76 protein-coding genes, 1 tRNA gene and 1 pseudogene (1 of these 78 cut by a window edge) are annotated in these 92,688 nt (G+C 69.8%); 24 read left to right on the plus strand and 54 right to left on the minus strand.

The genetic code is table 11. The annotated features are described in order from the left end of the window. The 3 genes from sucB to FNH21_RS10330 all read left to right on the plus strand — a co-directional run. Positions 1-582, plus strand: the 3' portion of a protein-coding gene (gene sucB / locus FNH21_RS10320) for a 2-oxoglutarate dehydrogenase, E2 component, dihydrolipoamide succinyltransferase (RefSeq protein WP_152814872.1). The gene continues 1,290 nt to the left of window position 1, outside the view; the window shows 582 of its 1,872 coding nt (coding positions 1,291-1,872); its start codon lies beyond the left edge, outside the window; its stop codon occupies positions 580-582. A gap of 206 nt (positions 583-788) precedes the next feature. Then, entirely contained in the window at positions 789-1,220 is a 432-nt protein-coding gene (locus FNH21_RS10325; protein ID WP_152814874.1) for an OsmC family protein, read from the plus strand. 385 nt (positions 1,221-1,605) lie between these two features. Further along, complete coding sequence (locus tag FNH21_RS10330; protein WP_152814877.1) at positions 1,606-2,508, plus strand: TIGR01777 family oxidoreductase; 903 nt, start codon at positions 1,606-1,608, stop codon at positions 2,506-2,508. 9 nt (positions 2,509-2,517) lie between these two features. On the opposite strand, the gene FNH21_RS10335 is transcribed toward FNH21_RS10330, so the two are convergent. Further along, positions 2,518-4,923: a protein kinase domain-containing protein gene (locus FNH21_RS10335; protein ID WP_152814880.1), complete on the minus strand. Its 2,406-nt coding sequence runs from the start codon at positions 4,921-4,923 to the stop codon at positions 2,518-2,520. Positions 4,924-5,059: 136 nt separating this feature from the next. On the opposite strand from FNH21_RS10335, the gene FNH21_RS10340 reads away from it, so the two are divergent. The 4 genes from FNH21_RS10340 to FNH21_RS10355 all read left to right on the plus strand — a co-directional run bounded on the left by FNH21_RS10340 (position 5,060) and on the right by FNH21_RS10355 (position 8,050). Beyond that, entirely contained in the window at positions 5,060-5,407 is a 348-nt protein-coding gene (locus tag FNH21_RS10340) for a DUF6504 family protein (RefSeq protein ID WP_152814883.1), read from the plus strand. 57 nt (positions 5,408-5,464) lie between these two features. After that, the gene (lipB, locus tag FNH21_RS10345; RefSeq protein ID WP_152814887.1) at positions 5,465-6,229 is read left to right on the plus strand and encodes a lipoyl(octanoyl) transferase LipB; all 765 of its coding nucleotides are present in this window, start codon (positions 5,465-5,467) and stop codon (positions 6,227-6,229) included. Further along, a complete protein-coding gene (gene lipA, locus FNH21_RS10350; RefSeq protein WP_055772215.1) occupies positions 6,226-7,227 on the plus strand; it encodes a lipoyl synthase in 1,002 nt (333 codons plus the stop codon). The genes lipB and lipA overlap by 4 nt, the downstream gene beginning before the upstream one ends. A gap of 70 nt (positions 7,228-7,297) precedes the next feature. Then, the gene (locus tag FNH21_RS10355; protein ID WP_152814889.1) at positions 7,298-8,050 is read left to right on the plus strand and encodes a DUF4191 domain-containing protein; all 753 of its coding nucleotides are present in this window, start codon (positions 7,298-7,300) and stop codon (positions 8,048-8,050) included. A gap of 146 nt (positions 8,051-8,196) precedes the next feature. Here FNH21_RS10355 and FNH21_RS10360 read toward each other — a convergent pair whose 3' ends face one another. Beyond that, positions 8,197-8,634 carry an RDD family protein gene (locus FNH21_RS10360; protein ID WP_191931845.1) on the minus strand — a complete coding sequence of 146 codons (438 nt, stop codon included), beginning with the start codon at positions 8,632-8,634 and terminating at the stop codon, positions 8,197-8,199. Positions 8,635-8,888: 254 nt separating this feature from the next. On the opposite strand from FNH21_RS10360, the gene glnA (FNH21_RS10365) reads away from it, so the two are divergent. After that, complete coding sequence (gene glnA / locus FNH21_RS10365) at positions 8,889-10,313, plus strand: type I glutamate--ammonia ligase (RefSeq protein WP_055772222.1); 1,425 nt, start codon at positions 8,889-8,891, stop codon at positions 10,311-10,313. A gap of 78 nt (positions 10,314-10,391) precedes the next feature. Here glnA (FNH21_RS10365) and FNH21_RS10370 read toward each other — a convergent pair whose 3' ends face one another. Next, positions 10,392-13,403, minus strand: coding sequence for a bifunctional [glutamine synthetase] adenylyltransferase/[glutamine synthetase]-adenylyl-L-tyrosine phosphorylase (locus FNH21_RS10370; RefSeq protein WP_152814893.1), 3,012 nt, complete (start codon positions 13,401-13,403; stop codon positions 10,392-10,394). A 38-nt stretch (positions 13,404-13,441) separates the two neighbouring features. Beyond that, entirely contained in the window at positions 13,442-14,782 is a 1,341-nt protein-coding gene (gene glnA / locus FNH21_RS10375; protein WP_152814895.1) for a type I glutamate--ammonia ligase, read from the minus strand. A 260-nt stretch (positions 14,783-15,042) separates the two neighbouring features. Here glnA (FNH21_RS10375) and panB point away from each other — a divergent pair, with 260 nt between their 5' ends. Then, positions 15,043-15,927: a 3-methyl-2-oxobutanoate hydroxymethyltransferase gene (gene panB / locus FNH21_RS10380; protein ID WP_152814897.1), complete on the plus strand. Its 885-nt coding sequence runs from the start codon at positions 15,043-15,045 to the stop codon at positions 15,925-15,927. An 18-nt stretch (positions 15,928-15,945) separates the two neighbouring features. On the opposite strand, the gene FNH21_RS10385 is transcribed toward panB, so the two are convergent. Continuing rightward, positions 15,946-16,104, minus strand: coding sequence for an SPOR domain-containing protein (locus FNH21_RS10385; protein ID WP_152814899.1), 159 nt, complete (start codon positions 16,102-16,104; stop codon positions 15,946-15,948). 140 nt (positions 16,105-16,244) lie between these two features. On the opposite strand from FNH21_RS10385, the gene map reads away from it, so the two are divergent. Then, a complete protein-coding gene (gene map, locus FNH21_RS10390; RefSeq protein WP_152814902.1) occupies positions 16,245-17,123 on the plus strand; it encodes a type I methionyl aminopeptidase in 879 nt (292 codons plus the stop codon). Between the two features lie 78 nt (positions 17,124-17,201). Then, the gene (gene ppgK, locus FNH21_RS10395) at positions 17,202-18,014 is read left to right on the plus strand and encodes a polyphosphate--glucose phosphotransferase (RefSeq protein WP_152814905.1); all 813 of its coding nucleotides are present in this window, start codon (positions 17,202-17,204) and stop codon (positions 18,012-18,014) included. Between the two features lie 185 nt (positions 18,015-18,199). Here the strand turns inward: ppgK and nrdR are convergent, their stop codons facing one another. The 3 genes from nrdR to FNH21_RS10410 all read right to left on the minus strand — a co-directional run bounded on the left by nrdR (position 18,200) and on the right by FNH21_RS10410 (position 20,817). After that, positions 18,200-18,697 carry a transcriptional regulator NrdR gene (nrdR, locus tag FNH21_RS10400; protein WP_055772236.1) on the minus strand — a complete coding sequence of 166 codons (498 nt, stop codon included), beginning with the start codon at positions 18,695-18,697 and terminating at the stop codon, positions 18,200-18,202. 111 nt (positions 18,698-18,808) lie between these two features. Further along, the gene (gene hisD / locus FNH21_RS10405) at positions 18,809-20,206 is read right to left on the minus strand and encodes a histidinol dehydrogenase (protein ID WP_338403236.1); all 1,398 of its coding nucleotides are present in this window, start codon (positions 20,204-20,206) and stop codon (positions 18,809-18,811) included. An 83-nt stretch (positions 20,207-20,289) separates the two neighbouring features. Continuing rightward, entirely contained in the window at positions 20,290-20,817 is a 528-nt protein-coding gene (locus tag FNH21_RS10410; RefSeq protein WP_152814907.1) for a hypothetical protein, read from the minus strand. A 53-nt stretch (positions 20,818-20,870) separates the two neighbouring features. Between FNH21_RS10410 and FNH21_RS10415 the strand changes: the two genes are divergently transcribed. Beyond that, positions 20,871-21,479, plus strand: a complete 609-nt coding sequence (locus FNH21_RS10415) for a flavin reductase (protein ID WP_152814911.1) — start codon at positions 20,871-20,873, stop codon at positions 21,477-21,479. Between the two features lie 12 nt (positions 21,480-21,491). Here FNH21_RS10415 and dnaE read toward each other — a convergent pair whose 3' ends face one another. From dnaE to dinB, 23 genes and pseudogenes are all read right to left on the minus strand, one after another. Continuing rightward, complete coding sequence (dnaE, locus tag FNH21_RS10420) at positions 21,492-25,037, minus strand: DNA polymerase III subunit alpha (RefSeq protein ID WP_338403237.1); 3,546 nt, start codon at positions 25,035-25,037, stop codon at positions 21,492-21,494. A gap of 160 nt (positions 25,038-25,197) precedes the next feature. Further along, positions 25,198-26,133 carry an RluA family pseudouridine synthase gene (locus FNH21_RS10425; RefSeq protein WP_338403238.1) on the minus strand — a complete coding sequence of 312 codons (936 nt, stop codon included), beginning with the start codon at positions 26,131-26,133 and terminating at the stop codon, positions 25,198-25,200. 211 nt (positions 26,134-26,344) lie between these two features. Further along, positions 26,345-26,788 (minus strand): annotated as a pseudogene (gene lspA / locus FNH21_RS10430) (signal peptidase II); the annotation flags it as partial. Positions 26,789-27,080: 292 nt separating this feature from the next. After that, on the minus strand, positions 27,081-27,752 hold the full coding sequence (locus FNH21_RS10435; protein ID WP_152814916.1) for a DivIVA domain-containing protein: 672 nt from the start codon (positions 27,750-27,752) through the stop codon (positions 27,081-27,083). Between the two features lie 146 nt (positions 27,753-27,898). Further along, positions 27,899-28,189: a YggT family protein gene (locus tag FNH21_RS10440; protein WP_191931846.1), complete on the minus strand. Its 291-nt coding sequence runs from the start codon at positions 28,187-28,189 to the stop codon at positions 27,899-27,901. 60 nt (positions 28,190-28,249) lie between these two features. Continuing rightward, positions 28,250-28,771: a cell division protein SepF gene (locus FNH21_RS10445; protein WP_152814920.1), complete on the minus strand. Its 522-nt coding sequence runs from the start codon at positions 28,769-28,771 to the stop codon at positions 28,250-28,252. A 95-nt stretch (positions 28,772-28,866) separates the two neighbouring features. Continuing rightward, positions 28,867-29,628, minus strand: coding sequence for a YggS family pyridoxal phosphate-dependent enzyme (locus FNH21_RS10450; RefSeq protein ID WP_152814923.1), 762 nt, complete (start codon positions 29,626-29,628; stop codon positions 28,867-28,869). Next, complete coding sequence (locus FNH21_RS10455; RefSeq protein ID WP_191931847.1) at positions 29,625-30,383, minus strand: laccase domain-containing protein; 759 nt, start codon at positions 30,381-30,383, stop codon at positions 29,625-29,627. The genes FNH21_RS10450 and FNH21_RS10455 overlap by 4 nt, the downstream gene beginning before the upstream one ends. A gap of 3 nt (positions 30,384-30,386) precedes the next feature. Next, positions 30,387-31,586: a cell division protein FtsZ gene (ftsZ, locus tag FNH21_RS10460; RefSeq protein ID WP_191931848.1), complete on the minus strand. Its 1,200-nt coding sequence runs from the start codon at positions 31,584-31,586 to the stop codon at positions 30,387-30,389. Positions 31,587-31,824: 238 nt separating this feature from the next. After that, positions 31,825-32,655, minus strand: coding sequence for a cell division protein FtsQ/DivIB (locus FNH21_RS10465; RefSeq protein ID WP_152814926.1), 831 nt, complete (start codon positions 32,653-32,655; stop codon positions 31,825-31,827). Further along, positions 32,652-34,016 carry a UDP-N-acetylmuramate--L-alanine ligase gene (murC, locus tag FNH21_RS10470; RefSeq protein ID WP_241743195.1) on the minus strand — a complete coding sequence of 455 codons (1,365 nt, stop codon included), beginning with the start codon at positions 34,014-34,016 and terminating at the stop codon, positions 32,652-32,654. The genes FNH21_RS10465 and murC overlap by 4 nt, the downstream gene beginning before the upstream one ends. Positions 34,017-34,291: 275 nt before the next feature. Next, complete coding sequence (gene murG, locus FNH21_RS10475; protein ID WP_152814932.1) at positions 34,292-35,413, minus strand: undecaprenyldiphospho-muramoylpentapeptide beta-N-acetylglucosaminyltransferase; 1,122 nt, start codon at positions 35,411-35,413, stop codon at positions 34,292-34,294. After that, positions 35,410-36,912 carry a putative lipid II flippase FtsW gene (ftsW, locus tag FNH21_RS10480; RefSeq protein ID WP_152814935.1) on the minus strand — a complete coding sequence of 501 codons (1,503 nt, stop codon included), beginning with the start codon at positions 36,910-36,912 and terminating at the stop codon, positions 35,410-35,412. Before ftsW ends, murG begins: the two co-directional genes overlap by 4 nt. After that, positions 36,913-38,490, minus strand: a complete 1,578-nt coding sequence (gene murD, locus FNH21_RS10485) for a UDP-N-acetylmuramoyl-L-alanine--D-glutamate ligase (protein ID WP_241743153.1) — start codon at positions 38,488-38,490, stop codon at positions 36,913-36,915. It abuts the gene before it with no gap. After that, entirely contained in the window at positions 38,487-39,587 is a 1,101-nt protein-coding gene (gene mraY / locus FNH21_RS10490) for a phospho-N-acetylmuramoyl-pentapeptide-transferase (RefSeq protein ID WP_055772278.1), read from the minus strand. Before mraY ends, murD begins: the two co-directional genes overlap by 4 nt. Further along, positions 39,584-41,119, minus strand: a complete 1,536-nt coding sequence (locus tag FNH21_RS10495) for a UDP-N-acetylmuramoyl-tripeptide--D-alanyl-D-alanine ligase (RefSeq protein ID WP_152814941.1) — start codon at positions 41,117-41,119, stop codon at positions 39,584-39,586. Before FNH21_RS10495 ends, mraY begins: the two co-directional genes overlap by 4 nt. Positions 41,120-41,125: 6 nt before the next feature. Next, complete coding sequence (locus FNH21_RS10500; RefSeq protein WP_152814944.1) at positions 41,126-42,724, minus strand: UDP-N-acetylmuramoyl-L-alanyl-D-glutamate--2,6-diaminopimelate ligase; 1,599 nt, start codon at positions 42,722-42,724, stop codon at positions 41,126-41,128. Between the two features lie 57 nt (positions 42,725-42,781). After that, positions 42,782-44,584, minus strand: coding sequence for a peptidoglycan D,D-transpeptidase FtsI family protein (locus FNH21_RS10505; RefSeq protein ID WP_338403239.1), 1,803 nt, complete (start codon positions 44,582-44,584; stop codon positions 42,782-42,784). Between the two features lie 66 nt (positions 44,585-44,650). Further along, entirely contained in the window at positions 44,651-45,337 is a 687-nt protein-coding gene (ftsL, locus tag FNH21_RS10510; RefSeq protein WP_152814948.1) for a cell division protein FtsL, read from the minus strand. Further along, positions 45,334-46,335, minus strand: coding sequence for a 16S rRNA (cytosine(1402)-N(4))-methyltransferase RsmH (rsmH, locus tag FNH21_RS10515; RefSeq protein ID WP_152814952.1), 1,002 nt, complete (start codon positions 46,333-46,335; stop codon positions 45,334-45,336). The genes ftsL and rsmH overlap by 4 nt, the downstream gene beginning before the upstream one ends. Positions 46,336-46,561: 226 nt before the next feature. Continuing rightward, positions 46,562-46,993: a division/cell wall cluster transcriptional repressor MraZ gene (mraZ, locus tag FNH21_RS10520; protein ID WP_152814957.1), complete on the minus strand. Its 432-nt coding sequence runs from the start codon at positions 46,991-46,993 to the stop codon at positions 46,562-46,564. Positions 46,994-47,527: 534 nt separating this feature from the next. Continuing rightward, complete coding sequence (locus FNH21_RS10525; protein WP_152814960.1) at positions 47,528-47,905, minus strand: DUF3040 domain-containing protein; 378 nt, start codon at positions 47,903-47,905, stop codon at positions 47,528-47,530. Between the two features lie 230 nt (positions 47,906-48,135). After that, entirely contained in the window at positions 48,136-49,587 is a 1,452-nt protein-coding gene (dinB, locus tag FNH21_RS10530; protein WP_338403240.1) for a DNA polymerase IV, read from the minus strand. A 131-nt stretch (positions 49,588-49,718) separates the two neighbouring features. On the opposite strand from dinB, the gene FNH21_RS10535 reads away from it, so the two are divergent. After that, a complete protein-coding gene (locus FNH21_RS10535) occupies positions 49,719-50,843 on the plus strand; it encodes a polyprenyl synthetase family protein (RefSeq protein WP_152814964.1) in 1,125 nt (374 codons plus the stop codon). Positions 50,844-50,884: 41 nt separating this feature from the next. On the opposite strand, the gene FNH21_RS17095 is transcribed toward FNH21_RS10535, so the two are convergent. Further along, positions 50,885-51,238, minus strand: coding sequence for an Rv2175c family DNA-binding protein (locus FNH21_RS17095; RefSeq protein ID WP_338403241.1), 354 nt, complete (start codon positions 51,236-51,238; stop codon positions 50,885-50,887). 305 nt (positions 51,239-51,543) lie between these two features. Here FNH21_RS17095 and FNH21_RS10545 point away from each other — a divergent pair, with 305 nt between their 5' ends. Further along, positions 51,544-53,142 carry a lytic transglycosylase domain-containing protein gene (locus tag FNH21_RS10545; protein WP_152814967.1) on the plus strand — a complete coding sequence of 533 codons (1,599 nt, stop codon included), beginning with the start codon at positions 51,544-51,546 and terminating at the stop codon, positions 53,140-53,142. A gap of 101 nt (positions 53,143-53,243) precedes the next feature. Further along, positions 53,244-55,565 carry a Stk1 family PASTA domain-containing Ser/Thr kinase gene (locus FNH21_RS10550; RefSeq protein ID WP_152814970.1) on the plus strand — a complete coding sequence of 774 codons (2,322 nt, stop codon included), beginning with the start codon at positions 53,244-53,246 and terminating at the stop codon, positions 55,563-55,565. A 135-nt stretch (positions 55,566-55,700) separates the two neighbouring features. Here the strand turns inward: FNH21_RS10550 and FNH21_RS10555 are convergent, their stop codons facing one another. Both FNH21_RS10555 and FNH21_RS10560 read right to left on the minus strand, forming a co-directional pair. Beyond that, positions 55,701-57,083: a class II 3-deoxy-7-phosphoheptulonate synthase gene (locus tag FNH21_RS10555; RefSeq protein WP_191931850.1), complete on the minus strand. Its 1,383-nt coding sequence runs from the start codon at positions 57,081-57,083 to the stop codon at positions 55,701-55,703. A 96-nt stretch (positions 57,084-57,179) separates the two neighbouring features. Beyond that, positions 57,180-58,043 carry a 1-acyl-sn-glycerol-3-phosphate acyltransferase gene (locus FNH21_RS10560; RefSeq protein ID WP_191931851.1) on the minus strand — a complete coding sequence of 288 codons (864 nt, stop codon included), beginning with the start codon at positions 58,041-58,043 and terminating at the stop codon, positions 57,180-57,182. Positions 58,044-58,327: 284 nt separating this feature from the next. Here FNH21_RS10560 and FNH21_RS10565 point away from each other — a divergent pair, with 284 nt between their 5' ends. Continuing rightward, a complete protein-coding gene (locus FNH21_RS10565) occupies positions 58,328-58,894 on the plus strand; it encodes a hypothetical protein (protein ID WP_152814973.1) in 567 nt (188 codons plus the stop codon). A 58-nt stretch (positions 58,895-58,952) separates the two neighbouring features. Here FNH21_RS10565 and FNH21_RS10570 read toward each other — a convergent pair whose 3' ends face one another. Beyond that, positions 58,953-60,050, minus strand: a complete 1,098-nt coding sequence (locus tag FNH21_RS10570; RefSeq protein ID WP_152814976.1) for an ROK family glucokinase — start codon at positions 60,048-60,050, stop codon at positions 58,953-58,955. A gap of 131 nt (positions 60,051-60,181) precedes the next feature. Here FNH21_RS10570 and FNH21_RS10575 point away from each other — a divergent pair, with 131 nt between their 5' ends. Beyond that, a complete protein-coding gene (locus FNH21_RS10575; protein WP_191931852.1) occupies positions 60,182-61,990 on the plus strand; it encodes an AMP-binding protein in 1,809 nt (602 codons plus the stop codon). 51 nt (positions 61,991-62,041) lie between these two features. Here the strand turns inward: FNH21_RS10575 and FNH21_RS10580 are convergent, their stop codons facing one another. From FNH21_RS10580 to FNH21_RS10590, 3 genes are all read right to left on the minus strand, one after another. Beyond that, complete coding sequence (locus FNH21_RS10580) at positions 62,042-63,442, minus strand: mycothione reductase (RefSeq protein WP_191931853.1); 1,401 nt, start codon at positions 63,440-63,442, stop codon at positions 62,042-62,044. Between the two features lie 19 nt (positions 63,443-63,461). Then, positions 63,462-65,192 carry a MinD/ParA family ATP-binding protein gene (locus tag FNH21_RS10585; RefSeq protein ID WP_152814979.1) on the minus strand — a complete coding sequence of 577 codons (1,731 nt, stop codon included), beginning with the start codon at positions 65,190-65,192 and terminating at the stop codon, positions 63,462-63,464. 140 nt (positions 65,193-65,332) lie between these two features. Further along, positions 65,333-68,827: a pyruvate carboxylase gene (locus tag FNH21_RS10590; protein WP_152814981.1), complete on the minus strand. Its 3,495-nt coding sequence runs from the start codon at positions 68,825-68,827 to the stop codon at positions 65,333-65,335. 222 nt (positions 68,828-69,049) lie between these two features. Here FNH21_RS10590 and FNH21_RS10595 point away from each other — a divergent pair, with 222 nt between their 5' ends. Then, entirely contained in the window at positions 69,050-69,874 is an 825-nt protein-coding gene (locus FNH21_RS10595; protein WP_191931854.1) for an AAA family ATPase, read from the plus strand. 93 nt (positions 69,875-69,967) lie between these two features. On the opposite strand, the gene FNH21_RS10600 is transcribed toward FNH21_RS10595, so the two are convergent. From FNH21_RS10600 to FNH21_RS10665, 14 genes are all read right to left on the minus strand, one after another. Further along, positions 69,968-70,555: a MerR family transcriptional regulator gene (locus FNH21_RS10600; protein WP_191931855.1), complete on the minus strand. Its 588-nt coding sequence runs from the start codon at positions 70,553-70,555 to the stop codon at positions 69,968-69,970. A 179-nt stretch (positions 70,556-70,734) separates the two neighbouring features. Continuing rightward, the gene (locus tag FNH21_RS10605; protein WP_191931856.1) at positions 70,735-71,238 is read right to left on the minus strand and encodes a bifunctional nuclease domain-containing protein; all 504 of its coding nucleotides are present in this window, start codon (positions 71,236-71,238) and stop codon (positions 70,735-70,737) included. Positions 71,239-71,249: 11 nt separating this feature from the next. Beyond that, on the minus strand, positions 71,250-71,990 hold the full coding sequence (gene ftsR, locus FNH21_RS10610) for a transcriptional regulator FtsR (RefSeq protein ID WP_152814987.1): 741 nt from the start codon (positions 71,988-71,990) through the stop codon (positions 71,250-71,252). An 8-nt stretch (positions 71,991-71,998) separates the two neighbouring features. After that, entirely contained in the window at positions 71,999-72,445 is a 447-nt protein-coding gene (locus tag FNH21_RS10615) for an FHA domain-containing protein (protein ID WP_241743154.1), read from the minus strand. Positions 72,446-72,567: 122 nt separating this feature from the next. Continuing rightward, on the minus strand, positions 72,568-72,954 hold the full coding sequence (gcvH, locus tag FNH21_RS10620; RefSeq protein ID WP_152814993.1) for a glycine cleavage system protein GcvH: 387 nt from the start codon (positions 72,952-72,954) through the stop codon (positions 72,568-72,570). A gap of 200 nt (positions 72,955-73,154) precedes the next feature. Then, positions 73,155-73,228, minus strand: a tRNA-Pro gene (locus FNH21_RS10625). A gap of 87 nt (positions 73,229-73,315) precedes the next feature. Further along, the gene (gene der / locus FNH21_RS10630; RefSeq protein WP_055773560.1) at positions 73,316-74,872 is read right to left on the minus strand and encodes a ribosome biogenesis GTPase Der; all 1,557 of its coding nucleotides are present in this window, start codon (positions 74,870-74,872) and stop codon (positions 73,316-73,318) included. A 79-nt stretch (positions 74,873-74,951) separates the two neighbouring features. Next, positions 74,952-75,602, minus strand: a complete 651-nt coding sequence (gene cmk, locus FNH21_RS10635) for a (d)CMP kinase (protein WP_338403245.1) — start codon at positions 75,600-75,602, stop codon at positions 74,952-74,954. Positions 75,603-75,718: 116 nt separating this feature from the next. Further along, on the minus strand, positions 75,719-76,840 hold the full coding sequence (locus FNH21_RS10640; RefSeq protein ID WP_152814995.1) for a prephenate dehydrogenase: 1,122 nt from the start codon (positions 76,838-76,840) through the stop codon (positions 75,719-75,721). A 3-nt stretch (positions 76,841-76,843) separates the two neighbouring features. After that, the gene (locus FNH21_RS10645; RefSeq protein WP_152814998.1) at positions 76,844-78,244 is read right to left on the minus strand and encodes a pseudouridine synthase; all 1,401 of its coding nucleotides are present in this window, start codon (positions 78,242-78,244) and stop codon (positions 76,844-76,846) included. A 97-nt stretch (positions 78,245-78,341) separates the two neighbouring features. Continuing rightward, the gene (scpB, locus tag FNH21_RS10650) at positions 78,342-78,983 is read right to left on the minus strand and encodes an SMC-Scp complex subunit ScpB (RefSeq protein WP_152815001.1); all 642 of its coding nucleotides are present in this window, start codon (positions 78,981-78,983) and stop codon (positions 78,342-78,344) included. Continuing rightward, positions 78,976-79,908 carry a segregation and condensation protein A gene (locus FNH21_RS10655; RefSeq protein ID WP_152815004.1) on the minus strand — a complete coding sequence of 311 codons (933 nt, stop codon included), beginning with the start codon at positions 79,906-79,908 and terminating at the stop codon, positions 78,976-78,978. Before FNH21_RS10655 ends, scpB begins: the two co-directional genes overlap by 8 nt. A gap of 44 nt (positions 79,909-79,952) precedes the next feature. Beyond that, a complete protein-coding gene (locus tag FNH21_RS10660) occupies positions 79,953-80,837 on the minus strand; it encodes a ParA family protein (RefSeq protein WP_055773566.1) in 885 nt (294 codons plus the stop codon). Between the two features lie 359 nt (positions 80,838-81,196). Next, complete coding sequence (locus FNH21_RS10665; RefSeq protein ID WP_152815278.1) at positions 81,197-82,603, minus strand: cation:dicarboxylate symporter family transporter; 1,407 nt, start codon at positions 82,601-82,603, stop codon at positions 81,197-81,199. 225 nt (positions 82,604-82,828) lie between these two features. Between FNH21_RS10665 and FNH21_RS10670 the strand changes: the two genes are divergently transcribed. Further along, positions 82,829-84,721, plus strand: a complete 1,893-nt coding sequence (locus FNH21_RS10670; RefSeq protein WP_338403242.1) for a sensor histidine kinase — start codon at positions 82,829-82,831, stop codon at positions 84,719-84,721. Continuing rightward, on the plus strand, positions 84,718-85,440 hold the full coding sequence (locus FNH21_RS10675) for a response regulator (RefSeq protein WP_152815009.1): 723 nt from the start codon (positions 84,718-84,720) through the stop codon (positions 85,438-85,440). The genes FNH21_RS10670 and FNH21_RS10675 overlap by 4 nt, the downstream gene beginning before the upstream one ends. A gap of 42 nt (positions 85,441-85,482) precedes the next feature. Here FNH21_RS10675 and FNH21_RS10680 read toward each other — a convergent pair whose 3' ends face one another. Beyond that, positions 85,483-87,477: an AMP-binding protein gene (locus tag FNH21_RS10680; RefSeq protein WP_422108765.1), complete on the minus strand. Its 1,995-nt coding sequence runs from the start codon at positions 87,475-87,477 to the stop codon at positions 85,483-85,485. Between the two features lie 188 nt (positions 87,478-87,665). On the opposite strand from FNH21_RS10680, the gene FNH21_RS10685 reads away from it, so the two are divergent. The 4 genes from FNH21_RS10685 to FNH21_RS10700 are packed head-to-tail and all read left to right on the plus strand — an operon-like array spanning position 87,666 to position 91,968. After that, positions 87,666-88,352 carry an FCD domain-containing protein gene (locus tag FNH21_RS10685; protein WP_191931857.1) on the plus strand — a complete coding sequence of 229 codons (687 nt, stop codon included), beginning with the start codon at positions 87,666-87,668 and terminating at the stop codon, positions 88,350-88,352. Further along, complete coding sequence (locus FNH21_RS10690; protein WP_152815013.1) at positions 88,345-89,865, plus strand: MmgE/PrpD family protein; 1,521 nt, start codon at positions 88,345-88,347, stop codon at positions 89,863-89,865. The genes FNH21_RS10685 and FNH21_RS10690 overlap by 8 nt, the downstream gene beginning before the upstream one ends. A gap of 10 nt (positions 89,866-89,875) precedes the next feature. Continuing rightward, positions 89,876-90,832 carry a methylisocitrate lyase gene (prpB, locus tag FNH21_RS10695; RefSeq protein ID WP_152815015.1) on the plus strand — a complete coding sequence of 319 codons (957 nt, stop codon included), beginning with the start codon at positions 89,876-89,878 and terminating at the stop codon, positions 90,830-90,832. Further along, the gene (locus FNH21_RS10700) at positions 90,829-91,968 is read left to right on the plus strand and encodes a bifunctional 2-methylcitrate synthase/citrate synthase (protein WP_191931858.1); all 1,140 of its coding nucleotides are present in this window, start codon (positions 90,829-90,831) and stop codon (positions 91,966-91,968) included. The genes prpB and FNH21_RS10700 overlap by 4 nt, the downstream gene beginning before the upstream one ends. Before the next feature lie 130 nt (positions 91,969-92,098). Here FNH21_RS10700 and FNH21_RS10705 read toward each other — a convergent pair. Next, the coding region (locus FNH21_RS10705) for a transposase (protein WP_191931859.1) at positions 92,099-92,688 on the minus strand (590 nt) is incomplete at its 5' end.

The raw sequence follows: 92,688 nt of genomic DNA on the forward strand, positions 1-92,688 counted from the left end.
AAGGACACCTTCCTCGCGCAGAACGGCGCGAAGCTCACGTTCCTGCCCTTCATCTCGAAGGCCGTCACCGAGGCACTGAAGCAGCACCCCAAGCTGAACGCCTCCTTCGACGAGGAGAAGAAGGAAGTGACCTACCACGACGCCGAGCACCTGGCGATCGCGGTGGACACCGAGAAGGGCTTGCTCGTCCCCGTCATCAAGGACGCCGGTAACCTCAACCTCGGTGGGCTCGCCAAGAAGATCGCCGATGTCGGAGCACGGACCCGCAACGGCCAGATCGGTCCCGACGAGCTCTCCGGCGGCACGTTCACGATCACGAACATCGGCTCCGCCGGCGCCCTGTTCGACACGCCGATCATCAACCAGCCGCAGGTCGGGATACTCGGGACGGGCATCATCGTCAAGCGCCCCGTGGTCATCACGGGTGTGGACGGCGACGACACCATCGCCATCCGGTCGATGATGTACCTGAGCCTGACCTACGACCACCGCCTGGTCGACGGCGCGGATGCAGGACGCTTCCTGCAGACGCTCAAGGCACGCCTGGAAGGCGGCGCCTTCGAGGCCGATCTCGGCTTCTAGCAGCATCCGGGCCGTCGCGCCCGCACGGAAGCCGCTTCCCCCTGGGGAGGCGGCTTCCGTCGTCCCCGGGCTACCGTCCGCCGGCGTCCCGGTCCAGCCCGTCCGCGCCGGCGTCGGTGGGGCGCGGCAGGACGCGGATGTGCTCCTAGGATGGGAGGGAAGTACCGGGCGCGACCTCCGCGTCCGGCCGGACAGCAAGGAGAACCATGGCTACCGTTCGCACAGCCCACACCATCTGGAGCGGAGATCTGCCCTCGGGCTCGGGGCAGGTCACGCTCGATTCCTCCGGCCTCGGAACCTACGACGTGACCTGGAAGGCCCGCGCAGAGCAGTCGGAGGGCAAGACCAGCCCCGAGGAGCTCATTGCCGCCGCACACTCCGCCTGCTTCTCCATGGCCTTCAGCCACGCGCTCGGCGAGGAGGGCAAGACGCCCGACCGCGTCGAGACCAAGGCCGAGGTCGACTTCCAGCCCGGCACCGGGATCACCGCGATCCACCTCACGCTCGACGCCACCGTGCCGGACCTCTCCGAGGAGGACTTCCAGCGTGTGGCGCAGGCCGCGAAGGAAGGCTGCCCCGTGTCCCAGGCGCTGGCCGGCGTGAAGGACATCTCCCTGACGGCGACACTACACAGCTGATCCCTGAGGCGGTCCTCACCGGCATCCGGTCCCGGACCCGCTCGCAGGACCGCTCACGGCTCGCAGGAGGAGACCCCCGGATCCGTTCCGGGGGTCTTCCTGCATCCTCGGCCGTCGGTTCGTCCTGCGTGGTCCGACCTGCGCGACGTCGGCTGTCGGCGAGGCCGATGACGCCCCACTACTCGGGGACGCCACTACGTTCGCGGGCCCCGACACCGTTCGTCGCGTTCGGGCGTCACCGCGTCTGCGGAGGCCCGACACCGTTCGTCTCGTTCGGGCGTCACCGTGTCCGCGAAGGCCCGATACCGTTCGTCGCGTTCGGGCGTCACCGCGTCCGCGCGGGGGCCCGATACCGTTCGTCGCGCACAAGTGGTTCGATGGAGACATGCGTATCCTTCTCGCCGGCGCGTCCGGGACCATCGGAACAGCCCTCGTTCGTCAGCTCGAGAAGAACCACGAGGTGACACGCCTCGTGCGGCGCGCACCCAAGGGGGCCGGGGAGATCCGCTGGGATCCGGCACGGGGTGAACTGGATGTCGCAGCGGTGGAGCAGGCAGACGCCGTGATCAACCTGTCGGGTGCGGGAATTGCCGGCGGTCTGTGGACGCGGAGCTACAAGGAGACCCTGTACGCATCCCGCATCATGCCCACGAGGACCCTGGTGCAGGCGATGCGCCGGGCGGCCCACCCGCCGGAGGTCTTCATCAGCCAGTCGGCGTCCGGTTACTACGGCGACCGCGGTGACGACGTGCTGACGGAGGATTCCTCGTCGGGCGAGACGCTGCTCGCGGACATCTGCCGTCGGTGGGAGGCGGAGGCACTCGGCGCCCCGTCCTCCGTGCGGGTGGTCCTCCCCCGCACCGGCATCGTCATGGCCAAGGAGGGAGGCGCGCTGCCCAACCTCCTCGTCCCGATCCGGGCGTTCATCGGGACCTCACTCGGGTCCGGTCGCCAGTGGTGGCCCTGGATCAGTCTGAACGACGAGATCCGTGCCATCGAGTTCCTCCTCACGGCTGACCTCTCGGGGCCCGTCAACCTGAGCGCCCCGACGCCCGCGACCCTCGACACGATCGCCCTGCAGCTGGGGAAGGCCTTCCACCGGCCGGTGTGGTTGCGGGCCCCCTCCTTCATCCTCAAGGCGGCCATCGGGCAGCTCGGCTACGAGCTCCTCCTCGTGAGTACCCGAATGCAGCCGCGCGCCCTCATTGCGTCTGGCTTCTCGTTCGACGAACCGACCCCGGAGGCGCTCGCCGCCTGGGTACGTCGGAACGTCGGGTCGACGCAGTAGCAGCATTTCTCAGGCAGGGGGCTCGATCGTGGAGTGGATCCGCCAGCCGTCCCCCGAATTCCAGAGGACGAAGATGATGTCCTGCCGGCCGGCCGCCATGAGCGACGGTGGCCCGCCTTCGTCGGCCGGGACGGTTCGTTCCTCGGTGTAGGAGGACAGGGCCGCGATCGCCCGCACCAGCGACACGGTCGTTCCGGACGGAGCACCGCTGACCGCAGGTGAGTCCGCGAGCGCCGGCAGCGCTGCACGCTCGTCCCCGGTGAGGGCCCTGGGCTCCCTGATGCTGATCGTCAGGTCCGGCAGCGTGACTCCGGACGTCGCCAGTGACTCCACCGCCTCGCGGTCTACCGTCATCGCCGGAGATCCCGCCACATCGATCCGCGACAACAGGGACGCATCCGCGGTCGCGAAGGCCTTCGCCCGTCGGCTCGCGAGATCACCGAGCGCGATCACCGGGTCCTCACTCCCGGAATTCTCCACAGCGGGTGCCGATGGAGCGGCCCCCTCCCGGGCACCGCCACCCGGATCGCGCTCCACCGCCTGATCCTCGATCTCGTTCTCATCCTCCTCCCGCGCCTGACCGGAGCCGGTCTCCGAGGCGCCCCCGTCCTCCGGTGTCGCCGCTCTTCCCGAACTCCGACCCCACCGGTCGACCTCCGCACCGTCCTCCGTCCGTGCCTCGCCGACACCCTCTCCCGGCTCATCCGCCGTCGTCGTTACAGGCGCGGACAGAACGCCTGGACCCGAAGGACTGCTCACCGTCAGTGCCAGCCCGGCGACCAGCAGCGCCAGGGCGAGGGCTCCCGCCACCATGGCCGCCCGGCTGCGGAGGGTCGCGTCCCGCTCATCGCGCGGATGCGACCGGAGGGAGCGGAGGCTGCCGCTAGCGGGTGTGCTGCCCGGCGCCGCGCCACCGCGGGGGCCGCCGGACGAGCCCCCCTCGATCAGGGAACCGGGGCGGACCGCCACGGCGGCGCGCCCCGATCGGACACGCATGGCCCTGGTCTGCGCCCTGCCTGCTCCGGGACGCGGAGTGCCGCGCCGCGCGGTTCGCTGCTCCCCGGGAGCGCGCCGTGAACCCCCCGGTGTCACCCCGCGCCGCCATGCCGAGCGCAGGACCGTCACAAGGCGCCGCCGACCCGTGGGTCTTCCGCCTGACGGGGCAGGTGCACGGCGGGTCATGAGCTCTGGGAGGACACTGGGATGCACGGCGGGCACCAGGTCGACAGGTTGGGCCGCCGCACTCGAGAGGAGTGTCCGGGCGAACTGCTCGGCGGTCGGACGGCGTCCGCGATCAGCGCTCAACCCGTCCTCGATGAGGTGCATGAGTGGCGCCGGGACCTCGGGCACCATCAGCGACAGCGGCGGGCGCTGCTCCGTGGGGCCGGGGACGCGCCCGGTCATGGCGAACCAGGTCACCGCCGCCAGCGCGAAGACGTCGGCTCCCGGGTCGAACCCGCCACCACCCGAGGGATCGATGAAACCGGGAGTCCCGTGGGACGTCGCCGCATCCGAGCCGAGCAGCCGGCCCGTCCCGAGATCGGCGAGGACGGGTTTACCCTCGTGGGTGAAGAGAATGTTCCCCGGCGTCACGTCGCCATGCACTGCACCGGCGTCGTGCAGGTACTGGAGGACCTGCGCGATGGGAACCAGCGACGTCACGACCTCCGGGATGGGCAGCGGACCCCGGCCGGCCACCAGGGCGAGGATCGATCCGCCCGCCGCGAGATCGGAGAGCAGGGCGGGGCCCTGGTCCGTCGGGAGGATACGGTGCACGCGGAGGAGGTGGCCGTGACTGAAGCGTTGCAGCAGGGCGAGCTCGCGCGCGAGACCGTCCGCCTCCGGAGGCGTCCCCGCCATCCCCCCGGCTGATGGCGCCTCCGTCGCGCGTCCGAAGGGCCCGGTCGGCTCTTCGGCCGCTGCGGTGAGGTGCTGTGCCGATGCCGGCGCCCTCCGCGCAGCGGAGATCGCGAGTGACGTCTCGGCAGCCCGACGCCCGCGCCGTGTGGGGGCTGACGACGCGCTGGGCGCGGCAGCATCGCCGCCGGACGAACGGCGTGCGATGCCGGCCGATCCGCCCTCTCCGGCTCCCGCCGGTCGCTTCCCCCGTGCGCCGCGCGGCGCTTCTGCAGCCTGCACGGCCGCGCCGGCGTCCTTCTGATTCCGGCTCGTGCGCGACGACTCACCCACGTCCGACGACGTCGTCGGCACCTTGAGCGCGAACCTCCGGCCGTCGGCGTCCGTGACCTGCCACACCAGGGAGGCGCCGCCCCGCCCGAGCAGGCGTCCTACGGACAGGCCCGCCACCACGGGACGAACGGGCCCGTCGTGCGACCACGGGTCGTCCGAGCGCAGCAGGGCGGCACCACTGGCATCCGGGTCCGGAGACGGCGGGAGGGAGGAGGGGTAGTGCATACATCTGTTCTAGGCGATGACGGCGTCGCCCCGAGGGTTATCCACAGCCTCCCGACATCACCCACCGACGGAGCTTGCTCCGATAGAACGTGTGTTCTATTTTTAACGTTCATCCGGCGATCGGAACAGGAACGTCATGAGGGACAGCACCATCGAGGGCGGAACGGCGTGGAGACCGCTCGACGAACCCATCGTCCTGCACGTCTCCCAGGTCGACGGCGAGACGCGACCGGAACGGATCCAGTGGCGTGGCTCGGAGTGGCGGGTCATCGGAGTCACCCGTCACTGGACGACCTGGCGCGCACTGCCGGTCCTAGGCTCGGATGCCGCCGGATCGGCGCCCGTGCGGGCCTTGAGGGCCCACTTCTGGCGCTTCCGCGCACAGACGAATGCCGCTGGACCCCTCCTGCACTTCGAGGTGCGGAGCGCGGGTCACGAATGGCGGCTGGTACGCCTGAAGCTGACCTTCTCGGTCCCGGAATGAGCTCGGCCGTCCTGATCCGACGATCCTCGTGTCACCGCGCGGGACTAGGCTTGCGCCATGACTCTCGTACTGTCGCGCGTCGGCCTCGCTCCCGACTACATCGAGTACACGCAGGGCTGGGAGATGCAGAAGGCGCTGCACGCGGACGTCGTCGCCGGCGCCGCACCCAGCACCGTGCTGCTGCTCGAACACACGGCGGTCTACACCGCCGGTAAACGGACCGAGGATCACGAGCGACCTTTCGACGGAACTCCTGTCATCGCCGTGGATCGCGGTGGCAAGCTCACGTGGCACGGGCCGGGTCAGCTCGTGGGCTATCCCATCCTCGCGTTGCGCGATCCAGCGAGGATCGCCGACTATGTCGACGTCCTCGAGCAGGTCATCATCGCCGCCCTCGCCCACTTCGGCGTCGAGGGAGTCCGGATCGCCGGCCGATCCGGCGTCTGGCTGCCGGCGTCCGGCACGGCGCCCGCCCGTAAGATCGCGGCGATCGGCATCCGGGTCAAGGATCGCGTGACGATGCACGGCTTCGCCGTCAACTGCAGCAACGATCTCGCTCCCTTCCAGCAGATCGTCCCGTGTGGCATCAGCGATGCGGGAGTGACCTCGATCTCGGCGGAATGCGGACGGACCGTCGAGCCCGCGGACGTCGTTTCACTCATCGAGGCCGAACTGCGCAAGAATGAGGCGGTGCTCGTACGCGCTGATGCCATCGAGCTATCCGGATCGACCCCCGACGTGATCGCCGGGACGGCAGACACAGCGGGCCCCGACACGATCGGCCGTGCCCGTCAAACCCAGCCAGAAGGAGCTTCACTGTGAGCCTTGCACCCGAGGGCCGCCGCATGCTGCGCATCGAGGCGCGTAACGCCGAGACGCCCGTCGAACGCAAGCCGGACTGGATCAAGGCCAAGGTGAACATCGGCCCCGAGTTCGTCGCCATGAAGAACCTGGTGAAGAAGGAAGGGCTGCACACCGTCTGCGAGGAGGCCGGGTGCCCGAACATCTTCGAGTGCTGGGAGGATCGCGAGGCGACCTTCCTCATCGGAGGTTCCGAGTGCACGCGGCGTTGCGACTTCTGCCAGATCGACACGGGCAAGCCCCAGCCGCTGGATCGCAGCGAGCCCTTCAAGGTGGCGCAGTCCGTGCGCTCGATGAACCTGCGCTACGCGACGGTGACCGGGGTTGCCCGTGACGATCTCGCGGACGAAGGTGTGTGGCTCTACGCGGAGACCATCCGCCAGATCCACAGCATGAACCCCGGGACGGGTGTGGAGATCCTCATTCCCGACTTCTCCGGGAAGCCCGAGCACATCGCGGCCATCTGCGATGCGGCGCCGGAGGTCTTCGCCCACAACGTCGAGACCGTACCCCGCATCTTCAAGCGCATCCGGCCTGCCTTCCGGTACGAGCGTTCACTGGATGTCATCACGCAGGGCCGGGACCGCGGCATGGTCACGAAGTCCAACCTCATCCTCGGCATGGGCGAGACGCGCGAGGAGATCTCGGAAGCCCTGCGTGACCTGCACGACGCCGGCTGCGATCTCATCACCATCACGCAGTATCTCCGCCCGAGCGAACGCCACCTACCCGTCGACCGCTGGGTGAAGCCCGGTGAGTTCGTCGAGCTGAGCGAGGAGGCCGAGGAGATCGGTTTCCTCGGGGTCATGAGCGGGCCCCTCGTCCGTTCGTCCTACCGGGCGGGCCGCCTCTGGGCACGGGCCATGCGCAGGAAGGGACTCGAGCTCCCCGCCGAGCTCGCGCACCTCGACGATTCGGGCTCGGCGATGCAGGAAGCATCGTCTCTCCTCGCCGGGTGACACCCGACCCGTTCCCGTGTCCGTGGGCGCCGGGGTGAGCGCTCCGACCATCCCGTAGAATCGAGGGACTATGTCACACGCGATCGATCCCTCAGGCTCACCCACGCCCAAGCGCCGTCTGTTCTCCCGCAAGCCGAAGGCGGACAAGGGGCCGAAGAAGCCCGGGCGGATGAAGCAGATCCGGGAAGTCTTCGCGATGACCCGCCGCAACGACCCGAGCGTCGTCTGGTTCATGCTGCTGGCCTTCATCGGCATCATCGCCGTCGGCCTCCTCGTGGGCCTGCTCATCAACAACGTCATCACGCTGATGATCATCGCGGTGCCGCTGGCGTTCCTCGCCGCCATCTTCATCCTCTCCAGGCGGGCCGAGAGGGCGGCCTTCTCGCAGATCGAAGGACGCCCAGGGGCGGCAGGCGCGGCTCTCAGCGTGCTCCGGAGAGGCTGGATCCTGCAGGAGCAGCCGGTAGCGGTGAATCCCCGCACGCAGGATGCCGTGTTCCGCGTCATCGGCCGGCCCGGAGTGATCCTCGTGTCCGAAGGTCCGTCGACGCGTGTGAAGCAGCTCGTCGACGGGGAGAAGCGGAAGATGGCCCGCATCATCCCCAACGTCCCGGTCCACGTCATCGAGACCGGGCGGGATGATCGCCAGGTGCCGCTCTCGAAGGTCCCCAAGGCCGTCCAGAAACTGAAGAAGACGCTGACCAAGCAGGAGGTCTACGCCGTGGACAAGCGCCTGACGGCTCTCGGCACGAAGCTTCCCATCCCCAAGGGTGTGGATCCCTTCAAGGCTCGCCCGGACCGCAAGGCCATGCGCGGCCGCTGAGCACCCGACATGAGACCACAAAAGCCCCTCCCGGAAACGGGAGGGGCTTTTCGTATGACGCACGGAAGGTATCGGAAGGCCCGGCCCTGCACCGACGTCCGGCTATGCACTCGCGCTGCGCCGGACGCCCGAGGCCATGGGAGGGATCAGATCCGGAAGAGACCCGTGGCACGGGCGCGATCGTGCAGGCCGCGCTGGTCGACATCGATGATCAGCGCCGGGATGACGAGGCACAGCAGGACGCTGCGGATCAGTGCCGTCAGGTACCCGGCCGGCTGCCCGTCCAGTGTCTGCACCTGCATCCGCAGGATCCGGTGCCCGATGCTGTAGCCGCAGAACCCTACCAGGAGGACCTGCTCGACAAGGAAGATGTACAGCGTGGCGAACCCGTCGTAGCCGAAGAACGCAGCCGACAGGAGGGAACAGAGCACCCAGTCGATCAGGAGCGCCGCAGCCCGCGGCGCAAAACGCGCTATGGAGCCGGGGCCGGATTCGGGCCGCCCGAGGCGCTGCCCCGGCCACTGCTGATTGCCGGAGGGCGCGGGGCCCTCCATCCACGCACCGAGGTCTCGTCTGTTCACCACGTCCCCAGCGTACCGGTCCCGCGCGGGGCCCATTATGCTCCTGCCGCACCGGAGACGCTAGGGTGGGGAGCGCAGTTCCTGTCACGTAACGTCCCGGAAACACGAGCGATACCAGCGAGAAACTGCCCGCTCCTACAGTTGTGACGAGTCGGCGGCAGCGTTCCATCCTGCCAGAGCCCGTGACTTCCCGTGCGGTGCAGGGGCACGCGCTGGCGCCGGATTCCACCCCAGCCATGCGTTAGGAGCATGAATCGATGTTTAAGAATGCGGACGAGGTCCTCAAGTTCATCGCCGATGAAGACATCAAGTTCGTCGATGTCCGTTTCACCGATCTTCCGGGGGTGCAGCAGCACTTCAACGTCCCCGCCAAGTCGGTCGATGCTGACTTCTTCATCCACGGTCAGCTCTTCGACGGCTCCTCCATCCGTGGTTTCCAGGGCATCGCGGAATCGGACATGCAGCTCATCCCGGACGTGACGACGGCGTTCGTCGATCCGTTCCGGACCGAGAAGACCCTCGCCCTGAACTTCTCGATCGTGAACCCCCGCACGGGTGACCCCTACCACCGTGACCCCCGCAGCGTGGCCGAGCGCGCCGAGGCGTACCTGTCCTCCACCGGTATCGCGGACACGGCGTTCTTCGCCCCCGAGGCCGAGTTCTTCATCTTCGACAACGTGCAGTACGAGTCCTCCCCGCAGGGCAGCTTCTACAAGGTCGACTCCATCGAGGCACCGTGGAACTCCGGCCGCGAAGAGGTCGGCGGGAACCTGGGCAACAAGACCCCCTTCAAGGGCGGCTACTTCCCCGTCTCCCCCGTTGACAAGCAGGCCGACCTCCGCGACGCCATCTGCGTGGAATTGGACAAGGCAGGCCTCGAGGTCGAGCGCTCGCACCACGAGGTGGGCGGTGCCGGACAGGCCGAGATCAACTACAAGTTCACGACCATGACACATGCAGCCGACGACCTGCAGAAGTTCAAGTACATCGTCAAGAACGTCTCCAACGCGTGGGGCAAGTCGGCAACCTTCATGCCGAAGCCCATCTTCGGCGACAACGGCTCCGGCATGCACTGCCACCAGTCGCTGTGGGCCGACGGCCAGCCCCTGTTCTACGACGAGCGCGGCTACGCCGGGCTCTCGGACACGGCCCGCTGGTACATCGGCGGCCTGCTCAAGCATGCCTCCGCCGTCCTCGCCTTCACCAACCCGACGGTCAACTCCTACCGCCGCCTCGTGAAGGGCTTCGAGGCCCCGGTCAACATGGTGTACTCGCAGGGCAACCGCTCCGCCGGCATCCGCATCCCCATCACGGGCTCGAACCCGAAGGCCAAGCGCATCGAGTTCCGCGCGCCGGACCCCTCGTCGAACCCGTACCTCGCCTTCGCCGCGCAGCTCATGGCCGGCCTCGACGGCATCAAGAACCGGATCGAGCCGGCCGAGCCGATCGACAAGGACCTCTACGAGCTCCCTGCCGAGGAGGCCAAGGACATCCAGAAGGCGCCGGGTTCCCTCGAGGAGGCACTGCTGGCCCTCGAGGCGGACAACGAGTTCCTCCAGGCCGGTGACGTCTTCACGCAGGACCTGATCGACACCTGGATCGACTACAAGCGCGAGATGGAGATCAAGCCGCTCTCGCTGCGCCCGAACCCCTACGAGTTCGAGCTGTACTACGGCGTCTGATCCGCGCCGCACCACCTGATCGACCGCCACGGCGGCTCCCGGACGGGAGCCGCCGTCGTCGTGTCCGGGCAGCGCTGCTCAGTACCCGTAGAAGTGCCGCTCGAAGATGGCCCGGCTCCGCCGTGTCATCCGCAGGTAGTCCTCCTCGAGGTCCGAGCCGCTGCCCGGACCGTACCCGCACCAGCGCGCCACCGCCTCGAGGTCGCGGCGCGGGGACGGGAGGAGATCGGAACCGCGGCCGCTCCAGATGACGTTCGCCGCACGGATGCGTGTGGCGAGGTTCCAGCCGGCCCGGAGGGTGTCGACGTCGTCGGCGGGCAGGAGTCCTTCCGCGGCGATGACGTCCAGGGCTGCGAGGGTGGACTGCACGCGCAGGCCCGGCACCGCGTGCGCGTGCTGCAGCTGCAGCAGCTGCACGAGCCACTCGACGTCGCTGAGGGCTCCCCTGCCCAGCTTGAGATGCCGCGACGGGTCGGCCCCGCGCGGGAGCCGCTCCGCCTCCACCCGGGCCTTCACGCGCCGGATCTCCCGCACCTCCATCTCGCCGAGGTCCTGCGGGTAGCGCACGGGGTCGATGAGGGCCACGAACTCGGCGGCGAGTCCGTCGTCGCCGGCGAGCGGCCTCGCCCGCAGCAGGGCCTGCGCCTCCCACACGAGCGACCAGCGGCGGTAGTACTCGCGGTAGCTGTCGATGGACCGCACCATCGCGCCCTGCTTGCCCTCGGGGCGGAGCGCCGCGTCGATCTCCAGCACGCGCTCGGCCAGCACCGGAGGTCTGCACGGCTGCGTGAGGAGGGCGGCCAGCCGGGCCACGATCCCCTCGGCCTGCCGCTGCGCGGCCGCTGCGTCCGCGCCCTCGAGGGGCCGGTGGACGTAGATGACGTCGGCATCGGATCCGTAGGTGATCTCCCTGCCGCCCTGCCGCCCCATCGCCATGACGACGACGTCGGTCAGCCGCGGTTCACCGCGGGCGGTGAGCTCCTTCTCGGCGACATGCAGTGCGCCGAGCACGGCGGCGCGATCGGCGTCGGCCAGGGCCTCCCCGACCTGCGCCTGGGTGAGGAGGCTGGAGCTGTCGGCGATGGCGATCCGCAGCAGCTCGCGGCGTCTGATCAAGCGGATCAGCCGGATCGCCTCGCCCGGCTCCGGATGCCGGGACATCTTGGACTGGATCTCCTGCCACTGCGCCTCGAAGGTGTCGGGTACCAGCGCGCTGTCCGAGCCGAGCCACTGGGTGGACTCCGGTGACACCTCGAGGAGGTCCGTGATGAACCTGCTGCTCGACAGGACGGCGCAGAGCCGCTCGGCGGCGGCGTTCGAGTCGCGCAGCATCCCGAGATACCAGTGGCTCTCGCCGAGCGATTCGCTGAGCCGCCGGAAACCGAGGAGCCCGGCGTCGGGATCGACGCCGTCAGCGAACCACGCCAGGAGGATGGGCAGCAACTGCTTCTGCAGCATCGCCCGCCGGCGCAGGCCGCCCGTGAGCGCTTCGATGTGCCGCATGGCGCCACGCGGGTCCTGATACCCGAGCGCGGCCAGGCGTGCCTGCGCCGCCTCGGCCGTCAGCTGGACGTCCTCCGGCCGGAGCGTGGCCGCATTGTTGAGCAGCGGCCGGTAGAAGATGGCCTCGTGCAGCCGCTTCACGAGCCGCCGCGTCCGCTGCCACTTCTCGTGCAGGCTCTGGGCACTGGGCCGGACGGTCACCATGCAGCCCTCCGACGACCGGGCGAGGGAGCGCAGCGCGGTCTCGTCCTCCGGCATCAGGTGGGTGCGGCGCATCTGGACCAGCTGGATCCGGTGCTCGAGCACGCGCAGGTACCGGTAGGCGTCGTCGAGGTCCAGTGCATCGGACCGCCCGATGTACCCGGCAGCGCTGAGCGCGGCGATCGCCGAGACCGTGTCCCGGACGCGGAGCGAATCGTCGAGCCGGCCGTGCACCAGCTGCAGGAGCTGCACCGTGAACTCGACGTCGCGCAGTCCGCCCGGGCCGAGCTTGAGCTGGCGGGCCTCCTCCTCCCGCGGGATGTTGTCGGTCACCCTGCGCCGCATGGCACGCACGGCCTCGACGAAACCCTCACGCTGCGAGGACGCCCACACGAAGGGCGCGATCGCCTCCTCGTAACGGCGGCCGAGCTCGAGATCGCCCGCCACCGCGCGCGCCTTCAGCAGCGCCTGGAACTCCCAGGTCTTCGCCCACCGACGGTAGTAGGACACGTGGGACTCGAGGGTACGGACGAGCTGGCCGTCCTTGCCCTCCGGACGGAGGTTCGCGTCGACCTCCCAGAGCGCCGGCTCCGGGCCGGGCGAGTAGACCCCGCGGGACATACCGGAGGCCAGACCGGTGCCGATCCGGGTCAGTGTCGCGTCGTCGAGGTCGTCACCCTCCACCACGTAGACGACGTCGACGTCGGAGATGTAGTTCAGTTCACGGGCGCCGCACTTGCCCATGGCGATGACGGCGAGGCGCACGCGCCGGACGACATCGGACCCGTACACCTCCCCGAGTTCGGCCCGGGCGACGGCCAGCGACGCCTCGAGCGCCGCAGCGGCGAGGTCGGCCAGTTCACGCGCGACGACGGGCAGGTAGTCGACCGGCGCGCAGTGGCCGAGATCGCGTACCGCGAGATCCGTCAGCTGCCGGCGGTAGGCGATCCTGAGCGCACGGTGGGCGTCCACCCCCGTGACCCCGGCGACCGGGTTGTCCTCCCCCGGGTCCGCCTGCACCGCCTGGAGGAGGACCGTCCGGAGATCCGCGGCCTCCACGACGCGGGGCGCGGCCGGACCGGGCACGACGACGTCGAGGTGCTCGGGATGGCGCATGAGGAACTCGCCGAGCGCCTCGGAGGCTCCGAGCAGCCGGAACAGGGCCGACCGCCTGCCCTCGTCGGAGAAGGTCGCCTCGACCGGGGCACGGCGCGCGGCCAGGAGCCGGACGAAGGACTGGAGGGCGAGATCCGGGTTCGCGGCGACCGCGAGGCCCGCGAACAGTGCGTCGTCGTTGAGCCCCTGCAGCTCCGGCGCGTCGAGGAACCGCCGGCTCTTCTCGAGGTCCGCGAACCCGTAACTGATCAGCTTGCGGTTGAGGCTCATGAGGCAACACTAGCCACGCAGCGATGGCCCGGCCGCACCTAGAGGATGTTGAGGTTCCGTCGCAGCTCGTAGGGCGTGACCTGGATGCGGTAGTCGTGCCACTCCGCGCGCTTGTTGCGCAGGAAGTTCTCGAAGACCTGCTCGCCCAGGATGTCGGCGACCAGCTCCGAGTCCTCCATGACGCGGATGGCGTCGTGCAGGCTGGCCGGCAGGGGGTCGTGGCCCATCGCCCGGCGCTCGGCCGCGGTGAGGCTCCAGACGTCGTCCTCGGCCGCGGGCGGCAGCTCGTACCCTTCCTCGATGCCCTTGAGCCCGGCACCGAGCAGCACGGAGTAGGCCAGGTAGGGGTTGCTGGCGGAGTCGATGCCCCGGTACTCGATGCGGGCCGACTGCCCCTTGTTCGGCTTGTACAGGGGCACGCGCACCAGCGCCGAGCGGTTGTTGTGGCCCCAGGCGAGGTGGCTCGGAGCCTCCCCGCCACCCCACAGGCGCTTGTACGAGTTCACGAACTGGTTGGTGACGGCCGTGAACTCGGGGGCGTGCCGGAGGATGCCCGCGATGAAGTGGCGTGCGGTCTGTGACAGCTGGAACTCCGCGCCCGCCTCGTAGAACGCGTTGGTGTCGCCCTCGAACAGCGAGAAGTGCGTGTGCATACCCGAGCCCGGGTGCTCCGAGAAGGGCTTCGGCATGAAGGTCGCGTAGCTGCCGGACGTGAGCGCGACCTCCTTGATGATCGTACGGAACGTCATGATGTTGTCGGCGGTCTGCAGCGCGTCGGCGTAGCGCAGGTCGATCTCGTTCTGGCCCGGTCCCGCCTCGTGGTGGCTGAACTCCACCGAGATCCCCACGGACTCGAGCATCGCGACGGCGGTGCGGCGGAAGTCCTGGGCGACGCCGCCCGGTACGTGGTCGAAGTAGCCGGCCTGATCGACGGGGACGGGCTGGCCGTCCGCACCGACGTCAGCGGACTTCAGCAGGTAGAACTCGATCTCCGGGTGCGTGTAGCAGGTGAAACCCATGTCGGCCGCCTTGGCCAGGGTCTTCTTCAGCACTCCGCGGGGATCGGCGGTGGAGGGCTGCCCGTCGGGTGTCAGGATGTCGCAGAACATCCGCGACGTCTGCTCCTTGTCGCCGCGCCAGGGCAGGATCTGGAAGGTCGAGGGATCCGGCTGCGCCAGCATGTCGGACTCGTAGACCCGGGCGAGGCCCTCGATCGACGAGCCGTCGAAGCCGAGGCCCTCCTCGAAGGCGCCCTCCACCTCGGCCGGGGCGAGGGCGACGGACTTCAGCGAACCGACGACGTCGGTGAACCAGAGGCGCACGTAGCGCACGTCGCGCTCCTCGATGGTGCGCAGTACGAATTCCTGCTGCCGGTCCATGACCACCCTCATTCCTTGCCTCGTTGCCCGGGCCGCCCCGATGGGCGGCGGGCTGTCCCTGTCCGGCGTCGTGCGCGTGCGGCCGATGCGGAGACCGGGACACCGGTGCGCGGACCACCGTGAATACTCTACTGACACGGTCGCACACATCAGGTGCGGCCCCGCCCAGTGTGGCGTGCCGGTATTAACGCAGGGTTTCCTCCGGCGGATGGGCGGATGGGCGGAGGAAAGCGGCGGCAGGGGTCCGCTAGTCTCGTGGCATGACATCCGCCGAACTGCCAGCACCCTACGGAGAAGGCGTTGCTGCCGCACCTGCCGCGCCTGCTGGTCCCGTCGGCGAGGCGAAGGCGCCCGGCAGGATCCGGATCCACCACCTGCAGCAGGCCAAGGAGCAGGGCACGCGTTTCGCGATGCTCACGGCGTACGACCAGTACGCCGCCCAGGTGTTCGACGAGGCCGGCATCGAGGTCCTCCTCGTCGGTGACTCGGCGGCCAACAATGTGCTCGGACACGCCACGACCCTGCCCATCACCCTGGACGAGATGATCCTCTTCAGCCGCGCCGTGAGCCGGGCCGCCCAGCGCGCACTCGTCGTCGCCGACCTGCCGTTCGGCAGCTACGAGGTCTCCCCGCAGCAGGCCGTCGAATCCTCGGTACGGCTCCTCAAGGAGGGGCTCGTGCACGCCGTGAAGATGGAGGGCGGCGCCGACTACGCCGAGACCGTCCGGGCACTGGTGCGCGCCGGCATCCCCGTCATGGCGCACATCGGTTTCACCCCGCAGAGCGAGCACGCACTCGGCGGGTACCGGGTGCAGGGCCGGGGTGACGCCTCTCAGCGGATCGTGGACGACGCCGTCGCCCTCGCCGAGGCGGGTGCGTTCTGCGTCCTGATGGAGATGGTGCCCGCCGCCACCGCCGACGCCGTGGACGCCGCGGTGCGGGTCCCCACGATCGGCATCGGGGCCGGACCCGGGACCACCGGCCAGGTGCTGGTGTGGCAGGACATGGCCGGGCTCCGCGGCGGGCGGCAGGCGAGGTTCGTCAAGCAGTACGCGGACGTCCGCAGCGTCCTCGCCGATGCGGCCCGCTCCTATGCGGACGACGTGCGCTCGGGGACGTTCCCGGGGCCCGAGCACACCTTCTAGGCTCGACCGCCCGGGCTACTAGTCGTCCCGATCCCAGGCGTCGTTGCGCTGCTGCACCTTCTCGAGCGCCTTCTCGGCCTCGGCTCGCGTCGCGTAGGGCCCGATGAGCTGCGACCAGTCCGACTGCCGGTCCTCCTCCACCTCACGGGTGCGGACATTGAACCAGTACTCCGTCATGTCGACCTCCTGCTCTCTCCGGCCATCGCTGGCCCGGATCGGTGTGCGGCTTCGCGGCCCCACCGCCGGGATGCCCAGGGACCGTGCCGCACCACCTGTCCGGGCGGCCGTCCCGGCGGGCCCGCTATAGGATCAAGGGTATGCCCCAGTCTTCCGTCACCGCTCCCCTCGGGACCCTGACGCCCGGTACGGTCTCGCCGCAGCGCCCCGTCCCGCCGGGCATCGCGCGGCCCGAATACGTGGGACGGGCAGCACCCGCCCCGTTCACCGGTTCCGAGGTGAAGACGGCCGAGGTCATCGAGAAGATCCGTACGGCCGGCCGGATCGGCGCGCAGGCGATCGTCGAGGTCGGCAGGCACGCGAAGCCCGGCGTCACCACCGACTTCCTCGACCGGATCGGTCACGAGTTCATCCTCGACCACGGTGCGTATCCGTCGACGCTCGGCTACCGCGGGTTCCCGAAGTCCCTGTGCTCCTCGCTGAACGAGGTCATCTGCCACGGCATCCCGGACTCCACGGAGCTCAGGGACGGCGACATCCTCAACATCGACATCACCGCCTACAAGGACGGTGTGCACGGGGACACCAACCACACGTTCTGCATCGGGGACGTCGACGAGGAGTCGCGCCTGCTGGTGGAGCGCACCCGGGAGTCGCTCGCGCGGGCCATCCGGGCCGTCGCTCCCGGACGCGAGATCAACGTCATCGGCCGTACCATCCAGTCCTACGCGAAGCGCTTCGGTTATGGTGTTGTCCGTGACTTCACCGGGCACGGCGTCGGAGAAGCGTTCCACACGGGCCTGATCATCCCGCACTACGACGCCGCTCCCGCCTACAACCGCGTCATCGAGCCCGGCATGGTCTTCACCATCGAGCCGATGCTCACCCTCGGGACCATCGACTGGACCATGTGGGCGGACGACTGGACCGTGGTCACGAAGGACCGGAAGAGGACAGCGCAGTTTGAGCACACGCTCGTTGTCACCGACCGCGGTGCGGAGATCCTCACCCTGCCCTAGCGCAGCCGCCCCGCTGGTCCTGCTTGCACGCTGTACCCCACCCCTCCGGCTCGCGCCGAACCACCTCAACGGAGAATCATGGCCAAGGACATCGAGAAGAAGAAGTCGAAGAAGCTCCCCGCGACCGTCATCGGCGTCGACATCGGCGGGACCGGGATCAAGGGCGGCATCGTCGACCTCGAGAAGGGCGTGATCGTCGGCGAGCGGTACCGCATCCCCACACCCAAGCCCTCCACTCCCGAAGCCGTCGCCGAGGTCGTCGCGCAGATCGTCACGGAGCTGTCCTCCCGCCCCGAGGGACCCGCGGCGGAGGTCCCGGTCGGCGTGACCTTCCCGGCGATCATCCAGCACGGCGTGGCCCGCTCCGCCGCGAACGTCGACAAGAGCTGGGTCGACACCGACGTCGACGCCCTCTTCACGAGGGTGCTCGGACGCGACGTGCACGTCATCAACGACGCCGACGCGGCCGGACTCGCCGAGGTCCGCTACGGTGCGGGCAAGGGCAAGATGGGCACGGTCCTGGTGATCACGCTCGGCACCGGCATCGGCTCGGCCTTCATCTTCGACGGCAAGCTCGTGCCGAACGCGGAACTCGGGCACCTCGAGATCGACGGCCACGACGCCGAGACGAAGGCGTCCGCCGTAGCCCGCGAGCGGGACGGCATCGACTGGGACGAGTACGCCGTGCGGCTCCAGCGCTATTTCTCGCACGTCGAGTTCCTCTTCTCTCCCGAGCTGTTCATCGTCGGCGGCGGGATCTCCAAGCGCAGCAGCGAGTACCTGCCCTCGCTCGAGCTACGGACCCCGATCATCCCTGCACAGCTCAAGAACCACGCAGGGATCGTGGGCGGCGCCCTCCAGGCGGCGCTGCTCTTCACGCCGAAGGCCTGACCCCTCGTTCCTGCCAGCGCGGGCAGGAACGGCATGGACGACCTGCCCGACAGCACAGGAGCCCGGTACGGAATCGATCCGTACCGGGCTCCTGTGCGTCCGCCGCCCGTGGGGGCGGAACCGGACGTGGAACCGGTGGTGGCGTCGGCTTCCCCTCCGCAGCCACCACCGGGGTCTGATGGGCGCTACTGCGCCGTCAACGGTCGCTGCGCCCCCGAGGGGACACGTGCGTTGTCCTTCGCCTGCTGGCGGAGGGTTCCGATGGCCTCCTCGAAGTCCTCGAGGGACTCGAAGCCCTGGTAGACGCTGGCGAACCGCAGGTAGGCGATCTGATCCAGTTTGCGCAGCGGCTCGAGGATGGCGAGGCCCACCTCGTGGGCGTCGATCTCCGCCACCCCGCTGGCGCGGACGCTCTCCTCGACCTCCTGGGCGAGAAGGGCGAGATCGTCCTCCGTCACGGGCCTGCCCTGGCACGCCTTCCGGACGCCGTTGATGATCTTCGAGCGGCTGAAGGGCTCGCCGGCGCCGGAACGCTTGATCACGCTGAGGCTCGTGGTCTCGACCGTGCTGAAGCGGCGGCCGCACTGCGGGCACTGGCGCCGCCTGCGGATCGCCGACCCGTCGTCGGCCAATCGGCTGTCGACGACGCGGGAGTCCGGGTTGCGGCAGTACGGACAGTACACGGCTCCCCTTTCCTCTCGTCGACGCTCGACCGGATCAGTCTAGGACTAGATATGGGGAAACTACAACCGTGTCATTACCACATGTAGTGGCAGCGGCACCGGGGGCGGGTTCTAGACCACTCCATCCGCCGGGAAGCGTGCCGAGACGGCCTCGCCGTGCGCCGGCAGGTTCTCCGCCTCGGCGAGGGACAGGATGGACCCCGACACCTCACGGAGCGCGTCCCTGTCGTAGTGCACGAGCTGCACGATCTTCAGGAACGTGGTGACGTTGAGTCCGGAGGCGAAGGACGCCGTGCCACTGGTCGGCAGGACGTGATTGGAACCGGCGCAGTAGTCACCGAGGCTCACGGGGCTGTAGGCGCCCACGAAGATGGCACCGGCGTTCCGGATCCGGTCGGCGACCCGCGCGGCGTCCGCTGTCTGGATCTCGAGGTGCTCCGCGGCGTAGGCGTCGCAGACCGCGATGCCGTGCTCGACGTCGTCGACCATGATCACGCCCGACTGCGGCCCCGAGAGGGCGGTCCTCACCCGGTCGGCGTGCCGGGTGGCGGCGGCCCGCACCTGCAAAGCCTCGACCACTGCCGTCGCCAGGTCCCCGGAGTCCGTCACCAGAACCGATGCCGCCTGGGGATCGTGCTCCGCCTGGCTCACCAGGTCCGCGGCCACGAGATCGGCATCCGCTCCCGCATCCGCCAGGATGGCGATCTCGGTGGTACCGGCCTCGGAATCGATGCCCACCGCGCCGAGGACGAGGCGCTTGGCCGTCGCGACGAAGACGTTGCCTGGGCCGGTGATGACGTTCACGGGGTCGATCGCTCCAGAGCCGGAGCCGGTCGCGTCCGACCCGGCCGGGAGGGCGGATGCCCCGGGGACTCCGTAGGCCAGCGCCGCGACGGCTTGCGCCCCTCCCATGGCGTACACCTCGGTGACGCCGAGCATGGACGCCGCTGCGAGGATGACGGGGTGCGGCCAGCCGCCGAAATCCCTCTGCGGCGGCGAGGCGAGGGCGATCGAACCGACGCCGGCGGCCTGGGCCGGCACCACGTTCATCACCACGGAGGACGGATACGCCGCGAGGCCACCGGGGACATACAGCCCGACGCGGTCGACGGGGACCCACCGGGACCGCAGGGTCGCACCGGGCGCGATCGCGACCTCCACGTCCGCAGGTACCTGGGCCTTCGCGAAGATGCGTGCGCGGCGGATGGCTTCCTCCAGGGCGAGCCTGACGTCGTCGTCGAGACCCGCCACGGCCGCTTCGATCACGTGGGCAGGCACGCGCGGGTGGTCCTGCTCGACGCCGTCGAAGCGGAGAGCGAAGTCGCGCAGCGCGTCGAGACCCCGAGCGCGCACATCGTCGATGATGGCCTGGACGGCACTCTCGGAGGATGAGGCGCTGGCCGCGGGCCGCGGCATGGCGTTCCTCAACTCCCCCGGGGTAAGCACCCGGCCGCGGAGATCGATGGTGCGGAAGGCGACGGTGGTCGGGGTGCTGGGCGCGGAAGTCACCCGTGAAGTCTATCGGGAGCGGTGGCGGCGCGACGCGGCAGAGCCGATGGTCAGCCGGTGGTCAGCCGGTGGTCAGCCGGTGGTCAGGCCTTCCGGCGCGCGAGCCCGATCAGCGCCGTCACGAAGATGATGACGGCGGCGACGGCCGGCCAGAGTGCCAGCGCTCCGTAGGAGTGGAGCATGAAGCCGGACCCGGGGAGGTCCTCCCGGCCGTGGGGTCCCAGCATCAGCGCCAGGCCCTCCCCCACGCCGAGAGCCAGCAGCGACCCGAGGACGGAGCCGCCGACGGCGGCGAGGATCCGCGCGACCACGCCCGGCAGCCGGAGCCGCACGGCGACGACGGTCCCGACCGCGATGCCGGCCAGGATCTGCAATCCCGCGAGGGTCAGGTCACGCAGCACCCACTGCTGGGCGTCCTCGGGATCGCCGAAGAGGCGCCCCGTCGGAGCGAGCAGCCACCAGGCCGCACCGAGGATCGCTCCGAGCAGGATCGTCGAACCGAGCCACCAGAAGACTCCGGCGGGCGGTACCGACCGCCGGTCCTCGGCGACCGCGTAGACGGGAGGAGGGTAACTGCTCGAACCCGTATCCGGTCCCTGGCTGGCGCGCATGACTTCTACATTAACAAACCCTCCCGTCACCGGGGACCGCGCCTAGGGTGGTGATGGCAGCGCGACGTACCCTCCTCCTCGGCGGGACCATCAGCGCACGCGCCGTCCCCGCCGTCGAACCCCGGAGGAACCACGTGACCAACCCGAGTGCAGCGCCGGACCTGCCCGCCTTCGCCGAACCCCATGCCGAGTCCTTCCGGGAGGTGTTCCGCCGGCACGCCGCCGGCGTGGCCATCATCACCGCGACCTACGACGGCGTCCCGTTCGGCTTCACGGCCACCTCCGTGGCGTCACTCTCGGCCGAGCCGCCACGGTTCTCGTTCAACATGGCACGGACGTCCTCCTCGTGGCCCGCGGTCGCCAACACGAACTTCGTGGGCGTGCACATGCTCAGCACCGAGAACGAGGGCCTGGCGAACCGGTTCGCGCGCACGAAGGACCGTTTCACCGGCGACCACTGGGAGCCCGGACCCGAGGGCGTCCCCATCCTCAGGGACGTGGCCGGGTGGCTCGTGGGCCGGATCAGCATGCGCCTCTCGTTCGAGAACAACGCCGTGGTCGTCGCCGAGGTTGTCGCCGGCAGCATCGGCGCCGACGGCGCCCCCCTGCTCTACCACGGCGGCAGCTACGGGACCCCGACGGCCACCGACTACGTCATCTGACGCCGGTTCCGCTCAGGCGTCCAGGCAGGCCGGTCCGAACAGGACCTTGAGGTCGCCGAACAGGCCCGGGGTCGGATTCACCCTGAGGTCGACCCCGAGCTTCATGACCTCCACCTTGCGTGAACCGTTCAGGCGGATCAGGACCTCACTGGTACCCGGGTGCGTCCGCAGGACGTCGCCGAGGGCCGTCACCGCCGTCTCGGTGGCCTTGTGCTGCAGCATCGAGATGACCACGGGCCCCGAGTGGCCCTCGCTGAGGTCCGGCACGGAGAGCTCCTGCGCGTTCAGCATCACGGCGCCGTCGTCCCTGCGCTGCAGGCGCCCGCGCACGACGACGATCAGGTCCTCCGCGAGGACGCCCGAGATCGGCCCGTAGACCTGGCCGAAGAACATGACCTCCATGGATCCGGCGAGGTCCTCCACCTCGGCGCGCGCGTAGGCGTTGCCGCTGTTCTTCGCGATCCTGCGCTGCAGGGACGTGATCATCCCGGCGATCGTCACGATCGCACCGTCGGCCGGGCCCTCCTCGCTGATGATCGAGGGGATCGACGAGTCCGCGTGGTTGCTCAGGATGCCCTCGAGCCCCTGGAGCGGATGGTCCGAGACGTAGAGCCCGAGCATGTCCCGTTCGAAGGACAGCTTGTCCTTCTTGTCCCACTCGGGCAGGTCCGGCACCTCCACGGACAGTCCGCCCGCGCCCAGGCCGCCGCCGTCGTCGTCGAACGCGCTGAAGAGGTCGAACTGGTTCGCCGCTTCGTTCCGCTTGAGGACGATCACGGAGTCGACCGCCTCCTCGTGGATCATCGCCAGCGCCCGGCGCGGATGCTTCAGCGAATCGAAGGCGCCCGCCTTGATGAGCGACTCGATGGTCCGCTTGTTGCAGACGACGGCGGGGACCTTCTGCAGGAAGTCGCTGAACGAGGAGAAGGCGCCCTTCTCCTCGCGCGCACCGACCATCGCCCCGACGACGTTCGCGCCGACGTTCCGGATGGCCCCCATACCGAAGCGGATGTCCTTGCCGACCGGGGTGAAGTTGACGCTCGACTCGTTGACGTCGGGGGGCAGCACCGTGATCCCCATGCGACGGCACTCGTTCAGGTAGATGGCGAGCTTGTCCTTGTCGTCGCCGACGCTCGTCAGGAGTGCGGCCATGTACTCGGCCGGGTAGTGCGCCTTCAGGTAGGCCGTCCAGTAGGACACGAGCCCGTAGGCCGCGGTGTGCGCCTTGTTGAACGCGTAGTCGGAGAAGGACTCGAGGACGGTCCACAGCTTGTCCATGGCCGCTTGGGAGTAGCCGTTGGCCTTCATCCCCGCGAAGAAGTCGGCCTGCTGCTTGTCCAGCTCGGACTTCTTCTTCTTGCCCATCGCGCGGCGGAGCATGTCCGCCTGGCCGAGCGTGAAGTTCGCCAGCTTCTGCGCGGCGCTCATCACCTGCTCCTGGTACACGATCAGGCCGTAGGTGCCGCCGAGGATCTCCTCGAGCGGGCCCTCGAGCTCGGGGTGGATGGGCTCGATCTCCTGCAGCCCGTTCTTCCGCAGCGCGTAGTTCGTGTGCGAGTTCACGCCCATGGGGCCCGGCCGGTACAGCGCCAGCACCGCCGAGATGTCCTCGAAGTTGTCGGGGCGCATGAGCTTCAGCAGTGACCGCATGGGACCGCCGTCGAGCTGGAAGACGCCCAGGGTGTCGCCACGCGCCAGGAGCTCGTAGGAGTCCTTGTCGTCGAGCTCCAGGTCCTCGAGGACCAGGTCGGTGTCCTTGTTGGCCTTGATGTTCTCCACGGCGTCCGTGATGATCGTCAGGTTCCTCAGGCCGAGGAAGTCCATCTTGATCAGTCCGAGGCCCTCGCACGTGGGGTAGTCGAACTGCGTGATGATCTGGCCGTCCTGCTCACGGCGCATGATCGGGATGATGTCGATCAGGGGGTCCGAGGACATGATGACGCCGGCGGCGTGCACGCCCCACTGGCGCTTGAGTCCCTCGAGCCCGAGGGCGGTCTCGAAGACCTTCTCGGAGTCGGCGTCGGTCTTCAGCAGCTCGCGGAGCTCCTCGGCTTCCGAGTAGCGCTTGGCGTCCTTGTTGTGGACGTCCGCGAGGGCGAGGCCCTTACCCATGACGTCCGGCGGCATGGCCTTGGTGAGGCGCTCTCCCGTCGAGAAGGGATACCCCATGACGCGGGAGGAGTCCTTCAGCGCCTGCTTGGCCTTGATGGTGCCGTAGGTGACGATCATGGCCACGCGCTCGTCGCCGTACTTCTCGGTGACGTACCGGATGACCTCGGAGCGGCGACGATCATCGAAGTCGACGTCGAAGTCGGGCATGGAGACGCGCTCCGGGTTGAGGAACCGCTCGAAGATGAGGCCGTGCTTGAGCGGGTCCAGGTCCGTGATGCGCATCGCGTACGCGACCATCGACCCGGCACCCGAGCCACGGCCCGGGCCCACCCTGATGCCGTTGTTCTTGGCCCAGTTGATGAAGTCGGCGACGACGAGGAAGTAGCCGGGGAAGCCCATCTGGGTGATGACGCCGACCTCGAACTCGGCCTGCTTCCGGACGTCGTCGGGCACGCCTGCCGGGTAGCGGAACTGCAGTCCTGTCTCGACCTCCTTGACGAACCAAGACTGTTCGTTCTCCCCGTCCGGGACGGGGAACCTCGGCATGTAGTTCGCCTTGGTGTTGAACTCGACCTCGCACCGCTCGGCGATCAGCAGGGTGTTGTCGCACGCCTCCGGGTAGTCCCGGAAGATGGCGCGCATCTCGGCGGGCGACTTCAGGTAGAACTCGTCCGCGTCGAACTTGAACCGCTTCGGATCGGCCAGGGTGGAGCCGGACTGGACGCACAGCAGCGCGGCGTGGGCCTTGGAGTCCTCGGCGTGCGTGTAGTGGAGGTCGTTGGTGGCGACGAGCGGCAGGCCGAGATCCTTGGCGAGCCGGATGAGGTCGGCCTTCACATTCCGCTCGATGTCGAGGCCGTGGTCCATCAGCTCGCAGAAGTAGTTCTCCGCACCGAAGATGTCCCGGAAGTCCGAGGCCGCCTGCCGCGCCTCGTCGTAGAGGCCGAGCCGCAGCTTCGTCTGCACCTCACCGGACGGGCAGCCGGTCGTCGCGATCAGGCCCTTGCCGTAGGTCTGCAGGAGGTCGCGGTCCATGCGCGGCTTGTAAAGATAGCCCTCGAGGGAGGCCAGCGAGGACATCCTGAAGAGGTTGTGCATGCCCTCGGTCGTCTCTGACCACAGGGTCATGTGGGTGTACGCACCGGCACCGGAGACGTCGTCGCGCCCGCCGCCACCCCACTGGACGCGCGTGCGGTCGTTGCGCGCGGTCCCCGGGGTCAGGTACGCCTCGACGCCGATGATCGGCTTGATGCCGGCACTGTTGGCCTTGCTCCAGAAGTCGAACGCCCCGAACACGAAGCCGTGGTCGGTGGTCGCGAGGGCCTTCATCCCGAGTTCCTCGGTATGGCTGAAGAGGTCCGTCAGGCGGGCCGCGCCGTCGAGCATCGAGTACTCGGTGTGGTTGTGGAGATGGACGAACGAATCGGTCGATGCAGGAGTAGCCACCGTCCGAGTCTAGTGGCGGACAGGGCCTCCGGCTGCCTCCAGCAGCGTCGTGCAAGGTCCTGCCGGCGTGTCTCGCGACGACGGCCCAGAGCGGTGCACCGCGCCGTCCCGGCGTGTCACGCCGCGCCGTTCCGGCCTGACACGCCGCCGTCCTGGCCTGTCACACCAGGCCGTCCTGCAGCGCCGTCAGGGCGTAGTCCAGGTCCACCGGATAGGGACTCGTGACGAGGACCGGCTCCCCGGTCCTCGGATGCGCGAACCCGAGCCGGTGCGCGTGCAGCCACTGCCGGGTGAGGCCCAGCTCCGCGGCCAGGCGAGGGTCCGCACCGTAGGTCAGGTCTCCCGCGCAGGGGTGCCGCAGGGCCGAGAAGTGCACGCGGATCTGATGCGTCCGCCCGGTCTCGAGATGCACCTCCACGAGGCTCGCCCTGCCGAACGCCTCGAGCACCTCGTAGTGCGTCACCGAGTCCCGACCGTCCTCCATCACCGCGAAGCGCCACTCGTGGTGCGGGTGGCGACCGATGGGCGCGTCGATCGTGCCCTTGAGCGGTTCCGGCAGGCCCTGGACCACGGCGTGATAGACCTTCTCCACCGTGCGCTCCTTGAAGGCGCGCTTCAGGGCGGTGTAGGCGGGTTCCGTCTTGGCGACGACCATGGCGCCCGAGGTCCCGACGTCGAGCCGGTGGACGATCCCGACGCGCTCGGGAGCACCCGAGGTCGAGATGCGGTACCCGGCAGCAGCCAGCGCCCCGACGACCGTCGGCCCCACCCAACCCGGCGATGGGTGCGCGGCCACGCCGACGGGCTTGTCGACGACCACGAAATCCTCGTCGTCGAGCAGGATCCCCATGCCGTCCACGGCCTCGGGGATGATCCGGTGGCGATCGTCCGGATCAGGGAGGTCGACCGCCACGACGTCGCCCTCGTGCACGCGGTCCGACTTCGCCAGCCGCACTCCTCCGCGCAGGATGCGACCGTCGGCGGACCACTGCGCGACGGCGGAACGGGAGACGTCGAGGAGCCTGGCCAGGGCGGCATCGGCGCGGGCGCCGGCCTCGGCGGCCGGCACGACGACGTCGCGGTGCTCAGCGGCCACGGCCGGCGCCGTCGTCGTCGGTGTCCTGCGGGGTGGTGCCGGCCGTCGTCGCGCCCGACGTCGCCTCCGGGGTCGGACCTGGAGTCGTGCCCGGGGTCGGACCCGGCGTCGTGCCCGGGGTCGTGACCGGGTCTGTCGAGTGCGCCGATCCGGCGGTGGCCGCGCCAGCGGGAGCGTTCTGGGCATTCGAGGCATCCGGGGAGTCCGGGGCGTCGTCGGAGGTGCGGCGACCGTCCATGCCGATGCCGCGCAGCGTCAGGAGGCAGATCAGCACCACGCCGCTGACCACGGCGGAGTCCGCGATGTTGAAGATGGCGAAGTTCGGCAGGGCGATGAAGTCGACGACGTGCCCCTGCCCGAAGGACGGTTCACGGAAGAGCCGGTCGGTCAGGTTGCCGAGCGCTCCGCCGAGGACCAGCCCCAGGGCCACCGACCAGCCCCACGAGGCGACCTTGCGGACCTGGAGGACGATGGCCGTCGCGACGACCACCATGATGATGGTGAACACCCAGGTGTAGTCGGTGCCGATCGAGAACGCCGCGCCGGGATTGCGGATGAAGCGCCAGGAGAGGACCGGCGGGATCACGGGGGTCACCTGGCCCTCGCTCATCGTCGAGACGACCCACCACTTGGTGAGCTGATCGAACGTGTAGGCCACCAGCGTGCACAGCAGCATCACGACGCCGTAGTGCCACGGGACGCGCCGTCCGTGGCGGGAGTCGGAGCCCTGCTCGGCTCCGTGCTGCCCCGCCGCGCCGCGCTCCCCGGGGGGTGTCGTCTCGGCAGCGGGGTCGATCGGCTGGTGCTCGTTCACGGTCCATCCAGGGGTTAGGTGCGACGACGGCCACCTGGGTCGGCGGCCCGAACGGCGAAGGGCCGGCTCCCGGGGTCCATGCCCCGGCAACCGGCCCTTCACCTGGCGGCCCGCCATCGGGCCGACGGTCCTGCTAGGAGGCCGGAGCGTCCGACGCCAGCGATCCGCGGGAGTCGAGATCGCGGAGCTGGCCCTCGATGTAGGCCTTGAGGCGTGCACGGTAGTCGCGCTCGAAGCCGCGCAGCTGCTCGACCTTGCGCTCGAGCACCGTCTTCTGCTGCTCGAGATCCCCGAGCGTCTTGCGGCTCTTCTCCTGCGCATCGTTGACGAGCCCGCTGGCTTCGATCTGGGCCTCGGCGATGATCTTGTCGCGCTGCTCCACGCCGGCGTTCACGTACTCGTCGTGGAGGCGCTGCGCCATGGCGAGGACGCCCGCGGCGGACTCGGCGCTGGCGGTCGATGCAGCGGGTGCTGCCGCGGCGGGCGCCGCCGGGGCAGGAGCGGGATTGGGCTCCTCAACGTCCGCGGCGATCTCGGCGGGGACGGTGTCCGGCGTCGTGTCCTCGGCTGCGGCGTCCTCGGTGTGCGAGCTCGCGGCGACGGGAGCCGGTACGGTCGTGGCCTGCGGGGTGTCCGACGAGCCGTCCGCGAGCTTGCGACGCAGGTCCTCGTTCTCCTGGTTCAGGCGGCGGAGTTCGACGACGATCTCGTCGAGGAAGTCGTCGACCTCGTCCTGGTCGTAGCCCTCGCGGAACTTGGTGGGCTGGAACCTCTTGTTGACAACGTCATCTGGCGTCAGAGCCATGGGGTCACCTCATACTGATAGATGCCGGCCCGCCGAAGAGGCGGACAGTGCTGCGGTACCGGATTGCGGACGCGACCGGCGGGGCTCGCGTCGAACTGTGGACCAGCGTATCCGGTCGGCAAGTCCATCACGAAACGGACTCGACGCTATCCGGCAAGGCTCCTGGACACGGACATCAGGATCAGGACGAGGATGAAGAGCACCAGGAATGCGAGGTCGAGCTGCACGCCACCCAGCCGGAGCGGGGGGATGAGTCGGCGCAGCGCCTTGATGGGCGGATCGGTCACCGAGTACACGCCGGAGGCGAGCACGAGCGCCAGTTTCTGGGGTCGCCAGTCCCGCGCGAAGCCCTGCACGGCGTCGTAGACGATCCGCAGGATCAGGGCGAGCTGGAACAGCATCAGTACCAGGTAGATCAGGGCGAATACCAAACTCACAGGGCTGTTCCAGTCCTTCGGGCCGTGATGGGTCTCGTGCGACCGTCACGGCCGCCGGGCTCAGCTCTGGTTGAAGAAGCTGGTCTGCGCTTCGCTTGCCTTCAGATCCTCGCCCAGGACTTCAATATACGACGGCGACAGCAGGAACACCTTATTGGTGACCCGCTCGATGCTGCCGTGGAGGCCGAAGACCAGCCCGGCGGAGAAGTCGACGAGGCGCTTGGCGTCGGCCTCCCCCATGTCCGTCACGTTCATGATGACCGGGATGCCGTCGCGGAAACTCTCGCCGATGAGCTTGGCATCGTTGTAGGACCGGGGGTGGATCGTGGTGATCTGCCGCAGGGCGGCGGAGTCCTCGCGTGAGGAGGGCGCGCGCTTGATCGGGGTCACGGGAGCACGGTACTCCTCCGCAGGAGCCACGCGGCTCACGGCCGGAGCCGGCTCGAGGCGTCGTTCGTCGCGGTCGTAGTCCACTGTGTAGTCCTCGTTCCTGCTCTGCGCATTCTTCGTTTCGGGCTCGTAGTGCTCGTCACCATCGGCGAGCCCAAGGTAGATCATCGTCTTGCGCAGTGCGCCGGCCATGGTGGCTCCTGTCATGAGAGTGGATGAGGTGCGGCTCCGGGGGTCCGTCGCACACGGGCCCGGACGCCTGTTATTCCGCCGTTCTAGCTGGAACGCTACCCCACGCCCGGACGCGGACCGAGGACATCAGAACCAATCCTCAGGTGTGTCGCTCCCGCAGCGACGGCGTCCTCGAGATCACCGCTCATGCCCGCGGAGACGGCGGTCGCCGCAGGGTCGACCGCACGGACCGACGCCGAGATCTCCAGCAGGCGGGCGAAGGCCTCGGGCGCCGATGCGCCCAGCGGGGCGACGGCCATGACACCCGCCAGGCGGAGACCGTCGGCTGCGGTGACGGCCTCCGCCAGCGCGTGCGCGTCGGCCGGGAGCGCCCCTCCCCTGCCCCCGGGTCCGGCGTCCGGCTCGAGGGTGAACTGCAGGAAGCACTCGAGGTCCGACCGCGGCGCGGCCCCCGCCTCCGCCCGGCGCTCCTGCTCCGTCCGGACGGCCTTGCCGAGGGCCGTGACGAGTGAGGTCCGGTCCACCGAGTGGACGCTGTGGGCGTAGCGGACGGCTGACCTGGCCTTGTTGGTCTGCAGCTGTCCGATGAAGTGCCAGGTGAGCGGGAGCTCCTCGAGCTCCTCCGCCTTGGCGGCCGCCTCCTGGTCCCGGTTCTCACCGACGTCGGTGACGCCGAACCCGGCGAGGATCCGTACGTCGGAGGCGGGGAAGTACTTGGTGACGACGATCAGTCGCGGCTCCTCGCGCCGGACTGCCGCGGAGGCAGCTCCGATCCTCGCACGAACGGCGGCGAGACGCTGCTCGAGGTCCTGGGCGCGGGCGGATCCGCGGCCCCCCTCCTGTCCGGCGCCGGTCATGGGCGCCAGACCAGCCCGGCGAGACGACCGGCCCCCGGCTCACGCCGGTGCGAGAACAGCGCCGTGTTCTCCTGCGTACAGGACGACGCGGCACCCCGCAGCTCCTCGACGGTGACGCCCCCCTGGGCGAGCTGGTGCCGGACCGCGGCGGGAAGATCCAGCGCGGCCGTCCCCGCGGGGGTGCGGGACGCAGCCACGGGAATCTCCCGCGCGAGCTCGATCATCATGGCGTCGGGCACCTCGTAGCAGGATCCGCAGACCGACGGGCCGATCCAGGCGGTGATCGTCCCGGCGCCGCGGCGCCGCAGCTCCCCGACCGCCTTCACGACGATGCCGTTCGCGACACCTGCACGGCCGGCGTGGACGACGGCGGTTGCACCGGTGCCGCCGTCGTCGGGGTCCGCGTCCGCCAGGACGATCGGGACGCAGTCGGCCACGAGGACCGCGAGGGGCTCGGAGCCCGTCGCGGAGACCATGGCGTCCGCGTCCGGCGGCACGCGCCCGGCCCTGTCCGACGCCCCGAGCAGCGCCACCCGGTCGGAGTGCGTCTGGCTCATGAAGCGCAGTGATTCCGCCCGGATCCCCAGCGCGGCCTCGAGGCGGCGCCGGCTCTGCCGGACGGCATCGGGGTCGTCACCGACGTGCAGCGCGAGATTCCCGGCCGCCACCGCGGTGAAGGCCACCCGCAACCCCGGCCGGACCTCCTCGTTCCAGTGGAACGGGGAGGTCCGGCCGGGATCGACGGTTCTGTCCACGGACTACTTGAGGAAGTCGGGGACGTCGAGGTCGTCGGAACGGCCTGCGGAGAGATCGGGCTCGACGATCGCCGGGAGATCGACGTCGAAACCGGAATCGGCCGGGACGGCCTGCACGTTCTGGGCGCGCTGCTGCGACCAGGCACCGAGGCCCGCGGTCGCTGCACCGGACGTGCGCTGCGCATCACCGCCGACGCTCGGCGCCGATGCCGGCCGCGAGGACGGCACGGAGGCGGGAGCGGGCTGGGACGTGGCGTCCACCTGGTCGAAGCCGGCGGCGATGACGGTCACGCGCGCCTCGTCGCCGAGGGCGTCGTCGATCACGGCACCGAAGATGATGTTCGCCTCGGGGTGCGCGACCTCCTGGACGAGGCGTGCGGCCTCGTTGATCTCGAACAGGCCGAGGTCCGATCCACCCTGGATGGAGAGCAGCACGCCGTGTGCGCCGTCGATCGATGCCTCGAGCAGCGGCGATGCGATGGCGAGCTCCGCTGCCTTGACGGCGCGGTCCTCGCCACGGGCGGAGCCGATGCCCATGAGCGCCGAGCCGGCACCCTGCATCACGGACTTCACGTCCGCGAAGTCGAGGTTGATCAGGCCCGGCGTCGTGATGAGGTCGGTGATGCCCTGGACACCCGAGAGGAGCACCTGGTCGGCGGAGCGGAACGCGTCGAGCATCGACACGTTGCGGTCGCTGATGGAGAGCAGGCGATCGTTCGGGATGACGATCAGGGTGTCGACCTCCTCGCGGAGGGTATCGATGCCGCTCTCGGCCTGGTTCGAACGACGCCGGCCCTCGAAGGTGAAGGGGCGCGTGACCACGCCGATGGTCAGGGCGCCGAGCGAGCGCGCGATGCGCGCGACGACCGGTGCTCCACCGGTTCCGGTCCCGCCACCCTCGCCCGCGGTGACGAACACCATGTCGGCCCCGCGGAGCACCTCCTCGATCTCCTCGGAGTGGTCCTCGGCGGCACGGCGGCCCACCTCGGGATCCGCTCCGGCGCCGAGCCCGCGCGTCAGTTCGCGTCCGACGTCGAGCTTGACGTCCGCGTCGCTCATGAGCAGCGCCTGGGCATCCGTGTTGATGGCGATGAACTCCACGCCGCGGAGCCCGACCTCGATCATCCGGTTGACGGCGTTGACGCCGCCGCCGCCGATACCGACGACCTTGATGACGGCCAAGTAATTCTGAGGTGCTGCCACGTCCTGTGTCCCTTGTTCGAATCTGTGTGCTGTACGGGGGCTGCCGTTGATCCGGCTTCGACCTTCACCCGAGACAACGTTAACGTTCAGGTTGAGAGTTAACGTTATGTCAAGTAACTTCTATGAACGACGCTAGTGCATGCGCAACGCGTTGCAACCATCGGCCTCCGCGTGTCGGGCGTGTCGCCGTGTCCGGAGCAGCCCGCGGCGCGGTCCGCTTCCGCACTCACCGGACCCGTCACCGCGTGACCGGCCGGTCCGGGGTGCTGACGTCGAACTCCTTCACGGGCGGATCGCTCGCGGGCATCGCCAGCATGGCCTCCAGCACCTCGGCCTTCTCGGCGCTGCGCTCCGAGCTGCCCCAGAAGATGCGCTGGTCCCCCGTCAGGGAGAGCCTGATCGAGTCGACGCTGGCCGCGGAGGCGCTGTTCAGTCGCGAGAGGACCGACACCGGGAGCTCCGCGAGGACTGCGGTGATCGAGGAGAACACCTCGGAGTTGACCGCGTTCGTCCCGCCGTCGATCAGCGGGAGCTTCACCTGGGCACGATCGGCCACGCTCGCGAGCTGGCGGCCCTCCGCGTCGATGAGCACGACGTCCGCACCGTTCTGCAGCACCGCGACGGGAACCCGCTCCCGCACCGTCACGACGAGGGTGGACGGCGGCTCGGCCGCGATCCTGACGTCATCGATCGGCGCCTTGTCCTCGAGCAGCGCCCGCACCTGGTCGGGCGAGATCTGCGTCAGGGACGTCCCCGAGAGCGGGGCGAGCGCTGCGTGGATCTCCTCCGTCGACACCAGCGTGTTGCCCTCCACCACAACGGTCCTGAGCGCCAGTGCCGGCGAGAACACGACGTAGGCGACGATCCCGCCGAGGACGAGGACGGCCGCCGTGACGGCCAGGATGACATTGCGCAGCCGGTGCGAGTGGCGCGGCGCCGGGAAGTCGAGCACCTTCCCCGCCGGGAGCGCGCCGTCAGGCTTCTCGAGCAGGGAGACCCGTGCCCGTCCGGACGGGCTGCCACCGGAGGGCGTGGTGACTCTCGCGACCGTGGGCTTACGGGGCTTCATCCGGACACCCCACCGGATCCCGCCGCAGCAGCACGGTCCCGCAGGAGGCCCACGAGCCGCACGCCGTACTGCGTGACGTCCCCGGCCCCGATGGTCAGGACGAGGTCGCCCTCCGCCGCCCGGCCGACGACGGTCCGGAGCGCCTCCTCCGGATCGGCGACATAGGCGGCCTCCGCTCCGATCATGCGCTCCGTGATGGTCCACCCGCCGACGTCGTCCACCGGGTCCTCGCGCGCGGCGTAGACGGGCAGGACCGTCGTCGTGTCGGCCAGCGAGAGGGCATCGGCGAAACCGGCGGCGAACTCGCGGGTCCGCGAGAAGAGGTGCGGCTGGAACAGGACGTGCACGCGCCGCTCCCCCGCGACGGTGCGGGCCGCCGTGAGGGCCGCGTGCACCTCCGTGGGGTGGTGCGCGTAGTCGTCGAACACCCGGACGCCGTCGCCCTCACCACGGGCCTCGAAACGGCGGGCCGCACCGGAGAAGAGGGACAGCCCGGCCGCCGCGACGGCCGGGTCGACACCCAGTTCCAGGGCCACCGTGAAGGCGGCCGCGGCGTTGAGGATGTTGTGCCGGCCCGGCACGCCGAGCTGGAGCTCCTGCTGCGCGTCGAGGCCGTCCACGGCGAAGGAGAGGACGCTGTTCGTCGTGCTGCCGAGCGCCCTCGTGTCGCTGATCCTGATGTCCGCCGTCCCGGCGTAGCCGTAGGTGCGGACGCGCCGCCTGGTCGGGACGGCTGCGGCCAGCGCTGCCGATCCCGGGTCGTCGGCGCAGGCGACGAGCAGTCCGTCCTCGGACACCCTCCCCGCGAACCGGCGGAATGCCTCCTGGACCGCCTCGGCCGTGCCGTAGTGGTCGAGATGGTCGGCCTCCGCGTTGGTCACGACCGCGATACTCGGGTCGTAGTTCAGGAACGAGCCGTCCGACTCGTCGGCTTCCGCCACGAACACGTCCCCGCCGGCCCATGCGGCATTCACGCCCAGGGCTGCGACATCGCCCCCGATGGCGAAGGAGGGTGCGAGCCCGGCCTGCCGGAGGAGCACCGTGATCATGGCCGTCGTCGTCGTCTTGCCGTGCGTGCCGGCCACCGCCACGACCCGTTGGCCGGCCATCGCCGCGGCGAGTGCCTCGGAGCGGTGGATGACGGGCAGTCCCCGCCGGCGCGCCTCCTGGAGTTCGGGGTTGGTCGCACGGATCGCCGAGGACACCACCACGGTCCCCCGGTCCGGTACAGCCGCAGCCTCGTGGCCCACGTGGACGACGGCGCCGAGCGCGGCGAGGGCGCGCAGGCCCTTCGACTCGGCGGCATCCGAACCGGAGACGCGAACCCCCTGGCCGAGGAGGACACGGGCGACGGCGGACATCCCGGCGCCCCCGATCCCGATGAAGTGCACGGGCTCCTGCAGCCCCCCGACGGGCCGGGGAGCGGCCACGACCGGCGCAGGGGCGCCGCCCTGTCCCGCGTCCTCGGGCGATGATGCCGTCGGTCCCGTCGGTGCTGTCGGTGCTGTCGGTTCCGTCGAAGCTGTGGTGTCGTCCGTGCTGATGCCGGATCCTTCCGGTGCGCCGCCCGCGGGCGGGATGCTGTCAGGGCTGCTGTGCTGTCCCGCCGTCGTTCCGGGCCGGTGCGGATCCCGCGTCATCGTTTGTCCTCCGCTGCCGCGAGGACGAGCCCGGCCATCCGCCGGTCACCGTCACGGACACCCTGGGCGCGGGAGGCGGCCGACATCGTGGCGAGCCGCGCGGGATCCGCCAGGAGCGGGAGCGCCTCCCGGCGGATCCAGTCCGGGCCGAGGTCGGCATCCTCGACGAGCAGGGCGCCGCCGGCCTCGACCAGCCCCGCCGCATTGAGCCGCTGCTCACCGTTGCCGTGCGGAAGGGGTACCAGGACGGCCGGGACGCCGACGGCACTGACCTCGCTGACCGTGGCGGCCCCGGCGCGTGCGACCAGGAGGTCGGCGGCCGCGTACACGCGCTCCATCCCGTCGACGAACTCGACCTGGTGATAGCCCTCGAGCGTCAGCCGGGAACCGTCGCCGTCGAGGACCGGCTTGCCGCGGCCCGTGATGTGGAGGACCTGCACGCCCGCTGCGACGAGGGCCGGCACGGCGCCGGCCACTGCACGGTTGACGCTCGCGGCGCCCGACGAACCGCCGGTGACGATGAGGGTGGGCCGGTCCGGATCGAGACCGAGCGAGGCGCGGGCGGACCCCCGTTCCGCTGCGCGGTCCAGATCGGCGATGCTGCGCCGCATCGGCATGCCGACCAGCACGGCGTCGGCCAGTCCCGTTCCCTCGAAGGCGACCGCGACCGTTGCCGCGATCCGGGCGCCCACCCGGTTGGCGATGCCGGGCCGCGCGTTCGCCTCGTGGATGACCACCGGGACGCGCCGTGACCAGGCCGCGAGGTAGACGGGGGTGGAGACGTAGCCACCCACCCCGACGACGACGTCGGCTCCGGCCTCCGCGACGATGGCGCGCGCCTGCCGCACCGCCCGCACGAGGCGGACCGGGAGCTTGACGAGGTCGATGGAGGGACGGCGCGGCATAGGGACGCGGTCGATGGTCCGGAGCGTGTAGCCGGCTGCCGGGACGAGCCGCGTCTCCATGCCGGCCTCGGTCCCGACAGCGGTGATGCGGGTCCCTGGCCGCTGGTCGACGATCGCGCCCGCGATGGCCAGCAGGGGGCTGATGTGACCGGCGGTGCCACCGCCGGCGAGGACCACGGACAGCGTGCGCCCGGGCGTGGAGGGGTGTGTCATGAAGGTGCGTGGCTTCTTCCGGCGGTGGAGGCGGCGGGACTGCTGCCCGCCGGGACGGGGTTCGGTGGGTGCGGGGTCTTACGGGCGAAGGACAGCAGCACGCCGACGGCGGCCAGGGTGAAGGTGAGCGCCGAACCGCCGTAGGAGATGAAGGGCAGCGGCACGCCGATGACGGGCAGCAGGCCGGTGACCATCCCGATGTTGACGAAGGCCTGCCCGATCAGCCACACGAGGATCGACGCCATGAGGATCCGCACGAACGGGTCCGTGTACCGCAGCGCCACACGGATGGTGGCCACCGCCAGGATCCCGAAGAGCAGGATGACGACGAGCGTCCCGAGCAGACCGAACTCCTCGCCGATGATGGCGAAGATGAAGTCGTTGTGGGCCTCAGGGATCCAGTTCCACTTCTGGCGGCTCTGTCCGATCCCGACGCCGAACCAGCCGCCCGACGCCATCGCGAAGAGCCCGTTGTCCGACTGGAGGCACAGGTCCGCGCCGTCGTCGCAGTTCAGCCGCAGCCACGCGCTGATGCGCCCGCCGCGGTTGGAACTCGTGGCGACCATCAGCAGGGAACCGGCGAGGGCGGCGAGCCCGGCGAGGGTGAAGAGCTTCAGTGGAGCGCCGGCGAAGAAGAGGGCGGCTCCGGCGATCATCATGAGGACGAGGCCGGTGCCGAGGTCGCCACCGATCAGGACGAGTCCGATCGGCAGTCCGCCGAACGGGATGGCCGGGATCATCGCGTGCTTCCAGTCCCGGATGAGGGCCTTCTTGCGCTCGAGGACGGCGGCGAACCAGAGGGCCAGGGCCAGTTTCGTCGGCTCGGACGGCTGGAAGGTCTGGCTGCCGATCTGGATCCAGTTCTTGTTGCCGTTGATCTCGACGCCGATGACGAGCACCAGCACGAGCAGCACGACGGCGATGGCGAGGCTCGGCCAGGCCAGTGCCTTGTAGGCGCGGGGACCGAGCCTGGAGAGCACGAGCATCAGGACGAGCCCTGCGCTCGCCCAGACCGCCTGCTTGAGGAAGAGGTCGAACGAGTCCTTGCCGTCGGAGATCGCTTCGACCGATGACGCCGAGAGCACCATGAGCAGACCGATGGCGGTCAGTGCGAGGGCCGAGCCGAGGATCAGGTAGTAGCTGGAGCCGGAGGGCGCCCGGTCGGAGCCCTCGAGGAACCGCCAGCCGCGGCGGAGCCGCGCGCGGACACCGCGGTCCTGGTGCGCCTCCGTGTCGTTCTCCGGAGTCGCCGTCGCGGCCTTCCCGAGGGAGGCCCCCGCCTTCGCCCGCGCAACCGTCACGGACCTGCGGCCGGACGACGCTCCGCCCCGCGTGCCGCGCTGACCAGCCGATGCGCTGCCGGTTGCGCCACCAGATGCGCCGCCCGTCGGAGCGTTCGACGTGCCCGGTCGTCCCGCGTCCGGTCGTCCCGAGTCCGTGGGCCTGGCCGCCCGGGCGGAGGGTTTGCGTCCGCCTCCACGGGTTGGCGTGGTCACCATCTACGACTCCTTCGCGGTTGTCCCCTGATCGCCACGTGCACGGACGGCTGCCATGAAGGCGGCCCCCCGGTGCGCATAGGAGGAGAACTGGTCCATCGATGCGGCGGCCGGCGCTAGGAGCACCGTGTCGCCGTCACGGGCCATCCCCGCTGCTTCGGAGACGACCCACTGCATGAGGGCGTCGCCGGTGACCGGATCGCTCGATCCGCCGCCGTCGTGCCCGTGTCCAGTGTGAAGGCTCGGATGGAGGGACACCGGAACATCGGGTGCGTGTCGGGCGAGGGCACCCTGCAGGGGCGCCGGATCCTGTCCCACGAGGACGACGGCGCGCAGCCGCCCCGCGTGGCGGATCACGAGATCGTCGTAGGAGACGCCCTTGGACAACCCGCCGGCGATCCACACGACCGACTGGAAGGACGCCAGCGAGGCGGAGGCGGCGTGCGGGTTGGTCGCCTTCGAGTCGTTGATCCAGAGCACGCCGTCCTCGTTGGCGACGACCTGGATGCGGTGCTCCCCGGGTCGGTACGCCCGGATGCCGTCCCGCACCGCGGATGCCGGCAGTCCGGCGGCGCGCACCAGGGCAGCCGCGGCCAGGGCGTTGGCGACGAGGTGGCGCGGGACCACCTCCCCGAGTTCCGACACGGACGCCAGCTCGGCTGCGGAGTCCTTGCGCTGTTCGATGAAGGCACGGTCGACGAGGAGGTCCTCGACGACCCCCATCATGCTGATCGAGGGCATGCCGGTGGTGAATCCCACGGCGCGGCATCCTTCGACGACATCGGCCTCCTCGACCATCGCCTCCGTCTCCCGCTGCTCCACGTTGTACACGCAGGCCACACGCGTGCGCTCGTAGACGGACGCCTTGGCGGCGAGGTAGGCCTCGTAGCTGCCGTGCCAGTCCACGTGGTCCTCCGCGATGTTGAGGCAGACACTCGCGAGCGGCGAGATCGAGTGGGCCCAGTGGAGCTGGAAGCTGGACAGCTCGACGGCGAGGACGTCGTAGCCCTGCGGGTCCCGGATGACGTCGAGGATCGGCGTGCCCACGTTGCCGGCCGCGACCGCCCGCTTCCCGCCGGCGAGGAGCATCGCCTCGGTCAGGCCGACCGTCGTCGTCTTGCCGTTGGTACCGGTGATCGTGAGCCATTCCGCCGTCGGCCGTCCCTCCCGGATCCGGACGCGCCAGGCGAGTTCGACGTCCCCCCAGACGGGGATGCCCGCCGCTGCGGCCTCGGCGAGGAGTGGCTGCGTGGGTCGCCATCCGGGCGAGGTGACCACGAGCTCGGCCTGCTCGCCGTCGACGAGGGGTAGCGCCTCCGCGTGCTCGGCGCCGAGGAGCACCTCACGCGCTCCGACGATGCGCAGGGTGTCGGCCTTCGCCTCGTTCCCGGCGGTCGCACCGGCATCCACGACGACGACGGCCGCGCCGAGCTCGATCAGGGTGTCCGCCGCCGAGAAGCCGGATGTCCCGATACCGGCGACGACGACGCGCAGGCCGGCCCAGTCGGAGTCCCAGCTGGTCAGGTCCCTGACGCGATCGGTCTCCAGCACGCGGCCGGTGGTTCCCTCGGCCCCGCTCATCCCACGACCCATTCCGCGTAGAAGATCCCGAGTGCCACGGCCACGAAGAGTCCGGCCAGGATCCAGAAGCGGACCACCACGGTGACCTCGGCCCAGCCCTTGAGTTCGAAGTGGTGCTGCAGGGGCGCCATCTTGAAGACCCGCTTGCCGCCGGAGAGCTTGAAGTAGCCCACCTGGATGATGACCGACAGGGTGATCATGACGAAGAGACCGGCCAGGATCACCAGGAGCAGCTCGGTCCGCGAGAGGATGGCGAACCCGGCGATCGCACCGCCGATGGCCAGTGACCCCGTGTCCCCCATGAAGATCTTCGCAGGCGAGGTGTTCCACCAGAGGAACCCGACGAGCGCGCCGCACATGGCTCCGGCGATCAGGGCGAGGTCCAGGGGGTCCCTGACCTCGTAGCAGACGCTTCCCGCCCCGGGCGAACCGCAGCTCTGGTTGCTCTGCCAGATCCCGATCAGCATGTACGCGCCGAAGACGAGGATCGACGCCCCGGCGGCCAGGCCGTCGAGGCCGTCCGCGAGGTTAACGCCGTTGCTGGCGCCCGTGATGATGAGGTTGGACCAGATGACGAAGAGGATCGCCCCCACGACCGTCCCCGCGAAGGCCAGGTCGATCGGAAGATCGCGGATGAAGGAGATCGCGGTGGACGCCGGCGTGCGGCCCTGCTCGTTGGGGAACCCGAGGGCCAGGACGCCGAAGACGATGCCGACCGCCGATTGGCCGATGATCTTCGCCGGGGCACTGAGGCCCAGGCTGCGCTGCTTCGAGATCTTGATGTAGTCGTCGGCGAATCCGACGAGCCCCATGCCTGCGGCGAGGAACAGCAGCAGGAGGCCGGAGGCGCTCGGTCCGCCGACGGGCGATCCGGTCGCCATCATGATCAGGTGCGTCAGGAAATAGGCCAGCAGGACGGACCCGACGATCACCGCGCCACCCATGGTCGGGGTGCCGCGCTTCGTGTGGTGCGCCGTCGGCCCGTCGTCGCGGATGAACTGGCCGTAGCCCTTCCGCACCAGGAGCCTGATGAAGAGCGGGGTGCCGACGAAGGCGAAGAACAGCGCGGAGGCCGAGCCGATGAGGAGTGCGATCACTGCTGGTCGGCCTTTCCGAAGGGGTTCGCGTCGGCGGTCGCCCCGGCGGCGTCGCGCTCGTCGGTGGCCGCCGGACCGGCCGAGACCGAGGCGTCGGCCACGGCACGTGCGATCCGGTCGCCGAGGAACCGGAGGCCCGCGCCGTTGGAGGACTTTAAGAGGACGATGTCCCGGGGCTCGAGTTCCGCGGCCAGCATGCGCTCGGCCGCGTCCGCGTCGTCGACATGGACGGCCTCGCTCCCCCAGGAGCCTTCGAGCACCGCCCCGTTGAAGAGGGCCCTGGTGTTCGGTCCCACGCAGATGAGCTTCGAGATGTTCAGCCGGACGACCACCCGCCCGAGCAGGTCGTGCTCCTCGATGGAGCGGTCCCCCAGTTCGAGCATCTCGCCGAGGACGGCCCAGGTGCGCCTGCGCCCGCCGCCGAGTTCGGCGAGGGTGCGGAGGGCGGCGCGCATGGACTCCGGGTTCGCGTTGTAGGCGTCGTTGATCACGGTGACGCCGTCCGCGCGCTCCGTGCGCTCCATGCGCCAGCGGCTCGCGGCCGCCTGTGTCCGGAGGCTCGAGGCGATCGTTTCGGGCGCACAGCCGACGGCGAACGCGACCGCTGCGGCGGCCAGGAGGTTGGTCGTGTGGTGCAGGCCGAGCAGCGGGGACACGATGTCGTGCTTGCTGCCGTCGGGGAACTGCAGCGTGAAGGAGGGGTTCCCCTCCGGCGTCGTCGTGCTGTTCCGCGCGCGGACCACCGTGCTGCCGTCCGACGCGAAGTCGTCGGAGGAGGTGAAGAAGGCGCGCCGGGCGGGCGTGCGGGACTGCATGGCGAGGACGCGCTCGTCATCCGCGTTGATGATGGCGGTGCCCTGGGCGGTGAGCGCCTCGAAGAGCTCGCCCTTGGCCTTCGCGATGTTCTCGACGCCGCCGAACTCTCCCGCGTGCGCCGACCCGACGCCGAGGACCACGCCGATGTCCGGCTGCACGAGGGACGCGAGGTAGGCGATGTGGCCCGGCTTCGTGGCACCCATCTCGATCACGAGGAAGCGCGTGTCCAGGTCCGCTTCGAAGACGGTGAGGGGAACACCCACCTCGCCGTTGTAGGAGCCGCGGGGCGCCACCGTGGGGCCCATGCTCGCGAGGATCCCCGCGAGCAGGTCCTTGGTGGTCGTCTTCCCGGCGGACCCGGTGATGCCGACGACGGTGATGTCCCCATGCGCGCGGAGGCGCCGCACCGACTCGGCGGTGAGGGCTCCCATCGCCAGGACGGCGTCGGGAACGACGACGGCGGGGAACGGCGCGCCGTCGGCTGCCGCGACCTCCCGCTCGGCGAGGGTCAGCACGGCACCGCGCTCGAAGGCTGCTCCCACGAACAGGTGCCCGTCGGACTCCTCTCCGGGCTTGGCCACGAAGAGCGAACCGGGCGTGCACTCGCGGGAATCGGTGGCGGCGGAGGTGACGGTGATGGCAGGACCGTCCTGGTCGATACCGACCAGGACCCCGCCCGTGAGTGCCGCGATCTCGGCTGCGCTGAATTCAATCATGACGGTTCAGGACTCTATCCCGGCGGCGGAAAGCCCAGAGAATCCGTGCCTTGTCAACGCGGAACGCAGTTCGACGCGGTCGTCGAGGGACAGGTTGATGCCCTTCACTTCCTGCCACACCTCGTGGCCGCGGCCGGCGATGATCACGGTGTCCCCCGCCGTGGCCAGGGCGACGGCGCGGTCGATGGCGTCGGCGCGGGGGAAGACCTCGAGGACCTCGCAGGCGAGACCCTCCTCCGTCACGGCGGCGTCCGCGCCGGCCCGGACAGCGCGGCGGATGACGGCCTCGTCCTCGTCGTGCGGATCGTCGTCCGTGATGATGAGGACGTCCGAGAGACGCGCACCCACGGCGCCCATGACGGGCCGCTTCGACTCGTCGCGCTGTCCCGTGGCGCCGAAGACCGCGATGACCCGGCCCCCGGGGCGGCGCACCGAGGCCAGTGTCCGCTCGAGCGCGTCGGGATTGTGCGCGAAGTCCACGATCGACGCCGGCTCCTCGGCGATGAGCTGCATGCGGCCGGGTACCTCGGTGGTGAAGGGGTCGTGGGCATCCAGTGCATGCTGCAGGTCGTGCTCCGGCACCCCGGCCGCCAGCACCATGACGGCCGCGAGGGCCGCGTTGGAGATGTTGAAGGACCCGGGGAGCCCGCTGCGGACGCGCAGACGGCGCCCGTCACGAGCCGCCAGGGCGAAGGAGTGGCCGAGGCCGCTCCGCTCGACATCGGTGACCGTCCAGTCGGCTTCCGCCGGCGGTACGGACCCGTCACCGCCGCTCCTGCTGCCGTCCGTACGTACCGTGAGGACAGGCACGTCCGCGGTCTCGGCGAGGCGTCGGCCCCACGCGTCGTCGATGAGGACGACCGCCGTCCGGCACCGCTCAGCCGTGAAAAGGGCCGCCTTCACGGCGAAGTACTCCTCCATCGTGCCGTGCAGGTCCAGGTGGTCCTGCGTCAGGTTGGTGAACCCGGCGACGTCGAACACGACGCCGTCCACACGCCCGAACTCCAAAGCGTGCGAGGAGACCTCCATCGACGCCGCATCGATGCCGCGCTCCCGCATGAGGGCGAGCAGCGAGTGCACCTGCGGGGACTCGGGCGTGGTGAGCGCGCTGGGGATGGCGTCGCCGCCGGCACGGATCTCGATGGTGCCGATCAGTCCGGTCGACCGGCCGAGTGCCTCCAGGAGGGCGTTGACGAAGTAGGTGGTGGTGGTCTTCCCGTTCGTCCCCGTGACGCCGAACAGCGCCGGCGCCCCGCCGTCGTCCTCGGAATCGCCACCGAAGATCACGCGCGCCAGCGGTCCGATCACGCGCCGGGGGTCGGGGACGACGACGACGGGCACGGCGACACCGTCGCCCAGTAATTCCCGGCCGACGCCGTCCGTGAGGACCGCGACGGCACCCGCCAGCACTGCCTGGCCTGCGAAACCCGCCCCATGGCGGGTGGCGCCGGGCAAGGCGGCGTAGACGTCGCCGGGGAGGACGGCGCGCGAATCGAGGGTGATGCCCGTGACGGTGGGCAGGAGCCCGGTCCCGGGCCCGACCGGCAGGCCGACTGCTGCGAGGGCCGCTGCCAGGTCGATCGGCCGCGGTTCATGCGGACGCATCAGGGAAGCGGCGCTTCCCTGCGGAGTGGTGGATTGCACGGTGCTGTGGCCTCCGGGTCAGTATTCGACCGGATAGATGTCCGGCTTCGTCGTCGAGGCCGGGACGTTGTCGGAATTGAGGGCCTGCTGCATGACCTTCTGGAAGGACTCCCCGGGGATCAGGTAGTACAGGTCACCCTGGGGCCGCTGGAGCGTGATGACGACGACGTACTTCGGGTCCTCGATCGGGGCGATCCCGGCGTAGGACAGAGTGTAGCCGTCGTACCCGCCGCCCGCCCCGGGCGCCTCCGCCGTGCCGGTCTTGGCGCCCACGCGGTACTGCTCGAGCTCGCCGGACTTCCCTGACCCCTCCTCGGTGACGGTCTCGAGCATCTTCCGCATCTCGGCGGCCGTCTTCTCCGAAACCACCTCGGTACCCTCGGCCTGCGGCACCACGTGCTCCGTGCCGTCCGGGTCGATGTAGGCGTCGATGAGGCGGGGCTTCAGCCGGACGCCGTCGTTGGCGATCGTCTGGTAGACCATCGCCGTGTGCAGCGCGGTCTGCGTGAGCCCCTGCCCGAAGAGGACGGTGTACTGCTGGCGGTCGTCCCAGTTCTCCGGAGTGCTGAGAAGTCCCTGGTTCTCCTCATTGAGGCCGGTACCGAGCGGTTCCCCGATCCCGAACTTCTTCAGCCAGTCGTACCGCTCCTGCTTGGTCAGCTTCTCGCCGATCTGCACGGTCCCCGTGTTCATCGACTTAGCGAGGACGCCGGCGGCCGTACGCTTCTCGGTGCCGTGCTCCCAGGCGTCCTTGAACGTCTGGTCCCCCACCGTGTAGCGGTTCTCGAGGGTGAACTTCGACGTGGGCTCGATCAGTCCTTCCTCGAGGGCACCGGCGAGCGTGATGACCTTCGTCGTGGACCCCGGCTCGAAGGAGGCGCTGACCGAGTTCGGCCTCCGCTGCTCCGGCGGCGTGGCCGTGGGATCGTTCGGATCGGGTGTGGTGGATTCCGCCATGGCGCGGATGGCGCCGGTGCCGGTCTCGACGACGACGATGTTGCCCCACTCGGCGTTGTAGTCCTTGACCTGTGACGCGATGGTCTGCTGGGCGAACCACTGGAGGTCCTGGTCGATCGTGAGGCGGACGCTCTGGCCGTCCACCGCGGGCACGTCCTCATTGGTCGCGTAGGGGATGCGGATACCGTCCCCACCGATCTCGAACGTGCGGCTGCCCGCGGTGCCCTGCAGTGCGTCGTTGAGCGAGTACTCCAGGCCCTCCTGGGGTGCACCGTTCTCGGACACGAACCCGATGACCGACCCGGCGACCGATCCGGCCGGATAGGTGCGGACGCTCGTCTTGTCGGCATAGACGCCGGGGATCCCGATCTCGAGAGCCCGGTTCTTCACCTCCGGTGTCACCGACTTCGCGATGTAGTTGAAGGTCTTGTCCCCGAGGACCGATCCCCGGAGCGTCTCGACGTCGATCCCGAGGACCGCCGACAGCTCCTGCAGCCCCTGCTCGATCGGCACGTCGATCCGGATCGTGCTGTCGGGGTCCTCCGGATCGGGGACGGTGCGGTCGAACCCGTCGACCGCACTGAGGCGCTGGTCCACCACGACGTCGTAGCGTTCGACGCTCCGGGCGAAGTACTTGCCGTTCATGTCGACGATGGAGCCGCGGACGGGGGCGACGGTCGTGTTCGTCAGGCGCTTGGACAGGCCCACCTGGGCCATCCCGCCGAGATCGAGTGCCTGCAGCTGGAAGAGCCGCACACCGAGCACCATGAGGAGGACGAGGACGAAGGCCAGCCCCACGCGGAGCCGGGTCGAGCCGAGGACCAGTCGGAGGCTGTCAGGGCTGCCGGTGCGTGCAGGGGTCACGGAGGAATCCTTGTCGATCAGTGCAGGCGGTACGTGCGGAGCGGGTGACGGCGGAGGAACCGCGTGTCAGCGGTCGGACCCTGCCTGCTCCGGACCGGGGATGGTGCCCGAGGCGGTACTGCCGGCCGCGGATTCCGCAGCCGTGTCCGCCGCCTCGTCCGCTGCGCCGGCGCCCGTGGGCGCCGGATCGACGGCTACCGGCGCCTCGACAGCCACGGGAGCGGGCTGCTCGGTGACGAGGTCCGGAGCGGCGATCAGGACCTCGGGCTTCGGGCCTTCCTTCGCAGGTTCCGGAGTCCCCGTCACCTTCTTCGAATCTAGCTCAATGGTCCCGAACGTCGGGGAGGACACCATGCCGAGTTTCGTCGCGGCGGCGGCGAGATTCTGCGGCGCCTCCTTGTTCTCGATCTCGAGGACGAGCGCCTCGTTCTGCTGGCTGAGTGCCACCTGCTGGCTGCGCAGCTGCACGAGCTCGTACTGCGTCCCCGACACGGAGATGTTGAGCATGAGGACCGCGGCCAGGGCTCCGGCGAGGACGAGGAGACTGAAGACGGCGAACGGTACGCGACGGCGGGAGGGCCTCGCCGGCACCACGGAGAGCGGCGTCCGCACCTTCTGCGTGGCGTCCGGACGCGCACTCGACGGCGCTCCGTCGGAGAGACCGGCCAGTCGGCGCGGCGCGACGGCGAGTGCTCCGTTGCCGGAGAAGGCCACGGCGCCGTGTCGCTTCTCAACAGTCAGGGTCTGGCTCATCCGTTGGTCCTGTCGACGGGTCCGGCTTTGATTCGTTCTACAGCGCGCAGTTTGGCCGAGGCCGCCCTGGGATTCTCCTCGATCTCCGCCGGCGTGGGCGCTTCCGTGCCACGCGTCAGGGACCGGAGGTAGGCCTTGTGTTCCTCGAGCTCCACCGGGAATCCGACAGGGGCGGAGGACTTCGTGCCGGCCGTGAAGGCGCTCTTCACGATCCTGTCCTCCAAAGAGTGGTAGGACATCGCGACGACGCGGCCCCTCAGATGGATCGAGGCGACGGCGGCCGGTACGGCGCGCTCGAGGACGGAGAGCTCCTCATTGACCTCGATGCGCAGGGCCTGGAACGTCCGCTTGGCAGGATGTCCCCCCGTGCGTGCAGCCGAGGCCGGGACGACCTCGCGAATGACCTCCACGAGCTCCGCCGTGGTGCCGAGGGGACGCGCAGCACGGGCCCGGACGATCGCTGTCGCGATGCGGCCCGCGAACTTCTCCTCGCCCCAGGTCCGGATGATGCGCAGCAGATCAGCCTCGGCGTAGGTGTTCACGACCTCCGCGGCGGTGATGCCCGTGGTCGTGTCCATGCGCATGTCGAGGGGGGCGTTGTAGGAGTAGGCGAATCCGCGGTCGCGCTCGTCCAGCTGCAGGGAGGAGACGCCGAGATCGAACAGGACGCCGTCCACGCCCTCGATGCCGAGGTCCTCGAGCACGTCGGGCAGATCGTCGTAGACGGCGTGGACCAGGTCGGTGCGGTCGGAGAAGCGCGTCAGGCGTTCCCCGGCGAGGCCGAGGGCCTCGGTGTCGCGGTCGATCCCGACGAGGTGCGCGGAGGGGAATCGCTCGAGCATGCTCTCGGAGTGCCCGCCCATGCCGAGGGTTGCGTCGACGACCACCGGCCGGCGTCCGGCAGTTGCCGCTGCCTCGACCGCGGGAGCAAGGAGGGAGACGCAGCGGTCCCGGAGGACGGGGACGTGTCGCTCGCCCGTCGGCCGGTTCTCGCCCATGCGCGCTCTCCCTCCTGCAGTTCGTCGTTCGTGGTGTCGGTGTCCCCGCAGGCGTGGGGCGATGGTCCATCTCTGGGATCAGACCCCCATCCGGCCGGACGGTCTCCGCCTGGCTTCGGGGAAGTGAAGCCAGGAGTCGTACCTGGTCCGGCGGCTGGAGATCTCATCCAAGAGGTGAAACCGTTCGCGTCGGGTGCTGCTGGTGCTGCATGTCCTGCACTGTGGATCAGATGATGCCCGGGAAAGCGTCCTCGTCCGTCTCGGAGAAGGCGGTCTCCTTCTCCGTCAGGTACGAGTCCCAGGCATCCGCCGCCCAGATCTCTGCTCGGCTTCCTGCTCCGATGACCGCGAGGTCACGATCGAGCCCGGCATATGTCCGCAGGGCCGGCGGGATAGTGATCCTGCCCTGCTTGTCAGGTACCTCGTCAGAGGCTCCTGACAGGAAGATACGGTTGTAGTCCCTCGCCTGGCGTGACGAGATGGGTGCCGCCCGCATCTGCTCGTGAACCCTCTCGAATTCACTCGAACTGAACACATAGATGCACCGTTCCTGGCCCCGGGTCAGGACCAGCCCCTCGCTCAGTTCGTCGCGGAACTTCGCCGGGAGGATGAGCCTGCCCTTCTCGTCGAGACGGGGGGTGTGAGTTCCGAGGAACATCCCTGACCGCCTGTTCTGAGTCCGCCAAGCCCAGCTCGATGCTGCCTTGCTCTTATGCTCCCCACTTTACTCCACAACTCTCCACCGTCAATGCATCCGGGACGCGGCGCGCCCGGGATTGCCCCGCCGAGGGGGTCCGTCCGGCCCGCGATGACGGGGGCGGCCGGCGTGCGTGGCACCGGGGAGTGAAGTGGAGGGACGCGACGGTGGAGGGAGGCAGACGATGAGGCGCTGAGCCGGCGGAGCAGTGCGCTCGGCAGCGGAGTGCCCTCGGCGGTGATCGCGCGACGACCCGCCGGAGACCGTTTCGGCCCGCGATGCGGTCATGCGGTCACGGGGTGACGGGGTGACGGGGTGACGGGGTGACGGGGTGATGCAGCAGTGCGGTGGAAGCGGCGATGCACACGCCTGCAGGTGATGCCGTTAACGACCGAGGACCCGCCGTAGCGGGTCCTCGTCCGTTCGTGGCTGCCTGGTTCTGCACCGGTGCAGTGAAGCCGTGTCGGGGTCACCATCGGTGGCCCGGCAGGGGCGTCAGCTCTGGTCGCGCTTGCGCTCGTCCCACTTGTCTTCGAGACTCGCCATGAATCCGCTCTTCCCGCCGGTCGGGGCCTTCGTCGGCCTTCCCGCGGGCTGGCCCTGGTCCAGCTGCTTCGACTTGGTCGTCGCGAAGTAGACGCCGCCCCCCATGATCAGGAAGCCGGCCACCCCGATGAGGATGTTCTGGTTCACGATGCCCGCGAGCAGCACGAGGATACCTGCGATCGTGATGAGCGAACCGATGACCAGGCGCCTGGTCGACATCGACTTGCGGGTGTCCGACGCCATCGAGTGCGCGAACTTGGGATCGTCGGCGTGCAACTGCTGTTCAAGCTGATCAAGCAACCTCTGCTCGTGTTCCGAGAGTGCCATGACCGCCTCCTTGATATGGGTACCAACGTTCCTCCACCCACCCAACGTCCCGAACGCTCACCAGGTTCCCGGTGGAGGGGTCGATGACCACGGGCTCCGGAGGGTGCAAATGCGTGCTGGACGGCAGCTGGACTACCTGCTTCAAGACTAGTTTGCTACGTGGTGCCCGCAAAGTCACAATGCGGAATGCAAGGGGGGTTCCGCGGAGGCGCCCCGACCCCTTATACCGCTCAGGCACGCGGATCACGGTCGGTCTGCCGGGCTCCCCGGAAGGACACTCCACCGCCCGATCGATCGTGATTTCCGGCCCGCCTGCCGGCCCCCGTCTCCGACGCTGCGCGAGCCTGGCCCAGCGCGCTTCCACCAGCACCCCCAGCGGCGCGTCCGCCCGCACCTCCGCCCACATCCGGGGCAGTGCCTCCACCAGCATCACCGGCAGCGGGCGGCTTCCCTCCTGATCGCCCGCGACGGGCCTCGTCCGCACGTCGGAAAGCGAGCAGCCCGGCGGGCACGACGCCGGCGTCGCCGAACCTCCTGTTCACGTCGTCGAGCACCCGCTCGGCAAGGCGCCAGTTGTCGTCGCGCCGGTCGATCGTCAGCTGCGTGGAGCCGTCTCCCCCGCTCTCGAGCGATTCGGCGCGCAGGCCGATGAGCCGCACGGCCATGGGCCGATCACCGAGGGCGGCGAGCAGGGCCGTCGCCGCCGTGTACAGGGCGTTGGCACTGTCGACGGGTTCATCGAACTTCTTCGACCGCGTCAGGGTGGAGAAGTCCGCGTACCTCAGTTTGAGCGCCACTCCGCCGGCCCGATTGCCCGAAGCGCGGAGCCGGGTCGCCGTACGGTGCGCCAGCCGCAGCAGTTCCCGCCGTAGTACGTCGGAATCGTCGATGTCCCTGGAGAACGTCTCCTCCGCTCCGATGCTCTTCTCGGGCCGCGCCACGACGACGCGCCGCGGGTCCCTCCCCCAGGCGAGGTGGTGCACGTGCTCGCCGGAGCTTCCGAGCAGGCGCCTCAGGGTGGTGACCGGCGTGTGCGCCACGTCCTCCACCGTGCGGATGCCGATGCGGGCCAGGACTTCCTGCGTCTTCGCGCCGACCCCCCAGAGCGCCGAGACGGGGAGGGTGTGCAGGTAGGCGACCGTCCGGTCACCCGGGATCAGCAGGAGTCCGTCGGGCTTCGCCCGCGTGGAGGCGATCTTGGCCACGAACTTCGTCGTCGCGGCGCCGACGCTCGCGGTGATACCGAGGGTGGAGCTGATCTCCTCGCGCACCTGCTCACCGATCTCGCGCGGACCGCCCAGTCGTCGCATGGACCCGGCCACGTCGAGGAATGCCTCGTCGACGCTGAGCTGCTCCACGTGCGGCGTCACCGAACGGAAGATCCGCATGACCTGCCCGGAGACCTCCGAGTACCGACGATGGTGAGGCGGGAGGATCACCGCGGTGGGGCACTGGCGCATGGCGACCGACATCGGCATCGCGGAGCGCACCCCGAAAGCGCGTGCCTCGTAGGACGCAGACAGGACGACGGAGCGGCCGGACGGTGATCCGACGACGACGGGAACGCCATGCAGATGAGGGTGGTCCAGCAGCTCCACGGAGACGAAGAAGGCATCCATGTCGATGTGGAGGATGTGGCACTCCGCATGCTCGACCGGCTTCCGACCCTCATCCCTGACCACGCCCACATCGTACGCAGTGCCACCGACAGCCGGGCCCCGGCGGGCGCGACGACCCTTCGGGACCGCCGGTCGGGGTGGAGCCGCCCGATAGAGTGGGAGGACCTGACCCAGTCGAACCGCCCGGGAGATCCATGCTGTCCGCACCTGCCACCCCTGATCAGGGCGGCCCCGCTCCTGACGCCATCACGGCGGAGCAGGACCTGTTCAGGTCCGCGCTCACCAGGACCATCGACGAGTTCCTGGCTGATCAGGTGGATGTCCTGACTGCCATCTCCGAGGAGTCACTGCCCCTCATCTCGAGCATCGCCACGCTCACCCGGGGCGGTAAGCGGATGCGCGCCCTGCTCTGCTACTGGGGATGGCGCGCAGCGGGAGGCGAGCCCGGGGCTGCGGCTCCGGTGACCGCCGGGACGGCACTGGAATTCTTCCAGGCCGCGGCCCTGATCCATGACGACATCATCGATCGGTCGGATACCCGCCGCGGAGGGCCGAGCGTGCACCGGCAGTTCTCCGCGCGCCACACGGAGGCGGGCTGGCATCTCGACCCCGAGCGCTTCGGCGTATCCGCAGCCATCCTGGCCGGGGACCTGTGCCTCGCGTTCAGCGAGGAGCTGTTCACGGCGTCCTGCTCCGCCGAAGCGGGTGAGGCCGCCCGCAGCATCTTCAACCGCATGCGCACCGAGGTGATGGCCGGCCAGTACCTGGACCTGCTCGAGGAGGCGGTGGGGCCTGACCAGACGCCCGAGCAGGCCGAGCTCCGTGCCCTCAACATCCTGCGCTTCAAGTCGGCGAAGTACTCGATGGAACGGCCCCTCATGCTCGGCGGAGCACTGGCCGGAGCCGATGAGGTACTGCTCACGGATTTCTCCGCCTTCGCGCTCCCCCTGGGCGAGGCCTTCCAGCTCCGGGACGACGTCCTCGGCGTGTTCGGCGATCCGGGGGTGACCGGCAAGCCGGCGGGCGACGACCTCCGGGAGGGGAAGCGCACCTTCCTGATCGCGCGCGCTCTCGGCGAGAGCGGCAGCGAGGTCCGGGCGAGGATCAATGCGATGCTCGGCGACACCGCGCTCGACGACGACGCGGTGCATACGCTCCGCGAGCTGATCGTCGCGAGCGGTGCGCTGGCCCAGACCGAGAAGCTGATCGAGGAGCGATCAGCCGAGGCCTTCCGGGCCCTCGCACGGCTCGAGGTCGATGCGACGTCGCTCGAGGCCCTGCGCCTCCTCGCCGAAGCCGCCGTCACCCGCACTGCCTGAAGCACGGCGGGTGCGTGACCCGCCCGGCAGTGGATATCGGCCTACCAGGCAGCGGCCTGCGCCCGACGGCGGATCTCCGTCTTCCGCCCCTCGCGCAGCGCATCGATCGGTCGACCCGGCAGCGACTCGTCCTCCGTGTAGAGCCATCGGATGATGTCCTCGTCCCCGTAGCCGGAATCCGCCAGGACGACGACGGTGCCCTTGAGGCTGTCGAGGATCGCCCCGTCCACGAGGAATTCCTCCGGGACACTGCGGATGTTGCGCTCACCGATGCGGACGCTGACCAGCGCCCGCTCGGTGATGAGCGAATGCACGCGGGTGATGGGGAGGTCGAGCGCCTGCGCCACCTCGGGGAGGTTCAGCCAGGCCGGGACGAGCTGTTGGAGTTCATTCACCGTCCAAGGGTGCCATGCCGACGCATTCCGGCTCCACTCGGAAGACCTGCGCCCCAGGCCGTCGGCGGGTCCGCGATACGCGACACGATGCGGATCAAGTGCGACACGCCGGGCAGCAGCTTCACAAGATCCAGCTACCTCTTGTGCTACAGCGCTCATCGTGTAAGTTCACATGAGTCACAGAAGTAACAATAACCACAGGTGACACATCAGCATCACCAGCACTGCGCGCGCCCGGTCAGGAAGCATCATCCCGGGGGCGTGCGTCCGCGCGGACTCAGCCGCCAACAGACGAGGAACGAAACATGACTGCCCAGCGATCGAACGCACCGCTGAACGGCGCCCGCAGGAAGGCCACCGGCGCCAGCGCGCGCGGCCTGAATGTCGCCGTGACCACCGCCGCCCTCCCCGCGGTGATTCTCTCTTCGGTCGCCCTCGCCCAACCGGCGACGGCGGCTCCTGCCCAGGTCGCGCCGGCCATGCGTCATCTCGGCACCGCTACGGTCTCCCTGCCCTCGCGCACGATCGTGCCCGCTGCCCTGGTGGCAGTGCAGGTACCCGCGCAGAAGATCGCGATCGCCGCCCAGCCCGTTCCCGCCGAGTACACGGTGAAGCCGGGCGACACCATCGGAGCGATCGCCAAGCGCCACGGGCTGTCAACGGACGGCCTCCTCAGCCTGAACCGGATGAACGCCCGGACCGTGATCTACCCGGGCCAGAAGATCACGCTCGGCGGTAAGGCCGGGGCGGAGAAGCCTGCGTCCTCCGCTCCCGCCACCCCGGCGGTGAAGACCTCCGGCTCGACATACGTGGTGAAGCCGGGCGATACCCTCGGCGCCATCGCCTCGCGTGCAGGGGTCAGCCTCCAGAGCCTCCTCTCGGACAACAAGCTCTCGATGACCTCGATCATCTACCCGGGCCAGAAGCTGACGATCGGGGGCACCGGCGCTGCACCGGCTCCCGCGCCCGGCAAGCCCGCTCCGGCTCCGGCGCCTACGCCGCAGGCCGGGTCCTACACGGTGAAGGGTGGGGACACGCTCGGCGCCATCGCCTCCCGCCACGGTGTCTCCCTTCAGGCGCTGCTGGGCGCCAACAAGATGACCATGACCACGATCATCTACCCGGGCCAGAAACTGACGATCCCCGGCAAGGGCGCAGCACCGGCTCCCGCGCCCGGCAAGCCCGCCCCGGCCCCAGCCCCGGCCCCAGCCCCGGCGCCTGCGCCGCAGGCCGGGACCTACACCGTGAAGAGCGGGGACACACTCGGCGCCATCGCCTCCCGCCACGGTGTCTCCCTGCAGGCGCTGCTGGGCGCCAACACGATGACCACGGCCACCGTGATCTACCCCGGCCAGAAACTCACGATTCCCGGCAAGGGTGCGTCGCCGGCCCCGGCGCCCGCACCCTCGCCCTCCGACCTCGTGCCGTCGAGCTTCCTCGGCTACACGTACCCGGACCGCGTCGTCGCGGACGCCAATGCGAACAAGGCGCTCCTGAACTCCCTGCCCGCACCGTCGCAGGCCGAGATGCAGAAGATCGTGGCCGACACCGCCCGTTCCATGGGGGTCGACCCCAGCCTGGCGCTCGCCTTCGCCTACCAGGAGTCCGGCTTCAACCAGCGGGCCGTCTCCCCTGCGAACGCGATCGGCACCATGCAGGTCATCCCCTCCTCGGGACAGTGGGCGAGTGACCTCGTGGGCCGCAAGCTGAACCTGTTGGACCCGTACGACAACGCGACGGCTGGGGTTGCGATCATCCGGTCGCTCGTGCGGACCAGTCCTTCCCTCGACATCGCGATCGCCTCCTACTACCAGGGTGCGTACTCCGTGCAGACCCGCGGGATGTTCCAGGACACCAAGCAGTACGTCGCCGCCATCAAGGCCCACCAGAAGAACTTCCGGTAGGCCGCGGAGGTCCGTCCTCCGGGACTGTGACCGCGGACAGGAGGGGGTGGGATCGCGTGGTGGTCCCGCCCCCTTCCGTCGTCCCCGCCTAGTATCGGAGGGTGCACCAGCAACGGAGGGACCCGCTCGAGGGCGCGACGGTCGACGGACGGTACGTCGTCGAATCCCGCCTGGCCCGAGGCGGGATGTCGACCGTCTACCTGGCCACGGACCGGAGGCTGGACCGGCGCGTGGCGCTGAAGGTGCTCTATCCGCACCTCGCCGACGAACCCGGTTTCATCGACCGGTTCGAGCAGGAGGCGAAGTCCGCCGCCAGACTCTCGCATCCCCACGTCGTCGGCGTGCTCGACCAGGGTGTGGACGAGGTGAAGGGGCAGGCCATCGCCTACCTCGTCATGGAGTTCGTGCAGGGGCGCACACTGCGCGAGGTCCTCCGCGAACACGGCCGTCTCACGCCCCGGCATGCACTGGTCCTGCTCGACTCCGTCGTCGAAGGTCTCGCCGCGGCGCACGACGCCGGGCTCATCCACCGCGACGTCAAGCCCGAGAACGTGCTGCTCTCGGACAGTGGGCAGGTGAAGATCGCCGACTTCGGTCTCGCCCGGGCGGTATCGGCGACCACCGGCACCGCGACCCTCGTCGGGACGGTCGCGTATCTCTCCCCCGAACTGGTGCTCGGCAGGCCGGCGGAGGCGCAGAGCGACATCTACTCCACGGGCGTCATGCTCTACGAACTGCTGACCGGCAGGCAGCCCTTCACGGGCGAGACGCCGATCCAGGTCGCGATCCAGCACGCGCAGTCGGACGTCCCTGCCCCCTCCGTCCTCCTCCCTGGTCTTCCGCAGGACATCGACGAACTCGTCCAGTGGTGCACCTCTCGGGATCCCGAGGACCGTCCGGTCGATGGCGCGGCGCTGCTCGGTGAACTCCGGCACATCCGGACCGTCCTCACCGACGAGGAGCTCGACTTCGTCCCGGTCGGGACGGCGGGCGCTGCTGCGGTGCAGGAGAGCCTCACTGCCGCCGTCGTTCCCCGCCTGCCGGACGCCCGGCGCGACGACGGCACCGCCGCGTGGCCGTCGTCCGATGCTGCAACCGGCACGGAGATCCTGCAGGACGGACTGACCGGCCCATGGCACGGGGAGCGGCGGGACGGCATCGGCACGGAGCCGGCCGGTGGGCGCGAGGACCACACCGAGGCACTGGCACGCCCCTCGACCGGTGCGCAGCACCCCTTCCCCGCTCCGGCCGGCGCGACGGAGGTCTTCCGCACCCTCGACGAGGCACATCGGACGAGCGTGATCGGCACGGACCGGAACGCCACACGCGTGATCGGTGCCATGCCAGCCGCTGCACCGGCGTCCTCCCGTCAGGAGCCCGCTCCGTCCGCGGCGCGACGCACATCGTCCGACGCCGCTCCAGGTCCGACCGCCGACCCCGTGCGTGCCGGGGGCAGCGCAGCCCGTCCATTGTCGAAACGGCAGCAGTCCCGCGAGGCGCAGCGCCCGCAGCAGTCGCTGCACGGTACAGCCGGCCGACGCTGGGTCCGCGCGCTCGTCGTCCTGCTCGTCCTTCTCGCCGGCCTCGTGGCGACCGCGGGCTGGTTCTTCGGCGCCGGGCCGGCCGGACTCGTGTCCCTGCCCGACGTCAGCAACACACCCCTCGAGGAGGCCCGGGCGGCACTCGCGGATCAGGGCCTGTCCGCCATCGCCACCGAGGAGGTGTTCGACGAGCGGGTCCTCGCCGGGCTGGTCGTCGCCACCGACCCGGCCGCCACCTCCGAGGTCAGGCGCTTCGAGCGTGTCGAGTTGATGGTGTCGAAAGGCCCGGAGCTCTTCGCCGTCCCCGACCTCCTCGGACGCGCCGAGGTCGATGCCGCGGCGCGTCTCGGTGCCGCCGGTCTGGCCGTGGGACGGCTGGAACAGGAGTACAGCGAGACCGTTCCCGCCGGGAACGTCCTCCGGCAGACCCCGGGAGCGGACGCGGAGCGGCGTCGTCATTCCACGGTGGACCTCGTGGTGTCGCGCGGTCCGGCGCCCGTCGCCGTCCCGGACGTCACCGGACTCACGGCGGAGGAAGCCTCGGCCGCCCTCGAGCAGGCGGGCCTCGTACCCGCCGTGGCCGGGGTCGAGGAGTTCAGCGGCACGGTGCCACGCGGAGCCGTCGTGAGCCAGAGCCCGACGGGCACCGAGGTGCAGCGCGGTGCGACCGTGACGCTGACCCTCTCCCAGGGGCCGCGCCTGGTGAGGGTGCCCACCGTCTTCTCGCTGTCCGAGGACCGGGCCGTCGCCGCACTCGAGGAGGCGGGCTTCGTGGTGGAGGTCGACTACACCTTCGGTGGCTCGGTCCTCGGACTCGTCGCAGGGCAGAGCCTGACGGGTGAGCAGCCCGAGGGGACGACCGTCCGTATCACCGTTACCTGACACCGTCACCGGAAACAGGCATCGAATACAGGCATCGAATACAGGCATCGGATACAGGCACCAGATACAGGCAGGCGGCCACCTCGGGTGGCCGCCTGCGGGCGGGGGTGCGCGATCCGGCCGAGTGCCGGAGCCTCAGCTCCTGGAGAGCGCTCCTGCCACGAGGAAGGCCATCTCCAGGGACTGCATATGGTTCAGGCGGGGGTCGCAGACCGACTCGTAGCGCTCTAGGAAGGCTTCCTGGTCGATCGGATCGGCGCCCCCGAGGCACTCGGCGACGTCGTCGCCCGTCATCTCCACGTGCAGCCCGCCCGGGAAGGTGCCCAGGGCGTTGTGCACCTCGAAGAACCCCCGGACCTCGTCGATGACGTCGTCGAAGTTACGGGTCTTGTAGCCGTTCGGCGAGGTGACGGTGTTGCCGTGCATCGGGTCGGTGACCCAGAGCACCTGCGCACCGGACGCCGTGACACGTTCGACGAGAGAGGGCAGCTTCTCGCGGATGTTCGACGCCCCCATGCGCGTGATGAAGGTCAGGCGGCCCGGTTCACGGTTCGGATCGAGCTTGTCGATGAGGGCGAGGGCGTCGTCCGCCGAGGTGGACGGGCCGAGCTTGACGCCGATGGGGTTCCGCACGCGCGAGAGGAAATCGACGTGTGCACCGTCGATGTCGCGGGTACGCTCCCCGATCCACAGGAAGTGCGCCGAGGTGTCGTAGGGCAGGGAGGTGCGCGAGTCGATGCGTGTGAGCGCCCGCTCGTAGTCCAGGAGCAGGGCCTCGTGGCTCGCGAAGAACTCGACGCGCTTCAGCGCCTCGAAGTCCGTGCCGCAGGCGTCCATGAACCGCACGGCCCTGTCGATCTCGCGGGCCAGCGACTCGTAGCGGGAGTGCGCGGGGTTGGCCATGAAGCCCTTGTTCCAGTGGTGCACCAGGCGGAGGTCCGCGAACCCGCCCTGGGTGAAGGCGCGGATGAGGTTCAGCGTCGAGGCGGACGTGTGGTACGCCTTCACCATGCGGGAGGCATCGTGGGCGCGGCTCTCCGGCGTGAAGTCGTAGCCGTTGACCATGTCGCCGCGGTAGGCGGGAAGGGTCACGCCGTCGCGCGTTTCGTCGTTCGACGAGCGGGGTTTGGCGAACTGGCCCGCCATGCGGCCCATCTTGATGACGGGCAGGGACGCTCCGTAGGTGAGGACGACGGCCATCTGCAGGATGGTGCGCACCCGGGCGCTGATCTTGTCGGCGGTCGCGCCGTCGAAGGTCTCGGCGCAGTCGCCGCCCTGGAGGAGGAAGGCCTTGCCCTGTGCCGCGGCGGCGAGTCGCTCGCGCAGCACGTCCACCTCGCCCGCGAACACCAGGGGCGGCAGGCTCGAGAGCTCCTTCACCGACGCCGAATAGACCCCCGCGTCCTGCCACGACGGCTGCTGCACGGCGGCCATCGAGCGCCAGGCATCGAGGCCATCGGTGGTGGACGGGGTGGGTTCCGCGGTACGCGGAAGGGCGGGAGCTAGTGAATCGGTCACACCGGGATTCTACGTGCTGGCCGTCGGGCCCCCGATTCGGCCCGTCATCGCCGCGTCGCGACAGGTCACAGAGCAGAGAGCCCGGGCGGACTGCGCCTAGCCTGCCTGCGGCCTGGAATCGGGACCGTCGGCAGCACCGGCCTCGTCCGCACCGGGCTGCTTCCTCCCGGCCCTGCCGATCTCCGTGACGGCGCCGGGAGCGGGAGCGTCGGGAGAGATGCGGACGGCGGCCTTCCGCGTGTCCGCACCGGGCTTCGGCGTCTTGCGGCCCGCTGCCTTCTCCGCGGCGAGGCGTTCCTTCACCGTGCTGGCATAGGCGTCCACGTACTCCTGGCCGGAGAGGCGCATGAGTTCGTACATGATCTCGTCCGTCACGGACCGCTGGACGAAGCGGTCGTCCTCGAGTCCCCCGTAGCGGCTGAAGTCCAGGGGCTCCCCGATAATGACCCCGACGCGCCTGATGTTCGGGATGCGCCGACCGATGGGCTGGACCTTGTCCGTCCCGATCATCGCCACCGGGATGACCGGTACGCCGGTGGCCAGCACGAGCTTCGCGACGCCGGTCTTGCCGCGGTAGAGGCGGCCATCGGGGCTGCGGGTCCCTTCGGGGTAGATGCCGAGGATGCCGCCCTCGTTCAGGATGTCCATGCCGGCGGTCAGCGAGGACGACGACGCCGCACCGCCCGAACGGTCCATGGGCAGCTGGTTGGAGAGGCGGAAGAACAGGGCGGTGAGCCTGCCCTTGATGCCCTTGCCGGTGAAGTACTCCGATTTGGCGAGGAACACGACGGGCCGGGGCGACACGATCGGCAGGAAGATCGAGTCGGAGAAGGACAGGTGGTTGCTGACGATCACGGCGGGCCCGGCGGACGGGATGTTGTCGAGTCCCTTGACCCAGGGCCGGAAGAGGAGGTTCAGGATCGGACCGACGATGATCCGTTTCATGACCCAATAGAACACGCTGCCAGCCTCCCTGCATGGACGGTGCGGCATGTGGCGTGCCACCCGCTTTTTCCTGTGGAAGCCTACTCTAAGGGGGCCGACCCGGCGGACGCCCGTCCTTTCCGGGGTGCGCCGCCCCTGCACCCGGTCCCGCCCGGCGTCGAGCACCGCCGACACGCTGGCGGCCGGTTGACGTAGCGCCGCGTGGTGTCCACGATGGGGCGAGCACGCCCTCCCATCACCAGGATGCCGGCCCGATGTCCTCGGGCCCAGGCGCAGCACGCGACAGCAGGTAGCAGAGTATGGGCCCCCGAGGTCAGGAACCGAACGAATCCACCGACGACGCCGTGTGGCAGGACCTCGTCGCGCGGCTGGAGGGCACCGCCTCCGATCCCCTGGCCACCGAGGCGTCACCCCGTGCCCAGGAACCGCCCGCCGGGGCGCCGGGAGCGCGTCCCGAGGGTCGCGGTGTCCACAGGACCGATGCGGCCGGCGCAGCTCCCGCGGCACGGGGCGGTGGAGAGCCGGACGGCCTGACCGATCGCGAGCGGGCCGATGCCATCTTCCGCAACCAGCCGTTCGCCTCGGCGGGGCCACGCGACTATGTCGCCCCCGAGGAGCCGGAGGAGGACGACGGCTTCACCCCGGACGAGCCGCCACCCCTGGGCTCGGGCGACCCACTCACCGTTCTGGCCTGGGTGGGTGCCGCCGGCGGGCCCGTCCTGCTGCTCCTGTTCGCCATGTTCTGGCAGGATGCTCCCCTGGCCGCGACACTGGCCGTGCTGGCCCTGTTCCTCGCTGGTGCGGGCTACCTCGTGACGAAGCTGCCGAAGCACCGGGACATCGGGGATGACGGCGCCGAGGTCTGACGGCGTCCGTCCTCCGAACCCGTTCCCCGCCCGGTCGGGCAGGCACCGGTGGCGGTGGTCAGGTTCCGCTGCGGGACAGCAGGCGTGACAGGTCCGCGGCACCGATCAGCCCCGCCTGGGGTCCCAGCGCGGCACGCTCGATCCTCGCCGCGGGCCGGAAGCCCCGACCGGTCAGGTTCCGACCGAAGGCGCGACGCGCGGGATCCAGGAGCAGCTCGCCCGCATCACTGAGCCCGCCGCCGATCACGAAGGTCCCGGGATCCAGGGCGGCCGCGAGGTTGGCGAGGCCGAGCCCCAGCCACTGCCCGACGTCGTCGACGAGTTCCCGCGACGCCGGGTCACCCTCCATCGCCAGGCGGGTGACGAGGGCGCCGGTGATGCCCGAGCCGTTCCCCGCATCCGCGCCGGCGGCGTCGATGATCGCCCGTGCGACGGGTGAGTTCGCTGCAGCGAGCTCCCTCGCCTCGCGGCCGAGAGCGTTGCCCGAGGCGTACTGCTCCCAGCACCCGCGATTGCCGCACTCGCAGCGGTGACCCTGCGGCACGATGATCTGGTGCCCGAACTCCCCGGCGACGCCATGGCGCCCGCGCTCCACGCGGCCATTCATGATCATCGCGCCACCGATGCCCGTCCCGAGCGTGACGCAGACCAGGCGGGTCTCGCCACGACCGGCCCCGAAACGCCACTCCGCCCACGCGGCGGCGTCGGCATCGTTGACCACCGTCACCCGTCGGCGCAGCAGCTTCTCGAGGTTGCGCCGCAGGGGCTCGTTGCGCCATGCGAGGTGGGGGCTGAACAGGACGGTGCTGTTGGTCAGGTCCATCCACCCCGCGGCGCCGATGCCGACCGAGCGGATGCGGTACTCGTCGGAGAGTTCGCGCACCAGATCGGAGATGACGGCTTCGACCGCGCGGGGATCCTGTCCCGGCGTCGCCCTGCGGGCCTCGGCGAGGATGCGGCCGTGCACGTCCACCACCCCTGCGGCGACCTTCGTGCCGCCGATGTCCACGCCCACGGAGAGTCCTCGCCGTGCCGGGTTGGGGAAGGAGGACCGCGCTGCTCGCTGCGACAGGGGGCCGTTCGTCCGCCATCCGGCCGGGGCCTCGCTGCGAGGCCGGCGGACCCTCGGTGCAGTCGGCTCGGGCGTGATCGCCATGCGGTCCTTCCTTGTCACAGACCGCGCGACGCGCCGCCGTTACCGATCCGTACACTACTGGACGGTCTGTGCAGCAGGGGAACCGATAGGCTGGGACGACCCACGATCAGGGTGATACCAAAGGAGCTATCGTGCGCGACATCAGCGTTCCCGTCCTCGTGGACGTTCCCCGCCGGTCCAACATCGCGGATCTCGTCATCCGCCAGGCGGCCAAGCCGTCCGATCCGGCACTGTTCGCGGTCAAGCGACCCTCGGGTGAGTGGGAGGACATCCCCGCGACGGAGTTCCGCCGGCAGGTCGAGGACATCGCCAAGGGACTGATCGCCTCCGGTATCCAGCCCGGCGACCGGGTCGCCATCATGGCCCGCACGCGGTACGAGTGGTCCCTGGCCGACTTCGCGATCTGGTTCGCCGGAGCCGTGTCCGTGCCGGTCTACGAGACCTCCTCTCCCGCCCAGGTGGCCTGGATCCTCAGCGATTCCGGCGCGGTCGGGGCCTTCGTCGAGGCTGTGCGCCATGAGCAGGTGGTGCGCGAGGCCGTGGCGCTCGAGGGCATCACCTCCCTGCAGCATGTCTGGCAGTTCGACGGCAACGGCCTCGACACACTGCGTACCGCAGGTGCAGGGACGGACGACGCCATGCTGGCCGACCGCCGCGCCTACGCCGGGCTCGACGACGTCGCGACCATCATCTACACCTCGGGCACCACCGGGAAGCCCAAGGGCTGCGAGCTGACCCACGGGAACTTCGTCGAACTGTCGGAGAACGCTGCTGCGGCCCTCCCCGAGGTGGCACGTGAAGGTGGTCAGACCATCATGTTCCTGCCCCTCGCCCACGTGTTCGCCCGATTCATCTCCGTCCTGTGCGTCGCGGCCGGGGCCACCGTGGCGCACACGCCGGACGTCAAGAACCTGTTGCCGGACCTCCAGAGCTACAAGCCGACCTTCATCCTCGCGGTGCCCCGCGTCTTCGAGAAGGTCTACAACAACTCGATGCTCAAAGCGGAGGACGGCGGCAAGGGCAAGATCTTCCACGCGGGAGCCGACGTCGCCATCGCCTGGTCGAAGGCCGAGCAGGCCGGCCGCATCCCGCTGAGCCTCAAGGTCAAGCACGCGGTCTTCGACCGGCTGCTCTACGGCAAGATCCGCACCGCCATGGGCGGGCGGGTCCAGCACGCGGTCTCGGGCGGCGCGCCGCTCGGGGACCGCCTCGGCCACTTCTTCCACGGCATCGGGCTCATGGTCCTGGAAGGCTACGGCCTCACGGAGACCACGGCGCCGATCACCGTGAACACCCCGAAGAAGATCAAGATCGGTACCGTCGGCGCACCGCTGCCCGGCAACGCCGTCAAGATCGCCGACGACGGCGAGATCCTCACCCGAGGGGTCTGTGTGATGAAGGGGTACTTCAACCGTCCCGATCTGACCGAGGACACCTTCGCCGACGGCTGGTTCCGCACCGGGGACATCGGTGAGCTCGACGACGACGGGTTCCTGCGCATCACGGGCCGCAAGAAGGAGATCATCGTGACTGCCAGCGGCAAGAACGTGATCCCCGCGGTCCTGGAGGACGCCATCCGCTCCAATGCCCTCGTCTCGCAGTGCGTCGTGGTGGGCGACCAGCGCCCCTTCATCTCCGCGCTGATCACCCTCGACGAGGAAGCTCTTCCCGGGTGGCTCGAGCGGCACCAGCTCCCGGCCACGACCACCATCGCGGAAGCGGCGGAGCACCCGAAGGTCCTCGCGGAGATCCAGGAACTCGTCGACACCGCCAACACCACCGTCTCCCGGGCCGAGGCCGTCAAGGTCTTCCGGATCGTCCCGACGGACTTCACCGAGACCACCGGGCACCTGACGCCGTCGTTGAAGATCAAGCGGAACCAGGTGCTGAAGGACTACTCGGCCGTCGTCGAGTCCATCTACTCCTCGGCCAGGGTCTGAGCAGGCTCCTCCTCCGCGGGCCGGGCGGACGGTCCGGGGAGGAGGGGCGGGTCAGTCCGTCTTGAGGTTGAGCAGCGCGTTCTCGATGACCTCGGTGAGGGCCGGGTGGATCCAGTATTGGCCCTTGGCCATGGTGTGGGCGTCGAGACCGAAGGACATGGCCTGGATGACGGGCTGGATGATCATCGACGCCTCGTGGCCCAGGACGTGCGCCCCGAGGATCCTCCCCGTGGACCGGTCCGCGATGACCTTCGCGAAGCCGGTGGTGTCCTCCATGGCCCAGCCGTATGCGGTCGACCCGTAGTGCTGCACCGCCGTGACGACGGTGGCGCCGGTCGCGTCCGCATGGACGAGAGCCTGTTCCTCCGTCATGCCCACGGACGCGGCCTGGGGGTGGGAGAAGACCGCGGCGGGGACGAAGCGATGGTCGCTCGACCGGAGGTCCCCGGGGTTCAGCAGGTTGTGGGCGACGATCCTCGCCTCGTGGTTCGCCACGTGCTTGAGCTGGTACTCGCTGCTGACGTCGCCCAGGGACCAGAGGCCCTCCACGGGAGCACCATCGCGGAGCACCCGCTGCTGGGCGTCGACGGCGAGACGGCCGTCGTCGTGCAGGTCCAGTCCGGCGTCCGCGGCGCCGAGCGTGTCCGTGTTGGGCATGCGCCCCACCGCGACCAGGACGACGTCGACCTCGACGTCGACCGGACCGTCGGGGCCCTCCAGTGATGCGGTGACGCCGCCGGCGGATGCCGTCAGCGCAGTGACGGCGGTATCGAGGCGGAGGTCCCACTGCTGGGCCGCCTGCTGCGTGAAGGCGTCGGCGACCGTCTCGTCGAGATGCCGCAGCATCCCGTTGGAGCGCACGGCGATGGTCACCTCCGTGCCGAAGGAGGAGAAGACGTGGGCGAACTCCGCGGCGATGTAGCCGCCACCGATGATCAGCAGCCGTTCGGGCAGCTCATCGATGCGCATGACGGTGTCCGAGGTGTGGACCTGCGGGAGGGTGATGCCGGGGATGTCCGGGATAACGGCGCGCGATCCGGTCGCGATGACCAGCTGATCCGCCGTGACGACCTCCCCGGACGCCGTCTCGAAGGACTTCTCCCCCGTGAGCCGCACGTACTCCTCGATGAGCGTCACGTTCTCGAGCTCCTCCGCCCGGTAGGAGCGACCGCCCCGCGAGATGGCGTCGATCCGCGTGAAGATCCGGTCCCGGATGTCCGTCCACCGGACGCCCTCGAACGCCAGGTCGACCCCGAGCCGCGAGGACACCGCCGGCGCAGAGGCCAGCTCCGCGGGATAGACGTACATCTTGGTCGGGATGCATCCGACGTTCAGGCAGGTGCCGCCGAACGTGCCCCCGTCCACGAGCACGACGCTGCGTTCGTCCCACTCCGGCGAGATGAGGGTGTTGCCTGAGCCGGAGCCGATGATTGCGAGGTCGTAGTGGGTCACCTGCGCAGTCTAGCCGCGCTCACGCGGCGAGCTGGTCGACCACGAGGGCCGCGAGCTCCGTCACCGCCCGCCGCGTGGCCGGGTTCAGCCGGGACAGATCGACCCGCGAACCCTCCGCCAGGTGGCGGTCGTACGGGATACGCACCACGGTGTTCACCCGCGACCGGAAGTGCTGCTCGATCTGGCCCACGTCCACCTGCGTCCCGTTGCCGGACGAGAGGTTGATCACGACGATCGCCTTCTCCACGAGGTCCTGCCGACCGTGCGCCTCCAGCCAGCTGAGGGTCTCCGAGGCGAGCCTGGCCTCGTCGACACTGCCGCCGGAGACCAGCACCACCGAATCGGCCTTCTCGAGCGTCCCCTTCATCACGGAGTGCACCATGCCGGTACCGGAGTCGGTCAGGACGATCGAATAGTAGCGGCTGAGCAGATCCGTGACGGCACGGTAGTCGGAGTCGTCGAAGGCCTGGGCCACCGCCGGATCGGTGTCCGACGCGAGCACGTGGAGCCGGGAGCCGTCACGCGTGACATAGCCCGCGAGCTGTGCGAACGAATCGATGGTGTACCGGTTCTGGACGAGCTGCCGCGCCGTGTGGTCCGCCCGCCCCGGCGAACGGTCGGACAGTGTTCCGCGGTCCGGGTTGGCGTCCATGGCGATGATGCGATCCTCCCGGATGTCGGCCAGGGCCATCCCGAGGAGCGTGGTGACCGTGGTCTTGCCGACGCCGCCCTTGCGCGACAGGACCGGGACGTAGCGTGTCCGCCCGCCCAGCCGTGCGGAGATACGGTGCTCCAGCGCACGCTGCGAGCGCACGGCGTCGGAGTCGCCGACATTGATGCGACCGAAGGTGGCGGTGTAGAGCCACCGCCGCCAGCCCGAGACCGGTGGCCGGTCCGGGCCCACGAGGAGGCGGTCGGCCGTCAGCGCGGAGGCCGGCTCCGGACCGAGATCCTTCTCACGGCGGCTCGTGCGTTCGGCAGCGGCCGCCGTCGGGCCAGGAGCCGCCTGCACATCGTCCCGGACGCTCGAGGGAGTTCTCGATGATCGGGTGCCGGACGGCGTCCATCCGTCGGACGCCGTCTGCACCGCTGCCCCTCCGGTGACGAGACCGGACGTGGTGAGGGCGTCGGCGGGAAGGGGTGCGGGCACGCTCAACGTCGGACCCTGCAGCGTCGACGGGGGGACGGTCGAGACGGGCACGGCGAAGGCGTTGAGGTGGACCCCGTTCGGGGCCGTCGCGGCCTCTCCTGCAAGGGCGGTCACGGTGGCCGGGACCGGGCCGGTGGTGCCCGGTTCAGCTGCACCGACGCCGGCGGGACCGGCGGAGCCCTGGTCGGCGGTCACGACGCCCTCGGCGCCGGAATCGTCAGGCGGGGTACCGGCTGGGTCGCTGTCGGCTGATGCGCTGTCGACCGGTGAGGTGTCGGCTGGATCAGCAGCCGCCGGGTCCTTAACGGCTGCTCCGGTGTCCGCCGCTCCGGTACCAGCGGGCTCATCGGCGTTCCCGGCAGCAGACACTGCCTCAGGACCGGCGTCGGCAGGATCCGGTCCCGCACCTGCCGTGGCGGGAACCGGGCTGCCGGAGGAGTTGTCCGCAGGCGAGGCAGCGTCGGCGGAACCGCCGTCGGCCAGCAGGGGGACACCCGGGACGATCGGCACGCCCTGCGTCACGTCCGGGCGGGCGGCGTCCGGGTGGGGGTCGCTCGCACCGGCGCCGGGTGCGGAGGGATCGGTCGATTCGCGTGCCATGGTTCCTCACAGATCGTCGGGCGGCCGGCTCGCCCACCTGTGCGAGCGGGGCCGTTCGGATGTTCCCAGCGCTCCACTCTAGCCTGACCGTCCTGTCCGCCGAGGTGCGGAGCGGACCGGCCGGACCACCCCGAGGGGCGTCAGGCGGGCGTGACGACGAGCAGCAGGTCCCCGCCCTGGGCCGGTCCGCCCGTGGAGGCGACGCGCTGTACCGTGCCGCCGATCGGGGTGGTGATGTTGGCCTCCATCTTCATCGCCTCGATGGTGGCGACCGTGTCACCGGCTGTGACGGTGTCGCCCTCCGCCCGCGTGACCGTGACGGACCCGGCGAACGGTGCGGCGATGTGGCCGGGTGTGCCGACGTCGGCCTTCTCCGCCGCCTTCACATCGCTCTCGACGCTGCGGTCACGCACGCTCACCGGCCGCATCTGCCCGTTGAGCGTGCACATGACGGTCCGCATGCCCCTCTCGTCGGGCTCGGACACGGCTTCGAGGGTCGCGATGAGCCGGACGCCCTTCTCGAGTTCGATCACGTGCTCGGTGGCGGGTTGCAGGCCGTAGAGGTAGTCGGCCGTACCGAGGAGCGACACGTCCCCGTAGGTGTCGCGGATGGACCGGAAGTCCTTGGTCGGCCCGGCGAACAGCAGCGTGTTCAGGGCGGTACGTCGCTCCTTCGGGCTACCCGCGAGCTTCGCCTCGTCCTCGGAGCTGAGCTGCACGTCGCGGGGCTTGAGTTCGCGCCCTTCCAGCGCCCTGGTCCGGAAGGGTTCCGGCCAGCCTCCCGGCGGGGTGCCGAGTTCACCGTTCAGGAAACCGATCACGGAATCCGGGATGTCGAAGGACTGCGGGTTCTCTTCGAACTCGGCGGGGTCCGCGTTCCTCCCGACCAGGGCCAGCGCGAGATCCCCGACCACCTTGGAGGACGGGGTGACCTTCACGAGCCTGCCGAGGATCCGGTCCGCCGCGGTGTACATGTCCTCGATGGCCTCGAAGCGCTCCCCCAGTCCGAGCGCGATGGCCTGCTGCTTGAGGTTGGAGAGCTGACCACCAGGGATCTCGTGGCGGTAGACCCGGCCCGTGGGACCGGGCAGCCCGGATTCGAACGGCGCGTACATGCGCCGGACGGCTTCCCAGTAGGGCTCCAACGCGCACACGTTCCCGAGATCCAGCCCGGTGTCCCGCGGTGTGTGCGCGAGGGCGGCGACGAGGGCGGAGGCGGACGGCTGGCTCGTCGTCCCCGCCAGGGCCGCGCTGGCGACGTCGACGGCATCGACCCCCGCCTCCACGGCTGCGAGCAGCGTGGCGAGCTGCCCGCCCGCGGTGTCATGCGTGTGCAGGTGGACGGGCAGGTCGAAGCGGTCCCGCAGGGCGGCGACCAGCTTCGCCGCCGCGGCCGGCCGGAGCAGTCCCGCCATGTCCTTGATCGCCAGGATGTGCGCGCCGGCGTCGACCATGCGCTGGGCGAGGTCGAGGTAGTACTCCAGCGTGTACAGCTTCTCGTCGGGATCCAGTATGTCGGAGGTGTAGCACAGCGCCACCTCGGCGACCGCGGTCCCCGTCTCCCTGACCGCCCGGATGGCCGGTTCCATCTGCGAGACGTCGTTGAGCGCGTCGAAGATCCGGAAGATGTCGATGCCGGAGGCCGCGGCCTCCTGCACAAAGGCCATGGTCACCGCCTCGGGGTAGGGCGTGTAGCCGACCGTGTTGCGTCCGCGCAGCAGCATCTGCAGGCAGATGTTGGGCACCTCGCGGCGCAGGACGTCCAACCGCTCCCACGGGTCCTCACCGAGGAATCGGAGCGCGACGTCGTACGTCGCGCCGCCCCACGCCTCGACGGACAGCAGCTCCGGCGTCAGGTGCGACACGCTCGCTCCGGCCGCCGCCAGGTCCCTCGTCCGGACCCGCGTGGCGAGCAGGGACTGATGCGCATCGCGGAAGGTGGTGTCCGTGACCGCCACTGCCGTCTGGTCGCGCAACGCCCGCGCGAAGCCCTCCGGACCCAGCTCCAGCAGCCGCTGACGGCTACCCGCCGGGGCTTCCGGGCCCTTCTCGCCTCCACGGGCGGATTCCGCACCCGGGCCTGCGCCCGTAGGTTCCTTGTCGGATCCCGCCGGAGCCGCTCCGGCATCCGACGACGCGGACGGGAGGGCCGGCAGCTTCTCCCTCGGATCCAGGTGGGCCGGCCGTGGCCCGTTGGGCTGGTTGACGGTGACATCGGCGAGCCAGGTCAGGAGCTTCGTCCCGCGGTCCGCGGGGACGCGGGCGGTCAGCAGTTCGGGACGCTCGTCGATGAAGGAGGTCGCCACGTTCCCGGCGATGAAGTCCGGATCGTCGAGGACCGCCTGCAGGAAGCTGATGTTCGTGGAGACGCCGCGCACCCGGAACTCCGCCAGCGCCCGCCGGGCCCGCGTGACGGCGGACGGGTAGTCGCGGCCACGGCAGGTGAGCTTGACCAGCATCGAGTCGAAGTGCGGGCTGATCTCGGCGCCCGCGTAGACCGTGCCGCCGTCGAGCCGTACGCCCGCTCCTCCGGCGGACCGGTAGGCCGAGATCCGTCCGACATCGGGCCGGAATCCGTTCGCCGGGTCCTCCGTGGTGATCCGTGACTGCAGGGCGGCACCGCGCAGGGTCACGGTGTCCTGGCTCAAGCCGAGATCGGCGAGAGTCTCCCCCGCGGCGATCCGCAGCTGGGACTGCACCAGGTCGACGTCGGTGACCTCCTCCGTGACGGTGTGCTCCACCTGGATACGCGGGTTCATCTCGATGAACACGTGCTGCCCTGCCCGCTCCCCGACCGTGTCCACCAGGAACTCGACGGTCCCCGCGTTCACGTACCCGAGCGCCGTCGCGAACTTCACGGCATCCCGGTGGAGCGCCTGCCGGATACCCTCGTCGAGGTTCGGTGCGGGGGCGATCTCGATGACCTTCTGGTGTCGACGCTGCAGGGAACAGTCGCGTTCGAAGAGGTGCATGACGTTGCCCTGCGCGTCCGCGAGGATCTGTACCTCGATGTGCCGCGGGCGCAGGACCGCCTGCTCCAGGAACATCGTCGGATCGCCGAACGCGGACTCCGCCTCCCGCATGGCCGCTTCCAGCGCCTCGGGTAGTGCCTCCCGGGTGTCCACCCGTCGCATCCCGCGACCACCGCCGCCCGCCACGGCCTTCGCGAACACCGGGAACCCGATCTCCTCGGCAGCGGCGATCAGCTCGTCGACGTCCGCACTCGGCCGGGAGGAGGCGAGGACCGGGATACCGGCGCTACGGGCGGCGTCCAGCGCCTTCACCTTGTTCCCGGCGAGCTCCAGCACATCGGCGGGGGGCCCCACGAACGTGATCCCTGCCTCGGCCGCGGCCCGCGCGAGCCCCGGGTTCTCGGAGAGGAATCCGTAGCCCGGGTAGATCGCGTCACAGCCGGCCTCCGTCGCGACGCGGATGATCTCGGCGATGTCCAGGTACGCCCGGACGGGGTGCCCCTCCTCGCCGATCAGGTACGCCTCGTCGGCCTTCTGCCGGTGGATCGAGGTGCGGTCCTCGTGGGGGAACACGGCGACGGTCTTCGCACCCACCTCGTGCCCGGCACGGAACGCCCGGATCGCGATCTCGCCGCGGTTGGCCACCAGAATCTTCGAGAACATCGCACTCCTGCATCATCGCCGGTCGGGTCCATCACGCTGGCATGATCCTACCCGCCGGCACGGCCTGGTCCAGCGGACGTCCCAGCCTGCGGACGTGCCCTCCGGACGGCCGTCCGAGCTGCGCCGATCGGGGCGGATGAGCGGCTCCCCCTATGATTGACCGGGGCGTCCAGGACAGCCGCATGCCCCGGCGGTGGCCAGAGACAGGTATGGGTTCAACACGTGCAGGTAGTCAGTATCAGCAGCCTCAAAGGCGGCGTGGGCAAGACGTCGGTCACCCTGGGGCTGGCCTCCGCCGCACTGGCAGCAGGGATCCCCACTCTCGTCGTCGACCTCGATCCACACGCTGACGCGACCACCGGTCTGGGCGTCGGACCATCGGACCGGACGGACATCGGGCGGCTGCTCAAGAACGCCCGGCGCGCGGACCTCGGAGCGAACACCGTCCCTGCCGGCTGGGTCGCGACGGCGGCCGCGCGGTCCGGGTCTTCCCCTTCGGCACTCGACGTCGCCATGGGCTCCGCGTACTCCGGCATCTACGACAGGCCGGACCTCGGACGGCGGGACCAGCGACGCCTGGCCACGCTCCTCTCGAGGATCACGGGGTACAGCCTCGTGCTGATCGACTGCCCGCCGTCGCTCAACGGTCTCACCCGCATCGCCTGGACGGCGAGCAACAAGGTGGTCCTGGTGGCCGAACCGGCCCTCTTCTCCGTCGCCGGCACCGAGCGGACCATGCGCGCCCTCGAGCTGTTCCGGCGCGAGTTCGCCCCCGACCTCACCACCGCCGGGATCGTCGCGAACAAGGTCCGCACCATCTCCAACGAGCACGCGTTCCGCCTTGCCGAGATGAGGCAGATGTTCGGTGACCTCCTCCTGACGCCGACCATCCCCGATCACGCAGACTGGCAGCAGATCCAGGGTGCTGCCCACGCGGTGCACCATTGGCCGGGCGATTCCGCCCGCCAGGCGTCGGGCTACTTCGACGAGCTGCTCAAGGGGGTTCTGGATACCGGGAGGATGAGGAGCCGCAGCGGGCGCCGTTGATGGCTCCGTTGATGGCTCAGGAGCCTCGCCGGGCACGACTGCCGCGGTGCTGAGGCGACATGCGGTTCGACCCCGCCCGGCTCCGACGAGGAGCTAGCTGATCTTGCGGGTGGCGCGGCGCTTGCTCAGCTCGTCGCCCGGGAAATCCTGCTCCAGCGCGTGCTCACTCGGAAGCGCGGCGAGGCTTCCCTCGACCTCACGCCAGACCCGGCCGACGGCGATGCCGAAGACACCCTGCCCGCCCTGCACCAGGTCGATCACCTCGTCGGCGGAGGTGCACTCGTACACACTGGCGCCGTCGCTCATCAGGGTGATCTGCGCGAGGTCCTCGACGCCGCGCTCCCGCAGGTGCTCGACGGCCGTGCGGATCTGCTGCAGTGAGACACCTGTGTCGAGCAGTCGCTTGACGACCTTGAGCACGAGGATGTCCCGGAAGCCGTACAACCGCTGCGTGCCGGACCCGGAGGCGCCGCGGACGGCGGGTTCGACGAGACCTGTCCGCGCCCAGTAGTCGAGCTGGCGGTAGGTGATGCCTGCGGCCTTGCAGGCGGTCGGGCCGCGATATCCGGCGTCTTCGTCGAGGACGGGGAGGTCTTCCGTGAACAGTAAGCCCTGGGCGCTTGCTGGGACGCCAGCGCCTGCCGAGCTGGCTGCCTTGCCGGCGTCACCCTTCGGACTCACGTGCTGCCTCCTCGTAGTGTTCCCGGGGAAGATGCTCTGGACGGAACCTCAGGATGTGCACCAAGTGTGCCCCGAGTCCACCACACACGCAATGGGAACTGTATGCTCCGACGTTAGATCGCGGAAGGGCTGAGGTCAAAGACCGGGCCCCACAGGCATGGGCGTGTCGGAGGCCGTCGTCAGCGCTCGAAATCCTCGGGCTCGACGTCGGCGAGGAACTCCCTGAACTGGAGGACCTCCTTCTCCGCCGTCTCCCCGGTATAGCCCTCCTCGCCCTCCTCCGCATCGGCGTCGGCGATCTCCACGCCGCCGACCGCCAGAACCTCGTCGGCACAGAAGATGGGGCACGGCACACGCAGCGCCACGGCCAACGCGTCGGAGGCGCGCGAACCGACCGTCACGCCGTCGCTGAAGACGAGTTGGGCGTGGTACACGGTGTCCTCCACCGAGGTGATGCGCACCTCGGTGATCACCTTGCCGGCGGCGGCGACGACGTCGACCAGCAGGTCGTGCGTCATGGGCCGCGGCGGCACGATCCCCTGCTGGACGAAGGCGATGGCACTGGCTTCGGGCGCTCCGATCCAGATGGGCAGGTGCCGCTCCCCCGACGACTCGCGGAGGAGCACCAGGGGTTGGTTCGAGGGCAGTTCGATCCGCACGCCCACGACTTCTACTTCGATCACGGGGTGGCCGCCTAACTGTCCATCCGGGCTATGTGGCTGTTCACGAGCGCGCTGTGCAGTCCGAGGCAGAGCTCGCTGATCTCCCGTGCCGTCTCGGCGGCTCGGGCCTTCGAGGCGACGTCCTTGCGGGAGGCGACGGGCGCGACGACGCGCTCCACGAGGCCCAGCTCGCGGTCTGCGGCCGCCCGGAAAGGACGGAGATGGCGGGGCTCGATGCCGTGCCGCTCGAGCTCGACGCAGGCCGTCGTGATCTTGAGGGCGTGCTCGTCGAAGCGGTTGTCGACGGCGGTGATGAGGCCGAAGCTCACGAGGTCGTCGACGAGGCGCCGGGGAGCACCGGCCTCGGCGGCGAGCGTCTCTGCCGTGAGCCGACGGGCATGGGCGCTGAGCTCCCGCGACAGCTGCTCGGAGACGACGCGCGGCGCGAGCGTCATACCGCCCGGGAGCGAGTCCGGACGTTCCCCCCGGTCGATCGCATCGACGTAGTCCTTGATGACCTTGAGCGGGAGGTACTGGTCGCGCTGCAGGGCGAGGACGAAACGGAGCCGTTCGACGTCGTGCCCCGTGTATTTCCGGTACCCGGCGCGCGTGCGCTGCGGGGTGATCAGGCCCTTCTCCTCGAGGAACCTGATCTTCGAGGCCGTGACCTGGGGGAATTCGCCGGAGAGCTCGCGCAGCACCTCGCCGATCGTGAGGACGCCCGAGGTACCTGGAGCGACGCCGGCGGACCGGCGGGCGGGTTGGGAAGGCATGGAGCGGACTAGGCCTGCGCTGTCGTCTGCTGCGCTGCCTGGCCCGTGACGGCACGGGCGGCGTAGAACGTCAGCCGGAACTTGCCGATCTGCACCTCGTTGCCGTTGCGGAGGGCCACACTGTCGACGCGGTCGTTGTTCACGTAGGTGCCGTTGAGGCTCCGGGTATCGACGACCATGAAGCCGCTGTCCGTCCGCCGGAATTCGGCGTGCTGGCGGGACACCGTCACGTCATCCAGGAAGATGTCGGCGTTGGGGTGACGGCCGGCCTTCGTGATGTCCTCGTCCAGGAGGAACCGCGCACCGGCATTGGGTCCGGAGTGGGCGATCAGGAGCGCGGAACCCGAGGGAAGCGCTGCGACCGAAGCCTGTTCCTCACGCGTGAGATGCCGTTCGAGCTCCGTCGTCGCGGCCTGCGGGGGCAGGCCGATCGTGGTTGTCTCCGGAGACGTCATGTTCGGCTCTTCTCCATTCACGGCTGGATCGTCATTCGGCATCATCGGTGTTTCCTCCCCTACTGCGTGCAACAGCCCGTCCTGCCCGGCTGCCCTGTCCTGCCGCCCTCGCGGGGGTGGATCTAGCCTACCTGCTGGGAGTAATCGGCTGAACTCAGCAGGGCCGTCACCGCGGAGCTGTCGGAGACCTTGATCTCCAGGAGCCAGCCCTCACCGTAGGGATCGGTGTTGATGAGCGAGGGATCGTCGTCGAGCGCCTCGTTGCGCGAGACGATCTCGCCCGTGACCGGGGCGTAGATGTCGCTGACGCTCTTCGTGGACTCGACCTCTCCGATGACGTCGGCGCCGGTGACCGCCGTGCCGGCCTCGGGCATCTGGACGTAGACGACGTCGCCGAGGGCGTCCTGCGCGAAGTCGGTGATGCCCACGCGGACCGTGCCGTCGGCCGCCGGCTCACTGACCCACTCGTGCTCCGCCGTGTAGTAGAGGCCATCGGGAATGTTGCTCATGGTCGCCTTTCGGACGCGCGGTCTTCATCGGCGGCGCGAGGCGCCGCCCGCTACGGGTACTGGTCGAGTATAGGCACATCCACCACGCCCCGTGACGCACCTCTCACGCCCTGTGGACCGCCCCCGGACGGGCCCGGACGGGCACGCGAAGAGCCCGCCTCCTCCGGTCGTCGCAACCGGTGGAGACGGGCTCTGCAGTGTCGGGATGACAGGATTTGAACCTGCGACCCCTTGACCCCCAGTCAAGTGCGCTACCAAGCTGCGCCACATCCCGATCAGCCCGTCCAGCGGGCCAAACCACTCGGACAACACTACAGCATTCCCCGGGTGGATCGGCACATCGGACGTCGCCGTCCGGGGGTCAGCGCTTGCGGCTGCGCTTCTCACGGACGCGCATGCTGACCTCGATGGGGGTTCCCTCGAAACCGAACGTCTCCCGCAGTCGGCGGGTGATGAAACGCCGGTAGCCGGGGTCCAGGAATCCCGTGGTGAAGAGGACGAACTTCGGCGGCCGGCTCGAGGCCTGCGTGCCGAAGAGGATGCGCGGCTGCTTGCCCCCGCGGACGGGGTGCGGGTGCGCGGCCACCAGTTCGCCGAGGAACGCGTTGAGGCGTCCGGTCGGGATGCGCCGGTCCCACGACTCGAGGGCGACGTCGAGGGCCGGGACCAGGCGGTCCTTGTGCCAGCCGGTGAGGGCCGAGATGTTGACCCGGGGCGCCCAGTCCACGTGGGCGAGGTCCTGCTCGATCTCGCGCTCCAGGTACCGGCGGCGTTCGTCGTCGAGCAGATCCCACTTGTTGAAGGCCAGAACGATCGAGCGGCCCGATTCGATGGCCATGTTGAGGATGCGGACGTCCTGCTCGCTGAGGATCTCGTCGACGGCGAGGAGCACGACGGCGACCTCCGCCTTCTCGAGCGCGGACTGCGTGCGCAGGGAGGCGTAGAAGTCCGCGCCCTGCTGCATGTGCACGCGACGCCGGATGCCGGCGGTGTCCACGAAGCGCCAGGTGCGGCCCCCGAGTTCGATCATCTCGTCCACGGGATCGCGGGTGGTGCCCGCGAGGGGATCCACGACGACGCGGTCGGAACCCGCGAGCTTGTTCAGGAGCGAGGACTTGCCCACGTTGGGGCGGCCGATCAGGGCCACGCGCCGGGGACCACCGGACCGCTCGATCCCGCCGTGCTCGGAGAACTCCGGCAGGATCTCGACGACCTTGTCCAGCATGTCGGCGGTGCCGCGGCCGTGCAGCGCGGAGACCGGCCAGGGCTGCCCGAACCCGAGCCCCCACAGCACGGAGGCGTCGGCCTCGTTCTGGATGTCGTCCACCTTGTTGGCCACGAGGATGACCGGCTTCTTCTTGCGGCGCAGCATGCGCACCACCGCCTCGTCCGTCGCGGTGGCTCCGACGGTGGCGTCGACCACGAGCAGCACGGCGTCCGCCATGTCGACGGCGATCTCCGCCTGGTCGGCCACGCGGGCGTTGATGCCCTTGGCGTCCTGCTCCCAACCGCCCGTGTCCACGAGGGTGAAGTTGTGGCCCGTCCACTGCGCGGGGTAGGACACGCGGTCACGCGTGACGCCCGGGGTGTCCTCGACGACGGCCTCGCGGCGTCCGAGGATGCGGTTGACGAGGGTGGACTTCCCGACGTTGGGACGCCCGACGATCGCGAGGACCGGGTTGAGCCGCCCCTCGGCCTCGTCGTCGTAGTCCTCGTCCTGGCGGGCGAGGAGCGCGGCGTCCTCGTCGTCGAGCTCGTAGTCCTCGAGGCCCGCGCGCAGCGAGGCGGCACGCTGCTCGGCCTCGGCGTCGTCGAGGGTCTCGAGCAGCTCGCTGACCTGGTCCTCACCGGTCGGCTCGTAGTCCTCGTCGGCCCCGGCCCCGTGGCCGGTCGCGTTCGGCGAAAGGTTCTCGCTCATCGTTGGTTTCCTTCGGTTGGTGTACGCCGTCTCCCGACGGCGATCCTGGTGGGCGCGAGCCCGGAGTCTTGAGGCGCGCTCAGTGCGCGATGGTGCGGACGACGTCGAGCACGGCGGCGACGGTCTGCTCGAAGTCGAGGTCGGAGGAGTCGAGCGTGACCACGCCGTCGGCGGCCTGCCGGAAGTTGACGACCGTGGAGTCCCTGGCGTCGCGGTCGATGACCTGCTGCTTCAGTTGCGCGTCCGTCTGCGTCCCGCCGAGCTGGTCGCCGCGGCGCCGCAGGCGGGCCTCCTCGCTCGCGGTGAGGAGGATGCGCACCTCGGCATCGGGGGCGACGACAGTGGTGATGTCACGCCCCTCGGCCACGATGCGGTGCCCGGCCCCGGCGATCAGCGCACGCTGCCTGCGGATCAGTTCGGCGCGCGCGCCCATGGTCGTGGCGACGGCGCTGACGGCAGAGGAGACCTCCGGCTCACGGATGGCAGCGGTGACGTCGTCACCCGCGATCGTCACCGACTCGCGATCGGGACTCGTGCTGATGAACAGCTCGATCCCGCGGGCGGCGGCCTCCACGGCCACGCCGTCCTGCAGATCGACGCCGGTGGCGATGCAGTGCAGCGTCACGGCGCGGTACATGGCGCCCGTGTCCAGATAGGCCGCGCGGAGGCGGCGGGCGACCTCCCGGCTGACGCTCGACTTCCCGGAACCGGAGGGTCCGTCGATCGCCACGACGAGCGACTTCCCGAGGCGGAACCCCGAATGGGGGCTCGAGGCCCGCTCCGCCGTCGCCGCCGGGTCCCCTGCCGCGGGTGCTGCCGATGCTGCCGATCCTGCCGATGTCGTGATCACTGCACTACCTTCCAGCCCCGCTGGGTCAGGGACTCCGTCAGTTCTTGCCGCTTGCCGGGCAGGACCGAGAGCTCCGCGAGTCCCACCTGCCGCCCGGGTGAGTGTTCGAGGCGGAAGTCCTCGACGTTGATGCCGGTGTGGCCGATCTCCGTCAGGAGCTTCGCGATCTGCCCGGGGACGTCGTCGACCAGCACGGTCAGCCGCGCGAACGAGTTCGGTGGTGTGCCGTGCTTGCCCGGGACGCGCGCCTGGCCGGCGTTGCCCTCCGTCATGAGCTGCGCCATGTCGAGCCGCGCTCCCCCGGCGGTCGGGTCCTCGAGGGTCGAGATGAGGCGGTCGAGGTCCTCCCGGACGCCGTACAGGATGTCCACGAGGCGACCGGCGTTGGCGGACAGGATCTGCACCCACAGGCGCGGATCAGACGCGGCGATGCGGGTGACATCGCGCAGCCCGTTCCCGGCGAGGGCGAGTGCCTGCACGGGCGAGTCCTGGAGCCGGCTCGCGACCAGCGAGGACACGACCTGCGGGAGGTGCGAGATCAGGGCGACGGCGCCGTCGTGCTCCCCCGCGGACATCCGCGTGGGGACGGCACCGAGGTCGACGGCGAGCGACTCTGCCCGCAGCACGGCGTCCGGCCTGCTCGTCGCGTGGGCGCACAGCACCCACGGGGCGCCGGAGAAGAGCTCTGCGCGGGCGGCCACCGGCCCCGACTTCTCACGCCCCGCCATCGGGTGCGTCCCGACGTAGCGTGACAGGTGCCCGGCGGCGTCGGGCCTGCCCTCGAGCTCCCGCAGGATGGACTCCTTGACGCTGCTGATGTCCAGCACGACGGCGGCGGGGTGCGCCACGAGGGCCTCCGCGACGACCTGCGCTGTGACGTCGGGGGGCGTGGCGACGACCACGAGTTCCGGCTCGAAGGACTCGCCGTCGAGCTCGGACTGGAGCCTGCCCGCCCCGATGTCCCGCGCCACGGCCTCGGTGGACGGCGAGCTGTCGGACAGCACGACGTCGAGCCCTCGCGCCCGGAGGCCGAGCCCGATGCTCGCGCCGAGCAGCCCCGCCCCGACGATGAGGACGGGACCGGCGAGGTGCGTCCCCTGGTCCGTGCGGATGGTCATGGACTAGAGGCCCACCGAAGCCAGGAGGTGTCCTACCTCCTGGCGACCGAGGACGCGGATGCTGCCCTGGCGCTGGTCACCGACACGGATGGGGCCCACCTGGGTGCGGACGAGGCGCTCCACCGGGTGTCCGACGGCGTCGAAGAGCCGGCGGACGACGCGGTTGCGTCCCGAGTGCAGGACCACCTCGACGAGGATGTGGCCGGGGGTGGAGTCGACGAGCTTGAAGGAGTCCACCTTCGCCACGCCGTCCTCGAGCTCGATCCCCTCCTTCATCTGGGCGCCGATGCCCTGGGCCATGGGGCCGCGGACCTGGACGAGATAGGTCTTGGGTACCTCGTAGGACGGGTGCGTCAGGCGGTTCGTGAGTTCGCCGTCGTTGGTGAGCAGCAGGAGCCCCTCGGTCTCGGCGTCCAGACGGCCCACGTGGAAGAGCCGCTCGCTCTTGTCCTTGTTCTTGAGGAAGTCGCTGATGCAGCGGCGGCCCTCGGGGTCCTCCATGGTGGACACGACGCCGCGGGGCTTGTTGAAGACGTAGTACTTCAGGTGCTCGTTGAGCTGCAGGCGGATGCCGTCCACGTGGATGGCGACCTGTTCGGGATCCACCCGCACACCGAGTTCGGTGACGACCGTGCCGTCGACCTCCACGCGGCCGTCGAGGATCATCTCCTCGCAGACGCGGCGGGACGCGACGCCGGCGAGGGCCATCACCTTCTGCAGGCGCACGCCCTCGGGGTTGTGCACGTCGATCTCGTCCGCGGGTCGGCCCGAGTGCTTGGGCCTGGCCTGCCGAACGGGGCCGAGGTTCTGGCCGAAACGCTCCTTGCCGAAGGCCTTGGCGCCCGCCGGCTTCTGGCGAGGGCCTGCCTGGCCCGGACGTCCCGGCTTGCCGGCGCGGCTGCCCGGCTTCGCGGCGAAGCGGCCCGACGGCGTACCGGCCGACGGACGGCCCGCGGCCGAACGGGCACGACCATCGGCGGACTCGCGCCGCTCACCGGTCTGCGGCCTGCTCTCGGCGGAACGGCCCGGGCGGCCCTCGCCGGTACGTCCACCGCGATCGTCGCGGGACGGGAAGGAGCGGCCCTCGCCGGTACGACCACCGCGATCGTCGCGGGACGGGAAGGAGCGGCCCTCGCCGGTGCCACCGGCGCCGGGGCGGCCCTGGCCGGATCGCGCGGGGCGGCCTTCGGCGGAGCGGCTCGGTCGGCCCTCGCCGGCCCGACCACCGCGATCGTCGCGGGACGGGAAGGAGCGGCCCTCGCCTGAGCGGCCCGCGTTGGGGCGGCCGGTGCGCTCGCCGCGGGACGGGGACGTCCGTGCACGGTCAGCGTCGGCGGGTCGACCGGCGGACCCGCCGCGGCGCGGCGCGTTACGTCCGGAATCGGATCCTGGCTGCTGTGTCATGTCGTCCTTCGTGTAGGTACTGCTCTGTTCGTCACTGCTCGGGGCGGTCCGTCCGTCCCGCTCCTGATCAACGCTGATCGATGCCGGCCGATGCACCTCAGTACGTCGTCTCGTCGTACTCCCCCAGGCTCTCGAGGCCCGGAAGATGGGGGGCGATCCGCGGCAGTTCGTCGACGCTGCCGAGTCCCAATCTTTCCAGAAAGAGGATGGTGGTCCCATAGAGGACCGCTCCGGTCTCGGGATCGGTCTCCTGCTCGACGACCAGCCCCCGCTGCAGCAGCGTACGGACCACGGAATCGACGTTGACGCCCCGGATGGCGGACACCCGGGCACGGGAGACGGGCTGGCGGTACGCGATGACCGCCAATGTCTCGAGTGCTGCCTGTGAGAGCCGGGCAGTCTGGCCATCGAGCACGAAGTCGGCGACAACGGACGCGAAGTGCGTCCGGGAGAAGATCCGCCACCCGCCGGCGATGTTCCTGAGTTCGAAACCGCGCGGTTCAGATGGTTCGGTGCTCTGGAAGCCTGATCCAGTATAGCCGTCGTACTCCCGCTGCAGGTCCACGAGGACCCCGCGCACCTCGGCGCTCGGCCGCCCGAGGACCGCGGCGACCTGCTCGTCGGTGACGGGACGGTCCGCGACCATGAGGATCGCCTCGACGGCGCCCCGGATCCCGCCGGGCAGGACGTCGACGTCGGGGACTGGTTCTTCCCCCTCGGGGCGTTCTGCCTCAGTCATCCTGCGCCTCCCGTTCCCCCCAGGACCGCAGGCCCGGTCCGCCATCGGGAGCGTCGCCGTTCCCCTCTGCCTCGAAACCCCCTGCCTCGACATCGCTCGTCAGCGCTTCCGCGGACCACTGCCCGTCCTCGGCACTCCACCTGACCAGCAGTTCGGCGAGCGGGGCGGCCTGGTCGAAGGAGATGGCCCCGTCGCGGAAGAGTTCGAGGAGCGCGAGGAAGCGCACCACCAGCACCAACCGTGAACCGGCGTCCTCGGTGAGCTGCCGGAAGGACAGCGGGCCCCTCGTCATGAGGAAATCCTGCAGGATGACCGCCTGGTCCCGGACGCTGACGGCCGGGGCGTGCAGGTGCTCGATCCCCACCTCGGACGGCTGCTCCTGGCGTGGCGCGAGGACCTTCGCGGCCAGGGCTGCGAAGTCCTCGGGCGTGTGCTTCCAGATGAGCTCGGGCAGGAGCCGGGTGAGGTGCGGTTCGAGGGGGACATCGCGAGGATGCCTCGCGTCCTCCTCCTCGAGCCGCTGCGCGAGGTGACGGGCCACCTCCTTGAAGGCCCGGTACTGCAGCAGCCGGGCGAACAGGAGGTCGCGGGCCTCGAGCAGGGCGATGTCCTCCTCGTCCTCGACCGCGCCGGAGGGCAGCAGCCGCGCCGCCTTGAGGTCCAGCAGCGTCGCTGCGACCACGAGGAACTCGCTCGCCTCGTCGAGTTTCCACTCGCCCTCGGCCGCCTGGATACGGCGGATGTGCGCGATGAATTCGTCCGTCACCTGGGCGAGGGCTATCTCGGTGATGTCGAGCTCACGTCGCGAGATGAGGTTCAGCAGCAGGTCGAAGGGCCCGCTGAAATTCGTCAGCTGCACCGCGAACACGGCGGGAGGAGCTGCCGCCGTCGTCGTCGGATCGGTTGACGCCTGCGCGCGTGCCAAGCCGTTCACCTACCGGGCCCGGGCGGACCCGGTGCGCGCCGGCACTAGGGCGCTCCGCCCCTGCTGATGAGCTCCTTCGCGAGCCGCCGGTAGGCATCCGCGCCGGAGTGGTTGGCGGCGTAGGACGTGATCGGCTCCGCGGCGACGGTCGCGTCGGCGAACTTGATGGTCCGCTTGATCACGGTCTCGAACACCTTGTCGCCGAAGGCCTCGACCAGCCGGGCGATGACCTCGCGGCTGTGGAGCGTCCTGGCGTCGTACATGGTGGCCAGGACGCCGTCGATCTGCAGGCGCGGATTCAGGCGGTCCTGGACCTTCTCGATGGTTTCGACCAGCAGGGCCACCGCGCGCAGGGCGAAGAACTCGCAGATGAGCGGGATGATGACGCCGTGGGCCGCAGTGAGCGCGTTGACGGTCAGGAGACCGAGCGAGGGCTGGCAGTCGATGAGGATGACGTCGTAGTCGTCCGCGACCTTGCGCAGGGCGCGATCGAGCACCTGCTCGCGTGCCACCTCGTTCACGAGCTGCACTTCGGCGGCGGAGAGGTCGATGTTGGCCGGCAGGAGGTCGATGTTCTCGATCGCGGTGTGCTGGATGGCGTCGTGGATGGTCACCTTGCGGTCCATCAGCACGTTGTACACCGTCACGTCCAGCTCGTGCGGGTTGGTGCCGAGGCCCGCGGAGAGCGCACCCTGCGGGTCGAAGTCGACGAGCAGGACCTTGCGGCCGGCTTCCGCGAGCGCCGCGCCGAGGTTGATGGTCGATGTCGTCTTGCCGACGCCGCCCTTCTGGTTGACCATCGCGATGACCCGCGCCGGGCCGTGGGACTCGAGGACGGGGGGTTCAGGGAACTCCGTCACGGGCCGGCCGGTCGGACCGAGCTCCGTGTCCGCTGCGCCGGGCAGAGTGGAACCCTGTTCAGTACTCACGTTTTTTCTCCACGCTTCCATCAGATCCGGTGCACGCCGGCCGGGAAGGGGGGCCGGGCGGCGTTTCTCTTGGTCAACCGTACAACGCCCGGGAGGGGCCCCGCGGAGGCGGGGTCCCGGGGTGACGAGCCTTGATCCTCAACCTGAGGTCGAACGTTCCCCTCCCCGCCGCTTCCCGGACGACCGCCCACGGAGTCGTCGGGAGGAGGTGCAGCGGGGCGATCGACACCGGGACGGGGCCCGGCTGCACCGGGATCAGGCCTCGCTCCCCGGCGGGAACGACGACGGCGGTGCCCTGGATCAGTTCCAGGGCACCGCCGTCGTCGGGTGGCCGGGCGGACGGCCCGGGTGGCGCGGTATCAGCGAGCGGTGGTCCCGCGGACGGCGGCCTCGGTGTGGGCCGCGGCGCCGTCCTCGACGTCGCTCTCGTCGTCGTTGTCGAAGCGGTGGTCCGTGGTCATCGTGCTCTCGTCGAAGGGCTCGCGGCCGTCGAGGACTTCGTCCACGCGGGCCCGGTCGATCTCCTTGGTCCAGGTCCCGATGAGGACGGTCGCCACGGCGTTCCCCGTGAAGTTGGTGAGCGCGCGGGCCTCGGACATGAAGCGGTCGATGCCGACGATGAGGCCGACGCCGTCCACCAGGTCCGGTCGGTGCGACTGAAGGCCACCGGCGAGGGTCGCGAGGCCGGCACCGGTCACGCCGGCCGCTCCCTTGGAGGCGATGATCATGAACACCAGGAGCGAGATCTGCTCGCCGAGTGCCAGGGGCTTGCCCAGGGCCTCGGCGACGAAGAGCGCAGCCATGGTCAGGTAGATCGCGGTGCCGTCCAGGTTGAAGGAATAGCCCGTGGGCACGGTGACGCCGACGACGGGCTTGGAGACCCCGAGGTGCTCCATCTTGGCGATGAGGCGGGGAAGGGCCGCTTCGGAGGACGAGGTGCTGAAGATGAGCAGGTACTCCCGGCCCAGGTACTTCATGAGCTTGAAGATGTTCACGCCGGTGACCATCTTCAGCAGGCCTCCGAGGATGACGACGATGAACAGGGCGCAGGTGATGTAGAAGGCGATCATGAGCGTGGCCATGCTGACGATGGCCTGGACGCCGGTCTCACCGACGACGGCGGCGATGGCACCGAACGCACCGATGGGTGCGAGCCACATGATCATGATGAGGATCCGGAAGACGAGCGCCTGGATGTGGCCGATGCCACGGAGGACCGGCTTGCCGGCAGAACCCATCTTCTGGAGGGCGAACCCGACGAGCAGCGCCACGAAGAGGGTCTGCAGGATGCTGGGCCCCGTCAGCGCGGACAGCAGGGTGGTGGGGATGATGCTCAGGAGGAAGCCGACCGTGCCCTCGGGCGCACCCTCGGCCGTCGCCGGCAGTTCATAGGTCGACGACGAGATGTCGAGGCCTTCGCCGGGCTGGATGAGGTTGCCGACCACGAGGCCGATCGCCAGGGCGAAGGTCGACATGACCATGAAGTACCCGAGTGCGAGCCCGCCCACCTTGCCGACCGTCGCGGCCTTCGCGATGGAGCCGACGCCGAGCACGATCGTGCAGAAGATGATCGGTGCGATCATCATCTTGATCAGGTTGATGAAGCCCGTTCCGAGCGGTTTGAGCGACTTGGCGAACTCCGGCGCTGCCAGGCCGAGGATCGCGCCGAGAATGACCGCCGCGATCACGGCGATGTAGAGGAAATGGGTCTTGTCGACCCGTTTGCGGGTCTTGGCGGGTCCGTTGTCGGACCGCGATGGCGCCATAGCCATGGTGTTCTCCCTGGGTGTCCGGCCGCCCGGCGGCGCCGGCCGCCGGAGGTCGTTCTTCGGCTGCGGGGTCCTACCGGGGAGCGTAGTGTTGGGTGCTTCCTCCTGATCATCGCACCACGCGTGATGCGCATCACGATTGAGTTCATACTGGTCATGGACCCGCGTGTGCCGGTGCCGGTCCGGTGTGCCCCACGAACCCCGAAGGAGCAGGATCCCCGCGTGAGCCGATGGAGCCTCGCCCGGCAGTACTTCCTGGTCCAGCTCGTCTTCATCCTGGTACTGTCCGCGTCCCTGTCCGTGATCTTGTACGTGGATGCGGCGCAGGGTGTGGACGACGCGGCGGCCGAGCGTATGGTCGCCGTCTCCACGACGATCGCGCTGGATCCTGCCGTGCTCGAGGCCGTGGCCGGCCCGGATCCGTCGTCCGTCCTCCAGCCCTACGCCGTGGGCGTCATGGACAGGCTCGGCGTGGACTTCATCACCATCATGGCGACGGACCGGACCCGCTACACGCACCGCAACCCCGACCAGATCGGGAAGCCGTACATCGGGTCGGTCGCGGAGGCCCTCGCCGGCGAGACCCACACGGAGACGTACGCGGGCACCCTGGGGCCCTCCATCCGCTCGATCGTCCCGATCATGGACGACGACGGTACCGTTCGGGCCATGGTTGCGGCCGGTATCACGGTGGACCGCGCGGCGATCGCCCGGAACGCCCAGCTGCCGCTCGTCGCGTCGATCGCGCTCGGCGCCCTCGCGGTGGGCGCCCTCGCGTCCTTCCTCCTCAGCCGACGCCTGAGCGACGCGACGCTGGGCATGGGACCCGCGGAACTGTCGCGCACCTTCGTGTTCTACGACTCCGTCCTCCACTCGGTCAGGGAGGGCCTCCTGCTGACCGACGCCGAGGGCCGACTGGTCCTCTACAACGATCAGGCCGCGCGGCTGCTGGGGCTCGACGGCACGCAGGAGCCGGTGCCGGCGTCGCACCTCGCCGTGCCCCCGACGCTCCGCGAGCTCCTGGCGTCGGGGCGGAGGGCGAACGACGAGGTGCACCTGACCGACAGCCGGGTCCTCGTGGTGAACCAGGAACCCGCCGTGCCACCGGCTCCCGCAGGCCGCGCCTCGCACCATCCACCCGTTCTGGGCACGGTGACCACCCTGCGGGACCACACGGAAATCGAGGCACTGACCGGGCAGGTCGAGACGATGCGCACACTGACCGACGCCCTGCGCTCGCAGACCCACGAGCACGCCAATCGTCTGCACACCATCGTGTCGCTGGTGGAACTCGGCAGGAGTGCGGACGCGCTCGATTTCGCGACGAGGGACCTGCAGCAGTCGCAGCGGCTCACGGACGAGGTGGTCCGGGCGGTCGATGAGCCGTTCATCGCGGCGCTGCTGGTCGGCAAGGCGGCTCAGGCCAACGAGCGCGGCATCGAGCTGATCTCGGACATCGGCCACGACGCACAGGCCGGTGCCCTCAATCCCGTGGACCTCGTCACGATCATCGGCAACCTGCTGGACAACGCCTTCGACGAGGCTGCGGCATCCGAGGAACCACGCGTGCTGCTCTCCGTGGCCCGCCTCGCGCCGGAGGGGACCACACCGTGCCTCGAGATCGTCGTGGAGGACAGCGGTCACGGGCTGCCCGATTCCGAGAAGGCGAAGATCTTCGATTTCGGCTACAGCACCAAGCACGACGGCGGCCCGCGGAGGGGCGAAACGGGTGGGATGGCGGCCGGCCGGATGCAGGACCGTACACGGGTCGCCGGCCAGGGGGTGCAGGGGGCCGGGCGCGGGATCGGCCTCGCGCTCGTCCGCCAGGCCGTCCGGCGCTTCGGCGGAGTGGTCGAGGTGACGGACACGGACGACGGCGGTGCACGCTTCGCGGTCCGGCTCCCCTACCCGGCACCCGCCGGCCCGACGGACGGACCGGCTCCCTCCGCTCCGTCCGTTCCCTCCGTTCCCTCCGTTCCCTCCGCTCCTTCGGACTTCGCAGCTCCCTCAGCGCCCTCGGATGCCGCCGCTCGCTCACGGAGCACCTCAGGAGCATCCGGGGCCGCGCAAGACGGTACCGGCGCGCGCCCCGGATCCGGTGGCGGTCGGGCATGACCTCCATCCGGGTCCTCGTGGTCGAGGACGATCCCGTGGCCGCGGACGCACACGCAGAGTACGTGCGCCGCCTCGACGGCTTCGAGCTCGCCGGGGTCGCCCGGAGCGGCGCGGAGCTCGCAGCCTTCCTGCAGCTCGTGGGCGACACCGCGGGGCGGGCCGGCGCGCCCGTCGACCTCATGCTGCTCGACATGAACCTGCCGGACGTGCACGGGCTCGACATCATCCGCAGGGTCCGCGGGCTGGGCCTCCCGATCGACATCATCGCCATCACTGCGGTGCGTGACCTGCACGTGGTCCGCTCGGCCATCTCGTCGGGGATCGTCCAGTACCTCATCAAGCCCTTCACCTTCTCGGCCTTCGGCGAGAAGCTGGGTGCCTACCGGGAGTTCCGGCAGAGCCTCGTCGACCAGGCGACGGCGACCACGCAGGCCGAGGTGGACCAGGCCTTCGCCTCACTGCGTACCGTCGCGTCCGCGGCCCTCCCCAAGGGACTCTCCGGAGAGACGTTGCGCGCCGTGTCGGCCCACCTGAAGGAGCAGTCCGCCCCGACCACCGCCATCGAGGTCTCGGAGGCGCTGTCGATGTCACGGGTGACTGCGCGGCGCTACCTCGAACACCTCGCCGACCAGCGGTCCGTCCTGCGGACACCGCGCTACGGCACCCGGGGACGCCCGGAGTTCGAGTACAGCTGGGCGCGGAGCACCACCGGGCGCTGACGCCCGTCCGCTCCCCGCCGGGTGAGGCTCGCCGGGCGACCGTCAGTCCGCGGGCGTCGGCCGCAGCAGCGGGGCCAGCGTATCGAGTACGGCAGGATCCTCGATCGTGGACGGGACGGCGTACTGCTCCCCCGCGGCCATCTGGCGCATGGTCCTGCGCAGGATCTTGCCCGAGCGCGTCTTCGGCAACGCGTCGACGACCACGGCCGACCGGAAGTCCGCCACGGGTCCGATGGTCATGCGTACCAGGTGCACGAGTTCCGTTTCGAGCGTCGCGGCGTCGATGGTCGAACCTGCCTTCAGGACCAAGTAGCCACGTGCGCGCTGGCCCTTCAGCGGATCGTGGAGTCCGAGGACCGCGCACTCGGCGACGGCGGGGTGCTGCGCGATGGCCTGCTCGATGGCGCCGGTGGAGAGCCGGTGCCCGGCCACGTTGATGACGTCATCGGTGCGCCCCATGACGAACACGTAGCCGTCCTCGTCCAGGTAGCCGGAATCCCCGCTGGAGTAGTAGCCGTCGAAGGCCTCGAGGTAGGACTCGCGGTACCGCTGATCGCTTCCCCACAGGGTCGTCAGGGTGCCCGGCGGGAGCGGGAGGCGCAGGGCGATGCTGCCCTCGAGCCCCGCGGGAACCGGCGCGCCGCTCTCGTCCAGGACGGCGACGTCGAACCCGGGCGACGGCAGGGACGGTGAGCCCGGCTTCAGCGGGACGCCGCCGAACCCCCGCGGATTGGCGCAGATGGGCCAACCGGTCTCCGTCTGCCACCAGTTGTCCACGACCGGGACACCGAGGACGCCACCGATCCAGGCGGAGGTCCCGGTGTCGAGGCGCTCGCCGGCGGAGAAGAGGGAGTCGAGGGAGGACAGGTCGTGGCCGCGGAGCGCCGAGCCCTCGGGATCGGCCCTGCGGATGGCGCGCAGGGCGGTCGGCGCGGTGAAGAGCACCTTCGCTCGGTGCTCCTCGATCAGTCGGCCGAATGCACCGGCGTCGGGTGTTCCTACCGGCTTGCCCTCGTAGAGCACCGTCGTCGCTCCTGCCAGGAGCGGCCCGTAGACGATGTAGGAGTGCCCCACGACCCAGCCGACGTCCGAGGCTGTCACCATGACGTCGCCCGGGCCGATGCCGTAGATGTTCCGCATGGACCAGGCCAACGCGACGGCGTGCCCGCCGTTGTCCCGCACCACGCCCTTGGGGGAGCCGGTGGTGCCGGAGGTGTAGAGGATGTAGAGCGGATCGGTCGCCGCCACGTCGACGGGAGCGACCGGCTCGGCCCGCGCGACGGCGTCGTCCCAGTCGACCCACGGCGCGTCACCGCCGGTGGTCGAGGAGCCGGCCGCGGAGGAGCGACCGTCCCCTGACCCGTCGTCCGGAGCCTCCCCGGCGCCGCGGTCGAAGCCATCACGATGCTTGACGACCACGGGCGTCCCCGTGCTGCCGGCGAGCGCGAGTGCCTCCCGGACGGCCGGCAGGTACTCGACGCGCCGACCCGGCTCGAACCCGCCCGTCGCAGTGACCACCGCCGCAGGTCCGGCGTCCCGGATGCGCGCGGCGAGTTCGGCGGGGGCGAATCCCCCGAATACCACCGAGTGCACCGCCCCGAGGCGCGCCGTCGCCAGCATGGCGATGACGGCTTCGGGGATCATCGGCAGGTACACGAGGACGCGGTCGCCCTTGCCGACGCCGAGCCCGGCGAGGACACCCGCGAAGACCGCCACCTCGTCCCGCAGCTCGACGTAGGTGTAGCTGCGCCGCAGACCCAGCATCGCGGAGTCGTACACGAGGGCCGTCCGCATGCCGTGTCCCGCGTCGACGTGGCGATCGAGGGCGTTGTGGCTCGTGTTGAGCGTGGCGGAGGGGAACCACCGGTAGAGGGGCGCGGACGTGGTGTCGAGTGCCGAGGTGGGTGCGGCCGACCAGTCGACCGCCTCCGCGGCAGCGAGCCAGAACCGCTCGGGATCGGCGAGGCTCTCGGCGTGCAGCGCCACGTACTCGTTCCACGGGGTATTGCCTCCGGCATCCATCGCTGCTGCAGCCATGCTCGCCCTCCCTTGCGCGTGGAGAGGAGAGTACCACGGGCCCTGAGCTGATGGAGCAGCTCCTGTATACACGGAAGGAACACAGCTCCTACCGCGGGCGGCAACCCTTGCTTCTGGCGTGCTGAATGTATACATTCAAGCGGAAGGCCGGGCTGCGCCCCGGCGACGACGAACAGCCGGAGGTCGGTGTGAGAGCGAGTGACCGCGCCTACTCCCTGCTCCGCTCGGACATCCTCGAGTGGCGGCTCGCACCCGGCGACGTGCTTGCCGAGGTCGAACAGTCCGCTCGCTTCGGCGTCTCACGGACGCCCCTGCGCGAAGCCCTCTCGCGCCTCGTCGCCGAAGGACTGGCCACACCGCATGCAGGACGCGGCGTCATGGTGTCCGCCATCTCGCTCGACGCGGTGGCCGATCTCTTCGACGTCCGGCTGCCGCTGGAATGCGCGGCCGTGCGCCTTGCCGCCGTGCGGGGATCGGCGGAGGTGTTCGACGCCCTGGCCACGGAGTTCAGGGCCGCCGGGCAGAGCCTCGAGCACGACGGCGGGCACGAGGACTACTACGCACTCGCCGCCCGGCTCGACCGGGCGATCGACGAAGCAGCCGCCAACTCCTACCTGTACCAGGCACAGAAATCGATTCGGACGCACCTCGCCCGGGTCAGGCGGCTCGCCCGTGACCAACCGGCGCGGCTACGCGCCTCCGCCCGCGAACACGAGCAGATCGCTCTCGCCGTCGCGGCCGGGAACGCCGACCTCGCCGAGGCCGCCATGCGCGTCCACCTCCACACCAGCCTGCAGCACCTCCTCGACCCGACGGTCGCCCCGGCGTCGCCTCCCACCACGTTCCGAGATCCACGAAAGGTACACCATGGTTGAATTCCACCCTGTCCGCGTCCACCGCAGCGAGGAGAACCTCCCGAAGACCGGCCAGCTCGCCTGGAAGATCGCCGAGGTGGCGACCGACCCCGTCGAGGTCACCGCCGATGTCGCGGACATGGTCATCAACCGCATCATCGACAACGCCTCCGTGGCCATCGCCTCGCTGAACCGTGCGCCGGTCGTCGCCGCGCGCGCGCAGGCCCTCGGTCATCCCGTGTCCGCCCACGGCAGCGGCGCCTCCGTGTTCGGCGTCACGGAGCCCGTGTCCGCGGAGTGGGCCGCCTGGGCCAACGGGGTGGCCGTGCGTGAACTCGACTACCACGACACCTTCCTCGCCGCGGACTACTCCCACCCCGGAGACAACATCCCGCCGATCCTCGCCTCAGCGCAGCACACCGGCGCCTCGGGCCGGGACCTGCTCCGCGCGATCGCCACGGGCTACGAGATCCAGGTGGACCTCGTGAAGGCGATCTGCCTGCACGAGCACAAGATCGATCACGTGGCACACCTCGGCCCTTCTGCTGCGGCAGGCATCGGCACCCTGCTCGGCCTCGAGGCCGACGTGATCTTCCACGCCGTCGGCCAGGCCCTGCACACGACGACAGCCACCCGCCAGTCCCGCAAGGGCGAGATCTCCACCTGGAAGGCGCACGCACCGGCCTTCGCCGGCAAGATGGCCGTCGAGTCGGTCGACCGGGCGATGCGCGGGCAGACCTCCCCCACACCGATCTACGAGGGCGAGGACGGCGTGATCGCCTGGCTCCTCGACGGTCCGACCGCCGCCTACGAGGTGCCGCTCCCCACCCGGGGCGAGGCGAAGCGGGCCATCCTCGACACCTACACCAAGGAGCACTCGGCCGAGTACCAGGCCCAGGCCTGGATCGACCTCGCACGGCGCCTCCGCGGTGCCCACCCCGAGGTGGCCGACCCGGACAACGTCGCGGCCGTCGTCATCCACACGTCCCACCACACCCACTACGTCATCGGGTCCGGTGCCAACGACCCGCAGAAGTACGAGCCCACCGCCTCGCGTGAGACTCTCGACCACTCCATCCCGTACATCTTCACCGTGGCACTGCAGGACGGCCGCTGGCACCACGAGGACTCCTACGCGCCCGAACGCGCCGCCCGCCCCGACACCGTGGCGCTGTGGCACAAGGTCACCACGGTCGAGGACCCGGAGTGGACCCGGCGCTACCACTCGCTCGACATCGCCGAGAAGGCCTTCGGCGGCCGCGTCGAGATCACCCTGACCGACGGGACGGTCATCACGGACGAGATCGCGGTCGCCGATGCGCATCCCCTCGGCGCCCGCCCCTTCGCCCGTGCCGACTACGTCGCGAAGCTGCGCATGCTCGCCGAGGGCGTCGTCGAGGACACGGAACTCGACCGGTTCCTCGCGGCCGTCGAGCAGCTTCCGGACCTCCCTGCGGGATCGCTCGGGCAACTCAACGTCGTCGCCCGTCCAGGCCACCTCGATGCGGTCGCGATGCCGCAGGGACTCCTGTAGGAGGGCCGGGATGCTGTATTCGAGCGTCACCGCGACACAGAAACGACGCGCCCTCCGCGACGGGCTGGCCTCGGGCCGTCTCCAGCAGTTCCCCGGCGCCTTCAATCCCCTCTCGGCCCGGCTGATCGGCGACAAGGGATTCGACGGCGTCTACATCTCGGGCGCCGTGATCGCCGCCGATCTCGGGCTCCCCGACATCGGCCTGACCACGCTGACCGAGGTGGCGCAGCGGGCCGGACAGATCGCCCGGATGACGGATCTGCCCTGCCTGGTCGACGCCGACACCGGCTTCGGCGAGCCCATGAACGTGGCCCGCAGCGTCCAGGAACTCGAGAACGCAGGCCTGGCCGGTTGCCACATCGAGGACCAGTTCAACCCCAAGCGGTGTGGTCACCTCGACGGCAAGAACGTCGTCGACCTCGACACCGCGGTCAAGCGCATCCGGGCCGCCGCGGACGCACGCCGCGACCCCGACTTCCTCATCATGGCGCGGACCGACATCCGCGGCACGGACAGCCTCACGGCGGCACAGGACCGCTCCCGCGCACTGGTCGAGGCCGGCGCGGACGCGATCTTCCCGGAGGCGATGCGGAACCTGGACGAGTTCCGTGCCATTCGGGACGCCGTGGACGTACCGATCCTCGCGAACATGACCGAGTTCGGGAAGAGCGATCTCTTCACGGCCGAGCAGCTCCAGGACGTCGGGGTGAGCATGGTCATCTACCCGGTCACGCTCCTGCGCAGTGCGATGGGCGCCGCCGAGCGTACGCTGGACACGATCCGTCTCCACGGCACGCAGCAACCCGCCGTGGAGGGGATGCAGACGCGCAGCCGGCTGTACGACCTCGTGGACTACGAGGGCTACAACCGGTTCGACTCGTCCGTCTTCGACTTCGAGGTACCGGGCAGCAGATCCGCCGCCCCGCCCGCACCCGCAGGATCCGATGCACAGGAGGAGCAATCGTGACAGAACCAGAGATCCACAAGGGCCTTGCAGGGGTGGTCGTCGACTACACCGCGATCTCGAAGGTGAATCCCGAATCCAACTCTCTGCTCTACCGGGGCTACCCCGTCCAGGAGCTGGCCGGCCACCGGGACATGGAAGACGTGGCCTATCTCCTCTGGAACGGCGAGCTGCCGGACGCCGCGCAACGGCAGGAGTTCGACGCCTTCGAGCGGGCCCACCGCGCCCTGCCCGAGCAGGTCATCGCCGCCATCGACCTGCTCCCTGCGACGGCGCACCCGATGGACGTGGCACGCACCGCCGTCTCCGTCATGGGGGCGAGCCACCCCCTGGCCGGAGACAACTCGGTCGAGGCGAACATGGAGAAGGCTGCCACGCTCTTCGCGGCCTTCCCCGCCGTCGTCGCCTATGACCAGCGGCGCCGCCGTGGGCAGGCGCTCGTGGAGCCGCGCGACGACCTCGGCTACTCGGCGAACTTCCTGTGGATGACTTTCGGGGAGGAGGCGCCCACCGAGGTGGTCCACGCCTTCGACGTCTCCATGGTGCTCTACGCCGAGCACTCCTTCAACGCCTCGACCTTCACCGCGCGGGTCATCACGTCCACCCTCGCTGACCTGCACTCGGCGGTCACCGGTGCGATCGGCGCTCTCAAGGGAGCTCTGCACGGCGGAGCCAACGAGGCCGTCATGCACACCTTCGAGGAGATCGGCATCCGCGAGGACGAGAGCGCCGAGGACGCCGCAGTGCGGGCCAAGGCATGGATGGAGGACGCCCTCGCGTCGAAGAAGAAGGTGATGGGCTTCGGGCACCGCGTCTACAAGAGCGGCGATTCCCGCGTGCCGACCATGAAGTCCGCCCTCGACGCGATGATCGAGTACTACGGACGCAGCGAGATCCTCGGCCTCTACTCGGGGCTCGAGACGGCGATGGACGAAGCCAAGGGCATCAAGCCGAACCTCGACTACCCCGCCGGGCCCACGTATCACCTCATGGGTTTCGACACGGAGATGTTCACCCCGCTCTTCATCGCGGCCCGCATCACCGGCTGGACGGCACACGTCATGGAGCAGGTGGCCTCGAACTCGCTCATCCGTCCGCTCAGCCTGTACAACGGTCCCGAGGAGCGGCACGTCGACTGACCCCGGGGGCCGTCACCGGGCGGACGCGGCGTCGCACCGTCATCGGGCGGAGGACCCGCGGGCCGCGCTCCATCCACCGAGGGTCGCGTCAGCTGACCCGTAGCCGTCGAGGATTGTGGGCTCTTCGTAATTAGGAGTGTAGGTGGGGTCTGAAGCCGCCTGATTCGAGCAGGCTTCGGGCGATGTAGTGGGTGAGGTTCCTGAAGCCCAGAGCCGATCCACGCAGGTGCTCGAGCCGCCCATTGATGGCCTCCGTCGGACCGTTCGAGGTGCCGGGGCGGTCGAAGAACGCGAGGACATCAGCGGTCCGTTGTTTCAGGGTCCGCCCGAGCCGACGAATCTCGACCAGGGCGGTCGGCACGCCGGCGGTGACGGAGTCGATGACGGCTTTCATCATCTGCTTTCCCTTCTTTCTGTCGGGTTCCCGGTACGCGGCGATGATTCGCTGGTAGATGCCCCAGGTGGCTTCGACCTCGAGGTGATTCTCAGACCTGAACACTGCGTTCAGGCGGGCTTGCTGCTTCTCGGTGAGCAGATTCGCGCCGGTATGCAGTGTCCGTCGGGCCCGGTAGAGCGGGTCCCCGGACCGGCCCCGGTGACCGGTGGTGGCTTGTTGGACGCGTTGCCTGCACCGGTCCAACCCATCCCCGGCCAGCCGAACCACGTGGAAGGGATCCATCACCGGGACCGCGCCGGGGAGCTCCTCCGTCGTGGCGGTCT

Origin of the sequence: Arthrobacter bussei (assembly GCF_009377195.2) — a bacterium.
Classification (GTDB): Bacteria; Actinomycetota; Actinomycetes; order Actinomycetales; family Micrococcaceae; genus Arthrobacter_D; species Arthrobacter_D bussei.

Coding starts and splice junctions, on each gene's coding strand:
- glnA (WP_055772222.1), top strand. CDS start 8,889: ATGTTTAAGAATGCGGACGAGGTCCTCAAGTTCATCGCCGATGAAGAC.
- FNH21_RS10435 (WP_152814916.1), bottom strand. CDS start 27,752: ATGGCTCTGACGCCAGATGACGTTGTCAACAAGAGGTTCCAGCCCACC.
- prpB (WP_152815015.1), top strand. CDS start 89,876: ATGCTGTATTCGAGCGTCACCGCGACACAGAAACGACGCGCCCTCCGC.
- FNH21_RS10680 (WP_422108765.1), bottom strand. CDS start 87,477: ATGGCTGCAGCAGCGATGGATGCCGGAGGCAATACCCCGTGGAACGAG.
- FNH21_RS10370 (WP_152814893.1), bottom strand. CDS start 13,403: ATGAGCCTCAACCGCAAGCTGATCAGTTACGGGTTCGCGGACCTCGAG.
- FNH21_RS10640 (WP_152814995.1), bottom strand. CDS start 76,840: ATGACCATCCGCACGGACCAGGGGACGCACCTCGCCGGTCCCGTCCTC.
- ppgK (WP_152814905.1), top strand. CDS start 17,202: ATGGCCAAGGACATCGAGAAGAAGAAGTCGAAGAAGCTCCCCGCGACC.
- FNH21_RS10570 (WP_152814976.1), bottom strand. CDS start 60,050: ATGGCGATCACGCCCGAGCCGACTGCACCGAGGGTCCGCCGGCCTCGC.
- FNH21_RS10450 (WP_152814923.1), bottom strand. CDS start 29,628: ATGACCGGCGCCGGACAGGAGGGGGGCCGCGGATCCGCCCGCGCCCAG.
- gcvH (WP_152814993.1), bottom strand. CDS start 72,954: ATGAGCAACATTCCCGATGGCCTCTACTACACGGCGGAGCACGAGTGG.
- rsmH (WP_152814952.1), bottom strand. CDS start 46,335: ATGGGCGAGAACCGGCCGACGGGCGAGCGACACGTCCCCGTCCTCCGG.
- FNH21_RS10355 (WP_152814889.1), top strand. CDS start 7,298: ATGTCACACGCGATCGATCCCTCAGGCTCACCCACGCCCAAGCGCCGT.
- FNH21_RS10645 (WP_152814998.1), bottom strand. CDS start 78,244: ATGACACAGCAGCCAGGATCCGATTCCGGACGTAACGCGCCGCGCCGC.
- glnA (WP_152814895.1), bottom strand. CDS start 14,782: ATGGACCGGCAGCAGGAATTCGTACTGCGCACCATCGAGGAGCGCGAC.
- FNH21_RS10585 (WP_152814979.1), bottom strand. CDS start 65,192: ATGGCACGCGAATCGACCGATCCCTCCGCACCCGGCGCCGGTGCGAGC.
- mraZ (WP_152814957.1), bottom strand. CDS start 46,993: ATGTTCCTCGGAACTCACACCCCCCGTCTCGACGAGAAGGGCAGGCTC.
- FNH21_RS10415 (WP_152814911.1), top strand. CDS start 20,871: ATGGCAGCGCGACGTACCCTCCTCCTCGGCGGGACCATCAGCGCACGC.
- ftsR (WP_152814987.1), bottom strand. CDS start 71,990: ATGCCTTCCCAACCCGCCCGCCGGTCCGCCGGCGTCGCTCCAGGTACC.
- FNH21_RS10340 (WP_152814883.1), top strand. CDS start 5,060: ATGAGGGACAGCACCATCGAGGGCGGAACGGCGTGGAGACCGCTCGAC.
- FNH21_RS10335 (WP_152814880.1), bottom strand. CDS start 4,923: ATGCACTACCCCTCCTCCCTCCCGCCGTCTCCGGACCCGGATGCCAGT.
- FNH21_RS10465 (WP_152814926.1), bottom strand. CDS start 32,655: ATGAAGCCCCGTAAGCCCACGGTCGCGAGAGTCACCACGCCCTCCGGT.
- murD (WP_241743153.1), bottom strand. CDS start 38,490: ATGAGCGGGGCCGAGGGAACCACCGGCCGCGTGCTGGAGACCGATCGC.
- FNH21_RS10565 (WP_152814973.1), top strand. CDS start 58,328: ATGGGCCCCCGAGGTCAGGAACCGAACGAATCCACCGACGACGCCGTG.
- ftsW (WP_152814935.1), bottom strand. CDS start 36,912: ATGGTGACCACGCCAACCCGTGGAGGCGGACGCAAACCCTCCGCCCGG.
- FNH21_RS10675 (WP_152815009.1), top strand. CDS start 84,718: ATGACCTCCATCCGGGTCCTCGTGGTCGAGGACGATCCCGTGGCCGCG.
- FNH21_RS10525 (WP_152814960.1), bottom strand. CDS start 47,905: ATGGCACTCTCGGAACACGAGCAGAGGTTGCTTGATCAGCTTGAACAG.
- map (WP_152814902.1), top strand. CDS start 16,245: ATGCCCCAGTCTTCCGTCACCGCTCCCCTCGGGACCCTGACGCCCGGT.
- panB (WP_152814897.1), top strand. CDS start 15,043: ATGACATCCGCCGAACTGCCAGCACCCTACGGAGAAGGCGTTGCTGCC.
- FNH21_RS10410 (WP_152814907.1), bottom strand. CDS start 20,817: ATGCGCGCCAGCCAGGGACCGGATACGGGTTCGAGCAGTTACCCTCCT.
- scpB (WP_152815001.1), bottom strand. CDS start 78,983: ATGACTGAGGCAGAACGCCCCGAGGGGGAAGAACCAGTCCCCGACGTC.
- ftsL (WP_152814948.1), bottom strand. CDS start 45,337: ATGAGCCAGACCCTGACTGTTGAGAAGCGACACGGCGCCGTGGCCTTC.
- FNH21_RS10495 (WP_152814941.1), bottom strand. CDS start 41,119: ATGATTGAATTCAGCGCAGCCGAGATCGCGGCACTCACGGGCGGGGTC.
- FNH21_RS10590 (WP_152814981.1), bottom strand. CDS start 68,827: ATGTTCTCGAAGATTCTGGTGGCCAACCGCGGCGAGATCGCGATCCGG.
- FNH21_RS10445 (WP_152814920.1), bottom strand. CDS start 28,771: ATGGCCGGCGCACTGCGCAAGACGATGATCTACCTTGGGCTCGCCGAT.
- FNH21_RS10500 (WP_152814944.1), bottom strand. CDS start 42,724: ATGCGTCCGCATGAACCGCGGCCGATCGACCTGGCAGCGGCCCTCGCA.
- FNH21_RS10690 (WP_152815013.1), top strand. CDS start 88,345: ATGGTTGAATTCCACCCTGTCCGCGTCCACCGCAGCGAGGAGAACCTC.
- FNH21_RS10665 (WP_152815278.1), bottom strand. CDS start 82,603: ATGGCGCCATCGCGGTCCGACAACGGACCCGCCAAGACCCGCAAACGG.
- murG (WP_152814932.1), bottom strand. CDS start 35,413: ATGACACACCCCTCCACGCCCGGGCGCACGCTGTCCGTGGTCCTCGCC.
- FNH21_RS10615 (WP_241743154.1), bottom strand. CDS start 72,445: ATGACGTCTCCGGAGACAACCACGATCGGCCTGCCCCCGCAGGCCGCG.
- murC (WP_241743195.1), bottom strand. CDS start 34,016: ATGTCCGCCGTCGCCCGTGTCCTCCTCGGCCAGGGGGTTCGCGTCTCC.
- lipB (WP_152814887.1), top strand. CDS start 5,465: ATGACTCTCGTACTGTCGCGCGTCGGCCTCGCTCCCGACTACATCGAG.
- der (WP_055773560.1), bottom strand. CDS start 74,872: ATGAGCGAGAACCTTTCGCCGAACGCGACCGGCCACGGGGCCGGGGCC.
- FNH21_RS10330 (WP_152814877.1), top strand. CDS start 1,606: ATGCGTATCCTTCTCGCCGGCGCGTCCGGGACCATCGGAACAGCCCTC.
- FNH21_RS10535 (WP_152814964.1), top strand. CDS start 49,719: ATGCTGTCCGCACCTGCCACCCCTGATCAGGGCGGCCCCGCTCCTGAC.
- FNH21_RS10385 (WP_152814899.1), bottom strand. CDS start 16,104: ATGACGGAGTACTGGTTCAATGTCCGCACCCGTGAGGTGGAGGAGGAC.
- FNH21_RS10545 (WP_152814967.1), top strand. CDS start 51,544: ATGACTGCCCAGCGATCGAACGCACCGCTGAACGGCGCCCGCAGGAAG.
- FNH21_RS10325 (WP_152814874.1), top strand. CDS start 789: ATGGCTACCGTTCGCACAGCCCACACCATCTGGAGCGGAGATCTGCCC.